We start from the raw sequence: 113,562 nt of genomic DNA, 5'->3' as shown, positions 1-113,562 counted from the left end.
CTGGCCGAGTGGGCCGAATGGGCGCGCGACGAGATCGACGGGGAAAACAGCTAGCCCACAGCGGGATTCGAATCGAGCGGGATATCGCCATCCATTGACATGTACCAAGGGACATGTACTCTTGTTCATGTACCCGGGCATGCGTATCAACCGCGATTCGATCCGAGGCTTCACATGACAACAGCCACCAGCACCCGCGCGATCCTGCTCACCGGCGCGAGCGGCGGCATCGGCCGCTCCTGCGCACTTTCCCTGGCCGCCAAGGGATTCCACGTCTACGCCGGGGTCCGCACCGCAACGCCGGACCTCGATGCCACCGGCATCACCCAGCTCACCCTCGATGTCACCGATTCCGACAGCGTCGAAGCCGCCGCCGAACAGGTGGCGAAACACCAAGACGGACAAGGACTGCACGCCGTGATCAACAATGCGGGCGTGCTGGTCCAGGGCCCGACCGAACTGGTGCCGATCGCCGAGTGGCATCGGCAGTTCGAGGTCAATGTGCACGGCCCGGTCCGCGTCATCCAGCAGTTCCTGCCGCTGCTGCGCACGGGCGGCGGCCGGATCGTGAATGTCAGCGCGGCCAGCGCCCGGGTCGGGTTCCCCTTCCTGGGCCCGATCGGCGCGAGCAAGGCGGCGCTGGAATCGTATTCGGAATCGCTGCGCGTCGAGCTGGCGCCGTGGCGGATTCCGGTCTCGATCGTGCAGCTCGGGGCCATGCGCACGGAGATCTTCGCCAAGTCGGCCGCCGCGGCCGAAGCCGCACTGGCACAGGCGGATCCGCGGATGGTCGTCCTCTACAACCGCCAGCTCGCCGCGTTCGATCAGGCCGCGGCGAGGCAGCGCTACGCCCCGGTCGAGGTGGCGACAGGCGCGATCTCCCGTGCCGTCGAGGCGCGTCGGCCCAGGCCGCTGTACGTGGCGGGTTCGGATGCGCGACTCGCGGTCTGGCTCTCGCGCATCCCGGCGCGACTGCGCGACCGCGTCTTTCAGCGCGCGCTCGGCTTGTCCGGCATCGAGCCCGCCCCGGTGGCGTAGCGATCCTGGCAGCGGGCATAGCTGGTGTCGGGAACAGATGGCGGCGATCCGCCATTCCACCGACGTGGACATTCGACCAAAAGTTTGAACCGGGCGGACGTCCACAACGTTTCGCATCGGCACCGAAGACACAATCAGGAGATATGCCAATGGATTTGGGATTGCGCGGCAGAACCGCGCTCGTGACGGGCGCCTCGGCGGGCATCGGCGCGGAGATCGCGCGGGTACTGGCCGCCGAGGGCTGCCACCTGCACCTGGCCGCGCGCGGCAAGGAGAAGCTGGACGAGATCGCGGAGCAGCTGCGCGCCGAGCACGGCGTGGAGGTGCACACGCACCGGACCGATCTGCGGGCGGGCGAGGATATCGAGCGCCTCGCCGAGGTGGTCGGCGCGCCGGACATCCTGGTCAACAATGCCGGTGACGTGCCGGGCGGCAACCTCGCCACCGTCGACGAGGAGGCCTGGCGGCACGGCTGGGAGCTGAAGGTCTTCGGCTACATCAACTTGAGCCGCAAGATCTACGCGAGCATGAAGCAGCGGGGCCGGGGCGTGGTCGTGAATGTCATCGGCGCGGCGGGCGAACGCCCCGACGCCGACTACATCGCGGGCAGCACCGGCAATGCCGCACTCATGGCCTTCACCCGGGCACTCGGCAGCAAGAGCTGGCGCGACGGCATCCGGGTGGTGGGCATCAATCCGGGCCCGGTGGCGACCGATCGCATCACCAAACTCATCGACACCAATGCCCGTTTCGCCGAGATGGCCGCGGACTTCCCGTTCGGCCGCCCGGCCCACACCCGTGAAATCGCCGATATGGCAGCGTTTCTCGCCTCCGACCGCTCCGGCTACACCACCGGAACGATCATCACCATCGACGGTGGCCTGAGCCTGATCTGAACGCGCTCAGGCGACGGAGGTCTTCTTCCCCGTATACAGCCCGACCAGATCTGCCAGCTGTTTCCCGGCGCGCTCCAGGGGCGCGGTCGAGCGGGACGCCAGCGACATGACGACCGCGCCCTCGATGGCCGCCACGATGGTGGTGGCCAGCGAGCGCGCGGTCTCGGGCGCCACATTCTCGGCCTCGAGCCGCTCGGCGAGGATGCCCTCCCATTCGCTGAAGGTCTCCCCCGCCACATCCGCGGCCTCCGGCGATTCCGTGCGCCCGAGGGCCGCGGCCACGATCGGGCAGCCCGCGCTGAAGTCGGTGGACAGCAGCGTCTCGCGCCACATGGCCGGGAAGGCCGCGATGGCACTGGCCAGATCGCTGCCCGCGAGGACGGTCCGCATGAGGGCGCTCGAGGCCTGACCGGCGGCCCGGGTGGCCTCGGCGACCAGCTCGGATTTGCCGCCCGGAAAGTTCAGGTAGACGGACCGGCGCGAGATGCCGCTGTGGTCGAGCAGCTGAGCGATGCCGGTCCCGGCGATGCCATTGCAGCGCATCAGGGCGATGGCGCTGTCGATGAGGCGGTCGCGGGCACCCATGGACGGTTCCTCCTTGCTGTATACCGATCGGTGTACTACCGTTTTCGGATATACCGATTGGTCTACCTCAAGTGTAGACCGCCGCTCGAACCTTCGAATCGACTGCGTCGAAATCAGTGCTGCGTCTGATCAGATGAAAGAGGCCCAAGCATGCCGACCCTGCACGATCCCCTGCCGCTGGCCAGCGGCCAGGTGCTGCCCAACCGCATTATGAAGTCGGCCCTGAGCGAGGGGCTGGCGAATGCCGAGAATGCTCCCGACGCACGGCTGGAGCGGCTCTACGGACGCTGGAGCCGGGGCGGCTACGGGTTGATCGTCACCGGCAATGTCATGGTCGACCGCCGCCACTGCGGCGAACCCGGCAACGTCGCCATGGAGGACGAACGCCACCTGCCGGCGCTGACCCGCTGGGCCAAGATCGCCAAGGACGGCGGGGCCAAGGTCTGGGTGCAGCTGAATCATCCGGGGCGGCAGGCCAATCCGATCGTGACACGGACGCGCGCGGTCGCGCCGTCGGCGATCGCCATGGGCATTCCCGGCGTTCCCGCGCCCCGGGCGCTCACCGAGCACGAGATCCTCGACATCATCGCGCGCTTCGGCCGCGCGGCCCGGGTCGCGGAGGCCGCCGGATTCGACGGCGTTCAGATCCACGGCGCACACGGATACCTTGTCTCCCAGTTCCTTTCACCGCTGTCCAATCAGCGCACCGACGCCTGGGGCGGGGATGCCACGCGGCGACGGCAGTTCGTGGTCGAGGTGGCCCGCAGCATTCGCGCGTCGGTCAGCCCCGGATTCGGGCTGGGCATCAAGCTCAACTCGGCCGACTTCCAGCGCGGCGGCTTCACCGAGGACGAGTCGCGCACGGTGATCGAGGAGCTCTCGGGCGAGGGCATCGACCTGTTCGAAATCAGCGGTGGCAGTTACGAATCCCCCGCGATGATGGGCCGCCCCGTCAGCGCCTCGGCGAGTACCCGCGCCCGCGAGGCCTACTTCCTGGACTACGCCGAGACGGCCCGGCGGGCCGCGGGCACGGTGCCGATCGCGGTGACCGGCGGCTTCCGCTCCCGGGTCGCCATGGCGGAGGCGCTGGCCGACGGCACCTGCGATGTCATCGGCCTCGGCCGCCCGACCGCCGTGATCCCCACCGCCGCAGCCGATCTGCTCACCGAGCGCACCGACACCCTGCGGCCCCCGCACATCTCCCTGGGCCTGCCGCCGCGCCTGGCGGCCAACGCCAATCTGAAGTCCGCCGACGGCGCGCTCGACCTGCAGTGGCACACCGATCAGCTCCACCTGCTGGGCGCCGGCAAGGATCCCGATCCCGACCGCTCCCCCTGGCTCACCGCGGTGACCATGCTGCGCCGCAATGGTTTCGACGCCTTCCGCAGCAAGCGCGCCGCCGCCCCGCGCTCGGCCGCCGACCGGGCCGCCCGCAAGTTCCGAATGGAACGCACCATGGGCCGCTACGTCATGAACCCGACCATCCGCGCCCTCGACAAGATCGGCGTCCGCACCGCCTTCGCCACCGAGATCGAGACCATCGGCCGCAAATCCGGTGAGCCACGCCGGGTTCCGGTCTCCATGCTGTTCGACGAGGACGGCGCCTGGGCCATCTGCCAGCACGGCCTGCGCTCGGGCTGGGGCCTCAACCTCTCCGCCAACCCGAATGTCCGCGTCCGCCAGGGCGATCGCTGGCGCACCGCCACCGCCGTCCTCCTCCCCGACGACGACGTGGTCGCCCGCACCCGCTCCTTCGCCCCCCACCCGGCCCTGGCCCCCTTCACCCGCGGTGTCTTCTCCGCCCTGGAGAGCGATCCGGTGACGGTGCGAATCACCTTCACGGATCGATAATTCACGGCCGCTTTCACGTAATCGGAAATTTATTTTCGTGTGATATGGTGAAAGCGAATTCGAATTTTCCTGCCTACCATCGGATCTCGCAGCATTCAGCCGATCCGATGGTAGGGAGAATTCGATGGAGAACGGGCCGAGTCGGACCGCGATGATCGCGGCGGCCAGCCGGGCGGCGCATCTGATCGTGGATCGCGAGCCGCATCTGTTCCGCGACACCGTGGCCGGGGCGCTGCTGGGCGAGCGGGCCGACGAACTCATCGGCTATCACCGGCGGTTCGGCGATCATCCGGTGCTCAGCGGCACGCGCAGCCAGGTCAATGCGCGTAGTCATTACACCGAGGCCCGGCTGGAGGACGGGTTCGGGCAGTACGTGATCCTCGGCGCGGGGCTGGACACGTTCGCCTACCGGTCACCGCTGGCCGGGCGGGTGGCGGTGTTCGAGGTGGATCATCCGACGACCCAGGAGTGGAAGCGGGAATTGCTCGACGCCGCCGGAATCGACGCCGCGACGGCCGAATTCGTGGGTGTCGATTTCGAGCGTGATGATCTGGCCGCCGAATTGTCGGCGCACGGGTTCGACAGGGATAAGCCCGCGTTGGTGAGCTGGCTCGGCGTGAGCATGTATCTCACCGAAGCCGCGATATCCGCCACCCTCACCACGCTGTCCGGGTTCGCTCCGGGCACCGAATTGGTGATGGAGTACGCGATCGCACCGGAGCTTCGGGACGAATCCGGCCGCGTCTACGCCGAATTCGCGCTGAATGCCACCGCGGGGCAGGGCGAACCGTTCCTGAGCTTCTTCTCACCCGAGGACCTGACCGCCCTGCTCGACCGCCACGGTTTCACTGTGGCGGACCACGTTTCGCAACGCGAGGCCGTCGACGCCGCTTTATGGCAGCGCGACGACGGCCTGCGCCCCGCCGACTTCTGCCGGCTGGTGCGTGCTCACAACTCCGGCCGGACCAGGATCTGAATGTGATCGTCGGGATTGCGCAGTGACTCGATGGCATCGGCGACGCCGTCCAGCCCGACCTGATCGGTGATCAGCGAGGCCGCGTCCACGGTGCCATCGGCTATGCGCCGCAAGGTCTTCGCGTATTCCTCGTGCGGGTAGACCATGCACATCTGCAGGGAGATGTCCTTGTAGATGCCGACGATCGGGCGGATGACATCGTCGGTCATCACCGCGCCGATCTGGAGGATGGCGGTCTCGCGCGGCACCTTGTACATCAGGTCGTTGAGCAGCCCGGGCACCGAGGCGCACACCCAGACGTGCAGTTTCTGGCCGGGTGAGGCGAGTTCCTGCCACACCTCGACCGGATCCTCGACACCCGGATCGACCACCCGGTGCGCGCCCAGGCGCAGCGCGGCCTCGCGGCGCAGCTTGGACGGATCCGAGGCCACGATCGGCGCGACGCCGCGTTCGGCCAGCGCCGCCACCGCACCCAGACCGACGGGGCCGCAACCGATCACGATGCCGGTCCCGTCGGGTCCGATGCCGGTGCGCGCCACATTCCCGAACCCGACCGCCAGCGGCTCGGTCATGGCCGCCACGTGCGGCGGCACCTGCTCGGGGATGGGTTCCAGGGCCATGGCCTGCAACACCATTCGCTCCCCGTACCCGCCGGGGAAGTCATTGGAGTAGCCGATGCCGTGGATCCCGCCCGCGGCATCCAGCGCCCACGGCAGCGCGACCACGTGCTGCCCCTCGGTGAACGGCGTGTCCGGTCCCGCGCCGATGACCCTGGCGGCCAGCTCGTGCCCCATCACCAGGTCCCGGTGCGGGTCGAACAGGAAGGTCGGCACGCCGGAATCCCGTGAGGCCTGCAGGAATTCGTCGGTGTAGTCGAGGGCCTGTTTATCGGACCCGCAGATCCCGCAGGCGATGGTCTCCACCAGCACCTGCCCGGGCCCGGGCACCGGGTCCGGCACCTCGTCCACCACGAGCTTGCGGTCTCGCATGACTACCGCGCGCATATCACTGTCCTTCCGTACCGGTTATTCAGTTGTGTGCCGACTCGGCCGTCAGCCCCGGGCCCATTCGTGGCCCCAGTAGCTGTCGGCGGTCATCTCCTCGGCGACGTAGTCCGCGCCGACCAGCATTCCCTCGCAACCGAATTCGAGATCCCAGTTGCCGGGCGTGCGGACATAGAAGGAGATCATCTTGTCGTTGGTGTGCCGCCCCAGCGTGGAGGACAGGTGGTAGCCCGCCTTGTTCACCCGGTCCAGGGCACGGCCCACATCGTCGAGCGAATCGACCTCGACCATGACGTGCACGATGCCCGGCCCGTCCGGCCGCGAGCCCGGAATCAGCGCGAGGCTGTGGTGGCGCGGGTTGACGCCCATGAAGCGGATCCAGATCGGATGCTCCGGCGGCCCGACCCGGAACGAGCCGCGCGAGGCGAAGCCCAGCACCTCGGTGTAGAACCGGCGCGCTTCCTCGATATCGCGCACCGGCAGCACCACGTGCCCGAGCCCGAGATCGCCGGTGACGAAACGGTTTCCGAACTTGCCGACCACCGGCGAGTGGTCCAGCAGCGGCCCGTGGAAGACCTCGATGGTGAACCCGGACGGGTCGACGAAGGCGATGGCCTCCTCGACGTGCCGGTTCACGGCCTCGGCCACCGACAGCGTGGAGACCGCGACCCCGGCCTTCTCCAGCGTCTCGCGCACCAGCTCCAGCGAGCGGCGGTCGGCCACCTGCCAGCCGACGGCGATAACCTCGTCCCGCTCGCCCGGTACCAGTTCGAAGCGGTAGGTGTGCTCGTCCACGCGCAGGTAGACGGAGTCCGCATTGGGTCCGGTGCCCTCGGCGAAACCGATGGTGTCGAAGGCGAACCGGCGCCAGGCGTCCACATCGGCGATGCGGGCGCGCACGTAGCCCAGGGAGGCGAACGCGGCCATGGTGATACTCCTCGGATTGTCAGTCGTAGGTGACGGAGATGTCGTCGGTGACCGGCACGGCCTGGCAGGCCAGCACATAGCCGTCGGCGATGTCGGCGTCCTCGAGAATTTCATTGCGGCGCATGCTCACCTCGCCGGAGACGATCCGGCACACGCAGGCGCTGCACGCCCCCTCCTTGCAGGAGTACGGGGCGTCCAGCCCCTTGGCGAGCATGGTGTCGAGCAGGGTCTGCTGCCGCGGCCAGGCGAGTTCGTGGTGTTCGCCGTCGAGTTCGACCCGCGCGACGGCGGCATCGCCCTCGTCGATCACGACATCGGCCGCGGCGGTATCGGTCTCGAACGGATTGCCCGACAGGGACACGAACTTCTCGCTGTGCACGCGCTTGCGGTCCGCGCCGAGCTCGGCCATCGCCGCCGCGACCGCGTCCATGAACGGGCCGGGACCGCAGACGAAGACCTCCCGGCCCGCCCACGGACGGGCCAACGCGGCCAGGCCGGCCACGCTCGGCAGCCCCTGGACCGACTGCAGCCAGTGCAGCACCAGCAGCCGATCCGGGTGCGCGGCGGCCAGATCCGCGAGTTCACGGGCGAAGATAACCGAATTCTCGTGCTGATTGGCGTAGATCAGCGTGCAATGGCCCGTGCCCTGCGCCAGCACGGCTTTCAGGATGGACAGCACCGGGGTGATGCCGCTGCCGCCGCCGAACAGCAGCAGGTCGGAGTCCAGGGATCCCGGGGTGAAGATCCCGGCGGGCGGCAAAGCCTGCAGGGTCAGGCCCTCGGCGGCGTTGTCGCACAGCCAGTTCGAGCCGTAGCCGTCGACGGTCCGCTTGACGGTGACCTTCAGCGGACCGTCCTCGTGCGGCGCGCTCGACAGCGAGTAGCAGCGGCTCACCGAACCGGTCAGGTCACTGGGGATGCGCAGGGTCAGGAATTGACCCGGACGATAGGCGAACCGCTCGGCATGTTCGGCCTCCGGGGCGAGCTCCAACGACACCGTGTCGGCGGTCTCGCGCACCACGCGCACGACCCGCACGGATGTGATGCCGGTCACTTTCGCCGCGGCCAGGGCCTCGTCTACCTCGAAGTCTGTCACCGTCATGCGTTCTTCCAGTTCCATTCCTGTGCTGTCTGTTTCACCGGCGTGCCGGCCGGGTAACCCGTACCTACGGGCCGGCCGCCGACGACGTCGGGCGGCCCACTTTTCTGAGCCAGGGGTCAGGCCAGGGTTCGCCCTCGGGTGCGGACGTCCACGTCCCGCGTGCTGACACCGATCGCACCCGAGGCGACGGCCTCATCGATGCTCGCGCGCAGCGCCCCGCAGGTGTGCGAACGCGGCGTGTTCCCGGCGAACTCCGTGCACTCCGCCATCGCGGTCTTGTTCCACTGCACGCTGGTGTGCTGGTCGCTGTACTTCTCCACCAGCACGCAAGTCCCGCAGGACCGGCACGAAACCTTGTCCATCCCAATGCCTCTCAGGCGTTCGCAGCCGCGCGGGACGCGCTGTCAGCGGAAGCCCGCTTGGCGATGTTGTCGGCGACTTCGGCCTCCCACGCGGTGACCGCGCGGGTGGTGTCCACCTCGTACTCGAACCGATCCGTCATCTCATCGGCGACATCCGCCACATCCACGTAGAACTGCTCGTACCAGCGACGCAGCTGATAAACCGGCCCGTCCTCCTCGCACAGCAGCGGATTGTTGATGCGCGACTTGCGCTTCCAGATGGCGGCGTCCTGCTCGAAGCCCTTACCCAGACCGCCCACGAACTTCTCGGCGATCTCGTTCGCCTGCTCGGCGGGCACGCCCTCGGGCCGCTTGGCGATCGCGCCGTACATGAGCACGAACTGGTTCTCGTTGATCGGGTAGTGGCAGTTGATCAGATAACCCTCGACCACAAGGCCGTTGGGGCTCTCACTCTTGAGGTAATCGATCATGAAGGACGGCCCGTAGTAAGAGGCCTCCGACTGCAGCACGTTCTTGCCGCCCAGCGCCTTGGCGGTCTCGCCCATCATGTCCTCACGCGACACCGAGGTCATGAACTGGCTGGCGGTATGGCCCTCGAAGACATTCTTGAAGAAGGTCGGGAAGCCGTAGTGCACGTAGAAGAAGTGCGCCATGTCCACCACGTTGTCGACGACCTCGCGGCAGTTGGCGTCCACGATCATCGAGTTCCAGGTCCAGTCGGTCCAGTCGTCGCTGAACGCGGCCTCGATGCGCGGGATGGCCAGCTCGGCCGGGGGCTGCTTGCCCTCCGGATCGTTCCAGACGAACAGCATGTGGTTCTCGACCATGGTCGGCCACGCCTTGGTGCGGGCCAGCGGCGGCACGCGGCGCGCGTACGGGATGCCGGTGCACTTGCCCTTGCCGTTCCAGCGCCAGTCATGGAACGGGCAGGCCAGCGAATCGCCCTTGATGGTGCCGTCGGCCAGATTGCCGCCCATGTGCGGGCAGTACGCGTTGAGCACGTTGAGGGTGCCGTCCTCGGCCGCGAAGACCACGATCTCGGTGCCGAAAGCCTTGACGGTGTGCGGCTTTCCGTCACGGAAGGAGTCGGCCAGGCCGAGGCAGTGCCAGCCGCGCGCGAATCGAGTCGGGGGCTTTCCCGAGTCGATGACGCGGACTTCGCTCTCTGCGGTGGTCATGTGAATTCCTCTCCTCTGTTGCTTCGATGGTTCCGGCCGATGTGACGGCGACGACAGCGCAGTCTCACTGGCCGGGAGGTCGCTACTGGTCTGCGAGACGGCTGAAAGACGCGCGGTAGAACAGCAGCGGATTCGCCTCGGAGTGCTCGTTCAGGCTGGTCACGCGCCCGATGACGATGGTGTGGTCGCCACCGTCCACCTCGTCGTGCAGCTCGCAGTCGATCGACGCCATGGCACCGACGAGCAGTGGCGACCCGTTCGCGGACGCGGCCCAGTCGACCCCGGCGAACTTGTCCGCGCCCGGCCGTCCGAGCCGACGGCAGATATCGGCCTGATCGTCGGCCAGGATGTTCACGCAGAACCGCCCCGCCGCACGGATTCTCGGCCAGGTGCTCGAGGTGCGCGCCGGGAAGAAACTCACCAGCGGCGGGTCGATCGACAGCGATGCGAACGACTGACAGGCGAAGCCCACCGGTTGCCCCTCGTCAAGGGCGGTGATCACGGTGACTCCCGAGGCGAAGCGCCCCAGAACGGTCTTGAAAGCCGCTGCGTCGATGGCCGGAACTTGATCCAGCACCGGGTCCACGGCGCCTCCTTATTTCGATCCGAAATATAGCTAGAAGTCATGACAGCAGGTCGCGGACCGGAGGCGTCAACTACGTGGTTCGGTCATCGGGACACGTATCCGTAGGTTTTACGTAGTTCCCCCGATTCCCCAGCGTGTGGCGCAGGGCACTGTGACTGGTAGCACACGCTCCGATCCAGGCACATGCCTAATCGGAATAGTCCTAGACTGGATATGACCAACGGAGGTACCCATGTCCGTCGCCCTGCTGCCCCCGGCGGAAGCTCGACCCACTCACAACCCCATGCGCGCCAAGGAATCCCGCGCCAGCGCCGAAGTCCCCGTCTCGATGATCGAGCGGATGACCTTGATCCTGGACGCATTCGACGCCTCCACCCCCACGCTCACCCTGCTCGGCCTGGTCGAGCGCACCGGGCTGCCGCGGTCCACCGTGCACCGGATCCTGGACCAGATGATCAAGCTGCGCTGGCTGGCCCACACCTCGGGCGGCTACCGCCTGGGCATGCGCGCCCTGGAGCTGGGCGGACTCACCGCCGACCACAACGAGATTCGCGATGCGGTGTCCCCGCTGCTGCACGAGCTGAGCCAGCGCACCGGCATGGTCGGGCACCTGGCGGTCCTCGACGGCCGCGATGTGGTCTACCTGGACAAGGCCGGTGGCCGCTTCGCCGCGAGCCTGCCCACCCGCCTGGGCGGCCGGATGCCCGCGCACGCAACGGCTCTCGGCAAGGCCATGCTCGCCTGTCTGGAGCCCAATATCGCCGAGGCCGCGCTGCGCAACCGCCTGCCGCGGCTGACCCCGCGCACCATCTGCGAGCCCGAGGCATTGGCCCGGGAGCTGGGGCAGATTCGCCTGCGCCAGGGCGTGGCCATCGATCGTGAGGAGGCCGTGGCCGGAATCGCCTGTGTCGCAGCGCCGCTGCGGGGCCGGGGCACCGCGCCCGCCGCGCTGTCGCTGTCCGGTCGCGCCGACGGCATGAGCTACGACCGGCTGGCCCGCGTCGTGCTCGAGGTCGCGCACGAGGCCGGCCGCACCCTGTTCCCGCGTCGCGCGCACTGGCGTTGAGCGGAGATACCGGATGCGGGGGCGATACAGTTCGATGATGACCGAGGGCGTGCCTGCCGATGAGGCACAAGCGATTCCGGAGCTGCCGACGACGGCGTGGGCGGTTCTCGGAATGCTCTCGCACGCCGAGGAACTCTCCGGCTACGACCTGAAGAAATGGGCGGACTGGAGTCTGCAGTTCTTCTATTGGAGTCCGTCGTTCAGCCAGATCTACGCCGAACTCAAGCGTTTGGAGAAACACGGCTACGCGACCTCGCGGACGGTGGTCTCCGAGGACGGCATGCGCGGTAAACGCATGTACGCCATTACCGAAAGCGGGCGCGAGGCCGCCTCGCACTGGGTGAACCACTCCCCCGTCGAGGCGCCGGTGCTCAAGCACAGCGTGATGCTGCGGGCCTGGCTGGGCCATCTGGCCGAACCCGAGCGCATGCGCGAGATCCTCACCCAGCACATCGAATACACCGAGACCATGCGGCGGCGCGCGCTGGCCGACGCCGAGGGCGCGGATGTGAATCCGGACTGGGCCTATCCCAGCGCGGTATTGCGCTGGTGCGTCAAGCATTACGAGGCGGAAAAGGAATTCGCCGAGGATCTGCTGGCGGATATGGACAAATTGGCGAGACAGCGTAGCCGCCGGAAGCCTGCCAAGCGGCAGAATTCCAGCGATTCCCACTGAACGGACTTGCTCATAGGCGACGCCCCGTGGGCGTGACACGGTTCACACGATCGTGTTACTACCCACTCTGGAGGACGCACTATGTCCACCTCCGTCGATACCGCGGTGCCGCCCGGCGCCGCGCCTGACGAAAGCGGCCGCCTCGACGGCGCGTCGAATCTGAGGATCTGGTCGGTCCTCGCGGTCATCGTGCTGTTCACCGAGATCTCCCCGATGCAGTACGTGATGGTCGCCTCCGCGCTGCGGCAGATCGCGCCCACCTTCCCCGACCAGGGCGCCAATATCAACTGGGCCATCATCGTTTTCGGCATCTTCGGCGCCGCGGTGTCCCCGCTGATCGGCAAGCTCAGCGACATCTACGGCAAGAAGCGGATGTTCGTGGTCTGCGGTGTGCTGTTCCTGCTCGGCACCCTGCTCTGTGCCGTCACCAGCACCTGGGCCCTGTTCCTGATCGGCCGTGCGCTGCAGGCGACCGCGATCGCCACCACCGTCGTGTCCTACGGCCTGATCCGCGACCTGATGCCGCGCCGGATGGTGCCCATCGGCCTCGGCATCGCCTCCACGGGTCTGGGTGTCTCCGCCCTCGCCGGTCCGCTGATCGGCGGCTACATCACCGATCACACCAGCTGGCGCGGGCTGTTCTGGTTCCTGTTCATCTTCGGCGTGGTCATGATTCCGCTGCTGATCGTCATCGTTCCCGAATCCAAGCTGCGCACCCCGCAGCGCCTGGATCTGGTCGGCGCGATCCTGCTCGGCGCGGGCGCGACGCTGACCCTGCTGTACCTGGACAAGGGCCAGGACTGGGGCTGGACCAAGCCGTCCACGCTGGCCTGGCTGATCGGCGGCGTGGTGCTGCTCGCGCTGTTCCCGATCGTGGAAATGCGTGCGAAGCAACCGATCATGGATATGAAGCTGCTGTTCAATCCGCGCGTGAGCATCGTGTTGTTCGTGGGTCTGCTGGCCTCGTTCATGATCGGGTACCAGTCCTACGCGACCGGGTACATGACGCAGTCGCCGCCGTCGGATCAGGTGGTGGCACAGGTCAAGGACGCCACCTGGGTGCAGGTGAAGGCCGGTGCGTTGCAGGCGGCCCAGGCGCAGGCGCTGACCCAGGCTCGCGCGCAGGGGCTGGCGCAGGCCGAGGAGCAGGCCAAGGCCGCGATGCCGCCGGGCGTGGAACTGCCGCCCGCACTGATCCAGCAGCTCACCGATCAGGTGAACGCGAAGGTCACACCCGAGGTGGTGAACGCGCAGGTGCCGCCGGAGATGGTGTACTCGAAGCTGCCGCCGGAGATGGTGCAGGTGAATCTGGATCCCGGCTACACCTACGGTGACAACTTCTCGCTGCTGAAGTTCGCCACCCACGTGACGCTGGCACAGTCGTTGATCGCCATGCTCTTCGGCTTCCTGGGCGGCCTCTGGATTCGCCGCTCGGGTGCGCGCTGGCCGCTGGTCACGGCGCTGGTGATCTTCGTGGGCAGCGGTCTGGCCTACGCGGCGCTCTCGCACGGCTGGCAGACCCAGGCGCTGATCAGCGCGGTGTACGGCATCGCGTTCGCGCTGTACTACGCCTCGACGCCGAACCTCATCGTGGAAGGCGTTCCGGCACAACAGCAGGGCATCAGCGCCGGCATGCTGGGTGTCATGCAGGCCATGGGCGCGGCCATCGGGCTCGCGGTGGCGACCGCGTTCCTGACGGCCAATCCGGTCAAGGCCGTGGTGTCGGTGACGGGCGCGCCGCCGGTCACCAAGGACATTCCGTTGCTGTACGCGGACAAGGGGTATGAGCTCGGGTTCTACTTCGTCGCGATCTCGGCGGCGGTGGCGCTGCTCGGTGCGTTCGTCATGAAGCACGGGCGCACCGCGGCGACCGGTGGTGCGGCGCACTAAGGGTCATAGATGGCACTGACGGTCGACAACTGAATGAGAAACGGCCCGGAGGCGATTCGCCTCCGGGCCGTTCTTCGCGCATCGCTGCCCGCTCACCGGGACCTGACCTCCTTGTTCTCCACTCGGCATATTTCGATTGGAAATAGGCCGACAGCACATGCGGCCCGGAGGAGGTGGTCGACGATGACCGGTGCACTCGACACCATCGCGGCGGCGCTGGCCGCCGTCGCCCGCGGCGGCATGGTGCTCGTCGTGGACGACGAGGATCGCGAGAACGAGGGCGATCTGATCCTGGCCGCCGAGCTTGCGACGGCGCAGAACATCGCGTTCCTGGTGCGGCACACCAGCGGAGTCATCTGCGTGCCGATGACCGGGGAGGACTGCGATCGGCTGGGATTGCCGCCGATGGCCGCGGTCAATCAGGATCCGAAGGGGACCGCCTATACCGTGTCGGTGGACGCGGTCGCGGGGGTGAGCACGGGTATTTCGGCGGCCGATCGGGCGACGACCATGCGGCTGCTGGCCGATCCGCGGACCACCGCCGAGCAGCTGTCGCGGCCGGGGCACGTGTTCCCGTTGCGCGCGAATCCCCGTGGGGTGCTGGGGCGTCCGGGGCATACCGAGGCCGCCGTGGATCTGATGCGGCTGGCCGGGTTGCGGCCCGCCGGGGTCATCGCCGAGGTGGTCAATGACGACGGCACCATGGCTCGGTTGCCGGAGTTGCTGGTCATGGCGCGCGAGTGGGACATCCCGATCATCTCGATCGCCGATCTGATCGAGCACCGGAAGCAGTTGGAGCACGGGATTTCTCGCGTGGTCGAGACCCGGTTGCCCACGCGGTTCGGGGATTTCCGGGTTTACGGGTACGCCGATGAGCACACCGGCGCGGAGCATCTGGCGCTGGTCTACGGCGATCCGTCCGGTGAAAACGTAATGGCCCGAGTGCATTCCGAATGTCTGACCGGCGATGCGTTCGGTTCGCTGCGGTGTGATTGCGGCGAGCAGCTCGATGCGGCGCTGGCGGCCGTCGCCTCGGAGGGACGCGGTGTGGTCGTCTACCTCCGCGGCCAGGAGGGCCGGGGCATCGGATTGCTCAACAAGCTGCGCGCCTACGAGTTGCAGGACGCCGGGGCCGACACGGTCGATGCCAATGTGCGGCTGGGATTGCCCATCGATGCCCGCGATTACGGCGCGGCGGCCTGGATTCTCGCCGATCTGGGCGTGAATTCCGTTCACCTGCTGAGCAATAACCCGGCCAAGCAGGCGGGCCTGGAAGCCAACGGGATCACCGTGCACAGCCGGATTCCGCTGCAGACCCAGCCCACCGAGCACAATGTCCACTACCTCAGCACCAAGCGGGACCGGATGAGCCATCAGCTGCCGCACTTCGAGGCCGTGGGCTACCGCTGAGCGCACGGATGGAATGCTGGCGGGGTGAAGATCGCGGCCGCCCAGCTCACCTGTGTCCCCGGCGATGTCGACGCCAATGTGAGGCAGGCGGTCGAGCTTGCCCGGCGGGCGCGGGACCGGGGCGCGGAGCTGATCGTGTATCCGGAGCTGACGCTGACCGGGTACGAGTTGAAGTTGATCGCCGACAACCCCCGATTGCTGGTCGACGCGCAGGACGTTCGGCTGGATCCGCTGCGTGACAGCGGGATCGCAACCGTGATCAACTGTGCGGCGCCCACTGATCACGGGCCAGCCATCACGACGTACGTCTACGGGACTTCGGGCGAACCGATGTGCGAGTACCTCAAGCAACATCTGTACGAGCAAGAGCAGGGGGTGTTCGTGGCGGGTGCGCAGGACGGCCGGTTCGAATTCGGCGGACTGCGGTTCTCAATCGCCACCTGCTACGACAATCACTTCCCCGACCTCATCGCGCGGAACGCGGATGCGGGGTGCCAGGTGCACCTGGCCAGTTCGCTGTACGGGAGCGAGGGCGGAGTGCGAGAGCGAGCGACGATCTATCCGGGGATCGCGCGCGAGTCGGGTATGGCCGTGGTGCTGGCGAATCATGTTGGGGCAGCGGGCCCGTGGATCGGATGCGGCGGAGCGGCGCTCTGGGCTCCCGGCGGCGACCTGCTGGTCGAGGGCGATTCCAGCTCGACCAGCGTCGTCGTGGCGCAAGTCGGCTAAGCACCTCGACGGAAATCCAACCCGTCATCCCGGCATGCTCTTGGCCGGGATCTCGCTGTCCGAGGTGGATTCCGGCCAAAAGCACGCCGGAATGACGAGGAGAACCTTCGACCAGATGCTTAATCAGGCGAGCCAGGTCAGCGGCGTGACCTCGCGAACGTGGATCAGGACGTCGAAGGCCTCGGCCGGGTTGTCGACCGCCGTGTACCCGTCGGCATCTCGGGCCGGGTCGTAGATGCCGCTGATGACCCGCATCTTGGTGGACTCGGTGATCGGGTCGGTGCGCATGTCCAGCCACAGTGTCGGGTCCGCCTGCTCGCCGAGCTTCGCATCGAGGGAATCCGGTGCGGGGGCGGGGATCTCGTACATGCCGACATTGCCGTGGTGGAATCCGATTGCCACGGCGGCGTAGTCGCGGCCGAAGCGGTCGCGCAGGACGCTGCCGACGGTGTCCTTGACGGCGGAGACGTGGGAGATGCCGTCCCAGTACACGGTGCGCAGGCCGGTGCGCCGATGGTGCTCGATGATCGAGGCGGCCCAGAGGTCGGCCTCGCCGGCGAAACTGCCACGGCCCGTGACGCTGTGGGCGTGGAACTCCTCGATCAGAGCCATTCGGGCGCGCACGGATTCGTCGAGGCCCGGAATCGAGGCGAGCAGGGCCGAGGCGTCGCGAGCACGGTCGAGGAAGCGGCGACCGGGGTGGACGCCCCGGGCGCGCTGGACGTGCTCATCGAGGGTGTGCGCGGTGCGGATGGGGTCCAGATGGGCCGCGAGCTCGGCGAGGTGGTCGGGGGCCTGGACCCGAACGGCGTCCAGGACGGCGTCGTAGTCCTCCGGCTGGGCCTGGACCGGCTTGATGCCGATGATCTGCACCTCATCGCCGGGGTGGGCTTCGTTGAACTCGCGAATCCAGGTGAGCGCCGCGGCCATTTCCGCTGTGCGCCAGGGCCGCCAGGCATTGTCGAGGGCGGAGGTGGCGGTGCCCTTGCCGTGTCGAACGTAGGCGTCGAGGGTCTCACCGACATCGGCGCTGTCCTGGACCGCCAGGGTCCGGAAGTTGTGGTTCTCGACCAGGTCTCGGAACAGCTCGTCGCGAATGGTGAAGGTCTCGTGGGCGAAGCGGGTCGACTCGCCGATCCCGACGATCGTTGCGGTGGAGAGTGCGTTGGCGTCCATGCCGTCCACTCTTCAACCTGAACAATGGTTCAGGTCAAGCCGGTGAGATCTTGGACGCCATCAGCTCCGAGACCCGAGCACCCATGGCGCGTCCGGCGGCCAGTAGCGGTTCGGTCGACCGCAGTGTCCGGCTGAGCACGAAGGCCCCTTCCAGCGCGCAGAGAATCGCGATCATCAATTCCCTTGCGTCGCTTTCCGGAAGGCCACGGCGGACGAAGTATCCGGTGCCCTGGTCGATCCAGGAGGTCATGACTTCCGCTGCGACATCACGGATTTCGGGTGCGCTGTCGGCCACTTCTCCCGCGACCGTGCCGACCGGGCACATGTTGATCCAGCCGTTCTGCTCGATGGTCTCGGCGGCCGCGGCGAAGGCGGCCGGGACGGCTTCGCGGAGGTCGGCGTGGGCGTCCATCAACAGCGGGAGGAGCTGGATGTACGCCGCGCCGGAGGTGCGCAGGGATTCGGCGGCGATGGCGGATTTCCCGGCCGGGAAGTGGTGGTACAGCGAGCCCATGGGAGCCGAGGCGGCGGCGGTGATCTGTTTGACGGTGATCGCGCTGTAGCCCTGCACGCGCATGAGCTCGGCGACGGCCGTTACCAGGCGGTCCCGGGTACTGGTTGACAGGTTCTCGCTCACGAATACAGACTAGAGCAAACGCACTAGAGCGTGTGCTCTAGAGGAGGAGTCGATCATGCCGACTGTCGAGGTAAGTGCGGGACGAATCCATTACAGCGAGCGGGGTGAGGGTCCGGCGGTCGTGCTCTTGCACGGGCTGCTGATGAATCAGACGCAGTGGGACGCGGTGATCGGGAAGCTGCCGCAGGGGTTCCGGTACATCCAGCCGGAGTTGCCGCTGGGCTCGCATCCGGAACCGCTGCGGGAGGATGCCGATCTGAGCATGCGGGGGCTGAACCAGCTGATCGCGGATTTCCTTGCGGCGCTGGATCTGCACGATGTGACGCTGGTGCACACCGATTGGGGCGGCAGCCTGTTCCTCACCGCGTACGGGCTGGACGAGCGGGTCGGGCGGATGATCGTGCTGCCGTGCGAGGCGTTCACCAATTTCCCGCCGGGCCTGCCGGGCAAGACCGTCACCGCGGCCGCCTACCTGCCGGGCGCACTGACCTTGGGGCTCAAGCAGTTACGCATCTCCTGGCTGCGGTCGTCGCCGCTGTTGTTCGGCTGGATGGCGCGCTATCCGCTCAGCGACGAACTCGTGCACGGCTGGACCGAACCGGGCCTGCGGGACAAGCGGATTCAGCGGGACATGCTGAAGTACGGCAAGTCCAAGCGGCCCAAGGCCGAGCTCATCGCGAATACCGAAGCGCTGCGCGACTTCCGGGGCGAGGCGCTGATTCTCTGGTCGTCGGCGGGCAAGGTGATGCCGCGCGAGCACGGCCGGCGACTGGCCGAGATCATTCCCAAGGCGCGCCTGGTCGAGATCGATGACGCCTATGTGCTGTCGATGATCGATCAGCCCGATGCGGTGGCGGCGGCCATGTCGGAGTTCCTCACCGAGGCGGTCATCGAATCCGAATAGGGCCCGCGCTACCGTTCGGTAAGGTCGGCGAAATCGGCCGGACGAATGCACTGGAGGCGCGATGCCGAGCTTCATGAGCCAGGTGGTGGTGCCCGCGTTTCTGCGGGTCACGCGCGCCAACCAGCCCTTCCTGACCGCCGAGGGCGCTCGGAAACACATTCGCGAGCGGACGCTGCGACCGCAGTCCTTCGGGCCGCCGCGCATCCTGCGCTCGGACGTCGAGGTGTCGGTGCGGCGGGAGAACGGCTGGCCGATCTACACCCTCACGCCGCGATCCGGCGGCGCGCACGGGAACGTCATCTACTGCCATGGCGGCGGGTGGGTCAATGAGATCGCCCGGCAGCATTGGGAATTGGCCGCCGATATCGCGGCTCGGGCGAAAACCACGGTCACGCTGCCCATCTACCCGCTGATCCCGTACGGCACCGCCGATCAGGTGATTCCGGCCTTCGCCGATCTGGTCCGCGCCAATCGCGCCGAATACGGCGAGGTGTGCCTGGCCGGGGATTCGGCGGGCGGGCAGATCGCGCTCTCCACCGCGGTGGTGCTGCGCGATGCCGGTGACCCGAGTGTGCCTCGGACAGTGCTGATTTCGCCCGCCACCGATCTGTCGATGGTCAATCCCGAGATCCCGATCGTCCAGCCGGAGGATCCCTGGCTGGGCCGGGACGGCGGCGTGGTCCTGGGTGACCACTGGCGCGGCCCGCTCCCCTTCACCGACCCCCGGGTGAGCCCGCTCTACGCCGACTTCACCGGCCTCGGCCCGCTCACCGTCTTCTGCGGCACCCGCGACATCCTGCTGCCGGATGCTCGCCTCATGGTCGAGAAGGCCCGGGCCGCAGGGGTCGAGGTCGACTATCACGAGGCCTCGGGCCTGGTGCATGTCTATCCGCTGACCCCGACACCGGAAGGCCGTGCGGCCCGGACCGTCATCATCGACGCCCTGCGCAGCGCGCTCAGTCGGACACGTTCCCCGCATTCGCATTGAGCCACTGCCGGGCGCGGGTGGCGGAGGCGCGTGAAAGCCAGGCGTCCTGAATGACTTCGGTGAGTTCGGCCAGGGACAGTTCGGGAATTCGGCTGCCGCGCACCAGAACCGAGAGATGTCCGCGGAAATGGTCGGTGGTGAAGAACGGGGAATCGGGGTCCTGGGTCAACGCCAGCTTGTCGTCCTCGGAGGGCACCCAGATCACGATGACGTCGTCATAGCGCTCGCCGGTCTCCGGGTCGAAGGCGTCGGGCCGCGGGGTGCGGAAGAAGACGAAGGATTTGCGGCCCACCTGGTAGACCGGATTGCCCGCCGGACCTTGCTCGATGGTCACGTGCGGCATGCCCAGCGCGATCTCGTGGACGTCTGCGAGGCGGGCCCGGCGACTTCTGCTCGGCACACGGCGAGTCTATCGGCCGCGCTTACCAGACCGACGCGAGCAGCTTTTATGCACCGCCGCTGGCAAGAAATGGGACAGATCACATAGGTTGGACGCCATGGCGCGGCGTGTCAATGGAAACCTCCCCGAAGAGGTGACTAGCTTCGTCGGCCGCCGCGAAGAGCTGGCTACCGCGAAGCGACTGCTGCCCACCACCCGGGTACTGACCCTGCTGGGTCCCGGCGGCATGGGCAAGACGCGACTCTCGCGGCAGATCGGGCAGCTGGTGTCGCGGGCCTTCCCGGACGGGGTGTGGCTGGTCGAGCTGGCCGACGTGCAGGATCCGGCGCTGGTGACGCTGAGCGTGGCCGAGGCGCTGAACCTGCGCGACGAGTCCACCGCACCGCTGCCCCGGCTCACCGAATTCCTGGCCGACAAGCGGCTGCTGCTGATTCTGGACAACTGTGAGCATCTGATCGAGGCGTGCGCCGCGCTGGTCGGGCGGATCATCGCCACCACCCCCGATGTGCGGGTGCTGGCGACCAGTCGCGAGGTGCTCGGCATCCCGGGCGAGCAGGTCATGCCGGTGCCGCCGCTGACCGTGCCGGACACCGTCGGCGAGGACGGCGACGCGCTGCAGCTGTTCATCGAGCGCGCCACCGCCGCCAATCCGGGCTTCCAGGCCACCCCCGCCAATCGGGCCGTGCTGGCCGAGATCTGCCGCCGGCTCGAGGGCATGCCGCTGGCACTGGAGCTGGCGGCGCTGCGGCTGCGCATGTTCACCCCGGAACAGATCCTGGACCGCCTCGATGACACCATCGGGCTGCTGTCCGCCGGGCCGCGCACCGCGCCGCAGCGGCAGCAGACCATCGAGGGCGCGATCCGGTGGAGCTACGACCTGTGCACCGCGGCCGAACAGGCGCTGTGGGAACAGCTTTCGGTGTTCGCGGGCGGTTTCGACATCGATGCCGCGGAGGCGGTGTGCGAGCTGGGGCCGGGCTCGCTGATGGAGGCGCTGACCGGGTTGGTCGACAAGTCGGTGGTGATGCTGCGCTTCGACGGGGAGGTCGCGCGGTATTCGATGCTGGAGCCGATCCGCCAGTTCGCGGCCGACCGGCTGGCCGAACGCGGTACGGCGCAACAGGTTCGGTCCCGGCACCGCGAGCACTACCGGCAGCTGGCCATGCGCGGGCAGACCGCCTACTGGACCGCCGAGGATGTGGACTGGTTCAGCGAATTGTCCAGGGAGCACGCGAATCTGCGGGCCGCACTGAAGTCGGGGCTGGAGGACGAGCCGCTGATCACCATGGCGACCGTGACCGTGCTGCGGCCGTTCTGGGAGCACAACCGATTCCTGTCCGAGGGCTACCGGTGGCTCACCGATTCGCTGACGCGCAATCCGGAGCGCACCGCGGAACGAGCCAAGGCGTTGTCGTCGGCGGCCTCGCTGGCGGCGCTGCTGGGAGATCAGGAATCGGCGACCCGGTTGGTCGGCGAATGCATGGAATTGGCCGCGGCCCTGGGCGATGACGACATCATGGCGGAGGTGGCGCTGGATCAGTCGCTGCTCGCCTTCGCCGACAGCGACCGGGAACGGTCGTTGGATCTGGGTCGCCACGCCATCGAATTGGCGGCGTCACACGGACAGCACGCCATCGAAATGGACTCGCACGCATTCTCTTTCATGGCGGCCATGGTGCTGGAGGCCCCGGGCCGCACCGAATTGGCCCAGCGTTTCCTGGAACTCACCACCCACAGCGGCTCGCACCTGCTCGGCGGGCTGGCGTTGTGGACGGTCGGCATCGACCATTGGCGGCGCGGCGATCTCGACGCCGCCGCCGAATACCACGGCCGCGCCATCGAACAGCTCGCCCTGTTCGAGCGCTGTATCTGGCTGTCCTCCGCGTTCGAGGGCCTGGCGTGGACCGTCTCGGCCCGCGGCGACCACGAGCGCGCCGCCCGCCTCATGGGTTCGGCGGAATCCCTGCAGCGCAGCACGATTCGCCTGGCCCACACCATCACCGTCGCGGTCGGCGAGAAGGAACGTCTCAAGGTTCGCGAGGCGCTCGGCGAGGAAGCCTTCCGCGCCGCCTTCGGCGCGGGTGCGAGCCTGCCCCTCGAAGAGGCCATCGACTACGCCCTGGGCCGGACCCCGGCCGAGCCGGAACCCGTCACTCCCCCACCGGCTCTCAAGCGTGCGCCGCGCGCCACCACCGCCACCCTCACCGAAACCAATGTCCTGACGCGTCGTCAGAAGGACGTGGCGCGTCTGGTGGCGGCGGGCCACAGCAATAAGCGAATCGCGGCCGACCTGGTCATCTCGGTGCGCACCGCCGAGACCCACGTCGAGCACATCCTCACCAAGCTCGGGCTCACCTCCCGCACCCAGCTCGCGGCCTGGGCACACGAGCACGATTTGTGAAAGTTGGGATCGGTAGGCGCCGCTCGAGGCATCTACTTACGGCATGACATTTTCTCAACCTCCCGCCAACCACCCGCAGTCCGCCGGCCTGGACAAGAAGACCAGCGCGATCCTGTCCTACGCGCTGGGCTGGCTCACCGGCATCGTCTTCCTGTTCGTGGGCAAGAACGATCCCGATGTGAAATTCCATGCCTCGCAATCGATCGTCTTCTTCGGAGCCGTCTCGGTGGTCAACGTCGTGCTGAGCATCGTCGGTTCGCTGCTCGGGACGCTGGGGATCATCTTCAGCCTCGCCGGGCTGGCGGTCGCGGTCCTGGCGCTCGTCGTCTGGATCATGGCCATGATCCAGGCCAACAACGTCGGCGGTGTCCGGGCCGAGCTTCCCCTGGTCGGGAAATACGTTGCCCCGTATGCCGATCGGCTGGCCGCATCGGTCAAGTAGCCGCGCAACCGAAGTCCCCAAGTCCGAATATCAACGGCCCGAGACACTCTCGGGCCGTTGGCGTTCACGCGGAACGACCTCAGCGGTAGCGGAACGACCTCAGCGGTATTCGGGGTTCTCGTAATCGAAGCGGCAGCCCGCGTCCCAGGCGGTGCGCTGGTTGCCGAAGGCGGGGATGCCGTTGGCGTCCTTCAGGATTCGGGCCAGGTGCAGCAGGTTCCAGGTCATGAAGGTGGTGTTGCGGTTGGTGAAGTCGTTCTCCGGGCCGCCGGAGCCCTCGTCGAGGTAGGAGGGGCCGGGGCCCGCCTCGCCGATCCAGCCCGCGTCGGCCTGGGGCGGGATGGTGTAGCCGAGGTGCTGGAGGCTGTAGAGGATGTTCATGGCGCAGTGTTTGACGCCGTCCTCGTTGCCGGTGATGAGGCAGCCGCCGACCCGGCCGTAGTAGGCGTACTGGCCCGCCTCGTTGAGCAGGTGGGAATTGGCGTAGAGCCGTTCGATGACGCGTTTGGTGACGGAGCTGTTGTCGCCCAGCCAGATCGGGCCCGCGACCACCAGGATGTCGGCGGCCATGACGCGGCGTTGCAGCAGCGGCCACTCGTCGGATTTCGCGCCGTGCTCGGTCATATCGGGCCAGACGCCGGTGGCGATGTCGTGGTCGACGGCGCGGATATGGTCGACCTCCACACCGTGCTTCTCCATGATGCGGGCGCTGGCGTCGATCAGGCCCTGGGTGTTGCTGATGCCCGGGGACGGCTTGAGGGTGCAGTTGATGAAGAGTGCGCGCAGGTCGTCGTAGTTCGTCATGCGGTGCAGTGTCGGGACGCCGCGGCAGCGTTACAGGTCAGGGGCGGAAGCCGCGGAAGGCGTCGAGCAGCTGTTCGCGGGCGGCCCCGGACAGGCTCTCGGGCGGGAGCTCCCCGACGGCCTGGATGGTGCGACGGAACTGTTCCAGATACGTGTCGCACCCGTCGCACAGCGAAAGGTGTTCCAGGAAGCGCTGTTCGGTGGCCTCGTCGAGCGCGCCGTCGAGGAAGGCGGTGACGAGTTCGACGAATTCATCGCAATTCATGACAACACCGCCCCCTCCGGACCGCCGAGCAGATCGGCATCGAAGAAACCCTCCAATTTGGTGCGGATCGCCGCCCGGGCCCGGTGCAGGATGACCCGCTGATTACCGGCCGAGATGTCGAGCAGCCCGCACACCTCCTCCGAGGAATACCCTTCCATATCCCGCAGCACCAGCACGATCCGGTGCCGGTCGGGCAGCTCGGCCAGGGCCCCGGCCACCACGCGCGCGAACTCGGCCCGCTCGGTGGCCGTCTCCGGCTCCGACCAGTGCTGCGGCTTCTGCCCGGCCTTCCAATGCCCCGGATACGGATCCCCGGCCGGTCGGAACCGGTCCGGATCCACACTCGGCCCCTCGTCCTCACCCAGCAGGCTCGCGAACGGCACGGTCCGGCTCTCGGCGATCCCCCGCTTCTTGGCCGTATTCACCAGAATGCGATACACCCAGGTCTTGAATGCCGACCGCCCCTCGAACCCGTCGATACCGCGAATGACCGCCAGCCACGCCTCCTGCACGACCTCCTCGGCCGAGGCATTGGTGGAAACGAAGGACCGTGCCAGCCGCAGCATCCCCGGTGACCAGGCGTCGAGCATCGACTGGAAGGCAGCCTCGTCGCGCTTGCGGAGATTCCCCACCAGGACATCGTCCGGTGGTAGAACGCCGTTGTGGCTCACGCGCTCTCCTCGCCCGCACGAATATCCTCGAACGCGACTCTAGCGCGCACGGGCGGTCTGTAACGCTCACTCACCCAGAGGACTCTGTACCCATATGACGACGAACGACGCCTACCGCCGCACCCGCGAGAGCCTGCACGCGGTGGCCGAACAACTGCTCGCGGGGCCGGAGTATCGGCGCAGCGGCACGATCCGGCTGGCGGTCGCGCCGGGCGGGTTCGCCACGGTGAAGGAACCGATTCTCGCGGTGCGCGAGGATCTGCTGCTGCTCGGAGACGCACCCGTCGGAAAATTGCACGGGGCGACCATCGCGGACCTGGCCGCGGCGGCGGGCCTCGAGCCCGGTATGCCGGACGGCGTCTATTCGGATGTCACCGGCTTCGACCCGCACGCGGAACTGTGGATCGACGCCGACCAGGCCCGAATCCTCACCCGCGCATACGAACTCGGCGACACCGCCCTGCGGACGCTGGCCCCCGATCGGACCCCGGTGCTGTGGCCCGAACACTTCGATCTCGGCATCGATGCCGACGAGGTCAACTACGGCGTCTCCCCCGGCGACTCCCTCATCCCCGAGCCCTACGCCTACGTCGGCCCGTGGACACCGCGCACCGGCGAGTTCTGGAACCAATCCTTCGGCGCCGCACGGACAATCGCCGAACTCGGCGGCCCGGAAACCCTGCTGGCCTTCTTCACCGAGGGCAGGCTGCTGGCCGCCCAGACGTCGAAATAGCCTTCCGCCTACTGGTAGCCGACAGCGCCGTCGATGCGTTCGCGGAGGAGGTCGGCGTGGCCGTCGTGGCGGGCGTATTCCTCGATCATGTGGAGGTAGATCCAGCGCAGGGAGATGTCCTTGCCGGAGCGGGGGTGGGTGACCGTGTGGTCGAGGGGAAGGTCGGCGATGGCCTTGTCGCACGCCGTGATTTCCTCGACCAGGCGGGCGTAGTCGGCTTCGGCCTGCTCGGAGACGGTGTCGTCGAAGTCGCCGTCCTCATTGGTCTCGTCGGAGTAGAGGTAGGGGATCTCCTCCCCCGCCGCCCGCATGCGGAACCAGCCGCGTTCGACCTCGGTCATGTGCCGGATGAGTCCGAGCAGGGACATGGTGGACGGTTCCACGCTGCGGGCCGCGAGCTGGGATCCGTTGAGGCCCTGGCATTTCCACAGCAGGATCTCGCGGCCGCGGGTGAGCAGGGAATGCAGGACGGCGCGCTCATCGCCGACGAGCAGCTGGGGGGTGCGGGTGATTTCCGGGGCTGTCCACGTCATAGTCGGACTGTAGCCCCGGAAACCGACTGCTACAGACCGTTGTTCAGGAAGTCGATGACCGAGCGCTCGAAGGCGTCCTTGCGTTCCACCATGACCCAGTGGCCGCAGTGGGCGAAGGTGCGCAGGTCCGCGTTGGGCAGCTGGCGGGCGGCGAAGAGCGCGCCCTCGACCGGGGTGACCCGGTCGTCACGGCCCCACAGGATGAGGACTTCCTGCTTGATTCCCTTGAGCCGCGCCCACAGTGGGACCGGCTCGGCCAGCTTCGGGTTGTAGAAGGTGGCGTAGGCGTCACGCAGCGCGGCCTGGCCCCTGGGGTCTGCGGCGGCCTTCAGGCGCTTGGCGACGAGCTCCTCGGTCAGGGTGGCCGGATTGGACACCATGGCGCGCAGGAAGCCCATGGCCTTCTCGTCGCTGGGGGCGGCGTTGAACTCCATCAGCCGCGTAATGCCCTCGGAGGGTTCGGGTCCGAGGATGTTCACGCCGACGCCGCCGGGGGCCATGAGCACCACGCGATCGATGCGGCCCGGATGCTCCAGCGCCAGCAGTGTCGCGACGGTGCCGCCCATGGAATTGCCGAGCACGTGCGCCTTTTCGATGCCGAGCTCGTCGAGCAGCCCGAGCACGGCGTCGGCGGTGATGCGCAGGTAGTTGCGCTCGTACACCTCCGGGCGCCCGCTCTCACCGAATCCCGGCTGATCCAGGATCAGGCAGCGGAAGTGCTGGGCCAGCACCGGCAGATTGTCACCGAAGTTGGCCCAGCCGGACACGCCCGCGCCGGAACCGTGCAGCAGCACCAGGACCGGGCCCTCGCCCGCCTCGTGATAGCGCAGCTTGTACCCGTCGACCGTCACCCAGCGGGTGGTGTTCTCCGCGGTCAGGGTCATCAGAGCATCCGATCCGTGACCTCGAGGCCCATGGCGCCCTTGCCGAACATGGCCAGCGCGCGCTCGATGTCATTGATGGCGTGGACGCTTCCGGCGTGCGCGTCGCGCCAGTTGCGCTCGATGGTGTTGGGCTTGCGGATGGAGTGGCCGCCGGAGTTCTTGAACAGCAGATCGATGGCCGCGAGCGCGCGTTCGGTGCCGAGCACCTGATCGCGGCGGGCGCGCAGGCGCGATTCGAACGGAATCTCCTCGCCCGCTTCGGCATAGCGCAGTTGCTCGCCGATATTGCGCTCCATCTGCAGGATGGCGGCGTCGATTTCCGAAGCGGCACGGGCGATCCGGACGTGGGCGAAGGGATCCTCCGACACCTTCTGGCCGCCGTAGGACAGGCGCACGCGCTCGCGCTGGCGCTCGATGTGCGAGTCGTAGGCGCCCTGGGCCGCGCCGATGATCGGGGCGGTGATGGTGTTGGAGAAGACGCTGCCGAACGAAATCTTGTACAGCGGCGCGGTATTCACCGCCTGGCCGGGGCCCACCAGGTTGGCCTGATCGGTGGCCGAGTAGGTGCGGTAGGCGGGCACGAACGCCTTGTCGATGACGATGTCATTGGAGCCGGTGCCCGAGAGCCCGGCCACGTTCCACACGTCCTCGATGGTGTAGTCGGTGCGCGGCACCAGGACCGTGTAGTAGTCCATGCCCTTCTCCGACGGGACCAGCGCACCCAGGAACACCCACTGGGCGTGGTCGCAGCCGGAGGAGAACGACCAGCGGCCGGACAGCTCGTAGCCGCCCTCGACCACGGTCAGCTTGCCGGTCGGGGCGTAGGAGGAGGACACCAGGGTGTCGGGGTTCTCGGCCCACACGTCCTGCTGCGCCCGATCCTCGAACAGAGCCAGCTGCCACGGGTGCGCGCCCAGCACCGAGGACACCCACGCGGTGGACGGGCACACGGTGGCGATGGTGCGGACCACCTCGTAGAAGTCGATGGGCGAGGCCTCGTCGCCGCCGAAGCGCGCGGGCTGCAGCATCCGGAACACGCCCGCCTGGGTGAGCTCGGCAATGCTGGCGTCGGGCACCCGCCGGTTCTCCTCGGCCTCCACGGCCCGTTCCGCGATAGCGGGCAGCAGATCGCGAACCCGATCGAGCACCTTGTTCGTCATGCGGGTGTTCCCTCCTCGTGCAAGAGTTTCTGCACTCGAAGCTATGGCCCGCGAGGTGTTTCGAACCGAAATAGTCCCGATCATCGGAACCACGGTTCCAGTGGGGATAAGACTGCTGGGCCCCTGCTGACGCGGGGGCCCAGCAAACTTTGGGTGGGGACTTTCTACTTGTGGGCGTACTCCCAGAGGATGTCCTCGTCGAGGGCCTTGCGGATATTGCTTTCCAGGTCCGGGTTCCAGTCCTGCGGTTGGGCCACGGCGACCCAGCCGTCGAGGACGGTGGTGCCGTACTTGTGGCCGTGTCCGGCGGGCACCGACTGGGCGTGGGCGAGGTCGGCGCTGATCTGCCAGAAGGTGACGATGGGCCACCAGCGGATGGATTTGGAGACATCGGAGCCGCGGGGTTCCTTCAGCCAATCCGGTTGGGTGAAGAGCAGATCCGGCGACCACCAGACGATGGGGTCGGAGGCGTGCTGGAGGTAGACCACGCGCGGGTCGATCCAGGGGCGGGCCGGTTTGGCGAGATCCTCGGCGGTCGCGCCGAAGCGGACCAGCAGGCCGTCGGCGTAGATGGGCAGGATCTCGGGAGTGCCGGGGTCGCGGCGCTGTTCGAGCTGGGTCCAGATGCGGTTCGAGTTGGGCGGGCCCACCCACAGCACGCCGTCGACCAGGGTGCGGATGTCATCGAGACCGGTGAACGCGCCCTCGGAGCCCTGGGAGCCGAGGCTCTCGCCGTAGACCAGCAGCTTGGGCCGGTGTTCCGGTTGCAGCGTCGCCCACTTCTCGTGCACCGCGTGGATGAGCAGCTTGCCCGCCTCGGTCGCCTTGTTGCGGTCGGACAGGAACGACAGCACGCTCGGCAGATAGGAGTACTGCGTCGCGGCGATGGCGCTGTCGCCGCCGTACATGTACTCGATGGATTCCGCGGTCTGGGTGTCCACCCAGCCGGTGCCGGTGGTAGTCACCACCACCAGCGCCTTGCGCTCCCAGGCCTTGGTCCGATCCAGTTCCGCCACCACGAGATCCGCGATGTCCTGCGGCGTCTCGGCCGACTCCAGCCCCGCGTAGACCCGAATCGGTTCCCGCGCGGGCCTTCCCGTCACCTGGGCGATGCGCTCGACGGTCGGCGCGGTCGCGACGAACCAGCGGCCCTCCGAACCGAGGGTCTCCCACTTGGCCGAAGAGGCCGGGCTGCCGGACCTTTCGGGCAGCTGCGGCTGGATGGCACTCGGCGAGGTCTTGCCATTGCGTGTGCTGAACGCCGAATTCGCGACATTGAAGAAGCCCTTCGCAAGCACGCCCTGGAACAGCAGCACCGCCAGCACGGCCACGGCCGCCACGACGACCGGGTACGCGACATTGCGCGGGATCCGCCAATCGATGTTGAGCAGCCGCACCAGGCGTCGAATCATCCACCGCACCAAGCGGTATACCGCGATGACGAGTACCACCGTCAGCCCCGCCACGACCTCGGCGCGCAGGTACCCCGAGGTGGTCGTCGGCGTCATCCCCATCAGCACTTGAAGATCGCGCTGCCAGCGGGCCGACCGCGCCAGAATGAACGCCGCGCCCACCACACACGCGATCACGATCACCGCCTTGATGATCCCGCGCGTCAATTCCGTCGGATGCCACAGCTTGGCCCACGCCCCCGCATCGGGAATCCGCGGCCACACCCACTTTTTGAACGCCCACTGCAGCACACACCCGACGCCGTACCCGATGACCGCGCTGATCCCGCTGACCAGTCCCTGGAACAGCCAGGTGCGCGGCATGAGGGAGGGCGAACACGACCACGCGAAGAAGATCGCCGCCACGATCAGACCCGGATAGCTCGGCCGCACGGCCTGCTCGGCGCGATCGGCGAAGGCCCAGAAGCGTGACGCCAGTGACTGTTCCGACCCGCCACTGCCAGCCTTCGCCGCAGTGTCGGTGTCCCCGCTCTCCGAGCGAACAGCAGCCGCACCGCTATCCAACTCGCCGGTATCGACCAGGTCAGCGTCCCGTTCGCCGCGCTCCTCCGCAGTCATACCCCCGAGTCTTCCCCGCCCACCCCCCATCCCCCACCAAGACACGCGGATCCCGCCGAGCGGCACATCCTGGAGGCAAATAACAGGCATCGCCGACAAATCCCCTCCGGGATGTGCCGCTCGACGATCGGGGGGCCGACGCCGCCGGACGCCGGGGGCTCAGGCCGGGGTCGGGGCGGCGTGGCTATCCGAGATCCGACCCACGGGGTGGGCGGGCGGCGGACCTGCAGGGAGTCCGCCGGTGGAAGCGATCGCTGCGTCGATCGCTTCCACCGAAAACCCTAGGCCGCAACACTTCCGAAGAGAAACAGCTATTCCCCAGCCATTCCACAACTCCCGCTTGTCAATCACCGAGCGGCACACCAGCGCGGCAGATTGCGGCAAATCCCCTCGCTGATGTGCCACTCGGCCCCGGGGGTCAGGGGAGGAGGAGGCGACCCGCCAGCAGCCCAACGCCGTAGTGGTCGGGGCTGCAGGGATGTCGGCGCAGGGGTCGGTCGCGCCGACGACGCAGCTCAGGCGTGGCGGGCGGCGGCGGTGCCGGCGCGGCGGCCGAAGAAGGTGCCGTCGCCGAGGGAGGTGCCGGAGATGTAGCCGAAGCCGTGGAGGCCGTTGGCGGCTCGGCCGGCGGCGAAGAGGCCGGGGATGCGGCGGCCGTTGAGGTCGAGGACGTGGGCGTCGAGGTCGGTGTGGAGGCCGCCGAGGGTGAAGACCGAGGCGCCGGTGCCGCGGCGGTCGCCGGATTCGGAGGGCGGGCGGATTCCGGCCTTCACGTCGATGGCGGCCAGGGGTGGGGTGAGGGGACGCAGCCAGCGGGTGGACTTGTGATGGTCGAGATCCTCACCGCGCGTGGCATTTTCGTTGTAGCGGGCGAGGGTGGCGACCAGTGAGCCCGCAGGGAGGCCGGTGAGAGCCTCGAGTTCCTCGGCGGTCTCGGCGACGTGGGTGGGCTGGACGCCCCAGCGCTGGGGTTCGGGGACGTCCTCGAAACCCTCCTCGTCGACGATGACCCAGACCGCGGTGCCGTCGCCCGCCCAGCTGCCGCCCATGTTCTGGCGGTAGAGCGCGTGCTGGCCGATGCGGCCGGGATAGGTGTCCTCGTTGATGAAGCGGCGGCCCAGGGCATTCACGACCATGCCGCGCGCGGCCAGCCCGGGGATGAGGGACATGCCGACCTGGCCCGCGGACATGTGCCGCACGGCCGCGCCCAGGGCCTGGGCCATGCGGATGCCGGAGCCGTCGTCGGTGCCCGCGCTGACCTTGGTGTGGCCCAGCAGTTCCGGCGCGTGGGCGGTAAGCATGTCGTCGTTGTCGACGAAGCCGCCGGTGGTGAGCACGAGGCCGCGGCGGGCGCGGATGGTGAGCTCCTGCCCGTAGCGGCGGGCCACGGCTCCGACGACGGCACCGTCGTCGACGATGAGCGTGCTCACGTAGGTGTCGAAAAGGGCGGTGGCACCGGCGGATTCGGCGGCGGAGGACAGGCATTCCATCAGCAGCTTGCCGCCGAAGTCATTGGCGGTGGGCCGATGCCCACGCGGAGCCGGGGCCGCCAATTCGGTGAAGGGCCAACTGTTCTCGCCCAGCCACATCAACCCGTCGTCGGTGGGCGGCACCCAGGTCGGGGCATCCCACATGCTCGGCTTGAACGGCACGCCCCGGTCCACGAGCCAGTGGAAGTGCTCGACGCTGCCCGCGCAGTACTCGTCGATCTTCGCCGCGTCCGCGCCGGCGCCGAGGGCCGCCTTCAGGAAGGCCGCCATAGCCTCGGGGGTGTCGTCGTAGCCGCAGGCCAGCTGGATCGGGGTGCCGCCGCCGAGGTAGATCTCGCCGCCCGACATGGCCGACGCGCCGCCGGGCCCGCCGGAGCGGTCCACCACCAGCACCTGCGCCCCGGCATAGGCCGCCTCGAAGGCCGCCGACGCGCCCGCCGCGCCGTAGCCGACGACCAGCACATCGGTCTCGATGTCGTACCGAGCCACCTCCGCGGCCGCCCGCGGGCTGACCGAATTCCGCACTGTCATGGTTCGACGGTGCCCGCTGGTAGGGCACTTACTTAGCGGTACATCTTGCTGACCGATTCGCAGATCCCGTTGACCGGGACTGTGACCCGTCGCGTGACTGCGCAGTGTGGATGGTGTGTGAACGGCGTCACTGTGGTTGGGGACGCCTGCACGAGGAGGAGAGTCAATGCGGATTCTGGTCACCGGGGTCACCGAGCCGAGCGGCCGGGCCGTGGCGCGCATGCTGCTGGCGGCGGGTCACGAGGTGGTCGGGCTGGACCGGCAGCGCCACCGCTACGTGGACCCGCGGGTCGAGGTGATCGTCGGCGATCTGGCCGATGCGGGGACCTGCGCGCGGGCCGTCGCCGGGACCGATGCCGTCCTGCATCTGGCGGGCACCACCGTGGCTGCGATCGCAGCGGCCGCCAAGGATTCCGGTGCGCGCCTCGTGGTTCCCGTTGTGGCGGGCGCGGATTCGAGTGTCGAGAAGGCGATCACCGGATCCGGCGCGGACACTCTGCTCGTGCGTACCGCCCTGGTGGCCGGACGCCGCATGGACAAGGGCAGCTGGCGCGCCCTGGAGAGTCTCACCGGCGGCAAGGGCAGCATTCAGGTGCTGCACTACGACGACTTCGAACGCTTCCTGGTGCAGGCCGCGCTCTCGCAGCGCGGCGGTGTGGTCGAGCTGGCCGCGCCGGGCGATGTGTCCGCGGCGGAGGTCAAGCGGGTCTTCGCCGACGCGGGCGTGAAATACAGTGCGTGGCTGCCGAAGTCGTCGGCCTCGCAGACCCGCGTGGACTCGGCCACCGCCCGTGAGGAGTGGGGTTTCCGCTGCGGCTGGACCGCCACCGAGGTGATCGCCGATGTGGCGCGCGGCTTGCACGGACGCAAGAGCGGCGGCTCGGGCATCAAGGACCGCCGCGGCGCCATCCCGCTGCCCACCCACGTGGTCCCGCAGAACGCCCCGACCTCCGACGGCTACCAGCTGACTTCCGCTGCGCCCGAAGGCCTTCAGGGCGAGTTCGACGATCTGGTCGACGACCGCATCCCGGTCTACACCGCCACCAATACCTCCGAGGCGCTGCCCGGCCCGCTCACCCCGCTGACCATCGACCTGCAGGCCGGCGCCATCCGGCTGGGCAACGAGGCCATGGGCAATATGATCGCCATCGAGGGAATCGCGTTGGAGCACTGGGTTTCCCGGGTGACCAGCGTGCTCGGCCACAATATGTACATCAACGCCTCCATCGGCGTCTTCTCCGCGCAGAACATGCCCGGCTGGGACGAGGAGAGCGTGCGCCGCGACGTCTACGGCACCATCGGCGATGTCGAACTGCACCCCAAGGGCCGACCGGCCATGCCGACCGGAATGGCCGCGCGCGCAGGCACTTTCAAGGCCATGGGCCGGGTCGCCGCCACCGCCATGAAGTACAGCAAAACCGCCGAGCACATCAATGCCGCCTCGCACGCGGAAGCGCTGACCCGCGACCAGATCGCGGAGCTGACCGACGAGCAGCTGCACGCCCGCGCCCTGCTCTGGCGCGACCGCCTCAACCAGGCGTGGCAGGCGGCCTCCATCGGCGTCATGATGACCGGCGCCGCCACCGCCGCCCACAAGGGCGAGGTCAAGATCGACCTGAACCGGCTGGAGTCGGCCAAGACCATGCTGGCCGTGGAGCGGCTGGCGGCATTGTGCCGCAAGGACGCCGGGCTGCAAGAGGTCGCCAAGACCGGTGATGTGGGCGCGGCGCGGGAGAAGTCGCCGGAGTTCGCTCAGGCCCTCGATCAGGAGCTGGCCAAGATCGGCCACCGCGGTCCGGGCGAGTGCGAGCTCATCAACGCCACCTTCGGCGACCGCCCCGAACTGCTGGTCACCGCCGCCGGGCGGGCCGCGGAAATGCCCGCGCCGCACCGGGAACCGGTGCCCGAGCCGACCAGCCGCACCGCCAAGATGGCCGTCGGCGCGACCGTCTACCGTGAGCGCGCCCGCGACGCCGTCGTGCGCGTCACCAACTGCCTGCGCCTGGCCACCCAGGAGCGCGCCGCGCGCCTGGTGCAGGCGGGCAAGCTCACCGAGATCGAGGACTCGGCCTTCCTCAACCTGGACGAAATCCTCTGGGCTCCCGCCGATCTGAAGGAGCGCGTGGCTCGCCGCCGCGCCGAGCGCGCCAAGTTCCAGGCCGTGCGCATGCCCGATGTGGTGAACGGACCGTGGGAGCCGGAGGAGATCTCCGGCGCGATCGCGGTGGGCGACACCATTTCCGGGCTCGGCGTGAGCCCGGGCGTGGTGGAGGGCACCGTCAAGCGCGTCATGACCCTCGACGACGATATCGAGCCCGGCGACATCCTGGTCGCCGCCGTGACCGACACCGGCCATACCGCCATGTTCGCCTACGCGGGCGCGGTGGTCACCGATATCGGCGGCGCGGCCTCGCACGCGGCGATCGTGGCCCGCGAATTCGGCGTCCCCTGCGTCGTCGACACCAAGACCGCCTCCGACGCGCTGAAGGACGGCCAGCGGGTCCGCGTCGACGGCGCGGCCGGAACCATCACCCTGCTCGCCGACGTCGACTGAGCGTCCGGCGACTGCTCCCCGTCATTTCCCCGTCATTCCGGCGTGCTTTTGGCCGGAATCCACCCTGCCGCTGTGGATCCCGGCCAAGAAGCGCGCCGGGATGACGAGGCAAGCCCCGTCGGAATGACGGGCCGCAAGCCCGGATCGACGTACCCCTCCAGGTCGATCCGTATCGAAAGGAAAACCCTCAGTGACGATCTCGCGCGCCGTACGCGGCACCCTCACCGGTGTAGCCGCCACGCTCATCGCCCTCACCCCGATCGCCGTCACCCCGGCTCTGGCCGCGCCGGTGCCGGTGCTGCAGTCGCCCAAGGGTGTGTCGCTGAATCTGCCGTCGGCGCCGAATGCCCGTGACCTGAGCGGGATTCCGACCAAGGGCGGCGCCGGGAAGGTCAAGGAGGGTTCGGTGTTCCGCACCGACGCCCTCAACAAGCTGAGCGACGCCGAGCAGCAGCAGCTGGTGTCGGCGGGTATCGCCGAGATCATCGACTTCCGTTCCCCGACCGAGCGCGGCGCGAACCCGGACAAGGTGCCGGCCTCGATCCCGGTGAAGTCGCTGCCGGTCTACGACCCGAGCAATGACTTCTACCTGTTCGTCGCCAAGGCCATTCAGGGCGGCCCGGCCGTGCAGCAGCAGCTGCTGGGCGACGGCAAGGCCAAGCAGTTCATGGTCGACTACTACAAGTGGCTGGTCACCGATGCCACCGCGCGCTCGCAGTTCAGCGCGGCGCTGAAGGAGATCGCGAACGCCAACGGCCCGGTGCTGTTCCACTGCACCGCCGGCAAGGACCGCACGGGCTGGATGTCGGCCATCCTGCTCAGCGCCCTGGGCGCGCCGAAGGGCCAGATCTACAACAACTATCTGGAATCCAACGACAACCTGGCCGCGTCCAACCAGGCGACCCTGGACGGTCTGGTCGCCAAGGGCCTGGTCACCGATCCCTCGCTGTTCACCCCGATCCTCGGGGTGGACGCCGCCTTCCTGGACTCCTCCTTCGACGCCGTCGCGGCGACCTACGGCTCCTTCGACAACTTCCTGTCGCAGGGTCTGGGCATCGACGACGCGACCGTCGCCACGCTGAAGTCGAAGCTGGTCGGCAAGTAAGACCTCCGCAGCGCAGCCGAGCTCGCGTGTGGGAGCCGGGTTCGGCGAAACGGTCCGGGGCAGCCTGCCCCGGACCGCGTTGTCTCGAAAGGAAAATCGCGTGAAAACCTCACGTGCCATGCGCGGCACGCTCACCGGTGTGGCCGCCGCGCTCATCGCCGCCGTACCCATCACCGTGACCCCGGCGGCGCTGGCCGCCCCGGCGGTCTCGATCGTGCACCAGGCTCCGGTCGGCGCGGACTTCAAGCTCGCCGCCGCGCCCAACGCGCGCGATATCGGCGGCACCCTCGCGCTGAACGGAAAGATCAAGTCGGGCCTGGTCTTCCGCGCCGATGCGCTCAACCGCCTCACCGACGGCGATCGGCAAACGCTGGTGTCGGCGGGCATCACCAAGATCATCGACTTCCGCAGCCCGACCGAGCGTGCCGCCAATCCCGACGCGCTGCCGGCCTCGATTCCCGCCGAATCGCTGCCGGTCTACGACCCGAACAACGACTTCTACCTGTTCTTCGCCAAGGCCGTGCAGGGCGGGCCGACCGTGCAGCAGGAGATGCTGGGTGACGGCAAGGCCGCGCAGTACATGCGCGACTACTACAAGTGGATGGTCACCGATCCGACCGCCCGCAACCAGTTCGCCACGGCGCTGAAGGAGATCGCGAGCGCCAATGGCGCGGTGATGTACCACTGCACCGCGGGCAAGGACCGCACCGGCTGGATGACCGCGATCCTGATGCAGATCCTCGGCACCCCCGAGAACGCGATCTACGACAACTTCCTGGCCTCCAACGACCGCCTGGCGGCCGGCAACAAGGCCACCCTGGACGCGCTGGTCGCCCAGGGCCTGGTCACCGACCGTTCGCTGTTCGAGCCGGTGCTCGGCGTGCAGCGTGACTACCTGGCCTCGGCGATCATCCAGGCGGTGTCGTCGTTCGGTTCGCTGGACCGGTTCGTGTCCGAGGGTCTGGGCATCGACGACGCGACCGCGGGTGCGCTGCGCACCAAGCTGATCGAGAAGGGTGGCCTGTCCACCGGTTCGTTCGGCGGTTAACCGCGGGCTCCCGCCCGAGGAGGCCGGGGCCTTGTACCACGAATGCCGACGTCGCGAACGGGACGACGTCGGCATTCGTTTGTCCGCGTCATGTCCGCTTGTCCCCCGTTATGTGCGTGCGAAAATTCGCATGGTGCACGAGATTTGGGAACTGGACGGTCGGCGCACCCGCTCGGTGAGTGCGGAGAACCCCACCGGCGAGCCCGGCGGGGGCGGCCGGGCCATTTCCGGGACAGGCGCATTCGCGGCGGCGGGGCTGGGACGCGGCTGGAAGGTGTCGCCGTCGATCGACCTGCCACCGGGGGAAACCGCCACGCTCGCCGATGTTTCCGGGCCCGGCGTGATCCGGCATCTGTGGCTCACCACCGATCGCGGGCTGCTGCGCGACTTCACGCTCCAGATGTATTGGGACGACGCCGCGGAACCGGCCGTCGCGGTGCCGCTGGGCGACTTCTTCTGCAACGGCTGGGAGGAGCTGGCGCTGATCAACTCCGCCATGGTGGTGGTCGCGCCCGCCGGAGGTCTGAACAGCTACTGGCCCATGCCCTTCCACCATCGCGCGCTGATCACCCTGCACAACGGGTCCGAGCGCACCGCGCCCGTCTACTACCAGATCACCTATCTGGAGGAGGAGTTACCGGGCGCCGCCGGGTATCTCCACGCCCGGTGGCGCTGCAGCGATCCGCTGGGCAGTCCGGCCGAGCATCCCATCGTCGAAATCGAGGGCGGGCCGGGCCGGTACGCGGGGACATATCTGGCCGTGCAGCCGCGCGCGGCGGGCTGGTGGGGTGAGGGCGAGCTGAAGTTCTATCTCGACGATGACGCCGAATTCCCGACGGTGTGCGGCACCGGTACCGAGGATTATTTCGGCGGGGCCTGGAATTTCGATCTCGAGGGCTCTTATCGCCCCTACTCATCCCCCTATCTGGGCATGCCGCAGGTGTTGCCGCCGCATCGAATCTACGAACCGCACCAGCGATTCGGCATGTACCGCTGGCACATTCCCGACCCCATCTGTTTCGACCACGGGCTACGCGCGACCGTACAGGCGCTGGGCTGGCGCGAGGACGGGCACTACCTCCCGCTCGACCAGGCGCACGTGGCCTCGACCGCCTTCTGGTACCAGGCACTCCCGTGATCGACTCCCGACACATTCCCGTGACCCCGGACGCATTCCCGTCATTCCGGCGTGCTGTTGGCCGGAATCCAGGTGGATTCCGGCCAAAAACATGCCGGAATGACGGGAATGCATTGCTATTGCGTAAAACGCGTCGAACGCGTGGCGCGCGGGTGCATGGTTATTGCTATGCGCGCCTTGGTGTTCGAGAAGCCCGGACAGTTCTCGGTCGAATCTGTTCCGGATCCCACACCCGGCGCGGGTGAAGTGGTGATCCGAGTGGACGCGGTCGGCATATGCGGTACGGATATCCATATCGTCGAGGGTGAATTCCCGCCAACGCCCTATCCGATCGTGCCGGGGCACGAATTCGCCGGGGAAGTCGTTGCCTTGGGCGCGGCGGTGCCGACCTCGAGAAGGGCCGGGGTGCGGGTGGGCGATCGGGTGGCGGTGGATCCCTCGCTGTTCTGCGGGCGCTGCCACTACTGCGCCATCGGGCGCGGCAATCTGTGCGAGAACTGGGGCGCCATCGGCGACACCGTGGACGGCGCCATGGCCGAGTACGTGAAAGTGCCCGCCGCCAACTGTTATCGACTACCCGGGCACGTGCCGCCCGCGCACGGCGCACTGGTGGAACCGCTCTCGTGCGCGGTGCACGGATTCGATGTGCTGCCACGGCAACTCGGGTCGCACTATCTGATCTACGGGGCGGGCACCATGGGGCTGCTCATGCTGCAGCTGGCGATCGCGGCGGGTGCGGCGTCGGTGTCCATGGTGGACACCAATGCCGATCGGCTGGCCATCGCGCGCACGCTGGGCGCGGACGCGGCCACCATCTCGGCCGACCAGATGGACCGGCCGGAGGGCTGGGAGATCGTGATCGATTGCAGCGGAACGGTGGCCGCGATCGAGGACGGGCTGTCCCGGGTCCGGCGCGGGGGCACCTATCAGCAGTTCGGCGTCGCCCCGGCGGCGGCGCGCGCGAGCATCTCACCGTTCCGCATCTACAACGACGAGATCAAGATCGTGGGGTCGATGGCCGTGCTGCACAGCTTCGGCCGGGCCGTGGACCTGGTGGGTGAGGGCGTGATCGACGCCGACACCGTGATCACCCACGATTTCGCCCTCGACGAATTCGCCGATGCCCTGCGGACTTTCCGCGCGGGCACCGGACGCAAGATCCAGCTGCATCCCGGACGACGGGCGGCACGATAGACAGGTAGGGGCCAATGACGGTCGTTGCCGGAGTGGATTCGTCCACACAGTCCTGCAAGATCGTGGTGTGCGACGCCGATACCGGAACGGTATTGCGGCACCGCCAGATTCCACACCACGACGGGACGGAAGTGCCGCCGGACATGTGGTGGGAGGCCCTGCGCGCGGCATGCGACCGCATGATGCGCGATGTGGAGGCCATCGCGGTGGCCGGGCAGCAGCACGGGCTGGTGGTGCTGGACGCCTCCGGGCATCCGGTGCGGGACGCGCTGCTGTGGAACGACACTCGGTCGGCGGAGGCGGCCTCGCAGCTGGTGCGCGAGCTCGGCGGGCCGCAGGCGTGGGCGGACGCGGTGGGGAGTGTGCCGCTGGCGGCGCATACGGTGGCGAAGCTGCGATGGTTCGCGGATCACGAACCCGAGTTGGCCGACCGAACAGTCCGCGTGTTGTTGCCGCACGATTATCTGACTTGGCAACTGCGCGGCGGGGATCCGGCCACCGAACCCACCACCGATCGCGGTGACGCGTCGGGCACCGGGTACTGGTCGCCCGCCGACGGGACCTATCGGCCCGATCTTTTGTCGATGGCCTTCCGCGGCCGCAGTCCGGCGCTGCCCCGGGTGCTCGCGCCCGCCGAGATCGCGGGACACACTCCCGGCGGCCGATTAGTGGCGGCGGGCACCGGTGACAATGCCGCCGCCGCATTGGGTTTGGGGATCGAGGACGGCGATGTGGTGGTCTCGCTGGGCACCAGCGGCACCGTCTTCACCCGCGCCACGCAACCCAGCGCCGACCCCTCCGGCGCGGTCAACGGTTTCGCCGACGCCACCGGAGCGTTCCTACCGCTGGTATGCACGCTAAACGCCGCCCGCGTCCTGGACGCCACCGCCGTCCTGCTCGGCACCGATGTGTCGGGCCTGGAGGTCCTCGCGGCCCAATCCCCCGCCGGCGCCGACGGTCTCATCCTGCTGCCCTATCTCACCGGCGAGCGCACCCCGAATCTCCCGCACGCCACCGGCAGTCTGCACGGGCTGCGGCCGCACACCATGCGCCCGCATCATCTGGCGCGCGCGGCCATCGAGGGCATGCTGTGCAATATCGCCGACGGGCTGGACCGGCTGCCGACGGTCCCGCATCGAATCCTGTTGATCGGCGGGGCTTCCCGCTCGCGGCTGATCGCGCACGCGGCCGCCACCATCTTCGGCCGCACCGTCACCGTCCCGAATCCGAGCGAATACGTGGCGTTAGGCGCGGCCCGCCAAGCCGCTTGGGCTCTGCGCGGCGGCCCCCGCCCACCGCGCTGGCCCACACCCGCCGGGACCGAATTCCATTCGCTCGCCGCGGGAATCGGCGCGGCCATCCGCCAGCGCTACGCGGAGGTCAGGGACACCTACTACCCCTAACCGGCCTTCCCATAGACAACCGGCCCATCCGACAGATAGTCATCCCACGTCTTGTGCCGAGTGATGTAGTTACGGATGGCATCCCGGGCGATCTCCTGTTTCGATCGCCCTTCCATCGCCGCCTGCGCACTCAGCGCAGCTTCTTCGTCCTCGCTGAGCCGCAAAGTCCATGCCACCGGGAAGTCATACCACCTCGAGGTGTCCACAAGCGACACAACTCTGAAATATGACGCTTTCACAGTGTGCCGCCCGTGGACGCGGGTGGTTATTTACGCCAGAGGAAGTGGTGGGTTACGCCGCTGGGGCTGGGGATTTGTTCGAGGTGGAAGCGGTCGGTGAGTTCTTCGGGGGTGGTCCACAAGCGCTCGCCCTGACCGAAGGCGACCGGGGCTACCGCGACGTGAAGGGTGTCGATGAGGTCGGCTTCGAGGAAGGCGCGGATGGTGGCCACGCCACCGCCGATGCGGACATCCTTGCCGTCGGCGGCTTCGAGGGCCTGGGCCAGGGCTTCCTTCGGGGAGGCATTCAGGAAGTGGAATGTGGTGCGGCCGCGCGTGATCGAGGGGCGCACGTGATGGGTCAAAACGAATACCGGTGTGCCGAACGGGGGTTCGTCACCCCACCAGCCCTCCCAGTCGTAGTTCTCCCACGGACCGCGCTGAGGGCCGAATTTATTGCGGCCCATGATCTCCGCGCCGATATTGCGATGCCATTCGCGGGTGCAGTAGTCGTCGAAGCCCCAGCTGCCGCCGGGTTCGGTGCGAGTGGGGGCGTGGGCCGTCGCGCCCGACCAGGCGAACAAAGCGGTCGGATCCCCGTCGCCGAAGGGGCGTTCGAGGCTCTGATTCTTCCCGGCCCCGTATCCGTCGCTGGAGATATTGAAGTTGTGAACTCGCACCATCTGCGTCATCGACACTCCTTCTGGTTGCAACATGCAATCAGTTTCGAAGCTACCTAGACTGATCTTGTGCTGCAACCAGTTGTCACCGACAAGCTGCCGGTGCCGCGCGGCAAGTCGGGCTGCCCGATCAACATGACGGTCGAACTACTCGGCGACCGCTGGAGCCTGATCGTGCTGCGCGACATCATGTTCGGCGGCTGGACCCACTTCCGCGAACTACTCGCCGGATCCATGGAGGGCATAGCCTCCAACATCCTCTCCGCCCGCCTGTCCAAACTCGTCGAGGCCGGCCTGCTCACCCGCGACGACGACCCCAGCCACCGCCAAAAGGTCGAATACCACCTCACCGAGGCAGCGATCCAGCTCGTCCCGGTCCTGGCCCAACTCGGCGCCTGGGGCGCACGCTGGCTCGACACCACCCCCGAACTGACCATCCGCGCCGAACTCCTAGCCGCAGGCGGCCCCCCAATGTGGGACCGTTTCATGGCCGAACTCCGCAACACCCACCTACACCGCAAACCCTCCCCCACCGACGGCGTCCTCGCCGACCTCACCGCCGCCTACGAAGCCGCCGCGGCTCGGTCCGACGCCAGTCGCCCCTGAGCCGCTGCGCAGCAGCACGCTGACCGCCCCAACCCAACGCCACACCCATACCATCCGCAGTTACCGCGCCCCGCGCGGTTCAACACAGCCGCAGCGCTGGTGAACGCACTGCACTGCCGGTCCCCGGAAACCGGCCTCATCCCGCACTTTCCGCCGCCGTACGATGTCAAAAGGCCAATTCCGCTGCAATAGTGCGAGATTAGCCCGGATGATCTTGCTGCAAGCTGCTCATACCAACATCCGCTCCTGCCGCTGACGCGCTGACCGAACCGGCCAGCGGGTCGCAGCGGAAGATCAAGTGGCGGTGTCGGCCCGCAGTCGGCAGAACGTCCTGCATTGCCGATTCCAGTGTTGGTCGACATTGTGCTATTCGGTCGTTGATGGGTTGGCGCGTGATCGATCGCGGCAGGCGTCCGATGGCAATTGTCCGACTCGCCGCAGCGAACTCGGCGATGGCGATGGCGGATAAGTGCAGGCTGCAATATGGATTAGCATCCGCCTGTGATCCGTCAGCAGAATGCGTCGAGGGGTCTGGTGCGAGGGGCGACAGGCATTGTCCTGGCAGGGTTGTTGGCTGTCGGCGGGTGTTCATCCCGACCCCAGGGTGCGGATTCGCGCCTGTCTACCGCGGAGGCGGCCGCTGTCGCGGACACCGTGACGAGCACTCGGTGCGCGAAGCTGCTGTCGTCGTTCGCGGCAGCGCAATTGGGGTCTGCCCAATTGGCGGCGCATCCGGATCCTTCGCGCACCGTGCCCGTGTACGTGATCGCTCCCGCGTTCTTCGCGGGTGATGACGCGGTCGACCATCTCGGGCGATTCTCGTATTTCGCGGTCCCGGTTCGTTTCGACGACCGCGATGCCCTCGACACCCTGGAGATCACCGTAGGCCCGGATGGATCGCAGGTCCCCGACGCGGTTGCTTCGGGCAATCAGGAGGGCGAGATGGCGACTCACCTCGGCCCCGGGGACCGGCTGCTGCTGGATCATCACACCAACACCTGGTTCGCCTGGACCGCGACCGGAGCGCAGGCGATCGCATCACAACTGCGGCGCGATCTGATCGGTAAGCCGTTGAACCCCACCCAATTACGAGCAGCGCTCGCCGGCTGACGACCTTTGCTCCACCGACTACGGAAGGAACGCCCTTGATCATGACCAAAGCGTTCTGTGTGGCTGCCGTTGTGGCGTTCTCGGCGGCGAGTGTCGCAGCGACAGCGGCACAACCCCCCGCACCCGTACCGCCATCGCAGCCCGTCGGCCATCGCCCACAGGGCGTGATGCCGACATTCGGCATTCCAGAGCCGTCGGAAGCAGGCTCGGAAATCCCGGGTGCGAAGACGCTGCCCTTCGGACAGCAAGTACAGCAGCGGGACGAATGGTGCTGGGCCGCGACCGGGGCATCGATCGAGGCATTTCTCGGAAAACCCATCAGCCAGAACGGTTTCTGCCTGGCCGCGCACGATATGTTCCCGGTCGGCGAGTGCCCGAACCACCCGGCCAACCTGGCGATGGTGGCGCACGGATACGCCCAGACCGGATTCAGCGCTCAGATCTCGCGAGCGTTCACCCAGCTGTCCAGCGTGCAACAACAGATCGACGCCAACCAGCCGATCGAGACGAACATCCAATGGACCGACGGCAACGGCGGCCACAACCACGTGATCTTCGGCTACGACACCGAAGCACAAACCATCACCTACGGCGATCCGTGGCCGACCAACGAGCGATACGTCACCCGATCATTCTCCAGCTACCAACACAACCCCGAATTTGACTGGTTCGGCCAGGTTTACAACATCAAAAGGACCTCCCTCACCGAAACCGGTTCCTACGGATAGCATCTCAGCCTCACCCATCACACCAGCGGCACTCGCTCCAGTGAGCCAGAGTGCGCACTAATAGCCGCTGATCGCTCGATTCAGGACGCCCGTGGACCCGCCCGCAAACGTTCGCTTCTGCCGATGTCAGGTCGGTTTCGACCGGTTGTTCAGGTCAGCGCGCATGCGATCCGGTAGGGCTCTATGACGCGCGGTGAACCGGATCCGGCCTACTCCAACACTATTCAGCAGGTATTGCCAGAACCGGCAGAAGTTTCGCGACAAATGTTGGCTGAGGCCGGATGCCTACCGGTGCACTCATCTGGCACCCCCTTTCGCTGCAACAAATGGCCGTAGTCGCCTATCCTGCATCTGTGACACGGGACCCTGTCGAGTCCATGCGCGTAAGCATCGCCGCAGAGTTCGCAGCTCATACGTTTACGTTCGGCTGGATCGAGGCCGAGTGGGCTTGGAACCCTTGCGCGGGCTGTAGGTCCGTCAGAATCATCGCGATTCTCAACCACTTTCGGCACGAGATCGGCGAGGTCGACCACGACGGCCGGGAGCCCTTGAAAGAAGTGTCCCAGCTGGCGAACCAACTCGGCCTCGAGATCGCATCCCAGCATGGCTTGCGGTTTCGGCCAGCACCAGACGAGCCGCCGATCCCTGAACAGCCGATCCGTGAAGAACTGCCAGATTATGGGTGGACCGATCCCTACGCCGAATGAGTACCAAGTATTGCGTTGCCGATTCGACCCGAGGTCGATGACTTTGCTCAGACCTACCCGCGTGTGCTGTGCGAGCACGCCACCGACTTCTTGTGCACACACGCAACCCAACGCTGGCCGAGCGGCGCGGAGAGGCCGACGGTCGGATGGTCCGCCGATATCCGCACATGCCGCATTGAGCGCGGTTCGAACCAGGGTGGGGTGGCCACAGAATGATCACTGGGCCGAGGGCATCTCGGCCTGCCGAATGCACTGACGGGCCGACGGGGTGGGCGGGGCGGGGCGATTGTGTGCGCTCCGTGTGGGGTGGGGCGGTCAGGGTGCCTGGCCGATTTGGTGGAGGAAGGAGAGGTTGTCTTCGATGTGCCAGTCTTCGCTGATGAGGGTGCGGTCGGGGGCGATGTGTTGTAGGTCGATGGCGTTGAATTCGACTGGTTGGCCGGTGCCCTGGGCGCCGTTGTAGGTGCCGGTGAAATGGCCTCGGAAGATCAGTCGGGCGGTGAGGGTGTCGCCGGTGACGTAGAGGTCGGACAGTTCGCAGGTGAGGTCGGGGACGGCGGCGCGGAAGTTCTTCGATGCTGCGGCGGGGCCGTCGGGGCCTTGGGGGCGGCCGGGCGGGAGGGTGTTGTCGCGGAAGGAGGGGGCGATCGCGCGGTCGAGGTAGTCGGTGTTGCCGGTGTTCCAGAACGTGTACAGGATCTGCGCCAGATGGACTTCACGAGCAGCCTGGTCGGGGCTCAAGCCGCCGTCGATGTGCACGGCCTGCGGGACGACCAGGTCGCCGGAGCGATCCACGGGATCGGTGGGGTGGTCGGTCTGAGTCGAGCAGCCCGCGAGTATCAATGCGGCACAGGCGAAGAGAGCTGTTCGGACGCTCATGCCGGTCGCGCGCCTCGTCTTGTCTTGCAGTGTTGTCATGCCTGCTTCAGCGTCGCATCGGCAACCGATAATCCCTTCGCGATCTGAATATTATCGATCGATGCCATAGGGATCGCGAATACCAGAACGCTGGGCGATCCGGCTTCGGTCACTCGGTGATCAGGCGACCCGTCTGGCTGGACGGCGGTTTGGTAGGGCGTGGGTCTCGCGTTCGATGCGGGTGCGGATCGCCTCGACGGAATAGCGATCGCGACGGTGACGGGCCGGCGACGGGGGCGGGGCCAGCGACGCTTGGAGATGGGGAAGGGCGACGCGGGTCATGATGGCCAGAAGGGCTGTGATCAGGCAGATTTCGAGGTACATGGGCGGCCTTCGGGAAGGGTGGCGAGGTAGTCGCGGGCGGTGATGCGACGGGGACAGGGTGGAGTGCAGGTGGCGTGGAGGGATTGGATGCCTTCGGCCCGCTGGCGGGTGAGCGGGACTATGCGGGGGTTGCGGCAGTGGTCGTCGATCCAGGCGGGGGCGGTCATCACGAGTTCGCCTCGGTCTCCGGTTTGTGGGTGACGAGGGCGCGCAGGGTGGCGCGGGCGCGCTCGCGCACCTGGCAGGTGGTCCGGTCGCAGTAGCGGTGGAGGTGCCAGGCGAGGTTGGCGTCGTCGCTGGTCAGTGGGCCGGGATCGGCCTGGCAATCAAGCAGATTCATGACAACCTTCTCGATCGTGGCGGGTGGGGTGCGCCCGGGAGGGTGTCGGAGTGGGGCCTCCGGCCGGGCGCACTTCAATTGGACGCATCGACGCCGGAACAAGACCCCGAACCGGGGACTCCGATCCGGATTCGCCGAATCACCTGCACGACCACCGGATTCGGTGGGACGCTTACACCGAAGCGGTGATGAGAACTGTCCGAAGTGGGTGCGGGTGACCACTCGAAACGGAGGACGCGGTCATGACTGAGGGTGGGGTCGGTTCGACGGTGCCGTTGCGGCAGCTCGGACGGCTGATGCTGGAGTGGCGAAACCGCTCCGGACTGAGCCAGGCGCACGCGGCCGAGTTGCTCGAAATGGGCGCAACGAGCCTGGCGCGCATTGAGAAGGCCGAGATCACGCGGGTCAGAACCGGTGTGATCAAGGAAGCGTGCGGGATCTACGGTGTGCCTGCCGATATCGCCGAGGGCATGGTGCGGCTCGCACAGCAGGCCAAGGTCAAGAACTGGTGGCACTCGTACGCGGATCTCATGCCCCGAAGCCTCGATGTCTACGTCGGGCTGGAAGCCGCAGCCAACGGTTGCGTCACCTACCAGCCTGAGCTGATCCCCGGTCTGCTTCAAACCGAAGCCTACGATCGCGCTCTGCTCAGCAAACGGTGGCCCGATGATCCTGCGGACGAACGCGATCGGCGCGTACAGATCAAACAGCATCGACAGCTGACGATCACGCGCAAGCATCAGCCACTGGACCTCGATGTCGTCATCGGGCAAGCCGCGCTGCACCGTCTCGTGGGCGGACCCAAGGTGATGGCAGCACAACTACGGCATCTCGCGGACTTCTCGACGCGGGACAACATCGCTCTCCGCATCCTGCCGTCCCACGCCGGCTTCCCGGACGGAATATCGCTGCCGCCCTACGTAATTCTGGACTTCGGCACACCGCCTCGCGGCGAGCCCACCGAGCCGCCCGTCGTCTACCTCGAGGGCATAGTGGGCAGTATGTACCTCGAGGATCCCGATGATGTGCGGTTCTTCCACTCCGCGCACCACGCCCTCCGTCGGGAAGCCCTGGACGAGACAGCTTCGCGAATTCTATTGAGACGGATAGCAAGGGAGTACGCACCGTGAACGTGCAGCCAACCGATATGCGATGGTTCAAGAGCAGCTACAGCCAAGCAGGCGGGGAATGCGTCGAGGTGGCATTCCTCGACGGCGGGGTTGTCGGGGTTCGGGATTCGAAGGATGCTGGCGGGCCCGCGCTGATGTTCGCGCCTTCAGCATGGGACGCGTTCACCAGCCGGGTGCGGAACGGCGACTTCGAATAGCTGGCGGGCCGACTGCAAATCGCCTCCGGGGCAACGTTTTCACTGCGAGGCGGCGCGGTGTTGTTCGCGGGCCAGGAAGTGGGCGGTGGACTTCGTGGAGTCGTAGAGGGCTCGGTAGTGGCGGTAGTAGGGGTCGTAGTGGGCGGTGCGCAGGAGGTCGGGGTCGACGGTGGCGATGATCGGGTTCCATCCCGAGGTGTCGATGCCTAGTGCCTCGGCGGCGAGGAGGGCGTCGCCCAGGGCCGCGCCGACCGTGTCGGCCGGAAGTTGTTGGGGCAGACCGGTGATGTCGGAGACTATGCGGGTCCAGAGGCCGCCCTTGGTACCGCCGCCGACGGCGACCAGGCGGGTGGCGGGGGCTCCGGCGGCGGACATGGCCTCGAGGTTGTGGCGGACGCCGTAGCCGATGCCTTCGAGGATGGCGCGGTAGAGGTCGGCGCGTTCATGGGTGAGGGTGAGGCCGGCGATGATGCCGCGGGCGTCGGGGTCGAACAGCGGGGTGCGTTCGCCGGCGAAGTAGGGCAGGACGAGCAGGCCGCGGCTGCCGGGCGGCACGTGGGCGGCCTCGTCGAGCAGGTCGATGAAGTCGCTGCCGGTGAGGCCGCGCAGCCAGTCGGTGACCGCGCCGGAGGTGGCCATGCCGGCGGCGGAAGTGTATGTGCCGGGCCAGGTTCCGCAGGTGGTCCACAGGCCGGGCTGGGGGTTGGGGGCGGTGAGCACCTGGGTGAGGAACATGGTGGTGCCGTACATGATCATGCAGTCGCCAGGGGCGCGGACGCCGACTCCGGCGGCCTCGGCCCAGGCGTCGATGGTGCCGGTGGTGACGGGTAGTCCGGCGGGCAGGCCGGTGGCGGCCGCAGCGGCGGGGGTGACGTGGCCGACTATCTCTGTGGGCCAGGACAATTCGGGGAGGCGCAGGCCGGGGGCGACGGATTCGGCCCAGTCGAGGGCCCAGTCGCGGGCCAGCAGGTCGTACATGGGGACGCACTGGCTGGCCGACTGGTGGTCGAGGACGTAGCGGCCGGTGAGGCGGTGGACCAGGAAAGAGCTGGCCATCAACAGCATTCGGGTGGACCGCCAGACCTGTGGCTCATGTCGGATGAGCCAGCGTAGCTTCGGGCCGACGGCTTGGCTGGTGAGCGGCGAGCCGCAACGCTCCAGGACGGTGAGGGGACCCAATTCCGCGTTCAGTTCGTCGATTTGGACGCCCGCGCGGGTATCGACGCCGTAGAGGATGGCGGGGCGCAGCGGGGTGCCGTCGGCGTCGGCGGGCAGCAGGCACGGGCCGATGCCGCTGACCGCGAGGGCGTCGATGGGATCGCCGTCGGCGGCGGCGACGAGTTCGCGGGCGATGGCCAGGAAATCGGCCCACCACACCTTCTCCGCGTCGTGCTCCACCCAACCGGGTCGCGGGGTCGAAACCCGGTGCGGGCGTTCGGCTCTCATGGCGACCATGCCCTCGTGGTCGACCAGGACGCCCTTGGATCCCGAGGTGCCGATATCGATGCCTAATAGCATGTCAACTCGCCCTGGTGAATTCGTCCAGGGTGACGCCGAGCAGCTCGCAGGCCGCGCGAACGGTGGCGCGGTGATCACCCGGTACGGCGTGAATGTGGTTGGCGCCGAAGCGGGACAGGAAGTCCCCGGCGTCGGCGTCGAGTCTGGTGAAGGCGTGCGGCCACTCCCAGGTCGACTGCTTCATGAGGGATTCGTTGGTGGCGTCGTCGTAGGTCTCGAACTCGCCGAGCATCAATTGCATTCGGTAGGAGCCGTTTCGGCGGGTGAGGCGGGCGAAGGTCATCTGCCCGGGGGCGGCCAGGTGATGCACGGACGCGCCGCCGGCGGGGAAGAAGAACACCTCGGGGTACAGGTGGACGCGGGACAGGTTCTCGGCCGGGTCGTCGCTGCGGGCCGCGAACCAGGTGGCGTGCTGGCCGGAGTTGCACAGGTCCCAGATGTCGCGGTCGGCGTGATAGTGGCGGACATCGGCGAAAAGCACCGGGGTGTCGGTGATTCCGTGCAGCAGGCGCATGGTGAGCGCGCCGTCCATATCGGCCTCGGTGGCGCAGATGTGCGGCTGTTTGGGGCCGTTCCAGTCGTAGGGGTCGTTGAGGAAGGCCTCGGTGATGTCCATGGTCGCGAAGTACTGGGTCAGCTCCGGCTGGCCCTTGATGCCGGAGAAGTCCAGGTGCCATTCCGCGATCAGATCGCGCATGGCCAGGTAGGAGCGGATCTGGCGTTCCAGCAGCTCGGGGGTGAGCTTGCGGCCGTCATAGTGGACGCCGGCGGCATTGCGCTCCAACCACTCTCGCGCGGCCTTGGCCTCACCGGCGTCGGCGAGTTCGGCGCGGCGGACGATCTCCCACTGGTCGATCTCCTCGACGTCGATGCCGAACACGCGCTGCCATTGATCGGTATTGGCGACGGCGGTGTTCATACCCATGGGCCGACCGCCGATGCGGCCGAAGGTGCTGCCGCGCAGGCTCGCCACCGCGGCGGCGGCCACGGCGCGCTCCCCGATGGCGGCGATGAGTTCCGGATCGGCGGGATCGCCCCACAGTCGGGCGTGTTCGCGGCCGATCTGATCGAGCGCGCCGCCCGCGGCCAGCATGCCGACCATGCCCGGCTGCACCGGATCCATATTGGACAGCAGCAGCAACGGGCTGTTCAGCGCGCCCGCCGCCAGCATGGTGAAGTGCGGGAACGCCCACACCGCGTAGTGCAGGACGGTCAAATCCACCCCGGCCGCGGCCACCTTCCGGGCCACGGCCACCGCCACGTCATTGCCGCCGACGGGTTCCCTGCCGCGAATCACGGTGTGCCCGGCCGCGGTCAGTTCGGCGACGAGCCGATCCTCCGCGGTCCGAATGAATCCGACAATTCCGCCGTGCACATAGTCGCGGCCGTCGGAGAAACTGATCACGCCGATGCGGGCCATTGCCTGCCTCCCCACGATGGGTGGACTCTCGACTCCCATCCAGAATCCCAGTTCAGATTGCACGCCACGCCCGAAATCGGATTATCGGCCGGGTCGGCGGGGAACTCGTTCAGGTTGGGAACACCAAGGGGGCCAGCGCGACTCCGCCTTGCGCCCAGCCCGCGTGGGTGATCCAGAGGGTGCCGTCGTGGGCGATCACCTCGGCGGCATGCGCGCGAATGTGCCCCACGCGGTCGGACGTGTCGAAGTGAAAAGGGTTGTCACTGCGGAAGATCTCGGTGCCGACGTAGTCGGGGCGGGGGCCGATCAGGAGATACCAGGCACCGTCGTGATGGAAGACGAACGGCGATTCGGTATTGCCCGCGCCGGTGCCGACGGTCGGGTCCTGGTAGGCGATCCGGCGGCCACTCCAATGCAGCAGATCGCTGCTGGTGCGATAGGCGACGACATGATTCCCGCCCTCCGGAGCGCTCGTGGCGCAGTAGTACATGACCCACCGGCCGTCCAGACGCAGGACCATCGGATCGCGGGCGTCGTATCCATCGCGGAACACCGGACTCGCCGGATGCCGGGTCCACTGGAACAGGTCGGTGGAGGTGGCCAGCCCCATACCCGTTGCGGTGCGGTCGGTCCCGCCACCGTCATAGAACATGAGGTACCGGCTGCCGTCATGGACGACGAACGGAGCCCACAGGTGCGTCTCCCCGCGCGCCGGATCCACCTCCAGGACGGACGGATGCTTGGTCCACGGCCCGTGCAGCTCCTCGGCGGTCGCGTGCGCGAACTCGATTTCGTCCCACGGATCGGCCGGTTCCGGATGGGTGATCCCGAACAGATGCCAACGCCCCTCTGCGTCGCGGATCACAGTGTGGTCATTGATGTACCACCGCCGCCCCGGCTGCCCCGGGTCATAGATATGCCTGAACTCCCCCGCCCGCACACCGCTCATCCCACCCCTTCCAACTAGGACCTAATCAGTCCTATTTCCCTCCGACACTGTATTCATGCCCGCGATCTCGCTGCGAACCCTAAACCGCACCCTGCTGCTCCGTCAGCGGTTGAACGAACGCGTGACCACGTCCCCCGCCGACCTGATCCGCCACCTCGTAGCGGTCCAGGCCCAGGAACCCAACTGGCCCTACATCGGCCTGTGGACCCGCCTCACCGATTTCCACCCCGACGACCTGGCCGCTCTCCTACGCGACCGAACAGTGGTCCGCGCCACCATGATTCGCCGCACCGTCCACCTCGCCGACGCCGCCGACTACCGCTGGCTCTACCCCACCGTCCGCCCGGCGGTCGAGCCGACGCTCCGCTCGATCTACCTCCGCGATGCGGTCGAGGGCCTCGATATCGACGAATTCGCCACGGCCGGAATGGAATTGCTCACCGGCAAGACCGTCCCCCGCCGCGACCTCGGCAAGCAACTGGCCGCCCGCTTTCCCGGCCGCGAGCCCCGAGCGCTGGTCCACGCCCTCGGCGTAATCCACCCCCTGATCCACGACGCCGACGCGGGCACCTGGGGCGCCTGGCGCGGCCGCTTCGTCTCGGTCTCCCCCGCCGAAGAATGGCTCGGCGCACCCCTGGCCTCCGCTCCCCAACCCGAAACCCTGATCCGCCGATACCTGGCCGCCTACGGCCCCGCCACCACCGCCGACATCCAAGAATTCGCCGGCATAACCCGCCTGGCCCCGATCATGACCCGCCTCCGCCCCGAACTCCGTGTCCTGCACGACGATTCCGGCCGCGAACTCTTCGACCTCCCCGACGCCCCACTGGCCGACCCCGACCTCCCGGCCCCGGTCCGCTTTCTCCCCGCCTTCGACAACTCCTGCCTCGGCCACCGCGACCGCACCCGAATCATCAGCAATGAAGACCGAGCCCGCATCGCCAAAATCGCCTCGGGCGGCGTCCCCTTCTACCTGGTAGACGGTTTCGTCCACGGCCGCTGGGACCTGGAAGGCTCCACGATCCGAGTAACCCCCTGGCACCCCCTCTCGAAGTCCAACGAAGCAGCAGTCCGCGCCGAAGCCGAACACCTCCTGCCACTGATCACCCCCAACGAGCCCGGCAAGATCATCATCGAAACCCGCTGATCAGACCCCCTCTTCAGCTCGTCAGCAAAGTTCCGGCAATGGTACGGTGACCCCCGATTACCTGGGAGGGGATCCATGGGCCTCGAGGTCACCCCGGCCACGCTGAACGACGCGGCCACCACAGTCGGAAAACTCGCGGACAACGTCACGGACACCAAGGTCACCCCGCACCTCGGTGCGAGCCGCGGCGTCGACGGTCTGAAGGGCTCGGCCATCGCCGCCGCCCTGGGCAAGGCCGACCCGGCCAGCACCGTGGCCAAGCAGGTCCTGTCCGGCCGCTTCCAGCAGTTCTCGACGGCCCTGTCGAGTTCCGCGAAGACATTCCACGACACCGACACCGACGCCGCCAACCGACTATGGGCCATCGGTGAGCTCAACGACGGACAGCTCTGATGGGCACCCCGTCCAAGGACCAGGTGCTCGCCTGGAACCCCCAGTCCCTCGCCGACGTCGCCTCGTCGGCCAACGGCATCGTCATCACCATCGATGACACCGCCGAAACCGTCCAGCGGACCATCCACAACCTCCAATGGTCCGGCGCCGCCGCCACCGCCGCCCTGGGCCGCGCCGACCACGAGTACACCCAGATAAAGGCCGTCGCCACCGCCTACTTCAACCTGGCCGACGCCTGCTCGCAGGCCTACGCCGCCATGCAGCCCGTCATCTCGGATCTGAAGTCGAGCGTCAAGGCCTTGGAAGCCGACGGCTTCACCGTCGACCAGGACTTCACCGTCAAGGACGCCCGCAGCGACAACAAGCGTGCCGACGACGCCGCCAACGACACCATCCGCCTCCAGAACCTGGCCAAGTCCCTCGGCGAGAGCGACGATACCTGGGCCGGAAAGGTCACCACCGCCATCGGCGAGATCGAAAAACTGGCCCCGATAACCAAGGTCAACAACCCCCTCATCAACCTCCTGACCGGCGGCACCGCCCTCCCCCAACCCCAAGCCGACATCTTCAACCCCGCCCTCGCAGCCGGGAAACTCCACGACGGCATCCCCGTCTCCACCGACACCCCCGACGGCCGCATCACCCTCACCCCCAACCCCGACGGCACCATCACCACCGCCCAATCCGCCCTCCAACCCGACGGCACCATCGTCACCAAAACCCACACCGGCCCCGGCCCCGAAACCACCTCGGTCGCAACCCCACGCAACGACGGCACCGGCATCATCGACACCGTCACAACCGCCCCAGACGGCACCCAAACCCGCACGGTCTCAACTCCCAAGGGCGACGGCCGAATCGGGACCCGCACGGTCGCGGCCGACGGCACCCTCGGCCCCGAAACCCTGTCCAGTCCGCTCGGCAATGGCGGGACTCTCACCGAAATCCCCAGCGCCGACGGCAAATCCGTGACGAACATGCTCACCCGCCCCGACGGCTCCACGAATACCCAGACCTTCGCCATCGGACCCGACGGCAAACAGCAACTGATCGCGACCGCCGACTCCAGCGGCACCCGCTCGACCCTGGAACCTGACGGATCCATCTACACCCAGTACGCCGACGGTCGCTCCGCCATGACCACCACCCAGCCCGACGGCCGAGTGGTCACGAAGTTCAGCGACGGATCCGTACTAGGCTCCGCCCCGCCCGCGCCCGGACAGCCCGGCGTTTCCGCTTGGGATTCAGTGAAGGCGTGGACCGGCAAGCAAACCGGGGACTTCTGGGAGTCGACAACAGGCACCTTCAAGGAACACCCCGGAGCCATTCTTTCCGGAATGGCCGCTGACGGGGCGGGCGCACAGATCGACCTGTCGAAAGCCTCCATGGCCCAACGTGCCCAAGTGCTTTCACAGACCTCGGACGACGCTCTGGCCCGCATGGTCACCCAGTTGCAGGCCGGAGACCCCGGCGCGGGCCGCAGTGCGGTCACCGCCGTCACCGCCGCGGATGATGCGGCAGCACTGGCGTCGAAGACCGAAACCCTCGCGAAGGTGGGCAAGTTCGGTGGCCCGGCAGCCACCGCAGGCCTCGCCGCTTATATCAATTGGCAGGACTGGGAGCATGGCAAACCCGCTCCGGCGGCGATTGCCAATACAGTCGGCACCACGGCGGGCGATATCGGTGGCGCCTGGGCCGGGGCCGCGATGGGCGCGGAACTCGGCACTTTGGGCGGCCCGTTCATGGAGTTAACGGTCCCGCTCGGGGCGGTAGCGGGTGCGGTCATTTTCGGATATCTCGGTGGATCAGCAGGCGGATGGGCGGCGGAGCAACCTTTCAAATGACGAGCACACCAGGTGAGTACTCACGAAACGACGGCGGCACCAACCCGGTGCCCTGGCCTCCCGGATTCGGTCGCTGGAGACCGGTGTTCCCGGCGGTGGCGACCGTGATGTTCGCGGTCGCGGCAGTGGCCTTCGCGCTGATCGCCGTCGTGGCCGTGGCGAATGGTGATTTGCTGCGGTTCGTTCTCGGCAGTGGCGGAATGGTGTTCGGGGCCGCTGGCGCCTTGGCGCTGTCCCATCGGCTGCGCCTGCGTAAACCGCTCACCGCCGGCGCTGTCACTCTGGAACGAGCGAACCCCGGTACCTCGGTGGCGATTTCGATGGATCGATCCGTCACTGTGTCCCTGGCGGCGGCGTTCCTGGGCGGCGCGGTATTCCTGGTGGCGCTCGCACTGATGCGTATGACGGGCGACCAGGTGCAGCCACTGCAGGTCATGTCCGGAGTCTTCTTCATCATCGTCGCGATCGCCTGTGTTGCGTTGGCTCCGTTGATGATCGCGACCACCCGGGTACCGCGTCGACTTGTTCTGTCCGAGCATGGAATTCACCAGAACAACGGTGCGCTGGACCAGTATCTGCCGTGGCAGTCCATCGCCGCCGTCGACGCGGTCGAGGCCGACCCCACCGAGGGACGCTCCCGCCGCCGCATACCCATGATCCTGCTCCGCCCGACGAGCCCCTCCGATATCGCCATACTCTGGCGATTCCGCTGGTTCAGCCAGCGCACGTTCCTCACCGCAATCTCGGTGCAGCCCACCGCCTATCCGATCGATGCCGGGCTGCTGTACTACACGATCCGCTTCTACTGGCAGCACCCCGAACTGCGGACCGAACTGTCCTCCGACACCGCCGTCCTGCGCATACGGCGCGGCGACGTACTCGGCTAGTGATCGACCGGGCTCCGGCCGATCCTGATTGCCGGTCGGGCGAATTGGGGATTCGAGCTGCGGTTGGGGTTGGTTGTTGATTTGATTGGGGGCCAGCGTTATTGGCTGGTGGAAGGGTGCGGGATGCAATGGGGTTCGAACAGCAGCCCGGACCACAGGACTCTCCGCAAGGGGAGTCTCTGGCGGAAATCGGTCGGACTTATGAGTTGCGGGGCGAGCTTGCCGCGGCCGAGCAGTGCTATCGACAGGGTGTGGCCCTCGGCAGTACGACGGCGATGGATCGGCTGGCGCGGCTGCTGCACGATCGGATCGCGGTTCAAGGTCGGCTCGAACGGTGGCGCAACCGGGCTCGGAACCGGGATGCGCGCCTCGAGGCAAACATGTTGCTGCGGATGGCCGCCACCGCGGGTAATCCGCAGGCGATGGCCGCGCTGGGGGCGCTGCTCGATGAACAGGGGGAAGGGCGCGAGGCCGAGTATTGGTATCGGCAGGCGATCACGGGCGGTGAGGACAGTGCCATGAACAATCTCGGCCTGCTGCTGTACAGCCGCGGCGATCACGCCGGGGCCAGGCAGTGGTGGACTCGCGCCGCTCGAGCAGGCAGCAGCGCCGCCATGCGCAACCTGAGCAAGCTACCCATCGGCCCTCTTGCGCCCTTCCAATCCAGCCACCCCACCGCCCCGATTCCTTCGGGCAACTACGCGTACCTGCTCACCTTGGTGATGGGCAACCGCTCCACGGCCGACGACCTGATCGAATTCGAGCGACAACAATCGCCCCGAGCCCCACGCCACGAATTGATCCGCAGAGCCATCGACCGCCTACACCACGACCGAAATCGATAGAGCCCCGGGCAATCCGGTAGCGGCTGACCGATCAGTGGGTGGTGCGGTGGATGCGGGATATGGCTGCTGTGATGGTTGGGGAGTTGAGGTCGCGGGCGGCCCGGCGGCGCAGTTTTTGGATCACCATGTCGGCCAGAGGGGTGTCGGGGTCCTTACGCCAACCTCGTTTCGCGAATGTCGATCTGGTTGCGCGGAGAGTGGTTTCGGCGGATTCGGAGGCCTCTGGGTCGACGGGGCCGGTGGCTGTTGCCATGAGTTGGCGGCTGTTGCGGCGGTCGGCTCGGTTGGGGAGGCGTTTGTTTTGGCGGATGGCTTTTCGGGAGCTTTTGTCGTTTTCGCCGTAGTTGTTGCGGCGGTCTTTGGTGTAGCTGAGGAGCTTTTTCTCCTGGGGAGTCTTCCGGACCATGACGGCCTCCTTGTTCCGGTGAACAGGACAGATTACGTCTCGAGGCGGGTCATGTCGATGGATACCAGGGGGATTCGGGTGTCGCCGAGGGTGGTGTAGGCGCGGCGGGTGGCGGGGATGAGGATGCCGTTGATGTTGCGGTAGTTGGTGGCATAGAGGTGGGATTCGGTGGTGGGGTCGACTATGTCGATGGTGAAGTCGTGGCGGCGGAGGAGGTTGTCGGGGCCGAAGCAGAAGATCTGTTTGCGGGTGTGGGTTTTGATGTGGTCGGGGAAGGTTACGTGCAGGCGGCGCCAGGGCTCGCCTTCGGCATCGAGCGGGGTGATCTCCTCGCAGATGAAACCTGGCCGGGTGAGGAGGAAGGGGGTGGTGAGGTAGGTCCAGAGGGCTTCGCCGGTGAAGTAGGCGAGATGTAGGTCATCCCAGGGGGTTTCGAGGGTGTGGCCGGCGAAGGAGCGGTCCGGGTTGTCGCGGGTGAGGACGGTGCCGTCGGCTTGTTGCAGGACGACACGGTCGGGTTCGAACAGTGAGCGGCGGTCGTGACCGACGTAGTCCATGGCCATCCGTTGCCGGGTGGTGTCCACCTCGAATCGGACGTCCTTCAGCAGGTCGCTCTTTCCCTTCATCTCCCAGAAGGCGCCGGAGATGGATGCCTCGACCCGGATCGCCCGGATCTGGTTCCAGCGCTCCAAACCGCCGTGTGCGGCGACCGCGCTCGCCAGTAGATCGTTCATCAATTCACTCCTCTGTTCGGTCCTGCAAATACAGAGGCGAGCGCGGCGCGAAACTCATCGCTAGTCGACGAGGTAGCGGAGCATGACCGCGGTGGCGAAGTTTCTCGTTTCGACCAGGCGGAGCTGGAGGCGCTTGTCCAGCAGCGGGAAGAGCGGGGTGCCGCCGCCGAGCAGTACGGGTGAGATGAAGAGCTGGTATTCGTCGATGAGGCCGTGGGGGATCAGCTCGGCGGCGAGGGTTGCGCCGCCGACCTCCATGACGCCGTCGCCCGTCGCCTTGAGTTTGCGGACCTCCTCGACGGCGTTCTCGCGGACCAGGGTGCTGTTCCAGTGCACCTCGGTGAGCGTGCGGGAGAACACCACCTTGGGCTTCTTCGTCCAGAGTTCGGCGAAGTCGAGTTCGACGGGCGACGCGTCGGCGGGCACGTGCGGCCAGTACTCGGCCATCAGCTCGTACAGGCGGCGGCCGTGCAGCGAGACCTCGAGCTCGCGGAACCGGTCGTTGTGGAACCGGTGCAGTTCCTCGTCCGGGTCGGTCCAGTCGATGCCGCCGTCACGGTCGTTGATGTAGCCGTCCAGGGACGCGCCGATCCCGTAGATAAGTCTCCTCATGACGGGTAGACGACGTGGCCACCCGGAATTCATCGGCTCTCAGCGGAGGACTTTCGAGCGGCGCGCAGCAAATCCTTGTTGAGGCGGCCGATCACGTCCTGCGGAATCTCCTTGGGGCAGGCCATGGTGCATTCGCCGGTGTTGGTGCAGCCGCCGAAGCCTTCGTCGTCGTGGGTTCGGAGCATGTCCATGACGCGTGAAGAGCGTTCCGGCTGGCCCTGCGGGAGCAGGCCTAGGTGGGTCACCTTGGCCGCGGTGAAGAGCATGGCCGAGCCGTTGGGGCAGGCGGCTACGCAGGCGCCGCAGCCGATGCACTCCGCGGCCTGGAAAGCCAAGTCCGCGTCCGGTTTCGGGACCGGGATGGAGTGGGCTTCGGGCGCGGTGCCGGTGGGGGCGGTGATGTAGCCACCGGCCTGGATGATCTTGTCGAAGGCGGAACGGTCGACAACGAGGTCCTTGACGACCGGAAAAGCCTTGGCACGCCAAGGTTCTACCGTGATCGTCTCGCCGTCGGAGAACTTGCGCATGTGGAGTTGGCAAGTGGTGGTGGCTTTTTCGGGACCGTGTGGCGTGCCGTCGATGACGAGCGAGCACATTCCGCAGATGCCCTCGCGACAATCGTGGTCGAAGGCCACCGGTTCGTCGCCTTCGGCGGTGAGCCGCTCGTTGAGGACGTCTAGCATCTCCAGGAACGACGCGTCCGGAGAGATCTCGACCGGATAATCGACCAGCCCGCCCCGGTCACGGGCATTCCGCTGCCGCCAGATACGCAGAGTGAGTTTCATTTTCGGTGCCTCTCTCACTTGTAGGACCGGGTGCTGGGCTCGACGTACTCGAAGCACAAGGCCTCGCGGTGCAGGGTCGGCGGTGCGGCGCCGGTCCATTCCCAGGCGGCGACGTAGGAGAAGTTCTCGTCATCGCGACGAGCCTCACCGTCCTCGGTCTGCGATTCGGCGCGAAAGTGCCCGCCTGCCGATTCGGTGCGATGCAGCGCGTCGATGACCATGAGCTCGGCCAGTTCGAGAAAATCGGCCACCCGGCCCGCCCGCTCCAGCGACTGATTGAGATCGTCCCCGGAACCTGGAACATTGACCCGCTCCCAGAACTCGGCCCGCAGCGCGGGGATGAGCGCCAGCGCCTTGCGCAGCCCCTCCTCGGTCCGCTCCATGCCGCAGTACTCCCACATGATCTGCCCGAGCTCGCGATGGAACGAGTCCACCGTACGGTCGCCCTTGATCGACAACAGCCGGTCGATCATCGAAATCACCCGCGCCTCAGCGGCTTCCACCGCCGCGGCGGGCACCTCGCCGACCGGTCCCCGCGCCAGGTAATCCCCGAGCGTGGTCGGCAGCACGAAATACCCGTCGGCCAAACCCTGCATGAGCGCCGACGCCCCGAGCCGATTGGCGCCGTGATCAGAGAAATTGGCCTCCCCGATCACGAACAGTCCGGGAATGGTGGAGCGAAGGTCGTAATCCACCCACAGCCCGCCCATGGTGTAGTGCACGGCCGGGGAGATGCGCATGGGCCGCTCGTACGGATTCTCCCCGGTGATCCGCTCGTACATCGTGAAGAGGTTGCCGTACTTGGCTTCCACCGCATCCGCCCCGAGCCGCGCGACCGCGTCGGCGAAGTCGAGATAGACGCCGAGCCCGCCCGGCCCGACGCCGCGGCCTTCGTCGCAGACGTTCTTGGCCGCCCGCGAGGCGATATCGCGCGGAACCAGATTTCCGAAGGCCGGATAGATCCGCTCGAGGTAGTAATCCCGTTCATCCTCGGGGATATCGCCGGGATTACGTTGGTCACCAACTCTTTTCGGCACCCACACCCGCCCGTCGTTGCGCAGCGACTCCGACATCAGCGTCAGCTTCGACTGATGCTCCCCCGACACCGGGATACAGGTCGGATGGATTTGCGTGAAGCACGGATTGGCGAAGTAGGCGCCATGCTTGTGCGCCCGCCAGGAGGCGGTGACATTCGATCCCATCGCATTTGTCGAGAGGAAGTAGACATTCCCGTATCCGCCGGAGGCAAGCACCACCGCGTCCCCGGTATAGGACCGGATAGCGCCGGTGATCAGATCCCGCACCACCACGCCGCGCGCCACCCCGTCGACCAGGATCAGATCGAGCATCTCGTGCCGCGCATGCAGTTCCACGGTTCCGGCGTCGACCTGCCGCATGAGCGCCTGATACGCGCCCAGCAGCAACTGCTGCCCCGTCTGCCCGCGCGCGTAGAACGTCCGCGAGACCTGCGCCCCACCGAAGGACCGATTGTCGAGCAGTCCGCCGTACTCCCGCGCGAACGGAACACCCTGCGCCACACACTGATCGATGATCTGAGTCGAGATCTCCGCCAGGCGGTGCACATTCGACTCCCGCGAACGGTAGTCGCCGCCCTTGACGGTGTCGTAGAACAGCCGGTGCACGCTGTCCCCGTCATTGCGATAGTTCTTGGCGGCATTGATCCCGCCCTGCGCGGCAATCGAATGGGCCCGGCGCGGGGAATCCTGGAAACAGAACTGGATGACCCGATATCCCTGCTCCCCCAGCGCCGCCGCGGCCGACCCGCCGGCTAGACCGGTGCCGATGACGATGACCGTCTTCTTGCGCTTATTGGCGGGATTGACCAGCTTGGCCTCGAACTTGCGGGTGGTCCAGCGGTCGGCGATCGGCCCGCCCGGCGCCCGGGTGTCAGCGATCGGCTCGCCGATATTGAAAAGACTGTCATTCATGACTATTTCACCCATCCGAGAGAGACGGCGATCGGGACGGCCAGGAAACCGGCCACCAGCAGGATCGAGACGGTGGCCGCGAGCAGGTCGTAGCTGCGCACGCCTCGCCCGGCGGTCAGGCCCAGGGTCTGGGCGGCACTGCGAATGCCGTGGCGCAGGTGCAGCCCGACCATGATCACGGCGACGACGTAGAAGACCGTCACGTACCAGTGCGAGGGCGCGAAGTCGGCGACCACCTTCGCGTAGGGAGTCGCACCGCCGCCCTCTGGATTCACCGCCCCGAAGGTGAGATCCAGCAGATGCCAGACCAGATACAGCGCGATGATGACCCCGCCCCACCGCATGGTGCGCACGGCATAACCCTGCGCATGCGATCTCTTCTTGGCCGCATACCCGACGGGCCGAGCCCGCCGCGCGGTCCGAGCGAGCGAGACCGCCGACCACATGTGCAGGATCACGCTCACCCCGAGCAAAACCTCCGCGACCGTCAGCAACCCCCGCCGCGGCACCGCGGGCGCACCGACCGTCCGCAGCCACTCGGCATAGTGGTTGAACTCGGACGCGCCCAGGAACACTTTCAGATTTCCGGCCATGTGGGCGATGAGGAACAGCACCAGAATGCCCCCGGTCACCGCCATCACGGCCTTCTTGCCTACCGTCGTGCGGTAGCACTGAGGTAATGCGACAGCCATGAGCGGAAGGTAGGCCCGCCCGCTGCGGCCGGTCCAAGTCCGCTTGGATCTGGTGTCCATGGCCGCCGTCTATGCACCGAGCTGCGACCGGAATTACTACTCGGAGTAGTGAATTCGGGCGTGAACGATGTCACACGCGGACGCCGCGCCCGGATGTGATCATCGACTCGGAATCGAGATCCCGCAGTCCATAGTCCTAGGCTATCGACTGTGCAGTTGCAGCAGTTGTCGTACTTCCTGGCGGTGGCGCGGGCCCAGCACTTCACCCGGGCCGCCGACGCCCTCGGGGTCGCCCAGCCCTCGCTGTCCAAGCAGATCCGGGTCCTCGAGACCGAACTGGGCGCGGAACTGTTCAGCCGGGCCCGCGGCAATATCACCCTCACCCCGGCCGGTGAGGCGCTGCTGCCGCTGGCCAATCGGATTCTCGCGGATGTGGACACCGCCCGGCTCGAGGTCCAGGAGCTCGCCGGGCTGCGACGCGGCCGCGTACGGATCGGGGCAACACCCTCGCTGTGTTCGGGCCTGCTGGCCGATGCGCTGCGCCGCTACCACGACGCCTATCCCGGCATCCGATTGCTGGTGGAGGAGGGTGGTTCTCGCGACCTGGTGCGCGAATTGACCAGGGGCGAACTGGATCTGGCGCTGGTGATCCTGCCGCTGTCCGAGGACACCCCGCTGGCCACCACCCCGCTCCTGCGCGAGGACCTGGTGGTCGCCGCCCGGCGCGACGACACCTCCCTGCTCAGCCGAACCCGCCTGCGCGTCACCGACCTGCGGGACCGGCCGCTGGTGATGTTCCGGCAGGGCTACGACCTGCGCGAAGCCACGCTCGCCGCATGCCGCCAGGCCGGTTTCGAACCGCGTTTCGCGGTCGAGGGCGGTGAGATGGACGCCGTCCTGCGCTTTGTGGAGGTCGGACTCGGGATCGCGGTGGTGCCGAGCACGGTGCTGGCCGGACGGCCCGGGCTGCAAGGGATTCCGCTGTCGGGCGAGGGCGCGGCGCATGGCCGGGCCGAACACCGATTGCATCGGACGGTCGCGCTCGCCCATCGCAAGGATGTCGCCCCGACCCATGCTGCCGGGGCGTTCCGCTCGACCTTGGAGACCTTCGTGCGCGAAGCGGCCGCCAGCGGCGGCCTCCCGGCCGGGGTCGAGTCGCTACTGCCGAAGGACTAACCGACCAGCGCGTCCCGGAGGAGGTGGAGTTCCGCCTCCGAGAGACCCTGGGCCAGGAGCCATTTGGCGGCGCCGCCGTGGTCGGCGTACAGGTTCTCCAGGAAGCGGGTCATGACTTCCGGGGAGACGGCGAGGATGCCGGTGTTGGTTTGGGGCAGGCCCTCGTAGGAGGGCAGGGCGTCGAGGCGGTCGCGGACCTTTTGGATGCGCTCGTTGGTGAGGGCGTAGTCGTGGGCGATGGCTTCGGCGGGGACGCCGACCGCGTCGAGGAGGATGGCGGCCAGGACGCCGGTGCGGTCTTTGCCTGCGGCGCAGTGGAACAGGAGAGAGTGGCGGGCCGGATCGATGATCAGGCGGACAGCCTCGACGATGTGTTCGCCGCTGCCGTTCAGGAGTTGGCCGTAGAGTTCGGTGAGGTCGACGCGGGTCTTGTCGGGCACCAGATCCCTTGCGGCCAAGGACGATTGCGGCGACTTGCGGATCGGGAGGTTCGCGATGGTCAGGTCGGCGTCGGCGATGAGGCCGTAGCCCTCGCGTTCCACCTCGTCGGGCAGGCGCAGGTCGATGACCGTGCGCAGGCCCAGCTTCTCGACCAAGACGGACAGGTCGTCACAGGTAGCCTGCTGCAGGGTGGAGGAGCGCAACACGATGCCGAAACGGGTTGTGCCGCCGCCGGTTACGGGCAGGCCGCCCAGGTCGCGGACATTGTCGATCTGGGCGAAGTCGATCCAGCGGTTCGGCATCTGATCAGTGGGCACGGCCGGCCGCCGCCTCTTCCGCGCGGGTCAGGCCGCACAGGCCGATCAAATCCTCGTGCAGCTCGAACCAGACGGTGTGGTAGCTGTCCATGATCGGCCGCGCCACATAAGTGTGGTCGCCTTCGGCGATGCGCTCCACCGCGCGATCCAGGCGGTCGAGATAGCGCGACAGGCGCGGCGCCAGGCTGCCGAGGCGCGCGATGAGCGGGCGCAGCCGCTGGTGAGTGTCGTTGAGGCGGGCCAGGACCGAGGCGTCATAGTCCGCGTCGGCGTGGTCGTTGACGGTCGCCGCGTCCTTCATCTGCCAGTCGGTGATGATGATCTTGAGGTCGGCGTTGTAGACGCAGAACTCGTCGTAGGCGGCGGTCATGGCGGCCGCGTCGACGGTTTCGCGCTCCTCGGCGAGGAGTTGCTCCAGGCGGGGGCGGCCTTCGGGGGTGATGCGGAAACCGGCGGGGGTGGTGGCGCAGTAGCCCGCCGTCACCAAACCCTCACAGCAGGCGGCGATTTCACCGGCGTCGGCGAACAGGCTGGCGGCCAGGTTGTCGGCATTCACCCGGCCCTTGATGCCGACCAGGCGCAGCACGGCCAGCTCGGTGACGGGAACGTCCACGGAAACCTCTTCCTGCTCAACGCTTTCGGGCGCACGACGTTCGAGGCGGTCGGCCAGTCCCTCGCCGTCCACACCCGCCCACTGGGCGAGCTGCCGGATGTCGTCGAGCACGGACTGCTCGACCGGCTTGGCGACAACCTCACCGGGCAGCACCAGCCCGGCACCGCCGTCGACGGTCACGGTCTTGCCGGTGAGCGCGGCAACCACACCGGGCCCACAACCGACCACGCACGGGCGGCCCAGTTCGCGGCTCACCAGCGCGGCATGCGAAGTGGTGCCGCCCAATTCGGTGACGATGGCACGCGCGGCGATCATGCCGTGCAGATCGTCTGGGCTGGTGGTCGGACGCACCAGAATGACGTCCTCCCCCGCCTCCGCCCGCGCCTCAGCCTCATCCGGATCGGTCACGACCACACCGGAAGCCAGTCCGGGGCAAGCGGATTCGCCGCGGGCGAGCGGTTCCTGGCCACCGGTGTCACCGGAGGCCGGGCGCAGCACCTCGCGCACCTGATCGGCGGTCACGCGATCCAGGGCCTCGTCGGCGCTGATCAGCCCCTCCTCGACCATGGCGACCGCGGCGCGCACGGCCGCCCGCGCCGAACGCTTGGCCGGGCGCGACTGCAAAAGCCACAAAGTTCCCGATTCGACCGTGAACTCCACATCCTGCAGGTCCCGGCCGTCGCGCTCCAGCAGCTCGGCGGCCGCGATGAGCCGCTCGTGCACCGCGGGCTGCGTCGCGGCCAGATCCTCGAGCGGCCGCGGAGTCAGCCGCCCGGACACCACGTCCTCACCCTGCCCGCCGACCAGCCACTCGCCATAGACGGGCCCGTCGCCGGTGTTCGGATTGCGGCTGAAAAGCACTCCCGTGCCGGACAATTCATCGAGATTGCCGAACACCATGGCCTGCACGGTAACCGCGGTGCCGAGATCGTCGGCCACGCCGCGATGGGCGCGATAGGTCTTGGCGCGCGGGGAATCCCAGGAGCGGAACACCGCCTCGACCGCACCGCGCAGCTGCTCCCACGGATCGGCCGGAACCGCACCGGCCGCATCACCGAGCACCGTCTCGCGGTACTGGTGCACGAACCGCTGCCGGGTGTCCTCGGCGTAGCTCGGATTGCGGGTCTCGGCGGCCAGCGCCTGCTGTACCGCATCGGTCATGCCGAGGTTGAGAACGGTATCCATCATGCCCGGCATGGAGATCGCCGCACCCGAACGCACCGACACCAGCAGCGGCCGATCCGCGGACCCGAAGCGCCGCCCGGTCCCCCGCTCGATCATGGCGATGCCCTCGCGCACCTGAGCCCAGATCTCGTCGGCGATGACGCCGCGGCGCGTGTAGTCCGCCCAGCCGTCGGTGGTGATCACGAAGGCGGGCGGCACCGGCAGACCGAGCGCCCGCATGTGATCGATGCTCCACGCCTTCCCACCGATCCGCTCCCGCGACAGCCCGCACGCGCCATCGAGTTCGACCACGGTCACCGCAGTTTCCACACGCCGCGCAAGCTCCGTTCCCGCCGTCATGTCACTCCTCCGAGATCCTGATTTCATTCGCACTCCAGCGCTCCGCCGCTGCTAGAGCGACCTGCCGGGCAATATCCCGTCCCCCACGGGACCACTACATCGAGGGTGCCGCGTGACCGCCCACACACCCAACTCCCATCCCGATCACCGGAACCCGGCGACCGCGCCCCTGGCACGCCCGGTCAGCGGGATGGCACGGCGAAAAGGGTCAACACGTGGGCAGTGGTGGGGCAGGATGGGCGGATGGATCGGCGGCACTCGGGCGGGAGCTCCGCGGCTGGACCCGTGACAACCATTCCGGCGCTCGTGGCGGATCGGGCGAAGCGGTATCCCGAGGCGGTGGCCATTGCCGGACCGGCCGGGCGGCTGACATTCGCCGAGCTGGCCGAGGAGGTCGCCGCGGTCACCCGGGCGGCCATGGCCTCCGGAATCGAGGTCGGGGACCGGGTCGGGATCTGGGCGCCCAACAGCATCCGATGGATCGTGACCGCACTCGGAATGCTCGGCGCGGGTGCGACTCTGGTCCCGATCAGCACCCGCCTCCGCGGCCCGGAAACCGCGGACGTGCTGACCCGCAGCCACGCCAAAACCGTGTGTACGGTGCAAGAGTTTCTCGGACAGGACTATCCGCGCATGCTGGCCGAATCCGGCCGTGCGCTACCGGATCTCGAGCACCTGATCCTGCTCGACGACGCCCGCGGCGAGGGCGACGCGGACTGGGACATCAGCTCGTGGGAGGGATTCCTGGCCCCGGGCAGCGTGATCGACGCGCAGTCGGCCCGCGACCGCACCGCCGAGGTCGAGCCGGATTCGGTCTCCGACATCCTGTTCACCTCCGGCACCACCGGCGCGCCCAAGGGCGTGCTCGCCACCCACCGCCAGACCCTGGAAGTGTTCTCGCAGTGGGCCGATGCGGTCACCCTGCGCCCGCGCGACCGGTACCTACTGGTGAATCCGTTCTCGCATACTTTCGGATACAAGGCCGGCATTCTGGCCTGCCTGCTGCGCACCGCCACCATGGTGCCGATGGAGCGCTTCGACACCACCGCCGCGCTGCGGCTCATAGAGAATGAGCGCATCACGGTCCTGGCCGGTCCCCCAACGCTTTTCACCGATCTGCTGGCCGCCGACCATGACAACTACATGCTCGGTTCGCTACGCCTGGCGGGCACCGGCGGCGCGCCCGTCCCCACCGAACTCGTCCGCCGCATTCGCGACGAACTGCGCGTCCCCTACGTGTTCACCGCCTACGGACTCACCGAATCCGTCGGCGTCGTCTCCATCTGCCCGCCCGACGCCCCCGCCGAACTGGTGGCCGGGACCGTCGGAAAGACCTTGAAAGGCAGCGAGATCCACATCGTGGACCGCGACGGCAAGCCGGTGGAAACGGGCGAGCCGGGCGAGATCACCGTCAAAGGCCCGAATGTCATGCTCGGCTACCTCGACGACCCCGAGGCCACCGCCGCCGCCATCGACGCGGACGGCTTCCTGCACACCGGCGATATCGGCAGCCTCGACCACGACGGCTATCTGCGCATCACCGACCGGCTCAAGGACATGTTCATCGTCGGCGGCTTCAACGCCTACCCGGCCGAGATCGAGCGAGTCCTCTTGAAACACCCCGACATTCGCGATGTCGCGGTCGTCGGTGTTCCGGATGCCCGCCTCGGCGAGGTCGGGCGCGCGGTGGTGGTGCCCGCCGACGGCGCGACCACCGATCCGGCCACCATCATCGCGTGGTCGCGGACCCAGCTGGCCAGTTACAAGGTGCCACGGGAGGTCGTCTTCATCGACGACCTCCCGCGCAACGCGGGCGGCAAGGTGCTCAAACAGCAACTGCGCGACCCAGCGTGATCAGTTCAGACCCAGCTGATCAATTCCCCAGCACCGGCCCGTCCGCCCACCGGTACAGGTGCGCGATGGCGGGTTCCACGATCGATCCCGGTATCTCCGCGTCGAACCAGCGGTCCACGTGCGTCCAGTGGTACGGATGCAGCAGGTAGTCGCCATTGAGCCCGTCGGGGTCGGCGAATTCCTGCTCCCACACGTGAGTCCAGCGACCGTGGCCCGGCACCCGGCTCAGCGACCAGGATCTGATGGCGGAGATGTGCGCGGGCATGGCCATCAGATCGGCCTCGAAGCGGGCCACGGTCTCCGACGGCGTGCCGTGGCGCACGGTGAGCAGCAGGGTGCGCTTGATCCGCCGCAGCGAATCCAGCCGCACCACACGGGCATTCACCGGGGCCAGCGGCACCGCATCTGCTCCGGGCAGGTCCGGCAGCACGGTGGCGGGCGCGGCCTCCCCCGCCACATCCCACACCGCGCCCTGACCACCCTGGCTGCCCGGCAGATCGACTCCCGCCGAGCAGTGCGCGACCCCGGCGGTCGCGGCGGCCGTCATGGCCAGCTCCTTCAGCCGTTCGTCCGCGTCCTCGCCGGTGGGCGACACGGTGAGAATCACCCAGCGGCTCATGCGATTTCCTCCTGTACCGCCAGCACATGCCGCTCCCGGGTCAGGGCGACGGCGTCGGTCTCCGACCAGAAGGCCGCGACCGCCGGATCGGCCGCCGCCGCGCCGCGCATGCCGTAGAAGTCGTAGATGCCGGGCAGTTCCCAGACGATCTGCACGGCAACCGAATCCGCCCCGGTGTGCTCGCGCAGAATCTGCGGCGAACGCAGCCCTCGCGCGGTGGCCCCGGGCAGGTATTCACCGCGCCAACGGCTGAGCCAATCCTCGGCGTGATCGGCGGGCAGGACGATGCGGTCGAGAACACGGACCGCCGTTGCGGGGTTCACAGCTTCGCCTCTACCTCGTTGCGGTACCGATCCACGTACGTCGCAAGGTTTTCCACACCGTTGAGCAGGGATTCCGGGCCGAACATGGGCGGGGTGAGCACCACCCGGCTCGCACCCGCGGTGAGGTACGGCCGCACGTAATCGGCGTCGAACTCACGCATGAAGTCGAACGATCCCGGCCAGATGGTCATCTCGACCGCATCCTCGGAACGCCCTGCCGCCGCACCGATCTCACGAATCTTGTCCGCACCGCGCGCGAAATCCTCCGACGAGATGGTGTACGGGAACCACCCGTCGCCGACCTTGGCAGCGCGCCGGACGGCCGGGGCGCTGTTGCCGCCCAACACGATCGGGATCGAGCGCTCGGGCTGCGGTAGGCAGAACTGCTTGTCGAACGACACGTGCTTGCCGTGGTACGTCGCCGGGGATTCCGTCCACAGCGCCCGCATGGCGCCGATGCAGTCGTCCAGCCGCGCCCCGCGCTCCTCGAACGGCACTCCGATGGCGGCGTATTCCTCCTTCTGCCACCCGATTCCGAGCCCGAGCAGCACCCGGCCGCCCGACTGCCGATCCAGTGTCGCCGCCCGCTTGGCCAGCACCAACGGGCTGTGCAGCGGAGCCACCACCATGGCGGTGCCCAGCTTCAAAGTGCTCGAGGCGGCCGCCACGAAGGCGAGCGTCTCCAGCGGATCGGTCATGGGGACTCCGAGATCCCCGCCCGGCATCTTCCCGTCCGGCGAATAGGGGTACAGCGGCTCGTAATTCTCCGCGACCACAACGTGTTCCACGGTCCAGATCGAATCCAGTCCGCATTCCTCCGCCGCCGCGGCGAATTCCCGCAGGAACCCTCCGTCGGTCACCAAGCCGTCGAGATATGGCATGAGCATGCCGATGCGCATCGGCCGCCTCCGTCCTTCCGGGAACGGCCCGTCATTGGGCCACACCTCGATGGTGGCGTGTTATCGGGGTCACAAATCCTGGGGATCCCGGTCAGCGAGATCCCGAATAATGGCAGTTCGGAGGCATCAATTGTCTGAACGACCACCGGCCCCGCACCGAATGATGCGGGGCTGACGGCTCTCGTCATTCCGGCGTGCTTTTGGCCGGAATCCACCCGTGGCTGTGGATCCCGGCCAAAAGCACGCCGGGATGACGGGGATCTAGATCTCTTTCCGCATCTGCGCGGTCAGTGGCTTCATGTAGCCCGAGCCCAGCAGGCGGCGCATGACGTTCATGGCCTTGGCGTCCTTGCCGATCAGGATGAGCGGCTTGTTCTTTCGGATGCCGTTCACGATGACCTTGGCGCAGTCCTCGGGGCTGGTCTGGGCCAGCCGGTCGAAGTTGGCGGCCAGGTCGTCACGCGAGCGGTTCGCGGCCGCCCTTGCCTTCCAAGCGATTTCGGTCTTGATCATGCCCGGATGCACGCTGGAGACGCCCACGTTGTACCCGGCGATGATCATCTCCTGCCGTAGCGCGTCACTGATGGCGTGCATGGCGTACTTCGACGAGCTGTAGCCGCCCTGGCTCGGGCAGGCCACCAGGCCGAACATGCTGGACACATTGGCGAAATGCCCATCACCGGAAGCGATCACGTGCGGCAGGAACGCCTTCACGCCGTGCAGGGTGCCCCAGTAGTTGATGCCGAAGATCCACTCCAGGTCTTCCCAGGAGACTTCCTCGATATTGGCGGTCAGCGAGACACCGGCATTGTTGATGACGATATTGACCTTGCCGAAGTCGGCCACCACCTCATCGGCGTGCGCGTAGACGGCGGCCCGGTCGGCCACGTCCAGCTTGTAGGCGCGGGCCTTGGCGCCCTCCTTCTCGCACAGCGCCGCGGTCTCGGCGACGTTCTCGAGATTGCGCCCGGACAGCGCGAGCTGCGCGCCGTTGCGAGCCAGTTCCAGGGCCAGCGCCCGGCCGATGCCCGCTCCCGCACCGGTGATGACGGCGACCTTGCCGTGGAAGTCCTTCATGGGTGTTTCCTTGTCTCGCTGCGCGATTACTCTATTTGGGGTTCTCAGGGGCATCCCCTGAGAACCCCGAGGAGTAGGGCCACCGGGCCCTACTGAGAGGTGAAGCCGCCGTCGGCCACGAATTCGGAGCCGGTGCTGTAGGAGGAGTCGTCGGAGATGAGGAACAGCACCAGGTTGGCGAGCTCCTCGGGGGTGGCCGGGCGGGCGATGGGCTGGTTGGCCGCGATATTCGCCGAGCGGTCGGAGGTCGCGACCATCTCGGTGGCGACAATGCCCGGGTGCACGGAGTTGACCCGGACATTGTCGGGCGCGAATTCCTGTGCGGCCGTTTTGCTCATGCCGCGCACGGCCCATTTGGAGGCGACGTAGCCGAGGATGTTCGAGTAGCCGATGAGTCCGCCGGTCGAGGAGATGTTCACGATGGAACCGACCCCGGCCTTACGCATGGACCCGATGACGGCTTTCATGCCCAGGAATACACCGACCTGATTGACGTCGATCACCTTGCGGTAGTCGGCTTCCGAGAGCTTCTCGATCGGATCGACGTGCACGATGCCCGCATTGTTGACCAGCCCGGAGACCGGCCCGAAGGCCGCCTCGGCCTGCGCCACGACCTCGTTCCACGCCGCCTCGTCGGTGACGTCGAGCGGGAAAAACCGTGCCGCGTCACCGATCTCGGCCGCGACGGCCCGCCCGGCCTCGGTCAGCACATCGGTGATCACCACCTTCGCGCCCTCGGCGGCGAGTTTGCGGGCGAAGGCCGCCCCCATGCCGCGCGCGCCGCCGGTGACGATGACGACCTTGGAATCAACCCGTCCCATATCAGTTCTCCTGTGCCGCTTCGGATTCCATGTCGGCGAGGTGGTTGGCCGCGATGTAGCCGAACACCATGGCGGGTCCGATGGTCGCGCCCGCGCCGGCGTAGTCGTTGCCCATGACGGCGGCGGAGTTGTTGCCCGCCGCGTACAGGCCGCGAATGACCTCGCCCTGATCGTTGAGCACGCGGGCGTGCTCGTCGGTGACCAGTCCGCCCTTGGTGCCCAGGTCGCCCGGCACCATCTCGACCGCGTAGAACGGGCCGCGCTCGAGCGGGGCCAGGGTCGGGTTGGGCTTGACGGTCGGGTCGCCGTAGTAGCGGTCGTAGGCCGAATCGCCGCGCAGGAAGTCCTCGTCGCGGCCCTTGCGCGCGAAGCCGTTGAACCGCTCCACGGTGGCTTCGAGGGTCTTGGCGGACACGCCCAGCTTGTCGGCCAGCTCGGCAAGAGTGTTGGCCTGCTTGATGATTCCCGCGTCGAAGTACTTCTGAGGCAGCGGCCGCTTGGGGAAGTTGCCCAGGAACAGGTACCGGTCGCGGAAGTTCTGGTCGAAGATGAAGTGCGCGGGAATGCTGCCCGGCACCTTCTTCTCCTCCTCGTACATGGTGTGCACGACGTTCACGTACGGCGCGGACTCGTTCACGAAGCGCTCGCCCTTGGCATTGACCACTATCGCGCCCGGCTGCGAGCGCTCGGCCAGCATGAAGAACGGCGGACCGTCGGGGTTGCGCACGGACGGGCCCCACCAGGCGTCGTCCATGAGATCGACTGCCGCACCGGCCTTCTGGCCCGCCACGATGCCCTCGCCGACATTCTCGGTCGCGCCCACGGTCCAGCCGGTGTTCTGCGGGCCGTCGATGTACTGCTCGCGCATCTCGAGGTTGTGCTCGAAGCCGCCCGCGGCCAGCACGACACCGCGCCGCGCCTTGATGGTGACCGGACGCCCCTCGTGCTCGACGCGCACGCCGACCACGGAATCGCCCTCCATGACGAGGTCGGTGAGCGGCGTGTTCAGCCACACCGGCACACCGGCGTCCCGCAGCGACAGCCACAGCCGCGCGGCCAGCGCCTTGCCCAGGCTCAGCGGCTTCGCACCCTTGATCAGGTTGAGCGCGGTCTGCGCGCCGACCTTCATGGCGGTCTTCTTGCCGGTCCAGGTGCGCGCGATCATGTTCAGGTCGTGGAAGTCCTTGACCGTGATGGCGATGCCCTTGGGCGCGGACATGGTCGGCTGGTTGATCTTGTGCAGGTCGCCGCCGAGCAGTCGCCCGTCGATCGGCTTGGGCTCGATGCTGCGGCCCTGCGCCAGACCACCCGGGAACTCGGGGTGGTAATCGGAATAGCCACGGTCGTAGGCGAACTCCCAATACTTCGAGCGAGCCCCGATGTAGCGGAACATCTCCGGGCCGTGATCCAGGAACGCCCGCTGCTTGGCCTCCGGAACCCGATCGCCGACAACGGCTTTCAGATAGGTGCGGGCCATCTCCGGCGAGTCCGGCACACCCGCGGCCTGCAGCACTGGGTTGTTGGGCACCCAGATGCCGCCGCCCGAGCGCGCGGTGGAGCCGCCGAACAGGCGGCTCTTCTCGATCAGGGTCACCGACAGCCCACGGTAGGCGGCGGTCAGCGCGGCGGTCATGCCCGCCGCACCGGAGCCCACGACAACGACGTCGAATTCGAATTCCATGAAATGAGTCCTTAGTAGCCGCAGCTGGTCAACATGCCGCCGTCGACGACGAATTCGCCGCCGGTGCAATAGCTCGAGGCATCGGAGGCCAGGAACAACGCCACCTCGGAGACCTCGACCGGCCGACCCCAGCGCGGAATGGGCAGTTCGGAGAAGAAACTGTTGCCGTCCACCCCGGACGCACCCGCGACGGACGCGGTCATGGGGGTGGCGATGCCGCCGGGATGAATCGAGTTCACCCGGATACCCGAGTGCCCCAGCTCCCGGGCGGCGGACTTGGTGAGCCCGCGCAGCGCGAATTTGCTGGCGCTGTAGGCGGAGAGCCCGGCCGCACCGACGAAGCCCTCGACCGAGGAGACATTCACGATGGACCCGCCACCGGCGGTGGTGAGCGCGGGCGCGGCCGTCTTGATGCCGAGGAAGGCGCCGGTGACGTTGATGTTCATGATGGTGTTGAACTCGTCCAGGCTCATCTCGACAATGCGCTTGAACCGCAGGATCCCGGCATTGTTGATGAGCACATCCAGCTTGCCGAACTTGGTGGTGGCCTCGGAAACCACTGTCTGCCAGTCGGATTCGCTGGTGACGTCGTGGTGCACGTAGTGGACGGCGTCGCCCAGCTCGGCCGCCAGGGCCTTGCCCTCGTCGTCCAGCACATCGCCGAACACGACCTTCGCGCCCTCGGCCACGAAACGGCGCACATGCTCCGCTCCCATACCGCGCGCGCCACCGGTCACCAGCGCCACCTTGCCGTCCAGCTGTCCCACCGAATCCTGCCTTCCTCTGCTCGTCTCCCGACGCTAAGTCCGGATGCTCGAGCCCGGCACGGTGTGGTCCCGACCACTGAGACAAGGCGATGACCTGAGGCTATGGGTGCAGAAGTATTCCGTTTAGGCATAAAGGCCCGGTGTGATGCGGCAAGGGAGTCCGGATGAAGTTCTCGATGATCTTCGAGGCGCAGATGACCGATCCGACCGCCGCCCACGAGGCGCAGGTGCTACGCGATTGCGTGGAGCAGGCGGTGCTCGCCGACGAGATGGGTTTCGACGCGGTCTGGGCCGTCGAGCATCACGGGCTCAAGTGGTATGCCCACATGAGCGCGCCGGAGATCTTCCTGACCTATGTGGCGGCCAAGACCTCCCGGGTCCGCATCGGACACGGCGTGGTGTGCATGCCTTTCGGCTTCAATCACCCGGTGCGCACGGCCGAACGCGCCGCCATGCTCGACGTACTCTCCGGCGGCCGCCTGAATCTCGGCGCGGGCCGCGGTGCCACCGCTGTCGAAACCTCCATGTGCGGAGTCGATCCCGACCGCACGTATCAGGAGGTCGAGGAATCGCTGCGGATGATCGCCACCGCCTGGCAGGACCCCGAGGGCGAATTCGAGTATCACGGTGAGCTTTTGGATATCGACCCGCACCACCTGCTGCCGCGCCCGCTGCAGCGCCCGCACCCGCCCCTGTTCATGGCGTGCACCAAGAAGGACACCCTGAAACTGGCCGCCGAGTACGGAATCGGCGCGCTGGTACTGGGTTTCGCTGGCATCGAGGAGATCGCGGAACTGCGCGGCATCTACGACACGGCCATCGCCGAACGCACCGGGGAGCGCTTCGTCTCCACCGTCGTCAACGATCATTTCGCGGCGCTGTGCCCGACCATCGTCCTCGACGACCGCGAGCAGGCCCAGCAGATCGGCGCGCGCGGGCAGCGCTTCTTCGCCCAGTCCATCAAGTACTACTACGGCGCGGGCCCGGTGCCCGACGAGGCCGTGGACCCGGCCGTGGACGAGGTCGCGAAGATGCGCGAGGTCGCCGACGAACACGTCGCCTACCTGCACGAGGCCAAGATTCCGGTGAAGTCCGGGTCCACCGCGATCTTCAATACCGAGCACGCCTACGGCAATGCCGACGACGCCATCGCGTATGTCGAGCGGCTGGCCGAGGCCGGAGCCGACGAGATCCTGTGCCTCATCCAGATGGGCACCGTGCCGCAAGCCGCATGCATGGAGACCATCCGCCAGTGGGGCGAGAAGGTCATCCCTCATTTTCGGAACAAGTAGAAGGAAGTCGAAATGGCTGATCTGACAGGCAAAGTCGCCCTGATCACCGGCGCCGCCCGCGGCCAGGGCGCCGCCGAGGCCCGCCTGTTCGTCGAGCGCGGCGCCAAGGTGGTCATCACCGACGTGCTCGAGGCCGAAGGCAAGGAACTCGCCGACTCCCTCGGCGAGGCAGCGCGTTTCGTGCGCCACGACGTCACCGACGCCGACAGCTGGGACGCCGCCGTCAAGGTCGCCGTCGACACCTTCGGCAAGCTCGACGTGCTGGTCAACAACGCGGCCATCTACATCATGAAGCCGATCACCGAGACCACTCCCGAAGAGCTGGAACGGATTCTGCAGGTGAACCTGGTCGGCGCGTTCCGCGGCATCAAGGCCGTGCTGCCCGCGATGACCGCGGCCGGCGGCGGTTCCATCGTGAACATCTCCTCGCAGGCCGGGCTCGAGGGCCTGATGAACCACAGCGCCTACGGTTCCTCCAAGTGGGGCCTGCGCGGCCTGTCCAAGATTTCCGCCCTGGAGCTGGGCCCGGCCCAGATCCGGGTCAACTCGGTGCATCCGGGCCCCATCGCCACCCCGATGGTGCCGTACCTGACCACCGGCCCGGGCAGCTTCCCGACCCTGCCGCTGGAGCGCACCGGCCTGCCCGAGGAGGTCGCCGAACTGGTCGCCTTCCTGGCCTCGGACGCCTCGGCCTACATCACCGGCGCGGAGGTGACGGTCGACGGCGGTCTCGCCGCGGGCAAGTTCATTCCGCGAAACATGCAGTAAGACAGCATCATCCAGGAAGGCCCGCAATGACCCTGTCCCCCGAATGGCAGACCTTCGTCGACGCCGCCACCGCGGCGTTCCCGGCGCTGGGCACCGAGGTGCTCGACGCCGCCGAAGCGCGGGCCTTCCTGGCCGCCCGCAAGGCACCGACCGTCGAGCCGATTCCCGTTGCGGGAGTGGAGGAATGGCTGGTACCCGGGCCCGAGGGAGCACCGGAGGTACCGGTGCGCCTGTACCGTCCCCTGGACGCCGAACCCGTTCCCGGCGTGGTCGTCTTCTATCACGGCGGCGGATTCGTGCTGTGCGGCTTGGATTCTCACGATCGCTTCTGCCGCACCATGGCCAATGCGGCCGGGGTCATCGTGATCTCGGTCGACTACCGCCTCGCCCCCGACGCCCGCTTCCCCGCCGCGGCCGACGACGCCTACGCCGTGCTGCGCTGGGTCGCCGACCACGCGGAATCCCTGGGCGGCGACCCGGACCGGATCGCCGTCGCCGGGGACAGCGCGGGCGGGAATCTCGCCACCGTCGCCGCGATCGCCGCGCGCGACGACGGCGGCCCGGATATCGCGTTCCAGCTGCTCATGTACCCGATGCTGGATCCGGCCTGCGACACCGGTTCCTACACCGACAATGCCGAGGGCTACTTCACGACGGCGGCCCATTTGCGCTGGTACTGGCAGCAATACCTGCGCTCCGACGCCGACCGGTCGGATCCTTACGCGAATCCGACCATCGCCGACCTCACCGGCCTCCCGCCCGCCCACATCGCCACCGCCGAATTCGACCCCCTGCGCGACGAGGGCGAGGCCTACGGGCAGCGGCTGCGCGAGGCCGGCGTCGAGACCGAGATCCACCGCTGGAACGGCACCGTCCACGGCTTCATGTCCATGGCCTTCCAGCTGCGAGAAACCCAGCGCGCCAATACCACCGCGTTCACCGCGCTGCGCCGGGCCCTGGCCCGGACACCGGTCATCTGAAATTCTCAGTGGGTTCACAAGCCGACGGGTTAGCATCACCTGCGTTCATCCGTTTGAAACGTCAGGAAGTCTCTTGTCGGTCGCACGCCAACTCTCGTCCGTGTCCGGGACCGCCCTCGCGGCCCTGACCCTCGCCGCCGCACTGGCCGGAACGGCCGATGCCGCGCCCCAGTACTACGGCACCCTGGCGGTGTCGCGCCTGAAGAACACCGCCGTCGCCAATACCGACTCCAACAAGGTCACCGCCGACGCCGCCGCGATCCGCGACTGCGCCAGCTACGACTGCGAGATCGTGCTGCGCTTCGCCGACGGCTGCGGCGCGGTCGCCCAGGGCGCGGACGGCACCTGGGGCTGGGCCGCGGGCGCCAGCCTCGAGGAAGCCGAGCAGAGCGCGGTCGCCGGCCTGGGCCAGAGCGCTCCCCCGTTCCCGGACCTCGGCAGCGCCCAGCCCCGCGCGGCGCGCGTGGTCGCCAGCGCCTGCACCAAAAACGTGGAGTAGCAACGCGATCCCCGGTCATCCCGGCATGCTTTTGGCCGGGATCCACACCCGCCGCGTAGATTCCGGCCAAAAGCACGCCGGAATGACGAGGTGAGGTCGCGCCAGAGGCTCAGTGCGGGTGCTGGGCCTCGTAGGCCGCGCGTTCGGCGGCGCGCCGGGCGGCCCTGGTCGGATTCTCCAAATCCTGCGGGAATCCGTGCTTCATGAGTCGGTGTGCCCGGTTCATCGGCATGTAGGCCACGATGTAGAACATCGCGAGCAGCAGGCCCAGCAGGATCACCGCCAGCTGCAGCCACAGCTCACCCGGCAGCAGGAACGCCAGCGCGAAAATCGGTACCAGCGGCACCAATTGGCGCACGATATGGCGCGGCACCGCCCAGGTGCCGGTGAGATCGTTGCGCACCCACTCGCGCAGATCGTCGGGGAGCACACGACCGCAGGAGTAGCCGAGCCACTGAATCGGGTTGGGGCGCTTCATTTCCGCGCCGCCTCATTGACTCGATTGAGCACATCGCGCAATTCCTCGAGATCGGCCAGGCTCACGCCCAGCCGCGCCACCACCGCGGGCGGAATCTTCTCGGCTTCCTTGCGCAGCGCCCACCCGGCCTCGGTCAGATCCACCACCAGGTTGCGTTCATTGCTGGCGTCGCGCCGCCGGGTGATGAGCCCCGCCGCCTCCAGCCGCTTGAGCAGCGGCGAGAGCGTCGGCGAATCGAGCTGAATGGCCTCGCCGATGTCCTTGACCGACATCGGCGCCTCACCCCACAGCGCCAGCATCACCAGATACTGCGGATGCGTCAGACCCATGGGCTCGAGCAGCGGCCGGTACACCGCCAGCACCGCCCGGTTGGCCACCGCCAGTGCGAAACACACCTGCCGGTCCAGCCGCAGCGGATCGTCCAGTTCGGACACCGCCTTGTCCTGATCGGACACTGCCACCGCTCTGCCCTCCACGCTCGTCTTTGGTTAGGGCAACAATAGTTAACGCACTAACTGTTAGTCGACGATTCGATGGGTAATAGCGGTCACACTCAGCCCTGCATCGCCTGCCGGATCGCCAGGATGCGGCCGGTATCCATGTAGTCGCGGAACAGCGTGACCAGGCCGTTCCGCACCCGAACCACGTTGACGGAACTGCGGAACCAGCCGCGCTCACCGCTTGGCCGAGTGACGTCGACATCGTTCTCGACCACGAACAACTCCGGATCGGTGGTCTCGTGGATGTCCGGCCGGATGCCATGCACCTCGACGCCGGGCATGGCCGACCACCGCGACACGAGGTAAGCGCGAACCTGCTCACGGCCTTCGATGCGGGTCGGCTCGCCGGGAATCGGGAACGGGATCTCGAACACCACCTCCGGATCGAGCAGCGCGGCGAACCGATCGGCATCGCGTGACGGCAGACCCAGGAAGAGCCGTTCGACAAGGTCACGAGGGGTTTCTACAGACGTGGACACAACTACCTCCAAAAGCGGAACGCTGGACCCGGTTAGTATTCGGGGCGCACGCCCCGCTTGTCAACGGGTCGGTAGGCTATCCGACGTGACGGATCGACCCCTGCGCGCCGATGCCCGCCGCAATCGCGAGCGGGTACTGGCCGCTGCCCAGGAAGCCTTTGCCGCCGAGGGCATTTCGGTGCCGCTCGACGAGATCGCGCGCCGGGCCGGAGTCGGGGCGGGCACCGTCTACCGCCACTTCCCCACCAAGGAGGCGCTTTTCGAGGCCGCCATCCTGGATCAGGTCGAGCGGATCACCGCGCACGCGCGCGAGCTGACCGAGCACGAGGACCCGGCGACGGTGTTCTTCGAATTCCTGGAGATGCTGGTCCTGCAGGGCGGCGTGAAGCGGGACCTCGCCGACGCGCTGCGGACCCAGGGCGGGGAATACCCGCGGACGGTCTCCCACGACCTCAAAGAGGCACTGGCGGTATTGCTTTCGCGGGCCCAGCAGGCGGGCGCGGTCCGGCCCGACATCAGCGTCGACGACCTGCTGACCATCATCAAGGGCGTCTTCCTCGCCGTCCACGAGGCCGGGGCCGCCCCGGGCCTGCGCGAGCGCACCTTCGCGGTGATCGCCGACGGCCTCCGCACGCGCTGACCGGTACCCCTTCGAGGCCATTCGCAAACCATTAGCTATAAGTCGCTGAAATATTGCGGAATTAACTGAAACATGGGCGAATCGCCCGCATAGTTCCGCAATGTCCGCACGTTTTTGCAACTCGGATGATTTGATGCACCATGTGCTGATCGGTTGCCCTCTCAGGCACCTCGGCCCGGGGCTGTTCTTCGTGTTTCATCCGCATGAGTTGAGGACAGGAGATCAGATTCGATGAAGCGTGCGTTCCGCGCCGTCGCCGTTACGGCTGGTCTGACCGTGGCAGCTTGCGGTAACACCCCGAAACCGGACGCCGCGCCGCAGGAGCCGCCGCCGCGCACGCTGACCATCGGGATCAAATTCGATCAGCCCGGACTGTCGGTGCAGGGACCCGACGGCAAACCCCGCGGATTCGATGTGGACACCGCCGTCTACATCGCCGGGAAACTGGGCGTCACGCCCGAGCACATCACCTGGCGCGAGGCGCGCTCCGAACAGCGCGAAGACCTGTTGAACTCCGGCGCAGTCGATTTCGTCGTCGCCTCCTACTCCATCACCGCCGCCCGCCAGCAGCTGGTCTCCTTCGCGGGCCCGTATCTGATGGCCGGGCAGGACCTGCTGGTGCGGCAGAGCGAGCGCGCCATCGACCAGCCCGAGGACCTGGACGGGCGCACCGTGTGCACCGCCGAGGGCTCCACCTCGGCGGAGAAGATCCGGCGCAGCTTCGCCCACAATGTGAAGCTCACGACCCGGGATACCTACGCGCAGTGCGTATCCGACCTGATCGCGGGCACCGTCGACGCCGTCACCACCGACGACGTCATCCTCGCCGGCTACGCCCACGAACACCCGGGCACACTGCGCGTGGTCGGCAAGCGGTTCACCCGCGAGCGCTACGGGGTCGGCGTCCGCAAGGGCGATCTCGACCTGCAGAGTCGCGTCACGTCCGCCATCCGCCTGATGATCGACGACGGCAGTTGGCGACGCGCCATGGAGACCGATCTCGCGGCGAGCGGCTACAAGCCGATGCCCGCGCCGGTGGTGTTCAACGCGCCCGACAAAGACCTCGAACCCGGCGATCCCACCACCCTCGACCCGGAACTCGTGAATGCCGCCAAGGCCGTCGCCGCCACCTCCAATGCCCGGGATTGGGAAGGCTTCCGCTCACTGGTGTGCCCCGAAACCGCCGACGCCATTGATGAAATCGTTTTCCAATACACCCCGCAATACGACAAAACCCTCGGCTCGGAAGTAAAGAACGCGGGCTACACCAACACCGTCACCGGCGTCACCCAAACCGACCCGAACTCCGCGACCTTCGCATTCCACGAAACGTTCACAAACGTCCCCGACAAATACCGCAGCTACTTCAAGGACATCGACTACACCGCGACCATGGTCCGCCGCAACGGCTCCTGGAAACTCTGCTCCCTCGCCGCCGACTTCGTCGAACCCTGAACCGGTCCTCGAACGCCCGAATAATGCGGTGCGCCCGCACGGGCCGAGCACCTACCCTCGACGGCAGTCAAGAGGAAGGACAGGCCAATGTTTCCCGTCGAGCTGCGCGGTACTCGGGCGCAGACGCTCATGTGGGCCCACGAGCACGAGGTCGAACCGGCCGCGCTGCAGCAGTTGCGGAACATCGCGCAACTGGAGTGGGTGTACGGCGTGCGAGTCATGCCGGACGTGCACCTGGGCAAGGGGGCGACGGTCGGATCCGTGATCGCCATGAAGGACGCGGTCGCGCCCGCGGCGGTCGGGGTCGATATCGGGTGCGGGATGGAGGCGGTGCTGACCTCGCTGACGGCGGCCGATCTGCCGGACAATCTGCACTCGCTGCGGTCCCGGATCGAGGCGGCGGTGCCGGTGGGCTTTGCGGCGCACAATGATCCGGTCAACGTGAACCGGCTCAACGCGGAGGTGTTCGGCCAGCGCGCGGCGGGCACCACGATGCGGGCAGGGTGGGACCGCTTCTGGAAGGCGTTCGATTCGCTGGATCCGGCCGTCCAGGCGCGAGAATCCAAGGCGCACAAGCAGATGGGAACGCTAGGCAGCGGCAACCACTTCCAGGAACTGTGCATCGATACCGAGGATCGCGTCTGGATCCTGCTGCACTCCGGAAGCCGCAATATCGGTAAGGAACTCGCCGAGCGGCACATGGCCGTCGCGCGTCAGCTGCCGCACAATGCCGATCTGCCGGATCGCGATCTGGCGGTATTCCTTTCCGGGACACCGGAAATGGATGCCTACCGTCGTGACCTGACCTGGGCGCAGGAGTACGCGGCGCGTAATCGCGCCGTCATGCTGGCCCTGGTCTGCAAGGCCGTGCGCGATGAATTCGACGGGCTGGCAGTGCATTTCGATGATCCGATCTCGTGCCACCACAACTATGTGGCGGAGGAGGTCATCGACGGGATGCCGATGCTGGTCACCCGTAAGGGTGCGGTGCGGGCGGGCGCGGGGGATCTCGCGTTGATTCCGGGGTCGATGGGTACGCGGTCGTATGTGGTTCGGGGTAAGGGGAATCCGGCCTCGTTCCAGTCGGCTTCGCACGGTGCGGGGCGGCGGATGAGCCGTAATGCGGCCAAGCGGCAGTTCACCGTCGCGGATCTGGTCGCGCAGACCGAGGGTGTGGAGTCGCGCAAGGACGCCGGGGTGATCGATGAGATTCCGGCGGCATACAAGGACATCGATCAGGTCATCGCCGCGCAGGGCGACCTGGTCGACATTGTCGCCACGCTGCGGCAGGTGCTGTGTGTGAAGGGTTGAGCCGGGTCAGCGGCGGCGGAAGGTCGCCGCTGCACCCGCACCCACCAGCAGGATGCCCACGATGAGCGGGAATCCCGTTTGCAGCCACTGGAACAGCGCGACATGCATATCGTCGGACAGGGGTAGATCGCCGATCAGGCGGAAGGTGTCGTCCGGGAAGATGAAGTGGATGATCCCGGGCAGCACGCCCCAGACCAGTCCGGCGATGATCGTGCCCGCCGGGGCGTAGGCGGCCAGCGCCGCCACGATCAGGAACAGGCCTGCGGCGACAATGATTTCCAAGGTCGAGCCCAACCGATCGGCGAAGTCCCCGAGGATCGTCCACTGCCTGGTTCCGGCGGCCCCGCGGGCGGCGAAGGCGATGCCGACGGGGGTGATGATCAACCCCACCAGCGTGCCGGTCACCGTGCGCGAAACTCCGCCGCTACTGCGAAACTGCGCCCCGGGCGGAGTCCACCCCGCGGGCGACGGAAACTTCTCCGGCATCTGCGTCTCCCTGCGCACCCCCGGACGCCCTTCGTGCCCGGAATCCTATTGTCCGCCCGGGCACGGGATTCCGCGCGATCTTGACCGGTCCGCAATCAAGGCGCTGTTCAGCGGTGTTTTACAGCGCGAATGCGTGTCCGGTTGGGAGTATTTGCACGGTTGTCTCGGGCGCCAGATCGGCTGCGGCGGCACGGAAGTGGTCGGCCCCGGCGCGATCACCCTTGGTCATGATCCGATCGCCGAGGGGTCCGCTGGAGAAGGCGTAGTGAATGGGGACGGCCACCCGGGGGCGTAGCGCGCGGGTCAGGTCGGCGGCCTCGACGGCATCCATGACCACCTGCTTGTTCAGGGCCGGGCGGATGCGCAGGCCGTTGACGGGGAGCAGGGCCAGGTCCAGATCCGGGAAACGCCGGGCGATTTCGTCGAGTTCGGCGATGCGGAGGGTGTCCGCGCCGAAGAAGACGGTGTGGCCGTCGGCGCGCAGCACGAAGGTCACCTCGGGGACGCCGTGGCTGGCGGGCGCTGCCGTCACCTCGACGGGGCCGAGATGGGTGGATTGCCAGGGGGCCAACTCGACCACATTGGTGAAGCCCGCGGCGCGGACCTTCTTGGCCAGCCCGGGGACCACCGCGAACGGTACCGACTTGTCGGGATACAGGACCAGGGCGTCGAGATCGCAATGGTCGTAGTGGCCGTGGCTGATCACGATGCCGGAGAGCTCCGGCAGATCGGCCGCGGTGTCGAAGGCGCGCGGCTCGCCCTGGCGATAGAAGCGGGTCTCCGACAGCCACGGGTCGGTGAGGATTCGAGCTCCGCCGAAATCGATGAGGGCGCTGGCATGGACGACGCGGGTCACGGTGAGCATGGCGGTTTTCCTAACAAGACAGGCGTCTACTTAAAGTCAAAAGTAAGTAGACGCCTGTCTTGTTATCCTGTCAACGTGCCGGACCAACCCACCCGCAGCCGCAACCGCCGCGGCCAAGGGGCACTACTGCGCGACGAACTCGTGGCCGCCGCCAGCGGCCTCCTCGAAGACCTCGACGGCCAGGAGGCCCTCTCGTTGCGCGCCGTAGCCCGCGCCGCCGGAGTGGCCCCGCAAAGCGTCTACCTGCAATTCGCCGACAAACGCGAACTCCTGACCGCCGTCTACCAACTCCGCTTCGGCGAACTCCGCGAAGCCCTCCTGGCAGCCCTCACCCCCATCCCCGAAACCGCTCCCGCCGAACGCCTTTCAGCCCTCTGCCACGCCTTCGTCGCCTACGGCATCGCCAACCCCGGCCACTACCGCGTCCTCTTCGGCACCGCCGGCACCCCCGGCTGGGAACCCACCGAGGGCCAACTCCCCGGCCTCCCCACCATGCGACTCATGGTCGACACCGCCTCCGCAGCAGGCGCCCCCGACCCCACCGCCACCGCCCAATGCCTGTGGGCGGGCATGCATGGCCTGATCACCCTGCGTCAGGACCGGCCCAGCTTTCCCTGGCTCCCCCTGGACCAATTGGTCAACAACCTGGTCAAAGCCCATTTGAGCACCAGTCGATAGGCCTAGCCCGTCATCCCGGCATGCTTTTGGCCGGGATCTACAGCGGCTGGGTTGGATTCCGGCCAAAAGCGCGCCGGAATGACGGGGCGAGCCATTGCTGTCGGTGGGGTGAGGCACCATGGTCGGCGTGACCTCAGCCGACTCGAACGCCTCCGACCTCGTCAATGCCACGACCCCGTCCAGCGCAGGTGACCTGCGCGAGGATGCCGAGGCGCTGCTGCGGGAGTTGGCCGGGCCGTCGGCGCGGTTGCGGGAGGATCAGTGGGTCGCGATCGAGGCATTGGTGGTGCAGCGGCGGCGGGCGCTGGTGGTGCAGCGGACCGGGTGGGGTAAGTCGGCGGTGTACTTCATTTCGGCGAAGCTGTTGCGGGCACAGGGGCGGGGGCCGACGGTGATCGTGTCGCCGTTGTTGGCATTGATGCGGAACCAGGTTGCGTCGGCCGAGCGGGCGGGAGTCGTTGCGGCGACGATCAATTCGGGGAATGTCACCGAGTGGGACGACATTCATGCGCGGGTGGCTTCCGGCGAGGTGGATGTGCTGCTGGTGAGTCCGGAGCGGTTGAACAATCCGGACTTCCGGGATTCGGTGCTGCCGAAGCTGGCCGCGGATGCAGGGCTGGTGGTGATCGACGAGGCGCACTGTGTGTCGGACTGGGGGCACGACTTCCGGCCGGACTATCGGCGGATCCGAACACTCATCGCCGATCTCGGCTCCGAAGTGCCGGTGCTGGCCACCACGGCGACCGCGAATGACCGGGTGGTGACCGATGTGGCGACCCAGATCGGTACGGACACACTGGTTTTGCGGGGAAGTCTGGATCGGGAGTCGCTGCACCTGTCGGTGGTGCGGATCGCCGACGCGGTCGAGCGGACGGCGTGGCTGAGCAAGCGGCTGCACGAGCTGCCCGGATCGGGCATCGTCTACACGCTGACGGTGGCCGCCGCGCATGATCTCGCCGATGTGCTGAATTCCCACGGGCACACGGTCGCGGCCTACACCGGGCAGACCGATCCCACCGAGCGTGAGCACCTCGAGGCCGCGCTGCTGAACAACGAGGTGAAGGCGCTCATCGCCACCTCGGCACTCGGAATGGGTTTCGACAAGCCCGATCTCGGGTTCGTCGTGCACCTGGGTGCGCCCTCCTCCCCCATCTCCTACTACCAGCAGGTGGGCCGCGCGGGCCGCGGCACCGAACGCGCCGAGGTGATCCTGCTGCCCGGCCGCGAGGACCGCCAGATCTGGAGTTACTTCGCCTCGGTGGCCTTCCCGCGCGAGCACATCGTCCGCTCGGTGCTGGCCGCCCTCGACACCGACCGCCCGCTCTCCACCGCCGCCCTCGAACCCCTGGTGGAACTCAACCGTTCCCGCCTCGAAATGGTGCTCAAGGTCCTCGACGTGGACGGCGCGGTGCGACGGGTGCGCGGCGGCTGGCTCGGCACCGGACAGCCCTGGGTCTACGACACCGAACGTTACGAGCGGTTGAGCATCGCCCGTGAGGCCGAGCAGCAGGCCATGATCGACTACGAGTCGACGACCGGCTGCCGAATGACGTTCCTGCGCAGCCAACTCGACGATCCGGGCCTGGCGCTGGGCACCCACTGCGGCCGCTGCGACAACTGCACCGGCACCCGCCAGGACACCACCGTCGACGCGGCCGCCCTCGCCGAGATCCGCACCCGCCTGGACCGTCCGGGCATCGACCTGGCACCCCGCAAGCAGTGGCCGACCGGCCTGGCGAAACTCGGAATCTCACTGTCCGGCAAAATCACCGACGGTCCCGAGACCGGCCGCGTGCTGGGCCGGCTCAGCGATCTGGGCTGGGGCCAGCGCCTGCGGCCCCTGCTCGACGGCCCCGACGCGCCCATCCCGGACGAGGTCTTCCGTTTCTGCACAACGGTTTTGCGCGAATGGGATTGGGCCCGGCGACCGACGGCGGTCATGGCCCTGGACTCCGGCAATCGCCCGACCCTGACCCGCTCCCTCGCCGCGCGCCTGGCCCAGGTCGGCCGCCTCGAGGACCTCGGCGTCCTGCACCTCCGCCCCGATCTCCCGCCCGTATCCGCCGCCAACTCCGCGCACCGCGTGGCGGCCCTCGACAATGCCTGGGAGACACCGGATCTCAGCGGTGTCGAAGGGCCGATCCTGCTGGTCGACGCCCTCACCGACACCGGCTGGACCTTCACCATGGCCGCCCGCACCCTGCGTGCCGCTGGAGCCGACGCCGTCCTCCCCTTCGCTCTCGCCACCCCGTCGTGATCACCGGCGTACCGCGATATCTACCTGCACGGAACCGGCGGCATGCCCTGAGACAGGCTCACACGCCGTCGCCGGAGGCCCGGTTCTTGAGATTGTCGATCGCATCGACGTAGCGCAGCATGAGCCGGGCGAAGTCGAGACGATCCCGCTCCGGCCAGTCGGCGGTGATGTATTCGAAGGCCGCGCGCTGCTGCCGACGGAAGTCACGCATGAATTCGAGCCCCTGCGGGCTGAGTTCGAGCACCGCACGACGGCCGTCCAGCTGCGACGGGACGCGCACCAGGTAACCCGCCTTGATGTTGTCGGTGACCATGCGGCTGGCCACCGACGGATCGACGCACATGGCGGCCGCGATGCCGCCCACCGACATCTCCTCACCCTTGTCTCGGTTGCAGCCCAGGACGAATCCCAGCACCAGTGCCCGCGTCGAATCCTTGGTGGAGATGGGATTCTCGACCTCCTGCAGGACACCCCGCCGCAACTTGCCGAATGCCGGTCCGATGGCATCGAGCAGCTCGTCGGTCGTACGGGAGTCCTCGGTCATGGGGTCATCGTATCTTCATGCATCAACGAACATATGTGTTGACTCGCAAATGTGTGCATGACAGCATGCATTTGTCCATGAACATGGATTCTCACTCGATCGGAGTTCCCCCATGACCATCCTCGTCACCGGCGCCCGCGGCCAGATCGGCCGCGCCGTCATCGCCGGCCTCCACGCCCAGGGTCTGCCGGTGCGCGCCGCCAGCGCCCAGCCCGATGACCTCGACCTGCCCGCCGGAGTCCGGGCCGTTCCACTCACCGATGATCCCGAAACCCTGTCCACCGCACTGGAAGACGTGAAACAGGTCTTCCTCTACGCCAAGGCCGATCTCGCCGACGCCTTCGTCGCGGCCGCCGAGAAGGCCGGTGTGGAACACGTTGTGCTGCTGTCCTCTTCGGCGGTGAACGACCCCAATGCCGCGTCCAATCCCATCGGCGCCATGCATCTGGCGGTCGAAAAGTCCCTAGCTGCTTCATCTCTCACCACCACCGTGCTGCGGCCGGGCGGTTTCGACAGCAATGCCTTCGGCTGGATCAAGGCCGTGGCCGCGGGCGAGCCCATCGAGCACGCCTACCCCGAGGCCAGCCTGGCCATGATCCACCCGCTCGACATCGCCGATATCGCGGTCGCCGCCCTGACCGGCACCGAATTGCGCGGGCGCACGGTCAGTCTCACCGGACCGGAGGCCATCAGCTTCCGCGCGCAGATCGGCCACCTGTCCGACGCCATCGGCCGGGAGATCCCCATCGTCCAGATCTCCCGCGACGAGGCCGAGGCGCAGCTCTCCCGCACGATGCCGCCGTACATCGTCGACACCCTGCTCACCATCTGGGCCATCACCTCCGAGCACCCCGAGACGCCCGCCGACACCACCGAGACGTTGCTCGGCATTCCCGCCCGCACCTTCGAGCAGTGGGCCCGCGAGAACGCCGCCGCCTTCACCACTGCCTGAGACCCGCCCGCAGCGTTTGCGGACCCGCCGGGGCAGGATGCCCGGCCGTCGCGGAAACCGCTGTCCACCAGCGGCGCGGCGCGTAGGCTCGAACGGATTCCGCACTCGCCGAAGGTCCCGGGGAGGTCACCATGGCGTCCGCAGCTCGCAAATCGTCGGCATCACCCAAGGCTCCACCGCTCCCGATCCTGCGCACCATCTCCCGGATTCGCGACGGACTGTCCGCCTTCCAGCGCCGCCTGGTGCCGGGGCACATCGCACTGCTCGATATCTCCACCATCGGCTACCTCACCCAGGCGGTCGCGGCCGCCGCGGAACTCGGCATCGCCGACGCCCTCGCCGACGGACCCAAACAGCCGCCCGAACTCGCGCGGGCGCTGAATGTCGACGAGGCCGCGTTGCGACGGCTCATGCGATTCCTGATCAGCTTCGACGTCTTCGGGCAACGGGGCGACGGCGGCTACCGGCTGACCCGGGTGTCGGAGAGCCTGCGCGGCGACGCCGAGGTCTCACTGCGAGACCTGTTCCTGCTCTTGGGCTCCGACCTGCACCGCAAACACTGGTCGGGACTGGCCGACTGCGTGCGCACCGGGCACTGGCGCTGGCCCGAGGTCGAGGGCATGCCGTTCTTCGAATACGCCGAGGCGCATCCGGAGGTCGGGCAGGTCTTCGACGCCGCCATGACCAGCGTCAGCACCCTCGCGGTGGAACCGCTGCAGGCGGCCTACGATTTCGGGCGGTACGGGTCGATCGTGGATATCGGCGGCGGCCGTGGCAGCCTGCTCGTCGACATCCTGCGGCGGCATCCGTCCATGCGGGGCACCATCTTCGAGATGCCGCGCATCGCGGAGGGTCTGGCCGAGGAACTGTCCGCGCCCGGGCTGACCGGGCGGCTCACCGTCGAGTCCGGCGACTTCTTCGAATCGGTGCCCAAGGGCGGCGACGCCTACCTGCTCAAACACATCATCCACGACTGGTCCGACGAGGCCGCCGAACGGATTCTGCGCACGGTGCGCGCGTCCATGGAATCCGAAGCGCGCCTGCTCATCATCGATATCGTGCTGCCGGAGAACCGGCGACCGCACATGGGCAAGCTGCTCGATCTGGAGATGCTGATCAATACCGACGGCGGCCGGGAACGCACCCAGACCGAATTCGGAAACCTGCTCTCCCGCAGTGGTTTCACCCTCACCAAGGTGACGCCCACGGCCGCTCCCGACAGTGTGATCGAGGCCCACCCGGCCTGGTGACCCTTGCCGCCTGAAACCGACAGCCACCCGAAGCCGACGACGGCCCGGGTGGTGGTCGGCCCCCTGCACCGATCCACACCCGGGCCCGTCGACGCCGCCCGCGGGGCGTGCGCGGCGCAACCCACACGCCCGCCACGGGCCTGCTACCCCCTGATTCGACTGTCGCGCAGTGACTTCAGGCGGATCGGCGGATCCTAGGGCCGACAACCCCTGCGGCCCGATCGGTCCAGCCGTCCGCCATCTGCGCCAACAGGAACCAGGCGGCGTGTACTTGTTCGTCCGAGACCTTCTCGGCCGTTCTCAGCAGATGTACGGCGCGCACATGCGCCGCGGCCATGGCATCCACCACGACCCCGAGGGATTCGGCCCGCGCTGCACCCCTCGGCAGCGCCCGGCTCGCCACCCACTCGTCGATGAAGGTGACCAGTTGGGTCCGTAGCTCATCGATGCCGCCGGTGTCGCCGGGCTGCTCCCGGCGCTGCAGGTGCAGTTCGGCCAGCGCCCGGGCCCAGCGGGTGACGGGATGGTCGTCGGGCTGATCGCCGATGTGACCGCAGAAGGCGGCCAGCAGTTCGTGCCAGTCGGGTAGCAGCGGGCGATTGACTTCGAAACTCGCGTCTTTCGGAGATTCGGCTTTCGATATCTCGGTTCTCGACGTTCCAGCACGACCACTCGCCCGCCTCAACCGGGTGTTATCAGGTTGGGGTACGTACATACCTACCTCCAGGCGGTGCGGGCGCACCCGGTCCCGCGGCGGTCACCGGACCGCGAGCCCGGCGCGGCAAGGGCGGACCGCGCCGGATCCAGGCAACCGCTATCGGCGAAGGGCACATCTCGATGCGGCACCGGGTGCACTTCCAGAATGACCGCTCGGGCCGTCCCGCCCACTGCCCTTCCCCCGCCCTCCGACTGCCCCTCGGCGGGTCAACCAAACCGCCCAGTTTCCCCTGTTACTCCGCCTCTCCCCCAACGCAATTCAGCCGTAACCGACTGCTCGCCCGCGCTACACCTTGACGAGGTCGTCGGCGTGCACGACCGGTCGCTGCATGCTGTCCGGAAGGTCGGAGGTGGAGCGGCCCTTCATGGTTTCCAGCTCGTCACTGTCGTACGCGGCCACACCGCGGGCCACCAGGCGACCGTCGGGTGCGAAGAGGTCGATCACGTCACCGCCGAAGAAGTGGCCCGCCACCGCGGTGATGCCCGCGGCCAGCAGCGAATGGCGGCGCTCGGCCACCGCGGCCACCGCGCCCGCGTCCAGATGCACCGCGCCCCGGGAGTCCGCGGCATGGCGAACCCAGAACTTGCGGGCCGACAGCCGCACCGGGCGGGCCGCGAAGGCGGTGCCCACCGTCGCGCCCGAAAGGGCCGCGGCCGCATCGGAAGCCGCCGCCAGCAGCACGGGCACGCCGGCGTCAGCGGCCAGGCGGGCGGCGGAGAGCTTGGAGGCCATGCCACCGGTGCCGAGCGCGCCACCGGAACCGGCGATCACGCCGTCCAGGTCGGCGCTGCCGCGGACCTCGGGAATGAAGTTGGCGTCGCCCTTGCGCGGGTCGCCGTCGTAGAGGCCGTCGACATCCGACAGCAGGATCAGCGCGTCCGCGCCGACCAGGTGCGCGACCAGCGCGGCGAGCCGGTCGTTGTCGCCGAAACGGATCTCTTCCGTTGCGACCGTGTCGTTTTCGTTCACCACCGCGATGGCGTGCAGCGAGCGCAGGCGGTCGAGGGTGCGCTGGGCGTTGCGGTGCGGCTCACGGCGGCCGAAGTCACCGGCGCTCAACAGAACCTGGCCGACGACGCGATCGTAGCGGGCGAAGGAGGTGCCCCAGGCGTGCGCCAGGGCCAGCTGGCCTACGCTCGCGGCGGCCTGCTTGGTGGCGAGATCCTTTGGGCGCTTGGACAATCCGAGCGGAGCCATACCCGCGCCGATAGCGCCCGAGGACACCACGACCAGATCCGAACCCGCCCGCATGCGGGCCTCGACCGCGTCGGCCAGCTTGTCCAGCCGCCCGGTGTCGAGCCCGCCCTCCAGGCTGGTCAGCGCCGACGAGCCGATCTTCACGACCACACTGCGCGCCGACGCGATCGCCTGCCGCGCCGCGCTCGGTTCACCCGAACCGGAACCGGCTTCGAGCTCCGTCACCCGAGTGCCACCCGAACTCACTTGCACCACACCTCAATTCGCCCGCGGCGCCGCAGCGCCGTCGCACCCGAATCCTGTTTTACTCGCCGTCCTCGGTCACCAGACCGCGGCGCACGCGCGAGGCGTGCTTGCGCTCGGCCGCGCCGATGCGCTCGGTCTGATCCAGACGCGGGTCCACACCGCGACGGGTCATCAGCGTCTCCACACCGGCGGAAATCGAAGGCTCCCAATCGAAGCAGTAATCCGCGATGGTCACCGAGCAGCCCGGCTCGGCGCCCAGCTTGACCAGTTCTTCCTCGACGCCCAGGCGTGCCAGGCGGTCGGCCAGGTAGCCCACGGCCTCGTCGTTGTCGAACTGGGTCTGCTTGACCCAGCGCTCGGGCCGCTCGCCGACGACGATGAAGCCGCCCTCCACCTCGGGATCGGGCAGCACGCGGAATCCGCTGTCGCCCTTGGCGACCGGGCGGATGATCTGCCGCTTCGGCTCCGGCTCGGGATGCGCCTTGCGGTACTCCTCGACCATCTCGGCGAGCGCGAAGGTCAACGGCCGCAAGCCTTCCCGGCTCACCGCCGAGATCTTGAAGACCGGCCAGCCGCGCTTCTCGAACTCGGGCAGCACGAACTCGGCCAGCTCGTCGGCATCGGGGATATCGGCCTTGTTGAGCACGACCACGCGCGGTCGATCCGCCAGATCACCCAGACCGGCGTCGCCGACCAGCGCGGGCTGGTACGCGGCCAGCTCGGCCTCGAGCGCGTCCACATCGGAGATCGGGTCACGCCCGGGTTCCAGCGTGGCGCAGTCCACCACATGGGCGAGCACGGCGCACCGCTCGATGTGCCGAAGGAAATCCAGACCCAGGCCGCGGCCCTCGCTCGCGCCCGGAATCAGGCCGGGCACGTCGGCCACGGTGAAAGTGGTGTCACCCGCTTGCACCACACCGAGATTCGGCACCAGCGTGGTGAACGGGTAGTCGGCGATCTTCGGCTTGGCCGCCGAGAGCACCGAGACCAGCGAGGACTTGCCGGCCGACGGGAAGCCCACCAGGCCCACATCCGCCACCGACTTCAGTTCGAGCACCAGATCGCGCTCTTCGCCGTCCACACCGACCAGCGCGAAACCGGGGGCCTTGCGCGCCTTGGACACCAGCGCGGCATTGCCCAGACCGCCGCGGCCGCCCTGGGCCGCCACGAAGGTCGAGCCCGCCCCGACCAGATCGGCCAGGATCTCGCCGTCGGTGCTCATCACGACGGTGCCGGACGGCACCTTCAGCAGCAGCCCCTCGCCCTGCTTGCCATTGCGGTTGCCGCCCTCGCCGGGCTTGCCGTTGCCGCCCTTGGCATGCGGGTGGAAGTGGAAGTCCAGCAGGGTGTGGACGTTCGGGTCGACCTCGAGGATCACATCCCCGCCATTGCCGCCGTTACCGCCATCGGGTCCGCCCAACGGCATGAACTTCTCGCGGCGCACCGAGGCACAGCCGTGCCCACCCTTGCCCGCACGAACGTGCAAAACAACACGGTCGATGAATTTGGACATATCGGTGATCATCCTCCTTCAGGACTCAGTCGTTGATGTTGCACGTCTTCGTGTTGAAAACAGCAAAGCGGGCCAGGGCATTCAGTACCCTGACCCGCTCGAAAGCTAGTGGAGTAGGAACTCCGGTGCGCCGGTCAGGCGTTCACCGGCTCCGGCACCACGATGTTGACGGTCTTGCGACCACGCTTGGTGCCGAACTGCACCGCGCCCGCCTCGAGAGCGAACAGCGTGTCGTCGCCGCCACGGCCGACGTTGACGCCGGGGTGGAAGTGCGTGCCGCGCTGGCGAACCAGGATCTCGCCGGCCTTGACGGTCTGACCGCCGAAGCGCTTCACACCGAGCCGCTGGGCATTCGAATCGCGACCATTGCGCGAGCTGGATGCACCCTTCTTATGTGCCATTTCAGAACTCCTCGTGCCGGGGTGACGAACCCCAAGTCGGATTACTTGATGCCGGTGACCTTCAGGACCGTCAGCTTCTGACGGTGGCCCTGACGCTTGTGGTAGCCGGTCTTGTTCTTGAACTTGTGGATGCGGATCTTCGGGCCCTTGGTCTGTTCGACGACCTCGGCGGACACGGAGACCTTCGCCAGCTTGTCAGCATCGGTGGTCAGCTCGGCGCCGTCAACGACCAGCACCGGCGACAGCGACACCGAAGTGCCCGGCTCACCCTCGATCTTCTCGACCTTCACCAGGTCACCGACCGCGACCTTGTACTGCTTTCCGCCGGTCTTGACGATCGCGTACGTTGCCATCGGTCGGCTGCCCTTCTTTCTGTTCAAGTGCTCGAAGTACTCGGCACTCTGCTCACACGGCCGGCATCCGGTTCGCACCGGAAACCGCCGCAGACTGGTCTGGTGGTTTCACCGCCGCCTCGGGCCGTTGGTTCTACTGAACCGAACCTGGCCCACTCACAGCACTAGTCACAACAGAGTGCCGTCGCAGGGGGCAGCGACTGACCAAGACTACAGGACATGCGCGACCCCCTCCAAACCGGGTTGCCCAGCTCTCACCTCGAGCTGTCGCGTTCTTACAAGATCTCCGGAAACGGCCTGCGGCACGATAGGGCCATGCGTGCGACCGGAACCTTCGACGTCAAGTCTTTCCTCCCCACCGAGGTCACCCCCGAACCCGCCATCGCCACCGGACTCCCGGTCGGGCTGGCCAAGCTGGAGAAGCAGTACGAGGGCGAGATCACCGGGCGCTCGGCGACCATTTTCACGTCCGCCTTCGACCAGGCGTCGGGGGTCGGGACCTATGTGGCCATGGAATCGTTCGAGGGTGCGCTCAACGGGCGGGCGGGCGCGTTCAACTTCGTGCACTCGGCCGCCACCGACGGGACCGAACGCACCGACGTCTTCTTCTCGATCGTCGCGGGCAGCGGCACCGGCGAGCTGGCGGGCATCACCGGCACCGGTGACCTGACCATCGACGCCGACGGCACCCACCGCATCTGGTTCGAGTACCAGCTGCCCTGACCTGTCCCTACTCGAAAAGACCCGTGGCCCCGCCGGATTCCGGCGGGGCCACGGTCGTCTCGTGCGAGCGGGCTAGTTCTCGCCCTCCGGCGCACCGGCCGGGCGACCGGCGGCCCGGCGGCGCGGGCGCGACCGCGGCGGGACCGCGGCCGGGGCCAGCTCATCGAGGTTGAAGGCGGGCTTCTGGGCCTGGTCCGAGCTGGAGAGCACGAACACGGCGCTCGAGCTGTCGGCGGCCGGAGCGGTCACCGTGCGCGCCACCCGGCGGCGAGCCGGACGACGACCCGCCGGGGCCGTCTGCGCACCGGAGGCGGCCTGCGCCTCCTCCACCGTCACCGCGGCCTCGGCCGCGGCGGCCAGAGCGTCGGTGGCGGCCAGTTCGTCGGCGGCCGCCGATGCGGCAGCGGTCGGCTGGGAGGTGCCGTTGGTGTGCGGCGCACCCTGGGGCGCAGCGCTTTCCGCGGCGTCCTCGACCTCGGTCGCCGCATCGGCCGCGATGGCGGCCTCGGCGGCGGCGTTCTCGGCCTCCCGCACGATGGTGGACTCGGCGGCCGCGACCTCGGCCACGCTCGCCGACTCACCCTCGGCCAGCACCGTATTCGCGGCATCGGCCGCGGCGACCGCATCCTCCTCGGCCGCGTGCGCAGCCTCCTCGGTGGCGTGCGCGGCCATGGCCATGGCGACCGGGTGGGCACGCTTGGCAGCGGCCTTCTCCGCCTGCTGCTCGTGGTTCTCGTGCTTGTCGGCCTTCTCCTCGACCACCGGCTCGACGGCCGGGGCCTCGGCGGCGGCATTGCGGTCCTTGCGACGGCGACGCGAACCCTCGCGACGGCCCACGCCCTCACCGCTGTCCCCGGCCGGAGCCGACGACTCGACGGGGTAGTTGTGCACCAGGATGCCGCGGCCGTGGCAGGTCTCACACGTGGTGGAGAACGCCTCGACCAGGCCGGTGCCCAGCTTCTTGCGGGTCATCTGGACCAGGCCCAGCGAGGTGACCTCGGAGACCTGGTGGCGGGTGCGGTCGCGGCCCAGAGCCTCGGTCAGGCGGCGCAGCACCAGATCGCGGTTGGACTCGAGCACCATGTCGATGAAGTCGACGACGATCATGCCGCCGATATCGCGCAACCGCATCTGGCGCACGATCTCCTCGGCCGCCTCCAGGTTGTTGCGGGTCACGGTCTCTTCGAGATTGGACCCGCCCGACCCGGTGAACTTGCCGGTGTTGACGTCGATGACGGTCATGGCCTCGGTGCGGTCGATCACCAGGGTGCCGCCGGAGGGCAGCCACACCTTGCGGTCGAGCGCCTTGGCCAACTGCTCGTCGATGCGCAGGCTGCCGAACACGTCGACGCCGGCGCCCTCGTAGCGCTCGACGCGGGCCAGCATGTCGGGGGCAACGGTGCGGACGTAGTTCTCGACCGTCGTCCAGGCGCGCTCGCCCTCGATGATCAGCTTGGAGAAGTCCTCGTTGAACAGGTCGCGCACGACCTTGACCAACAGGTCCGGCTCCTCGTACAGGGTCTTCGGCGCACCGGAACCCTGCTTGGACTGATCCTCGATGGTGCGCCAGGTCGCCTGCAGCCGTTCGACATCGCGGGCCAGCTCCGGCTCGGAGACGCCCTCCGACGCGGTGCGGATGATGACGCCCGCGTCCTGCGGGACGATGTCGCGCAGGATCTCCTTGAGCCGCTTGCGCTCGGTGTCGGGCAGCTTGCGGGAGATGCCGGTGGAGGTGCCGCCCGGCACGTACACCAGGAAGCGACCGGCCAGACTGATCTGCGTGGTCAGGCGGGCGCCCTTGTGGCCCACCGGATCCTTCGAAACCTGCACCAGCACGGTGTCACCGGGCTTGAGCGCCTGCTCGATCTTGCGCTCCTTGCCGCCCAGACCGGCGGCCTCCCAGTTCACCTCGCCCGCGTACAGCACGCCGTTGCGGCCGCGGCCGATGTCGACGAACGCCGCCTCCATCGAGGGCAGCACGTTCTGCACCTTGCCCAGGTAGACGTTGCCGACCATGGACGCGGAACCGGTCGAGGTCACGAAGTGCTCGACCAGGATGTTGTCCTCTAGCACCGCGACCTGGGTGGTGGAGGTCGGGTGTTCGGCGAAGTGCTTCTCGCGCACCACCATCACCCGGTCCACCGCCTCACGGCGGGCCAGGAACTCCGACTCGGTCAGGATCGGCGGGCGGCGGCGGCCGGCCTCGCGACCGTCGCGGCGGCGCTGGCGCTTGGCCTCCAGGCGGGTCGAACCGCTGATGCCCTGCACCTCGTCGACGTCCTTGGCGGCGGCGCGGCGCTTGCTGCGCGGCTCGCGCTCGTGCACGACGGTGTTCGGCGGATCGTCGTCGGCGACCTCGGGCTCGTTGTCCTCGCCACCCTTGCGGCGACGACGGCGACGGCGGCGACGGCTGCTCGAACCCTCCGGCACGGCGGCCGAATCGTCCTCGTCGTCGGTCTCGGTGTCGGCGGATTCGGCCGACTCGTCCTCGCCCTCGGCCTGCTCGTCACCGTCGAGATCGTCGGTGTCGTTCTCGCCGTGTTGTTCGCCGCGACCACGGCCGCGGCCGCGGCGGCCCCGGCGGCGACGCCGCGAGGTGCCCTCACCGCGCTGCTCGCGGTCCTCGCCGTCCCAGTCGCCCTCGTCCTCGGTGTCCTCGGACGCGGTCTCCTCGGTGACGGCCTTGGCGGTCACGGTCTTGGTCGGCTTGGCCTCGGCCAGCTTCGCCTCGACCGGCTTCTGCTCGGCCTGCTCCTCGCGGGCGGCCTTGCGCTCGGCGCGCTCGGTGCGGCGCTGGCGGCGGGCCTCCTCGGCGGCCGCGGCGTCCGGCGCCTGGAACAGCGGCGCCGCGAAGACGGGGGCGGCCGGCGCCTGGTACTGCACCGGCTCCTCGACCTGCGGGGTGCTCTGGAACGGGCTGGCGAACAGGGTGGTCTGCTTGGTCGCCGGGACAGCCGCCTCGGCGGTCTCGGCCGCCTCCACCTCTTCGGCCGCGATCTCGTCGGCGGCCCGGTCGTCACCCGCGGCGATGGCGGCGTCGACGGTGGTCTCGGCGATCGGCGCCGGCCCGGCGGGGCTGGGGTCGGCCTCGACGTCACGCGGGCCGAAGGCGTCGCGCACGGTTTCGGCGACGGTGCGGTCCAGGCTCGATTGCGGGCTTCGCGCCTGCGCGCCCATCTCGGTCAGGTGGGCCAGGATTCGTTTGCTGGTGGTGCCCAGCAGCTTCGCCAGTGCGTGCACTCGGATCCGTTCCGGCAACTGTTCGGCGGCCGGGGTGAGCTGAGCGTCCTCCCCTTCGCCATTGCTCTGCGATGCTTCCAGCGGCTCTTGATCGGCCACGAAATCTCCTCGGGGCCCCCGGGCGCGCTCCTCTCAGGAGTGACGCGGCCGTCGCGGGGGCGCTGTCTTGTCGGCCTCACGCCCGCGGGCATGAGATCGTAAGTCTTCGCGCCGTGTGGCCCGTTATCACCGGTATCTCGTCGTTCGGGCTAACTGGTCACGTGGCGCCTGGTTGGTTGGCTCAACTCCGTGTCACGAGCGTTCATCCAGCGTGCCTGCCGGCGGCCGAGTCTTGGTAGCCGTCGGCGGCAGCGATGATCGTCCGTCGCTCCGCGGTGTCAATTCGAAGGTGGCTGACGCGCGCCGCAAACGGCCCGCGTCGGTCACTTCCAGAGCCAGTATCCCACACCACGTCGGGGCGTCGTGCCCACGCGGCCCGGAGCGGGCCTCGCGAGTCTCGCGGGCGGCCGCTGATTCCGGGGTCCGGGGGTGGGCCCCCGGACCTATCGGTGGAGAGAGTGGGGGCAAACAACCCCCGAAGATCAGTGGGCGAAGCCGGGGAACCAGATGTCGATCTCGCGCTTGGCGGACTCGGGCGAGTCGGAGCCGTGCACCAGGTTGTACTGGGTCTCGAGGGCGTAGTCGCCGCGGATGGAGCCGGGAACGGCCTTCTCGACCGGGTCGGTGCCGCCGGCGATCTGACGGAAGGCGGGGACGGCGCGCTCACCCTCGAGCACGATCGCGATGACCGGGCCGGAGGTGATGAATTCGATCAGGGAGCCGAAGAACGGGCGCTCGCGGTGCTCGGCGTAGTGCTGGACCGCGATCTCCTCGGAGACGTTCACCTGCTTCAGGGCCGCGATCTTGAGGCCCTTGCGCTCGATGCGAGTGATGATCTCGCCAACGAGGCCGCGGGCCACGCCGTCGGGCTTGATGAGTACCAACGTCTGCTCAGTCACGGCGCAACTCTAACCGCCGGTAGCTCACCAGGAAAAACGCAGACCGGACGGATGGCCCGGTCTGCCCTGAATATACGAGTCGATCAAGCCTGGGACATGCGCTGGCTGGGCAGTTGACCCGCCTCCATGCGCTTCTTCACATCGGCGCGCAGGAACAGGACGAAAGCCCAGACGGCGACGAAGACCACGCCGATGATCAGGATCGACAGGTGGATGAACCCGCCGAGCAGCAGCGCCACCTGGAGAGCCAGGTTGAACGGGATGGCCCAGGGACGGCGCTGCACGCCCGCGCCCAGGAACATGATCACGGCCAGGCCGACGACGTAGAGGATCGACCACCAGCGCAGGCCGCCGCCGACCGCGCTGATCACCGGCAGCGCGAGCAGCACGGTGATGGCCTCCAGGACCAGGGTCCCGGCCATGACGCCGCGCAGGCCCTTCCACGGGTCGGTCGCGGGCGGCGGCACCTGGCCGTCCGGAACCCCGCCGTCGCCCTCCGGAACCTGGGCCTTGGCGTCCTCGGTCATGCGGGATCCTTTCCGAACAGGCTGCGGGCGGACCCGGCGGTGACCACCGAGCCGGTGATGACTATGCCCGCGCCCGAGACCAATTCGCCGTCCTCCCCGCCCTCGGCGAGTGCGATGGCGGTTTCGATGGCGTCGGCCAGATCGTTGGCCACGGCCACGCGTTCGTCGCCGAACCGCTGCACGGCCAGGTTGGCCAGATCCTCGACGGGCAGGGCGCGCGGGGAACCGTTCTCGGTGACGACGATCTCGTCGAAGATGGGTTCCAGGGCGTCGAGGATGCCGCCGGCGTCCTTGTCTCCCAGTACCGCGATCACGCCTACCAGTTTGCGGAAATCGAATTCGCTTGTCAGCGTGGCCGCCAGTGCCTGCGCGCCGTGCGGATTGTGCGCGGCGTCGATGAAGATGGTGGGCGCGCTGCGCATGCGCTCCATCCGGCCGGGGCTGACGGCATTGGCGAAACCGGCTCGGACAGCGTCGATGTCGAGCTGCCGGGACGCGCCCGCGCCGAAGAACGCCTCGACCGCGGCCAGCGCCAGCACCGCGTTGCGGGCCTGGTGCTCACCGTGCATGGGCAGGAAGATGTCGTCGTAGACGCCGCCGAGGCCCTGGAGTTCGAGCATCTGGCCGCCGATGGCGACGCGGCGCGAGACCACCTGGAACTCCGAGCCTTCGCGCGCGACCGCGGCGTCGACCTCGACGGCGCGGCGCAGCAGGACGTCCATGACCTCGGGTTCCTGCTGGGCGATGATGGCGACGGTGTCGCGCGGCGACAGTTCGTCTTCCGGTGCCCGCTTGATGATTCCGGCCTTCTCCCCCGCGATGGAGGTGAGGTCGGGGCCCAGATAGTCGGTGTGGTCCAACCCGATCGGGGTGATGACGGCGACCTGGCCGTCGATCACATTGGTGGCGTCCCAGCGCCCGCCCATGCCGGTCTCGACCACGGCCACGTCGACCGGCGCCTCGGCGAAGGCGGCGTAGGCCATGCCGGTGAGCACCTCGAACTTGGACATGGCCGGGCCGCCCGCGGCCTGGGACTGCTTGTCCACCAACTCGATATAGGGCAGCAGTTCCCGGTACACCTCGACGTAGCGGCCGGGTGTGATGGGCGCGTTGTCGATGGCGATGCGCTCGGTGGCCAGCTGCAGGTGCGGGCTGGTGATGCGCCCGGTGCGCCGGTGCAGCGCGGTGAGCAGCGCGTCGATCATGCGGGTGACCGAGGTCTTGCCATTGGTGCCCGCGATATGGATGGCCGGGTAGGACTGCTGGGGCGAGCCCAGCAGATCCATCAGCGTGGAGATGCGAACCAGCGACGGCTCGATCTTGGTCTCCGGCCAGCGCTTGTCGAGTTCGGCCTCGACCAGCGCCATTTCGGCGAGATCCACCGGCGAGGTGCCCATCGGGCTCAGCGAGCCCTCCGCGTACTGGCGCTCCGGTTCGTCGTTCACTTGGCGGCCAGCTTGGTGATCTCGGCGAGGCGGGCGGTGATGCGCTCGACATCGCTCTCGGCGATCTCCTTGCGCGCCTTGATCTTCTCGACCACCGCGTCGGGGGCCTTGGCCAGGAAGGCCTCGTTGCCGAGCTTGCCGTTGGTGCCCGCGAGCTCCTTCTGCGCGGCGGCGAGGTCCTTCTCCAGGCGGCGGCGCTCGGCGTCGAGGTCGACCGTGCCGGAGGTGTCGATCTCGACGGTCACCGTGGCATTGGTCAGGCGCACCTCGAGCGAGGCGGTGACGGCGAAGTCGTCGCCCGCCGCGGTGAGCCGGGCCAGGTTGGCGATGCTCGGCTCCTGGCCGGGCAGGTCGGCGGCGTCGATGCCGACCAGCTTGGCGGCCACCTTCTGGCTGTCGGCCAGGCCCTGGTCGGCGCGGAAGCGGCGGATCTCGGTGATCAGCTTCTGGGTGTCCGAGATGCGGCGGGCCGCAACCTCATCGGCGTCAGCACCGGAGACGGCGGGCCAGGCCGAGACCACGATGGACTCGCCCGCCGCGCCCTCGGTCAGTGCCTGCCACAGGGTTTCGGTGACGAACGGGACGGCCGGGTGCAGCAGGCGCAGCACGGCGTCGAGCACATTGCCGAGCACGATGCGGGTGTTGGCGGCGCGCTCCTCGGACTCGGCGAACTGGACCTTCGCCAATTCCAGGTACCAGCTGCAGAATTCGTCCCACGCGAAGTGGTACAGGCCCTCGAGTGCCTTGCTGAACTCGTAGCGGTCCAGAGCGCCGTCGACCTCGGCGATGACCTCGTCGAGACGGTCCAGGATCCAGCGGTCGGTGTCGGTGAGGGTCTCGCGCGCGGGCAGCTCACCCGGCTGCGCACCGTTCATGAGCGCGAACTTGGTGGCGTTGAACAGCTTGGTGATGAAGCTGCGCGAGGCCGTCACGTGCGGGGTGCCGACCGACAGGTCGCCGCCGGGCTGCGCGCCGCGCGCGAGGGTGAATCGGGTGGCGTCCGCGCCGTATTCGTTGATCCAGTCCAGCGGGTCGATGCCGTTGCCGCGCGACTTGGACATCTTCTTGCCGAACTCGTCGCGAATCAGGCCGTGCAGGAACACATCCTGGAACGGGACCTGCTTCTGGTTCGGGTCCTTGCCCGCGGTGAGCACCGCGTCGTCGGAGACGAACATGCCGAACATCATCATCCGGGCGACCCAGAAGAAGAGGATGTCGTAGCCGGTCACCAGCACGCTGGTCGGATAGAACTTGGCCAGTTCGGGGGTGGCGTCGGGCCAGCCCATGGTGGAGAACGGCCACAGGCCCGAGGAGAACCAGGTGTCGAGCACGTCCGGGTCCTGGACGTAGCCCTCGGGGGCCTGCTCGTCCGGGCCGACGCAGACGATCTCGCCCTCGGGGCCGTACCAGATCGGGATGCGGTGACCCCACCACAGCTGGCGCGAGATGTTCCAGTCGTGCATGTTGTCGACCCACTCGAACCAGCGCGGTTCCTGGCTGGCCGGGTGAATCTTGACGTCGCCGTTGCGGACCGCGTCGCCGGCGGCCTTGGCGATGCCCTCGACCTTCACCCACCACTGCATGGACAGGCGGGGTTCGATGGGCTCGCCGGAGCGCTCGGAGTGGCCGACCTGATGCAGGTAGGGGTACTTGCGGCCGACCACGCGGCCCTCGGCCTCGAGCCGCTCGCGGATCTTGAGGCGGGCCTCGAAGCGGTCCATACCGTCGAATTCGGTTCCGCTGTCGGCGATCTTGCCGGTCTTGTCCATGATCGTCGGCATGGGCAGGTTGTGGCGCAGGCCGAGCTCGAAGTCGTTGGGGTCGTGCGCGGGAGTGATCTTGACCGCGCCGGAACCGAATTCGGGATCCACGTAGTCGTCGGCGACGATCGGGATCTGGCGGCCGGTGATCGGGTGGTAGAGCGTGGTGCCGACCAGATGCTTGTAGCGCTCGTCGTCGGGGTGCACGGCCACCGCGGTGTCGCCGAGCATGGTCTCCACACGGGTGGTGGCCACGATCACGTGCGGCTCATCGTCGTTCAGCGAGCCGTAGCGCAGCGAGACGAGCTCGCCCTCGACCTCCTTGTGGTCCACCTCGAGGTCGGAGATGCCGGTCTGCAGCACCGGCGACCAGTTCACCAGGCGCTCGGCGCGGTAGATAAGGCCCGCGTCGAAGAGGCGCTTGAAGATGGTCTGCACGGCGCGGGACAGCCCGTCGTCCATGGTGAAGCGGTCGCGGCTCCAGTCGACGCCGTCGCCGAGGCGGCGCATCTGGCCCTGGATCTGGCCGCCGGACTCGCGCTTCCAGTCCCAGACCTTGTCCACGAACAGTTCGCGGCCGAAGTCTTCCTTGGTCTTGCCGTCCACGGCGAGCTGCTTCTCCACCACGGTCTGGGTGGCGATGCCCGCGTGGTCCATGCCCGGCAGCCACAGCACCTCGAAGCCCTGCATGCGCTTGCGGCGGGTGAGCAGGTCCATGAGGGTGTGGTCGAGGGCGTGGCCCATGTGCAGGGTGCCGGTGACGTTCGGCGGGGGCAGCACGATCGAGTAGGCGGGCTTGGCGCTGCTCGGATCGGCGGTGAAGTAACCGGCGGCTACCCAGCGCTCGTACAGGTCGGCCTCTACATCGCTGGGGTTCCAGCTCTTGGGGAGGGCATCGGCACGATTACGCGGGTTCTCAGAGGCTGCGCTGGTCACCGGTCGATTCTAAGGGCTGGGATTATCACCCAACGACCGGGTTTTTAGTAGGCCCAATTCGCGGGGCCGAGGCGGGCTCCGGGTGGGCCGCGGCGGAGGGGCCGAGACCTGCCAGAGGCAAGCCGAAGGGCGAGGCTTCCGGCGGATGAGGGACGCTGGAAGCCTCGCCCTCATTGGCCAGACTACCGCCGTTTCCGGCCCGGCTCCCGGATCCAAAGGAAGTTCTCAGGTTCTGGCCCAAATCGGCCAGGGTAGACCAGGATTCGTTGCATCTACGTTGCGTCCGCCGCACCGTTTCCGCGTCGCAATAGCGCCATTGCGGGACGGGCCGCGGGTAGCCTGTGGTCCATGAATCCGATTGTCGCGCGGGTGATGTCGACCGTCGTCGGCCAGCTGGGCAACCCGCACGGCCTGCTGGGCAAGGTCGTGGCCTATTCGCTCAACCGCGGCAATCGCCCCATGATCGAGGCCGCCGTCGCCGCGGCGGAGGTCAGCGCCGTCGACGCCGCGGCGGACCTCGGCTTCGGTGGCGGCATCGGCCTGACCCTGCTGCTCGAGCGCGTCGGCGCGACCGGCACGGTGACCGGCGTGGAGCTGTCCCCGGACATGCTCACCCGGGCCCGCTCGGCCTTCGCCTCCGACGTCGCCGAGGGTCGCCTGAAGCTGATCGAGGGATCGCTGACCGAACTACCCCTCCCCGACGCCTCCCTCGATGCCGTAATCACCTGCAACACCATCTATTTCGTGCCGGAACTGGACCGGGCCTGTGCGGAGATGGCCCGGGTTCTGAAGCCCGGCGGCCGCCTGGTGATCGGCATCGGCGATCCGGATGTCATGACCAAGATGCCTTTCGCCCCATACGGTTTCACCCTCCGCCCGGTGGCCGAGGTGACCGACGCCCTGAAGCGCGCCGGTCTCACCGTCGATCACCGGGACGTGCCGAACAAGCCGATTCCCGGCCATCTGCTGATCGGCCGCCCCGCGTAGCGGCCTGTGATGCCCGCGTAGCAGCCTGTCCCGTTTGCCCGGTCAGGGCACGTGTCGAAGGCCACTCCTCTCTGCTCGAGTGAGGTGACTCGCTTAGCTCTTGCCACGGCTACCTGCGGTGATGTGTTCTGGCTATCCGGCTGGCGCCAGTCGTCTCCAGTTCATCGCAGTACCGAGACAGCTCCCCGAGGGACACCGTCCCACCGCTGGAAAGCGAGTCACCATGCGAGTTCGAACCCTTGCCGCATCCGCCGCCCTGCTGACCGGCTTCGCCATTGCCGGACTGGCCGTGAGCGGAACCGCTTCCGCCGCAACCCCCTTCGTCATCCCGCAGATCGGCGCGGCCGGTGTGGAGCTCTCTCCCGGCGAGACGCAGTCCCTGGCGAACAGCCCGGCTCCGGCGTTGGTCGATCGATTCGCGCCGCCCGGGGCCGTGACCGTCCTGCTCGAACCGGATTCGAAGCTGCCGCAGGACGAGGACTACATCTACGCGGATATGCCCACGATCGTCGGGGAGGCCGCGGCGCACCCGAACGGTTCGGTGGATCTGGTCGTCGACTCGGAGGGACTGGCGGTCGTCCAGGTCTGGTAGCCCTCCCCCGTCATCCCGGCACGTTCTTGGCCGGGATCCACACCAACTGCGCACCAGCGGTTTTCACTGTGGATCCCGGCCAAAAGCACGCCGGGATGACGGGGTGATGATCAGGGAACGAGCACGTCCAGTGCGTCCGGGTGGGCGCGGAACAGGGCCGGGAGCAAGCCCACCGGATCGCCGTCGGCGGTGGCGGGTGCGCCGGGGGCCGTGAGGCGGAATTCGCGGGCCTTGTACTGGACCATGGCCGGGTGGTCGACGCGCTTGCCGGAGGACAGGGCCGGGAGCAGGCGGATCATCTCCAGCCGGGACATTGCCCCCACGACGGTCAGGTCGAGCAGGCCGTCGTCGATGATCGCGTCCGGGGCGACGAGCATGCCGCCGCCGTAGGTGCGGGTGTTGCCGACGGCGACCATGACCGCGTCGAGGTCGATGACCGTGCCGTCCGGGTGGTCCGGTGAGCCGGTGAGTTCGATGCGGTAGGGCACGGCCAGTTTGCCGACGAGTTCGATCAGCGCGGCGACCGTGTAGCGCATCGGGCCGTTGGGCCAGCGCAAGGCGTTGGCGCGCAGGGTGACTCGCGCATCGAGGCCGGTGCCCGTGACGGTGGCGAACCAGATGGAGCGACCGGATTCCTCGGTCTCGACGGTGCCGAGGTCGATGGCGCGGGTCTTGCCGCCGAGCACCGTGGTCACCGCCGCGGCGGTGTCGTCCGGGATGCCCAGTTCGCGGGCCAGGTCGTTGCCGGTGCCGCCGGGGACCAGGCCCAGGGGGACGCCGGTGCCGACGAGGGCCTGCAGCACCACGCAGGTCAGGCCGTCGCCGCCCGCGGCCACGACGGCGTCGGGCCGGTTGTCCGGGTCGGCGAGGGCCTTGCGGACCAGCCGCTCGGTGTCGGCGGCGGAGTCGCCTTGGATCGTGGTGACCCGGACGTCGTGCCCGGCGAACAGGTTCGCGGCTTCGACGGCGACCAGTGCGCCCTTGCCGTGACCGGAGAGCGGGTTGGTCACCAGGGCGATGGAGCGGATGGTTCTCACGGAATCAGCTTCCCAGGGTTGAGGATTCCGGACGGGTCGACCGCGTTCTTCACCGCGCGCAGCACCTGGACGCCGAGATCGCCGATCTCGTCGGTCATCCACGGCTTGTGGTCGGCGCCGATGGCGTGGTGGTGGGTGATGGTGCCGCCCGCGGCCACGATGGCGTCGCCCGCGGCCTGTTTGGCCTTGGCCCACTGCGCGATCGGGTCCGCGGCCTGCTTGCCGACCACGGTGAAGTACAGCGACGCGCCGGTCGGGTAGGTGTGCGAGATGTGGCACATGACCAGTGCCGGGGTGCCCTGCGCGGTGAGCGTATCGGTCAGCGCGGCGGTCACTTTCGCTTTAAGGTTGGCGAGATTGGCCCAGCTGGTGGCGGTTTCGAGGGTTTCGCACAGCACGCCGACGTCGAGCAGCGCGTCGCGTAGGTAGGGGGCGGCGAAGCGGCCGTGCTCCCATTCCTGGGCCGGGCCCTCGCCGAGGGCGGTGCCGCCGGCGGCGGTGAGCAGTTCGCTCGCCTCGGCCTGACGGGCGGCGACGTGAGCGGCCGTGCCCTCGAAGGTGGTGACGGCCAGGCAGCCGCCGACGGCCGCGCCGCCGATGTCCCCGGCGCGGGCCAGGTTCAGTCCGGTCTCTGCCTCGTCGGACAGGCGCATGACGGTAGGGGCGGCCCCGGCCTGGATGACGGTGCGCAGGGCGGCCGCGCCGGTGGCGAAGTCGGGGAACGACCAGGCCTGGTAGCCGGTGGTCTCCGGGATCGGGTGCACGCGCAGGGTGACCGCGGTGATGATGCCGAGGGTGCCCTCCGAGCCGGAGAACAGCTCGCGCAGGTCGGGCCCGGCGGCGGAGGCGGGGGCGCGACCCAGGTCGAGTTCGCCCGCGGGGGTGGCGATTCGGAGGCGCTGGATCATGTCGTCGAAGCGCCCGTATCCGGCCGAGGCCTGCCCCGAGGAGCGGGTGGCCGCGAAGCCGCCGATGGTGGCGAATTCGAAGCTCTGCGGGAAGTGGCCCAGCGAAAGGCCGTGGCGGGCAAGCAGTTCCTCGGCCTGCGGGCCGGACAGGCCCGCGCCCAGGGTGACGGTGCCGCTGACCGGGTCGAGGTCGGTGAGGGTGTCGAGGCGGCCGAGATCGATGGCGATGACGGCCGGGAAGCGGCCGCGCGCGGGATCGAGTCCGCCGACGACGCTGGTGCCGCCGCCGAACGGAACGACCGCGATTCCCTTGGCGGAGCAGTACTTCAGCAGCGCGAGGACCTCGGCGTGATCGGCCGGGAAGACGACGGCGTCGGGGGCGTCCTGCTCACCTTCGGCGCGGCGGCGCAGCAGATCCGGCGTGGATTTGCCGCCCGCCCGCAGCAGGCGGTCGCGGTGGTCGATCGACAGATTCTCGGCTCCGACCACCGCGACGAGCCCGGCGTGCTGTTCCGGCGTGAGCGCCGAGGCGCGCAGCGGCACGTCGCCCTCATCGCGACGGGTCACCGGCTCGCCGGACACCCCGAATACCTGCGCGAGCAGTCCCCGAATCTGCTCGGACAACGGCTTGTGTCCGGCTGGGGAGCCCCAGGCGTCCCACACCATACTCGCGCGGACCTGCGGCTCGCCCGGGTTTTCTGTAAGGCCACTGCCCGTGGATGCGGAGGCTGCTTGTGCGTCGACCATGCGTTACAGTCTGACATAGAATGTCAAGCAGTAACGACAACTACTCTCCGGTGGTGGCATCCATGAGTTCGACCGAACCATCCTCCGCCGTCGATCGAGCCATCCTCGACGCGGCCCGCGCCTGCGTGGCCGAATTCGGCGTGCGGCGCACCACCCTCACCGAGGTGGCCCGGCGCGCCGGGGTCAGCCGGCCGACCGTCTACCGGCGCTGGCCCGACACCGGGTCACTGGTGGCGGACCTGCTGGTGCGGGAGCTACGCGAGATCATCGCCGATACCTCGCCTTCCACCGGCAGCGCGCGCGAGCGGCTGGTCGGCGCGATCGTGGGCGGCGGAGCGGCTATCCGCCGGAATCCGCTGTTCGCCAAGATCTTCCGCGCCGATACCGACATCATGCTCACCTACGTCTTCGAGCGCCTGGGCCGCAACCAGCGCGCCCTGATCGAGCTGTTCGCCGCCGCCATCCGAGAAGGCCAGGCCGACAGCTCGATTCGCCCGGGCGACCCGGACCAGCTCGCCGCCATGCTCCTGCTCATCGCCCAGTCCGCGGTCCAGTCAGCGGGCACCTTCGCCCCCGTCCTCGACTCCGACCACCTCGACATCGAACTCACCCGAGCCCTCCACGGCTACCTCACCCCCGACTGAGCGCCTGGTCGAAGTCCTCCTCGTCATTCCGGCGTGTTTTGGCCGGAATCCACCCGGCAAGCATGGATCCCGGCCAAAAGCACGCCGGGATGACAATCGGAACTTCTGTTGAGGCGCTTGGTTCCACAGGTTTACCGCTGCTGCACTCGAAAGGTCTGACTATGGCTACCAATACGACTCGGGGAGACTCGGCGCTCAATGCGGGGCGGCGGCAGCGGGAGTTACGGCAGCTCGGGGACGGCGGTGATATCGATGTGCTGGTGATCGGCGGTGGAATCACCGGTGCCGGTGTGGCTTTGGACGCGGCCGCGCGCGGGCTGCGGACGGTCCTGGTGGAGAAGCACGACTTCGCGTTCGGGACCAGCCGGTGGAGTTCCAAGCTGGTGCACGGCGGGTTGCGGTATCTGGCCAGCGGCGGGGTGGGGATCGCGCATGAGAGCGCGGTCGAGCGCGACATTCTGCTGACCCGGACCGCACCGCATCTGACCCGGGCGCTGCCGCAGGTGGTGCCGCTGCTGCCGAGCATCGGTACGGCGCAGAAGCTGTTGGTGCGCACCGGATTCCTCGCGGGCGATGTGCTGCGCCGGGCGGCGGGCACCCCGGTATCGGTGCTGCCGCGCTCACGGCGGGTGGCCGCGGCGGAGGCGTTGCGGCTGGCCCCGACCGTGCGGCGGGCCGGACTGCGCGGCGGATTGCTCGCATGGGACGGGCAATTGGTGGATGACGCGCGACTGGTGGTGGCCATTGCCCGCACCGCCGCGCGGGAAGGTGCGTCGGTGCTGACCCGGGTCGAGGCCATGAATGTCACCGGTACGTCGGCCACGCTGCGGGACACGCTGACCGGCGAAACCCTGGACGTGACAGCGCGTTCGGTGGTGAATGCCGCCGGTGTGTGGGCCGATCAGGTGGATCCGAGCATCGAACTACGCCCCTCACGCGGCACCCACCTGGTCTTCGACGCGGCGGCCTTCGGCGGCCTCACCGCCTCGCTGACCGTCCCGATCCCGGGCAGCACCAGCCGTTTCATCTTCGCGTTCCCGGCCGCGCACAACCGGGTCTACCTGGGCCTCACCGACGAGGAAGCGCCCGGCCCGGTGCCGGACGTCCCGCACGCCACCGACGCCGAGATCGACTTCCTCCTCGACACCGTCAACACCGTGCTCCGAGAGCCGCTGAGCCGCGGCGATATTCGCGGCACCTTCGCGGGCCTGCGCCCGCTGCTGCGCACCGGCGACAACTCCACCGCCGACATCTCCCGCGAACACGCGGTCCTCACCTCGCCCACCGGCGTGATCACCGTGGTCGGCGGCAAGCTCACCACCTACCGCAAGATGGCCGAGGACGCCGTGGACGCCGCCGTTGCCCACGCACACCTGGCTGCGGCCCCCTGCCGCACCCGCCAATTGCCCCTGGTCGGCGCGGTCTCCGGCGCGGCCCGCGACGCCATCCAGGCCCCGCCGCGCCTGGTCGAGCGCTACGGCAGCGAGGCCACGACGGTCCTCGCCCTGGCCGACCAGCATCCGTCGCTGGCCGCCGAGGTCGCCCCCGGGATGGATGTCACCGCCGCCGAATTCACCTTCGCGGTCACCCACGAGGCCGCGCTGGACGAGTCCGACCTCCTCGACCGCCGCACCCGCATCGGCCTCGTCGCCGAGGACCGCAAGGCCGCCGAACCGGCCGCGCTCGCCGCACTCGACTGACCGAGGTCAGCCGAAGACGTTGCAGCCGGAGCCGGTGGAGATGCCGGTGCCCACGTGGATGTCGACGTAGGGGAAGACGTCCTCGCGGTCGGGGTGGTACTGCCAGATCTGTAGGCGGTGCTGCCCGGTGGTGGTGGGTGTCCAGCGGATCTGGGCCAGTGCGCCCGACGGCCTGGCGACGCCGATGGGGACCTTGTTGTCGTAGAAGACGACCGGAGTACTCGGGTCATCCACGTATCCGTCGAGGTCGTAGCTGCATCCGGTGCCGTAGTTGCTGGCCATGCCGAAGCTGATGCCCGGGTCTATGCCGATCCGGGTGGCCGTCGCGCCGGCGGGGGCGGCCAGTCCGGCGACGGTCGCGAGCGCGGCGCAACCGACCGCGGCCGCGGTGGTGGTCCTGGTGATCGTGCCCATCATGGTTCGGTCCTCATCGGTGATGCCGGGCCCGGTAGCACCGGCACGATGCCTCGATCCTCACCCGTAGCTTCCGGCTATGGGTGGCATTGCGGCAATCTGGCGGGATCCGTGTCGCCGCGGCTGATCAAGTGTCGCTGCGGGACGGTGTGGAACGGTCCTATGCTTGGCTGCGATGTTGTGAGCGCCGGGAGAGGGAGGCGCGGATGGGTCGAATTCCGACGACGGTCGGGTTGATACCGGGGGCGGGGCTGGTAGCCCGGTTCGGGAACGTGGTCATCTTCCTGGTCGGCGAAAGCCCTTCCACGGAACGGATTATCGGAGCCGCCGAGACCGCGGCCACGGCCGCCGATCCCGGTGTCGCGCTCGCGCAGCGCCTGGCGGCGACCGTGTTCAGCAGCGGTTCCGCACAGCCGCCCGCCTTCGGGGTGGTCGCGCCGACCGCGGGCGGGATTCTGGTGCTGTTGCGGGGTGCGGTGACGGCCGCGGTGGATGGGCCGGAGGGTGCGCACCGCATGTCCGGGGAGCGCGCCATGACCTGGGCCGACGAGATCGTTCGGGACCCGGTGCGGCAGCTCACCGTGGCCGCCGACGGCGCGCGCGGCGAGATCGCGCACACCGATCTGCGCTCCGGGGTCGTGGTGGGCGGAGGGTTCGTCCTGCACGCCCCGGTGTCGGGCCTGAACGCGCCGCGCGCGAGCGAGACCAAACCCAAGTCCGCGGAGGCTTCCGAGTCCGCCCAGACTCCCAGCCCGGCACCCGAGCCGACCCGCCGCGCCCCGACGCCAACGCCCTCGCACACGAGATTCTCGGGCCCGCTCGCCGCGCCGGAAGCCGAATCCGGTCGTGGCCAACCGGTTACGACGCCGCCCGAGCCCGCGGCGGAGCCGGAGAATCCGCGTGTCGTCGCGACGACCCCCGCTCCCGGATCCCGATTGGCGGGCGACGGCGGACCGGACCTCGCGAAATCACCCGCGAAAACCGCTGCGCCCGTTCCCGCTTCGAGCAAGCCGAATCGCCGCGACGACCGTCCGAACCCGGAGGATCAGCCCCCGACCGCCGCCTACGTCGCGGAGGTCGAGGAGGAGCCCCAGCCGCGCGGCTCGTCCGGTCCGCCACCGCCCACCACCTCGGCGATGGCCGCGGCGGGCGGCGCGCTGACCAGCACCGAGGGTGCGGTGTATCCCCTCGATCGGCCGTATGTGATCGGCCGGGACCCCATGATCGACGAGGCGGTGCGCCGAGCGGTGGCCTCCCCCATCGTCATCGCCCGCGACCGCCACGTATCGCGTGTGCACGCACGGGTTTTCATCGAGAACGGCCTGGTCTACGTCCGCGACGCGGGCACGCCCGGCGGCACGTTCGTGGCGGCTCCCGGTGCGGCGGACTGGGTTCGGGTAGGCCAGCGGCCGATGGAGTTGAAGATCGGTTGGAGCCTGCGCATCGGCGAGCGGATACTCACCTACCGCACCGGCTGAGGCCTCACCCCTGTAGCGACGACCAGTCTCCTCGCTGTAAGTCGTTGCGGGAGAACGGGTTGATCTCCTTGCGGGCTCGGACGGCCTGCTGTGCGGCGGCCACGTCGGTCGGGTGGTGGCCGAGGACGATCGCGCCGACCGCCCGGCCCTGGGAGAGGATCAGGCGGCGGTAGGACTTCTGGAAGGCGCGGTCCACGACGATGACCTCGTCGCGCTGCCCCGGCTCGACCTGGCCGATGCTGAACAGTTCCAGGCCGACGCCCTTGAGGATGGTCGCGGGCGTCTCCGCGGTCAGGACCTGGTCGCCGCCGAGGGCGTTGACGGCCGCCGCCTGCGCCTGTTCGGCCGCGATCGGCCAGAGTCCGAGCACCCGGTCGCGATGCTCGGCCACGTCACCGGCCGCGTAGACGTGCGGTGCGGCGGTGCGCATGCGGTCGTCGACGAGAATGCCGCGGCGGACCGGGATTCCGGCCCGCTGCGCGAGATCCGTATTGGGGCGGATGCCGATGGAGGCCAGGAAGACCTCGCAGGGAACGGCGGTGCCGTCCTTCAGGATGGCGGCGGCGACCGGGCTCACGCCATTCGCCGGGCTCGCCGATCCAGCCGGCACACCGGCGTGACCGTGCCCACGGGCGTCGGAAATCCCTGCCAGAGCGGCCGTCTCGGCGCGGTGGCGGACCTCTATCCCCGCGCGGGTGAAGTGGTCCAGCACGATGGCGGAGGCGCGGCGGTCGAGCTGCTTGCTCAGCAGGCGCTCACCCCGCTCCAGCACGGTGACATGTAATCCCAACTGGTGCAGCGCATACGCCGCTTCCAGGCCGAGCAGGCCGCCGCCCGCGACCACCGCGCGGCTGCACCGGTGCCGCTGGGCGTAGGCGCGGATCTGAATGGCGTCGCCCGCTTCGCGCAGCACGAAGCTGCCGGGCCGGTGCAGTCCGTCGATCTCCGGCAGCGCCGCCGAGGCTCCCGTCGCGATGATCAGCCGGTCGTAGGGCAGCACATCGCCGGTACCGAGGTGGACGCGCTGCGCGCGCGGATCCAGGTGGGTGGCAAGGGTATTGAGCCACGGGTGGATGCGGTGCTCCTCGTACCACTGCTCGGGCAGCAGGTGCAGGCCCTGCATGGCGGAGCGGCCGGGGATCAGGCGGGAGATGCCCATGCGGTTGTAGAAGTCGTGGGATTCGCGGCCGACCAGATGGATTTCGCAGTCCGGATGGCCACGGCGCAGGAAGTCGGCGGCGGTGACGCCCGCGATGCCGTTGCCGAGGACGACCAGGCTCACGAGGGAGCGGTCGAAACTGGCCGGGCGCGCGCCGATTCCGTGGCCGGGCTCGGGGGTGAGGGCGACCCGGACGCCGCCGCCATTGACGCGGGCGCAGCAGGCCATACGGGTGTTGTCGGCGAAACCCAGTCGCCGCAAGGTGTTCTGCTCATCGCCGGTGGGTTCGCAGAGTTGCCCCGCGCCCTCGAGGATGGCGACGGGGTCCGCGCCGCACACGCCCATGCGGCAGCCCGATTCCAGCGGCAGGCCCGCCTTCTCGGCGAG

The 113,562-nt window shown here is 68.0% G+C and carries 111 protein-coding genes (1 of these 111 only partly in view); 51 read left to right on the top strand and 60 right to left on the bottom strand.

The window, feature by feature from the left end:
- The 3 genes from ON43_RS10750 to ON43_RS10740 all read left to right on the top strand — a co-directional run.
- Positions 1-54 carry the final stretch of a PadR family transcriptional regulator gene (locus ON43_RS10750; RefSeq protein ID WP_040806325.1) on the top strand. 483 nt of this gene lie to the left of the window's left edge, so 54 of the gene's 537 nt are visible here — the last part of the coding sequence; its start codon lies off the left edge, out of view; it ends in the stop codon at positions 52-54.
- A gap of 120 nt (positions 55-174) precedes the next feature.
- Positions 175-1,038, top strand: coding sequence for an SDR family oxidoreductase (locus ON43_RS10745; protein WP_040806323.1), 864 nt, complete (start codon positions 175-177; stop codon positions 1,036-1,038).
- 149 nt (positions 1,039-1,187) lie between these two features.
- A complete protein-coding gene (locus ON43_RS10740) occupies positions 1,188-1,934 on the top strand; it encodes a short-chain dehydrogenase/reductase (protein ID WP_040806320.1) in 747 nt (248 codons plus the stop codon).
- 6 nt (positions 1,935-1,940) lie between these two features.
- On the opposite strand, the gene ON43_RS10735 is transcribed toward ON43_RS10740, so the two are convergent.
- Positions 1,941-2,519: a TetR/AcrR family transcriptional regulator gene (locus tag ON43_RS10735; protein WP_040806318.1), complete on the bottom strand. Its 579-nt coding sequence runs from the start codon at positions 2,517-2,519 to the stop codon at positions 1,941-1,943.
- Between the two features lie 150 nt (positions 2,520-2,669).
- Here ON43_RS10735 and ON43_RS10730 point away from each other — a divergent pair, with 150 nt between their 5' ends.
- Positions 2,670-4,370: a nitroreductase family deazaflavin-dependent oxidoreductase gene (locus ON43_RS10730; RefSeq protein ID WP_040806316.1), complete on the top strand. Its 1,701-nt coding sequence runs from the start codon at positions 2,670-2,672 to the stop codon at positions 4,368-4,370.
- 124 nt (positions 4,371-4,494) lie between these two features.
- A complete protein-coding gene (locus tag ON43_RS10725; protein WP_086007921.1) occupies positions 4,495-5,346 on the top strand; it encodes a class I SAM-dependent methyltransferase in 852 nt (283 codons plus the stop codon).
- On the opposite strand, the gene ON43_RS10720 is transcribed toward ON43_RS10725, so the two are convergent.
- From ON43_RS10720 to ON43_RS10695, 6 genes are all read right to left on the bottom strand, one after another.
- Entirely contained in the window at positions 5,319-6,350 is a 1,032-nt protein-coding gene (locus tag ON43_RS10720; RefSeq protein WP_040806315.1) for a zinc-binding dehydrogenase, read from the bottom strand. The two genes, ON43_RS10725 and ON43_RS10720, sit on opposite strands and share 28 nt — an antisense overlap.
- Before the next feature lie 48 nt (positions 6,351-6,398).
- Positions 6,399-7,277 (bottom strand): VOC family protein, encoded by an 879-nt coding sequence (locus ON43_RS10715; protein WP_040806313.1) that lies wholly within the window; start codon positions 7,275-7,277, stop codon positions 6,399-6,401.
- Between the two features lie 19 nt (positions 7,278-7,296).
- Positions 7,297-8,373, bottom strand: coding sequence for a 2Fe-2S iron-sulfur cluster-binding protein (locus tag ON43_RS10710; RefSeq protein WP_444543739.1), 1,077 nt, complete (start codon positions 8,371-8,373; stop codon positions 7,297-7,299).
- Between the two features lie 122 nt (positions 8,374-8,495).
- Complete coding sequence (locus tag ON43_RS10705; RefSeq protein WP_040806312.1) at positions 8,496-8,741, bottom strand: hypothetical protein; 246 nt, start codon at positions 8,739-8,741, stop codon at positions 8,496-8,498.
- Positions 8,742-8,752: 11 nt separating this feature from the next.
- A complete protein-coding gene (locus ON43_RS10700; protein WP_040806309.1) occupies positions 8,753-9,919 on the bottom strand; it encodes a 3-ketosteroid-9-alpha-monooxygenase, oxygenase component in 1,167 nt (388 codons plus the stop codon).
- Positions 9,920-10,001: 82 nt separating this feature from the next.
- Positions 10,002-10,505 (bottom strand): flavin reductase family protein, encoded by a 504-nt coding sequence (locus ON43_RS10695; protein ID WP_040806307.1) that lies wholly within the window; start codon positions 10,503-10,505, stop codon positions 10,002-10,004.
- 232 nt (positions 10,506-10,737) lie between these two features.
- On the opposite strand from ON43_RS10695, the gene ON43_RS10690 reads away from it, so the two are divergent.
- The 5 genes from ON43_RS10690 to ON43_RS10670 all read left to right on the top strand — a co-directional run bounded on the left by ON43_RS10690 (position 10,738) and on the right by ON43_RS10670 (position 16,276).
- Positions 10,738-11,571 carry an IclR family transcriptional regulator gene (locus ON43_RS10690; RefSeq protein WP_083913307.1) on the top strand — a complete coding sequence of 278 codons (834 nt, stop codon included), beginning with the start codon at positions 10,738-10,740 and terminating at the stop codon, positions 11,569-11,571.
- A 37-nt stretch (positions 11,572-11,608) separates the two neighbouring features.
- Complete coding sequence (locus tag ON43_RS10685; RefSeq protein WP_040806304.1) at positions 11,609-12,247, top strand: PadR family transcriptional regulator; 639 nt, start codon at positions 11,609-11,611, stop codon at positions 12,245-12,247.
- An 81-nt stretch (positions 12,248-12,328) separates the two neighbouring features.
- A complete protein-coding gene (locus ON43_RS46755) occupies positions 12,329-14,137 on the top strand; it encodes an MFS transporter (protein ID WP_040806302.1) in 1,809 nt (602 codons plus the stop codon).
- 183 nt (positions 14,138-14,320) lie between these two features.
- Entirely contained in the window at positions 14,321-15,547 is a 1,227-nt protein-coding gene (locus ON43_RS10675) for a bifunctional 3,4-dihydroxy-2-butanone-4-phosphate synthase/GTP cyclohydrolase II (protein ID WP_040806299.1), read from the top strand.
- A 24-nt stretch (positions 15,548-15,571) separates the two neighbouring features.
- Positions 15,572-16,276: a carbon-nitrogen hydrolase family protein gene (locus tag ON43_RS10670; RefSeq protein ID WP_040806296.1), complete on the top strand. Its 705-nt coding sequence runs from the start codon at positions 15,572-15,574 to the stop codon at positions 16,274-16,276.
- Between the two features lie 123 nt (positions 16,277-16,399).
- Here ON43_RS10670 and ON43_RS10665 read toward each other — a convergent pair whose 3' ends face one another.
- Together ON43_RS10665 and ON43_RS10660 are read right to left on the bottom strand one after the other, a co-directional pair.
- Complete coding sequence (locus ON43_RS10665) at positions 16,400-17,452, bottom strand: erythromycin esterase family protein (protein ID WP_051178252.1); 1,053 nt, start codon at positions 17,450-17,452, stop codon at positions 16,400-16,402.
- Positions 17,453-17,486: 34 nt separating this feature from the next.
- A complete protein-coding gene (locus tag ON43_RS10660; protein WP_083913305.1) occupies positions 17,487-18,089 on the bottom strand; it encodes a TetR/AcrR family transcriptional regulator in 603 nt (200 codons plus the stop codon).
- A 55-nt stretch (positions 18,090-18,144) separates the two neighbouring features.
- Here ON43_RS10660 and ON43_RS10655 point away from each other — a divergent pair, with 55 nt between their 5' ends.
- Both ON43_RS10655 and ON43_RS10650 read left to right on the top strand, forming a co-directional pair.
- On the top strand, positions 18,145-18,993 hold the full coding sequence (locus ON43_RS10655; RefSeq protein WP_040806294.1) for an alpha/beta fold hydrolase: 849 nt from the start codon (positions 18,145-18,147) through the stop codon (positions 18,991-18,993).
- A gap of 61 nt (positions 18,994-19,054) precedes the next feature.
- Entirely contained in the window at positions 19,055-19,981 is a 927-nt protein-coding gene (locus tag ON43_RS10650; protein ID WP_040806293.1) for an alpha/beta hydrolase fold domain-containing protein, read from the top strand.
- Here ON43_RS10650 and ON43_RS10645 read toward each other — a convergent pair.
- Entirely contained in the window at positions 19,950-20,324 is a 375-nt protein-coding gene (locus ON43_RS10645; RefSeq protein ID WP_051178251.1) for an MmcQ/YjbR family DNA-binding protein, read from the bottom strand. The two genes, ON43_RS10650 and ON43_RS10645, sit on opposite strands and share 32 nt — an antisense overlap.
- Before the next feature lie 154 nt (positions 20,325-20,478).
- Here ON43_RS10645 and ON43_RS10640 point away from each other — a divergent pair, with 154 nt between their 5' ends.
- Entirely contained in the window at positions 20,479-22,782 is a 2,304-nt protein-coding gene (locus tag ON43_RS10640) for a LuxR C-terminal-related transcriptional regulator (protein WP_040806288.1), read from the top strand.
- Between the two features lie 43 nt (positions 22,783-22,825).
- Complete coding sequence (locus tag ON43_RS10635) at positions 22,826-23,224, top strand: DUF4870 domain-containing protein (RefSeq protein ID WP_040806287.1); 399 nt, start codon at positions 22,826-22,828, stop codon at positions 23,222-23,224.
- A 99-nt stretch (positions 23,225-23,323) separates the two neighbouring features.
- Here ON43_RS10635 and ON43_RS10630 read toward each other — a convergent pair whose 3' ends face one another.
- The 3 genes from ON43_RS10630 to ON43_RS10620 are packed head-to-tail and all read right to left on the bottom strand — an operon-like array spanning position 23,324 to position 24,964.
- Complete coding sequence (locus tag ON43_RS10630) at positions 23,324-24,028, bottom strand: flavodoxin family protein (protein ID WP_040806285.1); 705 nt, start codon at positions 24,026-24,028, stop codon at positions 23,324-23,326.
- Between the two features lie 37 nt (positions 24,029-24,065).
- Entirely contained in the window at positions 24,066-24,293 is a 228-nt protein-coding gene (locus tag ON43_RS10625) for an anti-sigma factor family protein (RefSeq protein WP_040806284.1), read from the bottom strand.
- The gene (locus ON43_RS10620; RefSeq protein WP_040806281.1) at positions 24,290-24,964 is read right to left on the bottom strand and encodes an RNA polymerase sigma factor; all 675 of its coding nucleotides are present in this window, start codon (positions 24,962-24,964) and stop codon (positions 24,290-24,292) included. Before ON43_RS10620 ends, ON43_RS10625 begins: the two co-directional genes overlap by 4 nt.
- A 94-nt stretch (positions 24,965-25,058) precedes the next feature.
- Here ON43_RS10620 and ON43_RS10615 point away from each other — a divergent pair, with 94 nt between their 5' ends.
- Complete coding sequence (locus ON43_RS10615; protein WP_040806279.1) at positions 25,059-25,697, top strand: hypothetical protein; 639 nt, start codon at positions 25,059-25,061, stop codon at positions 25,695-25,697.
- 8 nt (positions 25,698-25,705) lie between these two features.
- On the opposite strand, the gene ON43_RS10610 is transcribed toward ON43_RS10615, so the two are convergent.
- The 5 genes from ON43_RS10610 to ON43_RS10590 all read right to left on the bottom strand — a co-directional run bounded on the left by ON43_RS10610 (position 25,706) and on the right by ON43_RS10590 (position 32,325).
- Positions 25,706-26,230 (bottom strand): DinB family protein, encoded by a 525-nt coding sequence (locus ON43_RS10610; protein WP_040806276.1) that lies wholly within the window; start codon positions 26,228-26,230, stop codon positions 25,706-25,708.
- 29 nt (positions 26,231-26,259) lie between these two features.
- Positions 26,260-27,114, bottom strand: coding sequence for an alpha/beta fold hydrolase (locus ON43_RS10605; protein WP_051178250.1), 855 nt, complete (start codon positions 27,112-27,114; stop codon positions 26,260-26,262).
- Positions 27,114-28,274, bottom strand: coding sequence for a 3-hydroxy-9,10-secoandrosta-1,3,5(10)-triene-9,17-dione monooxygenase oxygenase subunit (gene hsaA, locus ON43_RS10600; protein WP_040806274.1), 1,161 nt, complete (start codon positions 28,272-28,274; stop codon positions 27,114-27,116). Before hsaA ends, ON43_RS10605 begins: the two co-directional genes overlap by 1 nt.
- Positions 28,275-28,438: 164 nt before the next feature.
- Positions 28,439-30,304, bottom strand: coding sequence for an alpha/beta hydrolase (locus ON43_RS10595; RefSeq protein ID WP_083913303.1), 1,866 nt, complete (start codon positions 30,302-30,304; stop codon positions 28,439-28,441).
- Between the two features lie 515 nt (positions 30,305-30,819).
- Positions 30,820-32,325 (bottom strand): FAD-dependent oxidoreductase, encoded by a 1,506-nt coding sequence (locus ON43_RS10590; RefSeq protein ID WP_040806272.1) that lies wholly within the window; start codon positions 32,323-32,325, stop codon positions 30,820-30,822.
- A gap of 166 nt (positions 32,326-32,491) precedes the next feature.
- Between ON43_RS10590 and ON43_RS46750 the strand changes: the two genes are divergently transcribed.
- The 6 genes from ON43_RS46750 to xylB all read left to right on the top strand — a co-directional run bounded on the left by ON43_RS46750 (position 32,492) and on the right by xylB (position 40,767).
- Positions 32,492-34,879, top strand: coding sequence for a PEP-utilizing enzyme (locus tag ON43_RS46750; RefSeq protein WP_040806270.1), 2,388 nt, complete (start codon positions 32,492-32,494; stop codon positions 34,877-34,879).
- Positions 34,880-35,069: 190 nt separating this feature from the next.
- Positions 35,070-35,984 (top strand): tyrosine-protein phosphatase, encoded by a 915-nt coding sequence (locus ON43_RS10580; RefSeq protein WP_051178249.1) that lies wholly within the window; start codon positions 35,070-35,072, stop codon positions 35,982-35,984.
- Positions 35,985-36,084: 100 nt separating this feature from the next.
- Positions 36,085-37,032, top strand: coding sequence for a tyrosine-protein phosphatase (locus tag ON43_RS10575; protein WP_157513989.1), 948 nt, complete (start codon positions 36,085-36,087; stop codon positions 37,030-37,032).
- Between the two features lie 133 nt (positions 37,033-37,165).
- Positions 37,166-38,170, top strand: coding sequence for a glycoside hydrolase family 172 protein (locus ON43_RS10570; RefSeq protein ID WP_040806386.1), 1,005 nt, complete (start codon positions 37,166-37,168; stop codon positions 38,168-38,170).
- Positions 38,171-38,338: 168 nt separating this feature from the next.
- Positions 38,339-39,364 carry a zinc-dependent alcohol dehydrogenase family protein gene (locus ON43_RS10565; protein ID WP_040806268.1) on the top strand — a complete coding sequence of 342 codons (1,026 nt, stop codon included), beginning with the start codon at positions 38,339-38,341 and terminating at the stop codon, positions 39,362-39,364.
- A 14-nt stretch (positions 39,365-39,378) separates the two neighbouring features.
- Positions 39,379-40,767: a xylulokinase gene (xylB, locus tag ON43_RS10560; RefSeq protein ID WP_040806267.1), complete on the top strand. Its 1,389-nt coding sequence runs from the start codon at positions 39,379-39,381 to the stop codon at positions 40,765-40,767.
- On the opposite strand, the gene ON43_RS10555 is transcribed toward xylB, so the two are convergent.
- Positions 40,764-40,943 carry a ribbon-helix-helix protein, CopG family gene (locus ON43_RS10555; protein ID WP_157513988.1) on the bottom strand — a complete coding sequence of 60 codons (180 nt, stop codon included), beginning with the start codon at positions 40,941-40,943 and terminating at the stop codon, positions 40,764-40,766. The two genes, xylB and ON43_RS10555, sit on opposite strands and share 4 nt — an antisense overlap.
- An 89-nt stretch (positions 40,944-41,032) precedes the next feature.
- Entirely contained in the window at positions 41,033-41,677 is a 645-nt protein-coding gene (locus tag ON43_RS10550) for a dihydrofolate reductase family protein (protein ID WP_040806264.1), read from the bottom strand.
- A gap of 57 nt (positions 41,678-41,734) precedes the next feature.
- Between ON43_RS10550 and ON43_RS10545 the strand changes: the two genes are divergently transcribed.
- The 4 genes from ON43_RS10545 to ON43_RS10530 all read left to right on the top strand — a co-directional run bounded on the left by ON43_RS10545 (position 41,735) and on the right by ON43_RS10530 (position 44,816).
- Positions 41,735-42,271, top strand: coding sequence for a winged helix-turn-helix transcriptional regulator (locus tag ON43_RS10545; protein ID WP_245568535.1), 537 nt, complete (start codon positions 41,735-41,737; stop codon positions 42,269-42,271).
- Between the two features lie 654 nt (positions 42,272-42,925).
- Positions 42,926-43,381, top strand: coding sequence for a hypothetical protein (locus tag ON43_RS10540; RefSeq protein WP_157513987.1), 456 nt, complete (start codon positions 42,926-42,928; stop codon positions 43,379-43,381).
- A gap of 41 nt (positions 43,382-43,422) precedes the next feature.
- Positions 43,423-44,109: a papain-like cysteine protease family protein gene (locus tag ON43_RS10535; RefSeq protein WP_083913300.1), complete on the top strand. Its 687-nt coding sequence runs from the start codon at positions 43,423-43,425 to the stop codon at positions 44,107-44,109.
- A 377-nt stretch (positions 44,110-44,486) separates the two neighbouring features.
- A complete protein-coding gene (locus ON43_RS10530) occupies positions 44,487-44,816 on the top strand; it encodes a hypothetical protein (protein ID WP_157513986.1) in 330 nt (109 codons plus the stop codon).
- A gap of 315 nt (positions 44,817-45,131) precedes the next feature.
- On the opposite strand, the gene ON43_RS10525 is transcribed toward ON43_RS10530, so the two are convergent.
- Both ON43_RS10525 and ON43_RS45515 read right to left on the bottom strand, forming a co-directional pair.
- A complete protein-coding gene (locus ON43_RS10525; protein WP_245568534.1) occupies positions 45,132-45,734 on the bottom strand; it encodes an ester cyclase in 603 nt (200 codons plus the stop codon).
- Positions 45,735-46,224: 490 nt separating this feature from the next.
- A complete protein-coding gene (locus tag ON43_RS45515; RefSeq protein ID WP_167333426.1) occupies positions 46,225-46,398 on the bottom strand; it encodes a hypothetical protein in 174 nt (57 codons plus the stop codon).
- A gap of 269 nt (positions 46,399-46,667) precedes the next feature.
- Between ON43_RS45515 and ON43_RS10520 the strand changes: the two genes are divergently transcribed.
- Both ON43_RS10520 and ON43_RS10515 read left to right on the top strand, forming a co-directional pair.
- Positions 46,668-47,528 (top strand): helix-turn-helix domain-containing protein, encoded by an 861-nt coding sequence (locus tag ON43_RS10520; RefSeq protein ID WP_245568533.1) that lies wholly within the window; start codon positions 46,668-46,670, stop codon positions 47,526-47,528.
- Positions 47,525-47,725, top strand: a complete 201-nt coding sequence (locus ON43_RS10515; protein ID WP_373283429.1) for a DUF397 domain-containing protein — start codon at positions 47,525-47,527, stop codon at positions 47,723-47,725. Before ON43_RS10520 ends, ON43_RS10515 begins: the two co-directional genes overlap by 4 nt.
- Positions 47,726-47,764: 39 nt before the next feature.
- On the opposite strand, the gene ON43_RS10510 is transcribed toward ON43_RS10515, so the two are convergent.
- From ON43_RS10510 to ON43_RS10500, 3 genes are all read right to left on the bottom strand, one after another.
- Positions 47,765-49,243, bottom strand: a complete 1,479-nt coding sequence (locus ON43_RS10510; protein ID WP_040806258.1) for an FGGY-family carbohydrate kinase — start codon at positions 49,241-49,243, stop codon at positions 47,765-47,767.
- A gap of 1 nt (position 49,244) precedes the next feature.
- Complete coding sequence (locus ON43_RS10505; RefSeq protein ID WP_040806257.1) at positions 49,245-50,663, bottom strand: L-fucose/L-arabinose isomerase family protein; 1,419 nt, start codon at positions 50,661-50,663, stop codon at positions 49,245-49,247.
- Between the two features lie 109 nt (positions 50,664-50,772).
- Positions 50,773-51,612 carry a family 43 glycosylhydrolase gene (locus ON43_RS10500; protein WP_040806255.1) on the bottom strand — a complete coding sequence of 280 codons (840 nt, stop codon included), beginning with the start codon at positions 51,610-51,612 and terminating at the stop codon, positions 50,773-50,775.
- A gap of 55 nt (positions 51,613-51,667) precedes the next feature.
- On the opposite strand from ON43_RS10500, the gene ON43_RS10495 reads away from it, so the two are divergent.
- From ON43_RS10495 to ON43_RS42370, 5 genes are all read left to right on the top strand, one after another.
- On the top strand, positions 51,668-52,759 hold the full coding sequence (locus ON43_RS10495; protein ID WP_040806253.1) for a winged helix DNA-binding domain-containing protein: 1,092 nt from the start codon (positions 51,668-51,670) through the stop codon (positions 52,757-52,759).
- 75 nt (positions 52,760-52,834) lie between these two features.
- A complete protein-coding gene (locus tag ON43_RS10490) occupies positions 52,835-53,152 on the top strand; it encodes a type VII secretion target (protein WP_040806251.1) in 318 nt (105 codons plus the stop codon).
- Positions 53,152-54,996 (top strand): hypothetical protein, encoded by a 1,845-nt coding sequence (locus ON43_RS10485; RefSeq protein ID WP_040806249.1) that lies wholly within the window; start codon positions 53,152-53,154, stop codon positions 54,994-54,996. Before ON43_RS10490 ends, ON43_RS10485 begins: the two co-directional genes overlap by 1 nt.
- Positions 54,993-55,883, top strand: coding sequence for a hypothetical protein (locus ON43_RS10480; RefSeq protein WP_157513985.1), 891 nt, complete (start codon positions 54,993-54,995; stop codon positions 55,881-55,883). Before ON43_RS10485 ends, ON43_RS10480 begins: the two co-directional genes overlap by 4 nt.
- Positions 55,884-56,011: 128 nt before the next feature.
- Positions 56,012-56,728 (top strand): tetratricopeptide repeat protein, encoded by a 717-nt coding sequence (locus tag ON43_RS42370; RefSeq protein WP_086007920.1) that lies wholly within the window; start codon positions 56,012-56,014, stop codon positions 56,726-56,728.
- Between the two features lie 31 nt (positions 56,729-56,759).
- On the opposite strand, the gene ON43_RS10470 is transcribed toward ON43_RS42370, so the two are convergent.
- From ON43_RS10470 to ON43_RS10445, 6 genes are read right to left on the bottom strand one after another with little or no spacing between them, the layout of a single operon-like run.
- Positions 56,760-57,134: a hypothetical protein gene (locus tag ON43_RS10470; protein WP_040806246.1), complete on the bottom strand. Its 375-nt coding sequence runs from the start codon at positions 57,132-57,134 to the stop codon at positions 56,760-56,762.
- 32 nt (positions 57,135-57,166) lie between these two features.
- Positions 57,167-57,868 carry a hypothetical protein gene (locus ON43_RS10465; RefSeq protein WP_040806245.1) on the bottom strand — a complete coding sequence of 234 codons (702 nt, stop codon included), beginning with the start codon at positions 57,866-57,868 and terminating at the stop codon, positions 57,167-57,169.
- A 60-nt stretch (positions 57,869-57,928) separates the two neighbouring features.
- Positions 57,929-58,480, bottom strand: a complete 552-nt coding sequence (locus tag ON43_RS10460) for a dihydrofolate reductase family protein (protein ID WP_040806244.1) — start codon at positions 58,478-58,480, stop codon at positions 57,929-57,931.
- 29 nt (positions 58,481-58,509) lie between these two features.
- The gene (locus tag ON43_RS10455) at positions 58,510-59,265 is read right to left on the bottom strand and encodes a succinate dehydrogenase/fumarate reductase iron-sulfur subunit (RefSeq protein WP_040806242.1); all 756 of its coding nucleotides are present in this window, start codon (positions 59,263-59,265) and stop codon (positions 58,510-58,512) included.
- Positions 59,266-59,279: 14 nt separating this feature from the next.
- The gene (locus tag ON43_RS10450) at positions 59,280-61,214 is read right to left on the bottom strand and encodes a fumarate reductase/succinate dehydrogenase flavoprotein subunit (protein WP_040806241.1); all 1,935 of its coding nucleotides are present in this window, start codon (positions 61,212-61,214) and stop codon (positions 59,280-59,282) included.
- Positions 61,215-61,216: 2 nt separating this feature from the next.
- On the bottom strand, positions 61,217-61,966 hold the full coding sequence (locus ON43_RS10445) for a succinate dehydrogenase cytochrome b subunit (protein ID WP_245568531.1): 750 nt from the start codon (positions 61,964-61,966) through the stop codon (positions 61,217-61,219).
- A 150-nt stretch (positions 61,967-62,116) separates the two neighbouring features.
- Here ON43_RS10445 and ON43_RS10440 point away from each other — a divergent pair, with 150 nt between their 5' ends.
- Positions 62,117-63,082, top strand: coding sequence for a LysR family transcriptional regulator (locus ON43_RS10440; protein WP_040806238.1), 966 nt, complete (start codon positions 62,117-62,119; stop codon positions 63,080-63,082).
- Here the strand turns inward: ON43_RS10440 and ON43_RS10435 are convergent.
- Complete coding sequence (locus tag ON43_RS10435) at positions 63,079-63,840, bottom strand: tyrosine-protein phosphatase (RefSeq protein WP_157513984.1); 762 nt, start codon at positions 63,838-63,840, stop codon at positions 63,079-63,081. The two genes, ON43_RS10440 and ON43_RS10435, sit on opposite strands and share 4 nt — an antisense overlap.
- Entirely contained in the window at positions 63,830-65,977 is a 2,148-nt protein-coding gene (locus ON43_RS46130) for a pyruvate, phosphate dikinase (RefSeq protein WP_083913299.1), read from the bottom strand. Before ON43_RS46130 ends, ON43_RS10435 begins: the two co-directional genes overlap by 11 nt.
- A gap of 243 nt (positions 65,978-66,220) precedes the next feature.
- Here ON43_RS46130 and ON43_RS10425 point away from each other — a divergent pair, with 243 nt between their 5' ends.
- On the top strand, positions 66,221-67,831 hold the full coding sequence (locus ON43_RS10425; RefSeq protein ID WP_051178245.1) for a FadD3 family acyl-CoA ligase: 1,611 nt from the start codon (positions 66,221-66,223) through the stop codon (positions 67,829-67,831).
- 19 nt (positions 67,832-67,850) lie between these two features.
- On the opposite strand, the gene ON43_RS10420 is transcribed toward ON43_RS10425, so the two are convergent.
- From ON43_RS10420 to ON43_RS10390, 7 genes are all read right to left on the bottom strand, one after another.
- On the bottom strand, positions 67,851-68,450 hold the full coding sequence (locus ON43_RS10420; protein ID WP_063712522.1) for a Dabb family protein: 600 nt from the start codon (positions 68,448-68,450) through the stop codon (positions 67,851-67,853).
- Positions 68,447-68,773: a hypothetical protein gene (locus ON43_RS10415; protein ID WP_040806233.1), complete on the bottom strand. Its 327-nt coding sequence runs from the start codon at positions 68,771-68,773 to the stop codon at positions 68,447-68,449. The genes ON43_RS10420 and ON43_RS10415 overlap by 4 nt, the downstream gene beginning before the upstream one ends.
- Positions 68,770-69,672: an LLM class F420-dependent oxidoreductase gene (locus tag ON43_RS10410; protein WP_051178244.1), complete on the bottom strand. Its 903-nt coding sequence runs from the start codon at positions 69,670-69,672 to the stop codon at positions 68,770-68,772. The genes ON43_RS10415 and ON43_RS10410 overlap by 4 nt, the downstream gene beginning before the upstream one ends.
- 261 nt (positions 69,673-69,933) lie before the next feature.
- On the bottom strand, positions 69,934-70,749 hold the full coding sequence (locus ON43_RS10405) for an SDR family NAD(P)-dependent oxidoreductase (protein ID WP_040806231.1): 816 nt from the start codon (positions 70,747-70,749) through the stop codon (positions 69,934-69,936).
- An 89-nt stretch (positions 70,750-70,838) separates the two neighbouring features.
- Positions 70,839-71,570 (bottom strand): glucose 1-dehydrogenase, encoded by a 732-nt coding sequence (locus ON43_RS10400; RefSeq protein WP_040806229.1) that lies wholly within the window; start codon positions 71,568-71,570, stop codon positions 70,839-70,841.
- Between the two features lies 1 nt (position 71,571).
- Complete coding sequence (kstD, locus tag ON43_RS10395) at positions 71,572-73,251, bottom strand: 3-oxosteroid 1-dehydrogenase (protein WP_040806227.1); 1,680 nt, start codon at positions 73,249-73,251, stop codon at positions 71,572-71,574.
- Between the two features lie 11 nt (positions 73,252-73,262).
- Positions 73,263-74,018, bottom strand: coding sequence for a glucose 1-dehydrogenase (locus tag ON43_RS10390; protein ID WP_040806225.1), 756 nt, complete (start codon positions 74,016-74,018; stop codon positions 73,263-73,265).
- Positions 74,019-74,182: 164 nt separating this feature from the next.
- On the opposite strand from ON43_RS10390, the gene ON43_RS10385 reads away from it, so the two are divergent.
- The 4 genes from ON43_RS10385 to ON43_RS10370 all read left to right on the top strand — a co-directional run bounded on the left by ON43_RS10385 (position 74,183) and on the right by ON43_RS10370 (position 77,557).
- Positions 74,183-75,310, top strand: a complete 1,128-nt coding sequence (locus tag ON43_RS10385) for an LLM class flavin-dependent oxidoreductase (RefSeq protein WP_040806223.1) — start codon at positions 74,183-74,185, stop codon at positions 75,308-75,310.
- A gap of 12 nt (positions 75,311-75,322) precedes the next feature.
- The gene (locus ON43_RS10380; RefSeq protein WP_040806221.1) at positions 75,323-76,078 is read left to right on the top strand and encodes an SDR family NAD(P)-dependent oxidoreductase; all 756 of its coding nucleotides are present in this window, start codon (positions 75,323-75,325) and stop codon (positions 76,076-76,078) included.
- A 26-nt stretch (positions 76,079-76,104) separates the two neighbouring features.
- Positions 76,105-77,058: a LipP1 family hormone-sensitive lipase gene (lipP1, locus tag ON43_RS10375; protein ID WP_051178243.1), complete on the top strand. Its 954-nt coding sequence runs from the start codon at positions 76,105-76,107 to the stop codon at positions 77,056-77,058.
- A gap of 73 nt (positions 77,059-77,131) precedes the next feature.
- Complete coding sequence (locus tag ON43_RS10370) at positions 77,132-77,557, top strand: DUF4189 domain-containing protein (RefSeq protein WP_051178242.1); 426 nt, start codon at positions 77,132-77,134, stop codon at positions 77,555-77,557.
- 109 nt (positions 77,558-77,666) lie between these two features.
- On the opposite strand, the gene ON43_RS10365 is transcribed toward ON43_RS10370, so the two are convergent.
- The 3 genes from ON43_RS10365 to ON43_RS46125 all read right to left on the bottom strand — a co-directional run bounded on the left by ON43_RS10365 (position 77,667) and on the right by ON43_RS46125 (position 79,014).
- Positions 77,667-78,035: a DUF5313 family protein gene (locus ON43_RS10365; RefSeq protein ID WP_040806218.1), complete on the bottom strand. Its 369-nt coding sequence runs from the start codon at positions 78,033-78,035 to the stop codon at positions 77,667-77,669.
- The gene (locus tag ON43_RS10360; protein ID WP_040806216.1) at positions 78,032-78,490 is read right to left on the bottom strand and encodes a MarR family winged helix-turn-helix transcriptional regulator; all 459 of its coding nucleotides are present in this window, start codon (positions 78,488-78,490) and stop codon (positions 78,032-78,034) included. Before ON43_RS10360 ends, ON43_RS10365 begins: the two co-directional genes overlap by 4 nt.
- Positions 78,491-78,588: 98 nt before the next feature.
- Positions 78,589-79,014 (bottom strand): nuclear transport factor 2 family protein, encoded by a 426-nt coding sequence (locus ON43_RS46125; protein WP_051178241.1) that lies wholly within the window; start codon positions 79,012-79,014, stop codon positions 78,589-78,591.
- 85 nt (positions 79,015-79,099) lie between these two features.
- Here ON43_RS46125 and ON43_RS10350 point away from each other — a divergent pair, with 85 nt between their 5' ends.
- The 3 genes from ON43_RS10350 to ON43_RS10340 all read left to right on the top strand — a co-directional run bounded on the left by ON43_RS10350 (position 79,100) and on the right by ON43_RS10340 (position 82,420).
- Positions 79,100-79,654, top strand: a complete 555-nt coding sequence (locus ON43_RS10350; protein WP_040806213.1) for a TetR/AcrR family transcriptional regulator — start codon at positions 79,100-79,102, stop codon at positions 79,652-79,654.
- A 231-nt stretch (positions 79,655-79,885) separates the two neighbouring features.
- A complete protein-coding gene (locus ON43_RS10345; protein WP_063712520.1) occupies positions 79,886-81,109 on the top strand; it encodes a glutamate ABC transporter substrate-binding protein in 1,224 nt (407 codons plus the stop codon).
- Positions 81,110-81,196: 87 nt separating this feature from the next.
- Entirely contained in the window at positions 81,197-82,420 is a 1,224-nt protein-coding gene (locus ON43_RS10340) for an RtcB family protein (RefSeq protein WP_040806212.1), read from the top strand.
- A gap of 6 nt (positions 82,421-82,426) precedes the next feature.
- On the opposite strand, the gene ON43_RS10335 is transcribed toward ON43_RS10340, so the two are convergent.
- Together ON43_RS10335 and ON43_RS10330 are read right to left on the bottom strand one after the other, a co-directional pair.
- Positions 82,427-82,906, bottom strand: a complete 480-nt coding sequence (locus ON43_RS10335; RefSeq protein WP_040806210.1) for a hypothetical protein — start codon at positions 82,904-82,906, stop codon at positions 82,427-82,429.
- A 118-nt stretch (positions 82,907-83,024) separates the two neighbouring features.
- Positions 83,025-83,771 (bottom strand): MBL fold metallo-hydrolase, encoded by a 747-nt coding sequence (locus ON43_RS10330; RefSeq protein ID WP_040806208.1) that lies wholly within the window; start codon positions 83,769-83,771, stop codon positions 83,025-83,027.
- Between the two features lie 75 nt (positions 83,772-83,846).
- Between ON43_RS10330 and ON43_RS10325 the strand changes: the two genes are divergently transcribed.
- Complete coding sequence (locus ON43_RS10325) at positions 83,847-84,449, top strand: TetR/AcrR family transcriptional regulator (protein WP_040806206.1); 603 nt, start codon at positions 83,847-83,849, stop codon at positions 84,447-84,449.
- Between the two features lie 118 nt (positions 84,450-84,567).
- Positions 84,568-86,706 (top strand): RecQ family ATP-dependent DNA helicase, encoded by a 2,139-nt coding sequence (locus ON43_RS10320; protein WP_040806203.1) that lies wholly within the window; start codon positions 84,568-84,570, stop codon positions 86,704-86,706.
- Between the two features lie 58 nt (positions 86,707-86,764).
- On the opposite strand, the gene ON43_RS10315 is transcribed toward ON43_RS10320, so the two are convergent.
- Positions 86,765-87,250, bottom strand: coding sequence for a MarR family winged helix-turn-helix transcriptional regulator (locus ON43_RS10315; protein WP_040806200.1), 486 nt, complete (start codon positions 87,248-87,250; stop codon positions 86,765-86,767).
- A gap of 112 nt (positions 87,251-87,362) precedes the next feature.
- Between ON43_RS10315 and ON43_RS10310 the strand changes: the two genes are divergently transcribed.
- The gene (locus ON43_RS10310; protein ID WP_040806199.1) at positions 87,363-88,202 is read left to right on the top strand and encodes an NAD(P)H-binding protein; all 840 of its coding nucleotides are present in this window, start codon (positions 87,363-87,365) and stop codon (positions 88,200-88,202) included.
- A gap of 131 nt (positions 88,203-88,333) precedes the next feature.
- On the top strand, positions 88,334-89,452 hold the full coding sequence (locus tag ON43_RS10305; RefSeq protein ID WP_040806197.1) for a methyltransferase: 1,119 nt from the start codon (positions 88,334-88,336) through the stop codon (positions 89,450-89,452).
- 175 nt (positions 89,453-89,627) lie between these two features.
- Here ON43_RS10305 and ON43_RS10300 read toward each other — a convergent pair whose 3' ends face one another.
- From ON43_RS10300 to rplU, 5 genes are all read right to left on the bottom strand, one after another.
- Entirely contained in the window at positions 89,628-90,137 is a 510-nt protein-coding gene (locus tag ON43_RS10300) for a DUF4254 domain-containing protein (protein ID WP_245568530.1), read from the bottom strand.
- A gap of 318 nt (positions 90,138-90,455) precedes the next feature.
- Positions 90,456-91,535, bottom strand: a complete 1,080-nt coding sequence (proB, locus tag ON43_RS10295) for a glutamate 5-kinase (RefSeq protein WP_040806353.1) — start codon at positions 91,533-91,535, stop codon at positions 90,456-90,458.
- A gap of 136 nt (positions 91,536-91,671) precedes the next feature.
- On the bottom strand, positions 91,672-93,126 hold the full coding sequence (gene obgE / locus ON43_RS10290) for a GTPase ObgE (RefSeq protein WP_040806351.1): 1,455 nt from the start codon (positions 93,124-93,126) through the stop codon (positions 91,672-91,674).
- Between the two features lie 134 nt (positions 93,127-93,260).
- Positions 93,261-93,527 carry a 50S ribosomal protein L27 gene (gene rpmA / locus ON43_RS10285; protein ID WP_040806195.1) on the bottom strand — a complete coding sequence of 89 codons (267 nt, stop codon included), beginning with the start codon at positions 93,525-93,527 and terminating at the stop codon, positions 93,261-93,263.
- A 41-nt stretch (positions 93,528-93,568) separates the two neighbouring features.
- On the bottom strand, positions 93,569-93,880 hold the full coding sequence (gene rplU / locus ON43_RS10280) for a 50S ribosomal protein L21 (protein WP_036547931.1): 312 nt from the start codon (positions 93,878-93,880) through the stop codon (positions 93,569-93,571).
- Positions 93,881-94,195: 315 nt separating this feature from the next.
- Here rplU and ON43_RS10275 point away from each other — a divergent pair, with 315 nt between their 5' ends.
- Positions 94,196-94,603, top strand: coding sequence for a DUF3224 domain-containing protein (locus ON43_RS10275; RefSeq protein ID WP_040806190.1), 408 nt, complete (start codon positions 94,196-94,198; stop codon positions 94,601-94,603).
- 72 nt (positions 94,604-94,675) lie between these two features.
- On the opposite strand, the gene ON43_RS10270 is transcribed toward ON43_RS10275, so the two are convergent.
- From ON43_RS10270 to ON43_RS10250, 5 genes are all read right to left on the bottom strand, one after another.
- The gene (locus ON43_RS10270; protein WP_040806189.1) at positions 94,676-97,942 is read right to left on the bottom strand and encodes a translation initiation factor IF-2 N-terminal domain-containing protein; all 3,267 of its coding nucleotides are present in this window, start codon (positions 97,940-97,942) and stop codon (positions 94,676-94,678) included.
- Between the two features lie 482 nt (positions 97,943-98,424).
- Positions 98,425-98,841, bottom strand: a complete 417-nt coding sequence (ndk, locus tag ON43_RS10265; RefSeq protein WP_040806188.1) for a nucleoside-diphosphate kinase — start codon at positions 98,839-98,841, stop codon at positions 98,425-98,427.
- An 83-nt stretch (positions 98,842-98,924) separates the two neighbouring features.
- Positions 98,925-99,368, bottom strand: coding sequence for a DUF4233 domain-containing protein (locus ON43_RS10260; RefSeq protein WP_051178239.1), 444 nt, complete (start codon positions 99,366-99,368; stop codon positions 98,925-98,927).
- A complete protein-coding gene (folC, locus tag ON43_RS10255) occupies positions 99,365-100,813 on the bottom strand; it encodes a bifunctional tetrahydrofolate synthase/dihydrofolate synthase (protein WP_444543738.1) in 1,449 nt (482 codons plus the stop codon). The genes ON43_RS10260 and folC overlap by 4 nt, the downstream gene beginning before the upstream one ends.
- Entirely contained in the window at positions 100,810-103,509 is a 2,700-nt protein-coding gene (locus ON43_RS10250; protein ID WP_040806186.1) for a valine--tRNA ligase, read from the bottom strand. Before ON43_RS10250 ends, folC begins: the two co-directional genes overlap by 4 nt.
- A 348-nt stretch (positions 103,510-103,857) precedes the next feature.
- Here ON43_RS10250 and ON43_RS10245 point away from each other — a divergent pair, with 348 nt between their 5' ends.
- On the top strand, positions 103,858-104,496 hold the full coding sequence (locus ON43_RS10245) for a class I SAM-dependent methyltransferase (protein WP_040806184.1): 639 nt from the start codon (positions 103,858-103,860) through the stop codon (positions 104,494-104,496).
- Positions 104,497-104,719: 223 nt separating this feature from the next.
- Positions 104,720-105,088, top strand: coding sequence for a hypothetical protein (locus ON43_RS10240; RefSeq protein WP_040806181.1), 369 nt, complete (start codon positions 104,720-104,722; stop codon positions 105,086-105,088).
- A 110-nt stretch (positions 105,089-105,198) separates the two neighbouring features.
- On the opposite strand, the gene ON43_RS10235 is transcribed toward ON43_RS10240, so the two are convergent.
- Both ON43_RS10235 and ON43_RS10230 read right to left on the bottom strand, forming a co-directional pair.
- Positions 105,199-106,125 (bottom strand): diacylglycerol/lipid kinase family protein, encoded by a 927-nt coding sequence (locus tag ON43_RS10235; RefSeq protein ID WP_063712519.1) that lies wholly within the window; start codon positions 106,123-106,125, stop codon positions 105,199-105,201.
- A complete protein-coding gene (locus ON43_RS10230; protein WP_051178238.1) occupies positions 106,122-107,699 on the bottom strand; it encodes an FAD-binding oxidoreductase in 1,578 nt (525 codons plus the stop codon). Before ON43_RS10230 ends, ON43_RS10235 begins: the two co-directional genes overlap by 4 nt.
- 143 nt (positions 107,700-107,842) lie before the next feature.
- On the opposite strand from ON43_RS10230, the gene ON43_RS10225 reads away from it, so the two are divergent.
- Positions 107,843-108,424 carry a TetR/AcrR family transcriptional regulator gene (locus tag ON43_RS10225; protein ID WP_040806176.1) on the top strand — a complete coding sequence of 194 codons (582 nt, stop codon included), beginning with the start codon at positions 107,843-107,845 and terminating at the stop codon, positions 108,422-108,424.
- A gap of 161 nt (positions 108,425-108,585) precedes the next feature.
- Positions 108,586-110,124: a glycerol-3-phosphate dehydrogenase/oxidase gene (locus tag ON43_RS10220; protein ID WP_040806174.1), complete on the top strand. Its 1,539-nt coding sequence runs from the start codon at positions 108,586-108,588 to the stop codon at positions 110,122-110,124.
- Positions 110,125-110,130: 6 nt separating this feature from the next.
- On the opposite strand, the gene ON43_RS42360 is transcribed toward ON43_RS10220, so the two are convergent.
- Positions 110,131-110,541, bottom strand: coding sequence for a hypothetical protein (locus tag ON43_RS42360; protein WP_051178237.1), 411 nt, complete (start codon positions 110,539-110,541; stop codon positions 110,131-110,133).
- Between the two features lie 203 nt (positions 110,542-110,744).
- Between ON43_RS42360 and ON43_RS10210 the strand changes: the two genes are divergently transcribed.
- Positions 110,745-112,016 (top strand): FHA domain-containing protein, encoded by a 1,272-nt coding sequence (locus ON43_RS10210; protein ID WP_083913295.1) that lies wholly within the window; start codon positions 110,745-110,747, stop codon positions 112,014-112,016.
- Positions 112,017-112,020: 4 nt separating this feature from the next.
- On the opposite strand, the gene ON43_RS10205 is transcribed toward ON43_RS10210, so the two are convergent.
- Positions 112,021-113,562 (bottom strand): FAD-dependent oxidoreductase (locus tag ON43_RS10205; RefSeq protein WP_040806169.1); only part of this gene is annotated, 1,542 nt, incomplete at its 5' end.

Source organism: Nocardia concava NBRC 100430 (genome assembly GCF_000308815.1).
Lineage (GTDB): Bacteria > Actinomycetota > Actinomycetes > Mycobacteriales > Mycobacteriaceae > Nocardia > Nocardia concava.
This window is presented reverse-complemented; position numbering and strand designations above follow the sequence as displayed.

Bases quoted from the DNA above. Each gene is read 5' to 3' on its own strand.
- ON43_RS10745 (WP_040806323.1), top strand. From the start codon at position 175: ATGACAACAGCCACCAGCACCCGCGCGATCCTGCTCACCGGCGCGAGC.
- ON43_RS10740 (WP_040806320.1), top strand. From the start codon at position 1,188: ATGGATTTGGGATTGCGCGGCAGAACCGCGCTCGTGACGGGCGCCTCG.
- ON43_RS10735 (WP_040806318.1), bottom strand. From the start codon at position 2,519: ATGGGTGCCCGCGACCGCCTCATCGACAGCGCCATCGCCCTGATGCGC.
- ON43_RS10730 (WP_040806316.1), top strand. From the start codon at position 2,670: ATGCCGACCCTGCACGATCCCCTGCCGCTGGCCAGCGGCCAGGTGCTG.
- ON43_RS10725 (WP_086007921.1), top strand. From the start codon at position 4,495: ATGGAGAACGGGCCGAGTCGGACCGCGATGATCGCGGCGGCCAGCCGG.
- ON43_RS10720 (WP_040806315.1), bottom strand. From the start codon at position 6,350: ATGCGCGCGGTAGTCATGCGAGACCGCAAGCTCGTGGTGGACGAGGTG.
- ON43_RS10715 (WP_040806313.1), bottom strand. From the start codon at position 7,277: ATGGCCGCGTTCGCCTCCCTGGGCTACGTGCGCGCCCGCATCGCCGAT.
- ON43_RS10705 (WP_040806312.1), bottom strand. From the start codon at position 8,741: ATGGACAAGGTTTCGTGCCGGTCCTGCGGGACTTGCGTGCTGGTGGAG.
- ON43_RS10700 (WP_040806309.1), bottom strand. From the start codon at position 9,919: ATGACCACCGCAGAGAGCGAAGTCCGCGTCATCGACTCGGGAAAGCCC.
- ON43_RS10690 (WP_083913307.1), top strand. From the start codon at position 10,738: ATGTCCGTCGCCCTGCTGCCCCCGGCGGAAGCTCGACCCACTCACAAC.
- ON43_RS10685 (WP_040806304.1), top strand. From the start codon at position 11,609: ATGACCGAGGGCGTGCCTGCCGATGAGGCACAAGCGATTCCGGAGCTG.
- ON43_RS46755 (WP_040806302.1), top strand. From the start codon at position 12,329: ATGTCCACCTCCGTCGATACCGCGGTGCCGCCCGGCGCCGCGCCTGAC.
- ON43_RS10675 (WP_040806299.1), top strand. From the start codon at position 14,321: ATGACCGGTGCACTCGACACCATCGCGGCGGCGCTGGCCGCCGTCGCC.
- ON43_RS10665 (WP_051178252.1), bottom strand. From the start codon at position 17,452: ATGGACGCCAACGCACTCTCCACCGCAACGATCGTCGGGATCGGCGAG.
- ON43_RS10655 (WP_040806294.1), top strand. From the start codon at position 18,145: ATGCCGACTGTCGAGGTAAGTGCGGGACGAATCCATTACAGCGAGCGG.
- ON43_RS10650 (WP_040806293.1), top strand. From the start codon at position 19,055: ATGCCGAGCTTCATGAGCCAGGTGGTGGTGCCCGCGTTTCTGCGGGTC.
- ON43_RS10645 (WP_051178251.1), bottom strand. From the start codon at position 20,324: ATGCCGCACGTGACCATCGAGCAAGGTCCGGCGGGCAATCCGGTCTAC.
- ON43_RS10640 (WP_040806288.1), top strand. From the start codon at position 20,479: ATGGCGCGGCGTGTCAATGGAAACCTCCCCGAAGAGGTGACTAGCTTC.
- ON43_RS10635 (WP_040806287.1), top strand. From the start codon at position 22,826: ATGACATTTTCTCAACCTCCCGCCAACCACCCGCAGTCCGCCGGCCTG.
- ON43_RS10630 (WP_040806285.1), bottom strand. From the start codon at position 24,028: ATGACGAACTACGACGACCTGCGCGCACTCTTCATCAACTGCACCCTC.
- ON43_RS10625 (WP_040806284.1), bottom strand. From the start codon at position 24,293: ATGAATTGCGATGAATTCGTCGAACTCGTCACCGCCTTCCTCGACGGC.
- ON43_RS10615 (WP_040806279.1), top strand. From the start codon at position 25,059: ATGACGACGAACGACGCCTACCGCCGCACCCGCGAGAGCCTGCACGCG.
- ON43_RS10610 (WP_040806276.1), bottom strand. From the start codon at position 26,230: ATGACGTGGACAGCCCCGGAAATCACCCGCACCCCCCAGCTGCTCGTC.
- ON43_RS10605 (WP_051178250.1), bottom strand. From the start codon at position 27,114: ATGACCCTGACCGCGGAGAACACCACCCGCTGGGTGACGGTCGACGGG.
- hsaA (WP_040806274.1), bottom strand. From the start codon at position 28,274: ATGACGAACAAGGTGCTCGATCGGGTTCGCGATCTGCTGCCCGCTATC.
- ON43_RS10595 (WP_083913303.1), bottom strand. From the start codon at position 30,304: ATGACTGCGGAGGAGCGCGGCGAACGGGACGCTGACCTGGTCGATACC.
- ON43_RS10590 (WP_040806272.1), bottom strand. From the start codon at position 32,325: ATGACAGTGCGGAATTCGGTCAGCCCGCGGGCGGCCGCGGAGGTGGCT.
- ON43_RS46750 (WP_040806270.1), top strand. From the start codon at position 32,492: ATGCGGATTCTGGTCACCGGGGTCACCGAGCCGAGCGGCCGGGCCGTG.
- ON43_RS10565 (WP_040806268.1), top strand. From the start codon at position 38,339: ATGCGCGCCTTGGTGTTCGAGAAGCCCGGACAGTTCTCGGTCGAATCT.
- xylB (WP_040806267.1), top strand. From the start codon at position 39,379: ATGACGGTCGTTGCCGGAGTGGATTCGTCCACACAGTCCTGCAAGATC.
- ON43_RS10550 (WP_040806264.1), bottom strand. From the start codon at position 41,677: ATGACGCAGATGGTGCGAGTTCACAACTTCAATATCTCCAGCGACGGA.
- ON43_RS10535 (WP_083913300.1), top strand. From the start codon at position 43,423: ATGACCAAAGCGTTCTGTGTGGCTGCCGTTGTGGCGTTCTCGGCGGCG.
- ON43_RS10530 (WP_157513986.1), top strand. From the start codon at position 44,487: ATGCGCGTAAGCATCGCCGCAGAGTTCGCAGCTCATACGTTTACGTTC.
- ON43_RS10525 (WP_245568534.1), bottom strand. From the start codon at position 45,734: ATGACAACACTGCAAGACAAGACGAGGCGCGCGACCGGCATGAGCGTC.
- ON43_RS45515 (WP_167333426.1), bottom strand. From the start codon at position 46,398: ATGAATCTGCTTGATTGCCAGGCCGATCCCGGCCCACTGACCAGCGAC.
- ON43_RS10510 (WP_040806258.1), bottom strand. From the start codon at position 49,243: ATGCTATTAGGCATCGATATCGGCACCTCGGGATCCAAGGGCGTCCTG.
- ON43_RS10505 (WP_040806257.1), bottom strand. From the start codon at position 50,663: ATGGCCCGCATCGGCGTGATCAGTTTCTCCGACGGCCGCGACTATGTG.
- ON43_RS10500 (WP_040806255.1), bottom strand. From the start codon at position 51,612: ATGAGCGGTGTGCGGGCGGGGGAGTTCAGGCATATCTATGACCCGGGG.
- ON43_RS10495 (WP_040806253.1), top strand. From the start codon at position 51,668: ATGCCCGCGATCTCGCTGCGAACCCTAAACCGCACCCTGCTGCTCCGT.
- ON43_RS10490 (WP_040806251.1), top strand. From the start codon at position 52,835: ATGGGCCTCGAGGTCACCCCGGCCACGCTGAACGACGCGGCCACCACA.
- ON43_RS10485 (WP_040806249.1), top strand. From the start codon at position 53,152: ATGGGCACCCCGTCCAAGGACCAGGTGCTCGCCTGGAACCCCCAGTCC.
- ON43_RS10480 (WP_157513985.1), top strand. From the start codon at position 54,993: ATGACGAGCACACCAGGTGAGTACTCACGAAACGACGGCGGCACCAAC.
- ON43_RS42370 (WP_086007920.1), top strand. From the start codon at position 56,012: ATGGGGTTCGAACAGCAGCCCGGACCACAGGACTCTCCGCAAGGGGAG.
- ON43_RS10470 (WP_040806246.1), bottom strand. From the start codon at position 57,134: ATGGTCCGGAAGACTCCCCAGGAGAAAAAGCTCCTCAGCTACACCAAA.
- ON43_RS10465 (WP_040806245.1), bottom strand. From the start codon at position 57,868: ATGAACGATCTACTGGCGAGCGCGGTCGCCGCACACGGCGGTTTGGAG.
- ON43_RS10460 (WP_040806244.1), bottom strand. From the start codon at position 58,480: ATGAGGAGACTTATCTACGGGATCGGCGCGTCCCTGGACGGCTACATC.
- ON43_RS10455 (WP_040806242.1), bottom strand. From the start codon at position 59,265: ATGAAACTCACTCTGCGTATCTGGCGGCAGCGGAATGCCCGTGACCGG.
- ON43_RS10450 (WP_040806241.1), bottom strand. From the start codon at position 61,214: ATGAATGACAGTCTTTTCAATATCGGCGAGCCGATCGCTGACACCCGG.
- ON43_RS10445 (WP_245568531.1), bottom strand. From the start codon at position 61,966: ATGGACACCAGATCCAAGCGGACTTGGACCGGCCGCAGCGGGCGGGCC.
- ON43_RS46130 (WP_083913299.1), bottom strand. From the start codon at position 65,977: ATGACGGCGGGAACGGAGCTTGCGCGGCGTGTGGAAACTGCGGTGACC.
- ON43_RS10425 (WP_051178245.1), top strand. From the start codon at position 66,221: ATGGATCGGCGGCACTCGGGCGGGAGCTCCGCGGCTGGACCCGTGACA.
- ON43_RS10420 (WP_063712522.1), bottom strand. From the start codon at position 68,450: ATGAGCCGCTGGGTGATTCTCACCGTGTCGCCCACCGGCGAGGACGCG.
- ON43_RS10410 (WP_051178244.1), bottom strand. From the start codon at position 69,672: ATGCGCATCGGCATGCTCATGCCATATCTCGACGGCTTGGTGACCGAC.
- ON43_RS10405 (WP_040806231.1), bottom strand. From the start codon at position 70,749: ATGAAGGACTTCCACGGCAAGGTCGCCGTCATCACCGGTGCGGGAGCG.
- ON43_RS10400 (WP_040806229.1), bottom strand. From the start codon at position 71,570: ATGGGACGGGTTGATTCCAAGGTCGTCATCGTCACCGGCGGCGCGCGC.
- kstD (WP_040806227.1), bottom strand. From the start codon at position 73,251: ATGGAATTCGAATTCGACGTCGTTGTCGTGGGCTCCGGTGCGGCGGGC.
- ON43_RS10385 (WP_040806223.1), top strand. From the start codon at position 74,183: ATGAAGTTCTCGATGATCTTCGAGGCGCAGATGACCGATCCGACCGCC.
- ON43_RS10380 (WP_040806221.1), top strand. From the start codon at position 75,323: ATGGCTGATCTGACAGGCAAAGTCGCCCTGATCACCGGCGCCGCCCGC.
- lipP1 (WP_051178243.1), top strand. From the start codon at position 76,105: ATGACCCTGTCCCCCGAATGGCAGACCTTCGTCGACGCCGCCACCGCG.
- ON43_RS10365 (WP_040806218.1), bottom strand. From the start codon at position 78,035: ATGAAGCGCCCCAACCCGATTCAGTGGCTCGGCTACTCCTGCGGTCGT.
- ON43_RS10345 (WP_063712520.1), top strand. From the start codon at position 79,886: ATGAAGCGTGCGTTCCGCGCCGTCGCCGTTACGGCTGGTCTGACCGTG.
- ON43_RS10340 (WP_040806212.1), top strand. From the start codon at position 81,197: ATGTTTCCCGTCGAGCTGCGCGGTACTCGGGCGCAGACGCTCATGTGG.
- ON43_RS10335 (WP_040806210.1), bottom strand. From the start codon at position 82,906: ATGCCGGAGAAGTTTCCGTCGCCCGCGGGGTGGACTCCGCCCGGGGCG.
- ON43_RS10330 (WP_040806208.1), bottom strand. From the start codon at position 83,771: ATGCTCACCGTGACCCGCGTCGTCCATGCCAGCGCCCTCATCGATTTC.
- ON43_RS10320 (WP_040806203.1), top strand. From the start codon at position 84,568: ATGGTCGGCGTGACCTCAGCCGACTCGAACGCCTCCGACCTCGTCAAT.
- ON43_RS10315 (WP_040806200.1), bottom strand. From the start codon at position 87,250: ATGACCGAGGACTCCCGTACGACCGACGAGCTGCTCGATGCCATCGGA.
- ON43_RS10310 (WP_040806199.1), top strand. From the start codon at position 87,363: ATGACCATCCTCGTCACCGGCGCCCGCGGCCAGATCGGCCGCGCCGTC.
- ON43_RS10305 (WP_040806197.1), top strand. From the start codon at position 88,334: ATGGCGTCCGCAGCTCGCAAATCGTCGGCATCACCCAAGGCTCCACCG.
- obgE (WP_040806351.1), bottom strand. From the start codon at position 93,126: ATGTCCAAATTCATCGACCGTGTTGTTTTGCACGTTCGTGCGGGCAAG.
- rpmA (WP_040806195.1), bottom strand. From the start codon at position 93,527: ATGGCACATAAGAAGGGTGCATCCAGCTCGCGCAATGGTCGCGATTCG.
- rplU (WP_036547931.1), bottom strand. From the start codon at position 93,880: ATGGCAACGTACGCGATCGTCAAGACCGGCGGAAAGCAGTACAAGGTC.
- ON43_RS10275 (WP_040806190.1), top strand. From the start codon at position 94,196: ATGCGTGCGACCGGAACCTTCGACGTCAAGTCTTTCCTCCCCACCGAG.
- ON43_RS10260 (WP_051178239.1), bottom strand. From the start codon at position 99,368: ATGACCGAGGACGCCAAGGCCCAGGTTCCGGAGGGCGACGGCGGGGTT.
- ON43_RS10245 (WP_040806184.1), top strand. From the start codon at position 103,858: ATGAATCCGATTGTCGCGCGGGTGATGTCGACCGTCGTCGGCCAGCTG.
- ON43_RS10240 (WP_040806181.1), top strand. From the start codon at position 104,720: ATGCGAGTTCGAACCCTTGCCGCATCCGCCGCCCTGCTGACCGGCTTC.
- ON43_RS10230 (WP_051178238.1), bottom strand. From the start codon at position 107,699: ATGGTGTGGGACGCCTGGGGCTCCCCAGCCGGACACAAGCCGTTGTCC.
- ON43_RS10225 (WP_040806176.1), top strand. From the start codon at position 107,843: ATGAGTTCGACCGAACCATCCTCCGCCGTCGATCGAGCCATCCTCGAC.
- ON43_RS10220 (WP_040806174.1), top strand. From the start codon at position 108,586: ATGGCTACCAATACGACTCGGGGAGACTCGGCGCTCAATGCGGGGCGG.
- ON43_RS42360 (WP_051178237.1), bottom strand. From the start codon at position 110,541: ATGATGGGCACGATCACCAGGACCACCACCGCGGCCGCGGTCGGTTGC.
- ON43_RS10210 (WP_083913295.1), top strand. From the start codon at position 110,745: ATGGGTCGAATTCCGACGACGGTCGGGTTGATACCGGGGGCGGGGCTG.